This window comes from Nioella sp. MMSF_3534 (assembly GCF_030732985.1).
In the GTDB taxonomy this organism is placed as follows: Bacteria; Pseudomonadota; Alphaproteobacteria; order Rhodobacterales; family Rhodobacteraceae; genus Nioella.
The window spans coordinates 1-99,194 of the sequence record NZ_JASHJX010000009.1 but is presented as its reverse complement, the minus strand read 5'-3'; the positions used below and the strand labels follow the sequence as shown (position 1 = coordinate 99,194).

Genomic DNA, 99,194 nt, shown 5'->3' with positions numbered 1-99,194 from the left:
GGTTTGGGGGTGGAACCCCCAAGCGGGCCGACGAGGTCCCCGCGCAAGCGGGGGGTGAGGAGGCCCGCCCCCGGGTCGACGCCGACAGGCGGCGAAACCGCCCGTGCCCTAGAACGGCCCGTCTTCCAGCACCCCATCGGAGGACATCTGCGCATAAAGCAGCCCCTCGCGCAGCCCCCGGTCCGCGACACTCAGCCGGTCCGTGGGCCAGGCGCGCAGCAGCGCCTGCAGGATGGCCGATCCCGACATGATCAGCGAGTGCCGGTCGCGCCCGATCCGCGGGTCGCGGCGGCGGCCGGTGGGGCCGAGCGACAGGTAATCCTGGATGACCGAATCGATCTGGTCAGAGGTCATGCGCAGCCCGTCCACCTTGTTGCGGTCATAGCGGCGCAATCCCAGATGCGAGGCGGCGACTGTCGTCACCGTGCCGCTGGTCCCGATGATCTGGAAGCCCTCGCGCGCCTGATCGGCGGCATCCACGTAAGGTGAAAACTCCGCCAGCTGTTCCTCGAAATACCAACTCATCAACGCAAAGCGCGCGCCATCATCGGTCACATCCCGGTAAAGATCCTTCAGCGTCGCCACCCCGAGCGGGATCGAGATCCAGTCCACCACCTTGGCCTTGGGAAAGATCGTCTCCGAGTGGTCGAACCCCTGATGCAGCCGCATGATGGCGCGGGGCCGTTCAACCCGTGGAACCCGGCTGAGGTCGATCCAGACCAGTTCTGTCGACCCGCCGCCGATATCGACAACCAGCAACTGTTCCGTCCGGGTAGAGACCAGCGGCGCACAGGCCACCACCGCCAGCCGCGCCTCTTCCTCCGGCTGGATGATCTCCAGGTCCAGCCCCGTTTCGCGCTGCACCACCGAAATGAATTCGCCCGCATTGGTCGCCCGGCGGCAGGCCTCGGTCGCGACCAGACGCATCCGCTTCACATCGTGGCGTTGAAGCTTCTTCTTGCAGATTTTCAGCGCCGCGACCGTGCGGGCCATGGATTGCCGGGACAGGCGTCCGGACGCCTCCAGCCCCAGCCCCAGCTGGACGGATTTGGAAAAACTGTCGACCACATGCAGCTGGTTGCCCTTGGGCTGCGCGATCAGCATCCGGCAGGAATTGGTGCCCAGATCGAGCGCCGCATAGAGATCTGCGGGATCGGGGCGCAGCGGCTGTGGCGAGGCGACGGGGGGCGGTGGAACCGGCGCAATGCGCGCAGAGGCAGAGCCCTGCCCGGCAATGGCATCGTGTTGTTTCGGCTTGCCCCGGCGGGGGCGGCGGCGGCCCATGACCCCTCTCCTTCGCATCGCTTCCCCTCACGCTACCGCGTCGGCTGCAATCGCACAATGGGTCTGCGCCGCCCTGCGCACTGGCTCATCATCTTCATGAGAATTTAGAGCCTCTCCCGCTCTGGCCGATCCGGCTCATCCCCCCTATTGATCGGACGGCGCGTCGCAGGGGCGCGCTACGAGGTCGAAAACGAGACGGGCGAAGACCCGACCAAGCCCTAGATTGCTGCAAAACACCGCGCAGCCTTACCAGGAAGGAATCACGCCTCATGCCAGCTGTCACTATCGTCTACTGGCGCGACATGCCCGCCCAGGTCATCGTCGGAAAAGGGCGTCGGGGTGCCAAGGCCCCGTTGCCGGAACGGTTCGAGCAGGCCATTGACCGGGCCGCCATGAAGGTGGGCGCCAAGGATGACGACGCGTATCTCTCCGGCTTTCGCAAGGCAGAGCCCTTCGAGGTCGAAGGAGACCCGCAGGAGGTCGCAAATGCTCAAGCCGCCGCCATCGATGCCGAATACGACGCCGACAAGCTCAAGCAGCTGATCGCCAATGACGGCTACGCACAAGCCCCCGCCGAATGACCAACGCCCCACCATCCTCGTTCTTGGAGAAACTGATGGCCCTGCTCAAATTCCGCTCCTCCGCCGCTGCGCCTGCGGCCCCCGCTGGCAACCCCGCCGCGCTTGAGGCCTTCCTTCAGGGCTATTCTATCGAGGTGATGCCGCGCACCGCCGAAAAGGTGGACAATTTCCGCGACCTGCTGCCCGAAGGCACCCGCGTCTATATCGCCCATATCGAGGGCACGCCGATTGCCGACATGGTCGCCACCGCCAAGCGGCTGAAGGGCGAAGGCTTCGACGTCATGCCGCATTTCCCGGCCCGTATCATCAAGGATGCCGCGACGCTGGAAAACTGGATCGCCATGTACCAGGGCGAGGCCGACGTGAAACAGGCGCTGCTGCTCGCTGGTGGCGTCGAGAAGCCCCATGGCGACTTTCACAGCTCGATGCAGCTGATGGAAACCGGGCTCTTCGACAAGGCGGGCTTCCAGCGGCTGCACGTCGCGGGTCACCCCGAGGGCAACCGCGATATCGACCCCAAGGGCGGCGACGCGGTGGTGATGGAAGCGCTGCGCTGGAAGCAGGCGTTCTCGGATCGCACCGATGCCCAGATGGCGCTGGCCACCCAGTTCGCGTTCGAGGCCGGTCCCGTCATCGAATGGGCGAACCGGCTGTCGGCCGAAGGCATCAAGCTGCCCATTCATATCGGCATCGCCGGTCCGGCCAAGCTTCAGACCCTGATCAAGTTCGCCATCGCCTGCGGCGTCGGCCCGTCGCTCAAGGTCCTGCAAAAGCGCGCCAAGGATGTCACCAAGCTGCTCTTGCCCTTCGAGCCGCATGAAATCCTGAACGAGCTGGCCGCCCACAAGGCCGCCAACCCCGATTTCAACATCGAGAAGGTCCACTTCTTCCCGCTCGGTGGCATCAAGACCAACGCCCAATGGGCCATCGACAATGGCGGTGCTTCCGGCACCCCCGCAAACCAGAACTGAGAAAGAGCCCATGACCCGTACCGTTCTCGAATCCAAATCCAAGACCGTCGTCATCGGCTTTGACGAGCCCTTCTGCGTGATCGGCGAGCGTATCAACCCCACCGGCCGCAAGAAACTGGCCGCCGAACTGGAAGCGGGCGATTTCTCGACCGTGGAAAAGGACGCGCTGGAACAGGTCGCCTGCGGGGCCATGGTGCTCGATGTGAATGCGGGCGTGGTCTACAATTCCAACCCCAACCCGAACGAGACCGAACCGCCGCTGATGCGCCAGATGATCGAACTGGTGCAGGGGCTGGTCGACGTGCCGCTCTGCATCGACAGCTCGGTGCCCGGCGCGCTGGAAGCGGGCCTTGCCGCCGCCGAGGGCCGTCCGCTGCTGAACTCCGTCACCGGGGAAGAGGACCGGCTGGAACTGGTTCTGCCGCTGGTCAAGAAATACAATGTGCCGGTGGTGGCGATCTCGAACGACGATACGGGCATTTCGGAAGACCCCGATGTGCGTTTCGACGTGGCCAAGAAGATCGTGGAACGCGCCGCCGATTTCGGCATTCCGGCCCATGACATCGTGGTCGATCCGCTGGTGATGCCCGTGGGTGCCATGGCGACCGCCGGTCAGCAGGTCTTCGCCCTGGTGCGCCGTCTGCGCGAAGAACTGGGTGTGAACACCACCTGCGGCGCGTCGAATATCAGCTTCGGCCTGCCCAACCGCCATGGCATTAACGCGGCTTTCCTGCCGATGGCCATCGGCGCGGGCATGACCAGCGCCATCATGAACCCGGTGCGCCCTGTGGAAATGGAGGCGATCAACGCCGCCAACTTCCTGATGAACCACGACCCCAATGGCGGCAAGTGGATCAACTTCGCCAAGGTGCTGGACGCCACCAAGGAAGGCACCCCGTTCCCGGAAGCCGCCGCTGCCGCCATGGCAGCTGGCGGAGGCCGTGGGGGACGCCGCGGCGGACGTCGCCGCGCTTAATCGCCTGTTAACCTGAATCGGGCGAAGGTGGCTGCATGAGCTATCTTCGCCCGATTCACCGCAACGATATCTGGTTCGACCAAGTCTTCTCGGCGAAAGCCGCTACCAAAGGCGGCGTGATCCGACGCAGCAAAGCGGATGTGGATCGCAAGGTCGGTCGGGACAGGTTGGAACTAGAGGTCCGCAAACGCGGGTTTCACCTGGTTGAGGCAGGAAGTCAGTTCCTGATCATCTGTGATCGGGGAGACATCCGTATCGTTTGCTGAGAAAAATCTTCCAGAAGATTTTTCGAATAGATTCGAAGAATTTTCTGGAAAATTCTTCATGTGAAACCGCGAAGATTTTTCCGGAAAAATCTTCTTTTCCCGAACCAAACCTCCTAGGTACAGGCTGCACCCTACAGACCAGGCTTTCAGCATGCCCGCGCGACCAGAGACTGACACCACGCCGCCTTCCTGGGGTGAATCGCTTCCAAGGCTCGCTGTCAAACTCATCGTTCTCATCGCAATCGTGATTCTGTCCCATTACGCGATCGACTTCGCTCTCTCCTGGGCCGAATCCCTGCCGGCCCATTCGGAAGCCCGTGCCGAGCGGCTGATTCTGCTGGCCATTTTCGTAGCCTATGCCCTGCTCATCGCGCTGCCCTTCGTGCCGGGGATCGAGATTGCCATTGCGCTCCTTGTTCTGCGCGGACCGGAATTCGCCCTGCCCATTTATCTCGCCACTCTTGGAGGTCTGAGTCTGGCCTTCCTTGCCGGGCGCCTCGTGCCAATCCGCTCGCTGAAACGGTTCTTTCTCGACCTGCACCTTGTGAAAGCCGCCGCGCTTGTTGATCGTCTTGGTCCCATGGGCCCTGCGCAGCGAGTGCGGGAGTTGCAACGCTCCCTGCCCCGCAAACATGCGCGCATTGCCCTGCGCTACCGCTATGTGGGACTGGCGCTCCTGATCAACATGCCGGGATCGGGCCTCATTGGCGGTGGCGGCGGGATCTGCCTGATGGCCGGAATGAGCGGCGTCTTTTCCCCGCGCGCGACCTTTCCCACTCTCGCGCTTGCGGTCATGCCATTCCCGGTTCTGATGTGGGTGGCCGGCACCAACGGGCTGATGCCCTGGCTTCCGGCCTGAGACGAAATCCACCCGCATGCCGCAACCCGGCGCGAAATTGACGTTTCGCTCCTTTCCCTTGCCACCGGGCACGTTAAAACATCCGCAAAGGAAAGGCGCGCGCATGTCTGATACTCCTCTCGTGATCTTCACCCCCTCTGGCAAACGGGGCCGGTTCCCCGTTGGCACCCCCATTCTGACCGCAGCCCGCAAACTGGGTGTGGACCTCGATTCCGTCTGTGGCGGGCGCGGGATCTGTTCGAAATGCCAGATCTCGCCCTCCTACGGCGATTTCCCCAAACATGGCGTCACCGTCAGCGAAGACGCGCTGTCGGAATGGAACGCGGTCGAGGCCCGCTATGATCGCGTCCGGGGTCTCAAGACAGGGCGTCGCCTAGGCTGCCAGGCGACCGTTCAGGGCGATGTCGTCATCGACGTTCCGGCAGAAAGCCAGGTCCACCGCCAGGTGGTGCGCAAGGCGGCATCGGACCGGCCGATCACCATGGACCCCGCCACGCGGCTTGTCTTCGTCGAGGTCGAAGAACCCGATATGCACGAACCCTCGGGCGATTTCGAGCGGCTGTGCAAGGCGCTGAAAGACCAGTGGCAGATCGAGAACGTCACCGCCGGGCTGGCGCTGATGACCAAGCTGCAACCGGTGCTGCGCAAGGGCAAGTGGCAGGTCACCGTGGCGCTGCACCAGGCGCAGGGGACGGAGGGCTTCCGCATCCTCGACATCTGGCCGGGCCTGCACGAGGGCGGCATCTACGGGCTTGCCATCGACCTCGGGTCCACCACCATCGCCGCGCATCTGTGCGACCTTTCCGACGGGCGCGTGCTGGCCTCCTCCGGTCTCATGAACCCGCAGATCCGCTTCGGCGAAGACCTGATGAGCCGTGTGAGCTACGCCATGATGAACCCCGGCGGCGACCGGGAGATGACCAATGCGGTGCGCGAGGCGATCAATACGCTGGCCGGTGAAATCGCGGCCGAAGGCGGGATCGAGCCCACGCTCATCATGGAAACGGTCTTCGTCTGCAACCCGGTGATGCACCACCTGCTGTTGGGCATCGACCCGGTGGAACTGGGACAGGCGCCCTTTGCGCTGGCGACCTCCTCGTCGCTGTCCCTGCCCGCCCGCGATCTGGACCTGACCGCGCTCAACACAGAGGCACAGGTCTATGTCCTGCCCTGCATCGCGGGCCATGTGGGGGCCGATGCCGCCGCCGTGGCCCTGTCGGAAGAGCCCAACAAATCGGAGGACCTCGTGCTTGTCGTCGATGTGGGCACCAATGCGGAAATCCTTCTGGGCAACAAGCACAAGGTTTTGGCCTGCTCCTCCCCCACCGGTCCCGCCTTCGAAGGCGCGCAGATCAGTTCCGGCCAGCGCGCCGCCCCCGGCGCGATCGAGCGGCTGGAGATCGACCCGGTCACGAAAGAACCGCGCTTCCGCATCATCGGCTGCGATCTGTGGTCCGACGATCCGGGCTTTGCCGAAGCAAGTGCGGCGACGGGAGTCACCGGAATCTGCGGCTCTGGCATTATCGAGGCCGTGGCCGAAATGCGCCTTGCGGGCATTCTCGACGCCTCGGGCCTCATCGGGTCGGCGGAACAGGTCGGCACGCCGCGCTGTGAACCCGAAGGTCGGACCCATGTCTACCTGATCCATGATGGCAGCGCCGAGGGCGGACCGCGTATTACGGTGACCCAGGGCGACATCCGCGCGATCCAGCTTGCGAAATCGGCGCTCTATGCGGGTGCCAAGCTGCTCATGGATGAAATGGGCGTCGAGACTGTCGACCGGGTGACGCTGGCCGGGGCGTTTGGCGCCCATATCAGCCCCAAACATGCGATGGTTCTGGGCATGATCCCCGACGCACCGCTGGAAAAGGTGACCAGTGCAGGGAACGCCGCCGGACATGGCGCGCGGATTGCGCTCTGTTCACGCGAGGCGCGGGGTCGGATCGAAACCGTTGTTCGCCAGATTCACAAGATCGAAACCGCGGTGGAGCCAAAGTTTCAGGAGCATTTCGTCAACGCCTCGGCCATTCCCAATTCCGTGGAACCTTTCCCGATCCTCAACAGCGTCGTGGACCTGCCCAAGGTCCACTACGGCGCGGCCGGTGCCGATGGCGGCGAGGGCGGTGGACGCCGCAGGCGACGCCGGGGCTGATCGCTGCTAGCATGGGCGGATGACCTCAACCGGAGCCCGCCCATGCCGCTTTTCCCCAGCCTTCCCAGTCCGGCCCGTCTGGGTGACCTGCTGACCCGCCATTCGGCCCATGCGGGGCCGCTCTTGATGCATGTGGATGGCGTCATGAAAGCGGGCGCGCCCTTGTCACACGCGGAATGCGAGTTGATCGCGGCCTATGTCTCGGGCCTCAACGCCTGCGCCTTCTGCCATGGCTCGCACCAGATCTATGCCGAGGCGCTCGGCGTTGAGCCGGGCCTCATCGACGCGCTGCTGGACGATCCCGACACCGCACCTGTTGATCAGAAGCTGCGCCCTCTGCTGGCCTATGTGGCCAAGCTGAACAGCCTGCCAAGCCGCCTGACGCCCGCTGATGTGGCGGCTGTGACGGATGCGGGCTGGTCCGAAGAGGCGCTTTATCATGCGGTGCAGGTCTGTGCGTTGTTCAACCTGTTCAACCGGCTGGTGGAAGGTGCCGGAGTGGATTTCGCCTACGCAGAGGCCGACGCCCTGACACCGGCCGACCGCAGCGCCGACTACAGGGGCTTTGCCGAACGGCTCGGGATGCTGGACTAGGGTTATCCCGACTTGCAAATGTTCGGGGTCTCGTCACACTGAGCGCATGTTCCAGTTACGAGGCCCGACGTCATGAAAGCCCGCAAGATTGTTATCTGCTTTGACGGGACCGGCAATGAAGTCGGTGACTATCAGACGAACATCATCAAGCTTTACAATGCGTTACGGGATGATGACGATCAAATCACCCATTACGTGCCAGGCGTGGGCACCTTTGACGAACCGCGCCTGTTCGATTGGAAATGGCGGCAGAAGGCGCGGTCCGTGGCGGGGCTCGCCTTCGGTCTGGGGCTGGAGGATGACGTGCTCGACGCCTATCGCTTCCTCTGCCGGACCTACAAAAGCACCGCGCAGAAGAACAGGGACTGGAGCTATGAACAGGGCCTGAAAAAGCAGCTTGGGGTGCCCGGCAAGGCAACCCGCCCCGAGGCGCAGAAGGACCATATCTACATATTCGGCTTTTCCCGTGGCGCTTATGCCGCGCGGATTCTGGCGGGGTTCATCCATAATTTCGGACTGATCGAGCCCGACAAGCTGCATCTGGTGACCGGCGCATTCCGCGCCTATCGCGCCGTGACCGACCATGACCGCGACCAGCCCCATTCCGTCACCTTCCGCCAGTTGCGCCGCTACGAGGACACGCTGAAACCCGATCAAAGCGTGCCCATTCGGGCGCTCTGCCTCTTCGACACGGTCAGTTCCATGGTGGGCTTCGAACGGCCCCTGCACTCGCTGGTGACGAATTACAGCCCCATGGAGCTGCGGGTGCACGCAAATGTGCTGTCCAACCCGTCCGTCCGCATCGTGCTGCATGCGCTGGCGGTGGATGAACGCCGCTCGATGTTCCGCCCGCTGCTGTGGGACCAGCAGGAGCCCTATTTCGGCAACCGCTTCCGCCATGAGAGCATGAAGCGCCGGCAATATGTGCGCCAACGGTGGTTTCCCGGCTATCACTCCGACATCGGCGGCAGCCCACGCGAACGGGAATCCGGCATCGGTAAACTGACGCTACTGTGGATGCTGGATGAACTGGAACGGCAGGAGATCGCCGCCGACCGCGAAGACCGCAACGCGGACCCCCCCGATCCCGACCGCAGCCTGCCCCTGCCCCCGCCGGGGCTGAAGCTGAACCCCAAGCGGCGCAAGGTCCATTTCGAAGGCGCCAGCCGCAAGGCCCGGTCGCTCGACGGCACGCCCTATGCGCGCCCCGACGCCATGGCAGAGATCCATGACAGCATGTCCGTCTGGTGGTCTCCGCTGGAAATCCTGCCCAAATCCATCAAGCGCCGCCGCTGGCCGGGCCGCCTGCCCGTGCTGTGGAAATGGTATCTGCCGCTGGAAGAACCGCGCTTCATCCCCGAGGATCACGAGATCGACGGAAGCGTCACAGACCGCATGGCGCGCTGGCCCTTCTACCGCCCGCAAAATCTGCGGGCGAAATGGCCCGACGGGCCTTGACTGTCCCCCGGCCCCGGATTACCTCCACCCTCCAGAGCGCGGGTATGGTGAAATGGTATCATGCGAGCTTCCCAAGCTTAAGGTGCGGGTTCGATTCCCGCTACCCGCTCCAAAAAAGCGCCCCAAACTGGGGCGCTTTTTTGTTGGGATCAGCTTAGACCGTGCGCCTGTGCGTAGGCCACCAGCCCGAGCGTCGAGCCGTCCTTGCCTGCCCCGTCGGACGCGCCCGTCAGCACCGGGTCCAGCGCCTTGGCGAGTTCCTTGCCCAGTTCCACGCCCCATTGGTCATAGCTGTTGATGCCGAGGATCACGCCCTCCACGAACACGCGATGTTCATAAAGCGCGATGATCTGGCCCAGAACGAAGGGGGTGAGTTTCGGATAGATCAGCGTCGTGGAGGGTCGATTGCCGGGGAAAACCCGGTGGCGAGCCTGACGGTCCAGTTCCGCGCCGGTCAGCCCCTTGGCGGCCATGATCTCGGTGGCTTCCTCCAGCGACCTGCCCCGCATCAGCGCCTCGGATTGCGCGAGGCAATTGGCGACCAGCAGGCGGTGGTGATGGGCCAGATCGGGCTCATGCCCCTCTGCCGCCACGATAAATTCGCACGGTACCACGCGGGTGCCTTGATGGATCAGCTGGTAGAATGCATGCTGACCATTGGTGCCGGGCTCGCCCCAGACAATCGGACCGGAATTCATTTCCAGATCCGCGCCATCCATCGAGACACGCTTGCCGTTTGATTCCATCTCCAGCTGTTGCAGATAGGCGGGCAGCCGCAACAGCCGCTGGTCATAGGGCAGCACGGCGCGGGTGGCGTGGCCCTGCACCTGGTTGTGCCAGATCCCCACGAGCGCCAGCAGCACCGGCAGGTTGTCGGCCAGATCGGCTTGCCGGAAATGGGTGTCCATGGCGTGACCGCCTGACAGGAACTGCCCAAACGCCTCAGGCCCCACGGCCAGCATCATGCCCAGGCCAATCGGCCCCCACATGGAATAACGCCCGCCGACCCAATCCTCGAAGCCGAAAACACGGTCAGGTGCGATGCCGAAATCGGCGGTCAGGTCGGCAGCGGTGGACAGGGCCACGAACTGATCGGCAGGGGTGTCCACCGCCCCCGCCATCCAGTCCCGCGCGGTTTCGGCGTTGGTCATGGTCTCAATGGTGGTGAAGGTCTTGGACGCGACAATGACCAGCGTGCGGGTGGGATCGAGCCCCTTCAGCGTGTCATGGATATGCGCGCCATCGACGTTCGAGACGTAGTGGATACGCGGCCCATCATGGTAAGGGGCAAGCGCCAGCGTGCCCATCACGGGGCCGAGGTCCGAGCCGCCGATGCCGATATTGACTACGTCGGTGTAGGCGCCGCCCTGCCCGGCAATCTCGCCCGACCGAACGGCATCGGCAAAGGCCGCCATCCGCGCGCGGGTGTCCAGCACGCCGGGAATGACGTTCTGCCCATCCACCTCGACCACGCCGCCGGGCGCGCGCAGCGCGGTGTGCAGCACCGCGCGGCCCTCGGTTTCGTTGATCTTCTCACCGGTGAACATCGCTTCGCGCCGGTCCTCGACCTTGGCCTGCCGCGCCAGTTCGATCAGTAGCGACAGCGCGCCCGCGTCGATCGTGGTCTTGGAGAAGTCGAAGAGCATGCCATCCGACGCCCGGCTGTAGGTGTCGAACCGTGCGGGATCGGCGGAGAAGAGATCCGCGATGGTCCGCCCCGACTTGGCCGCGTGATGCGCTTTCAGATCGTCCCAGATGGTCATGGGCGATTTCCTTCCCGACAGTATATCAATAAGTTACAAAGCGTTCTTAAGGCGCCCAATGCACCGTCGCGCCGCTCAGGACAGCCCGCACAGGGGCCTCTTCCATCGACAGGTGTTGCGCCTTTTCCAACGCGGCGCGCTTTTCGTTACCGGTGATCACGATATGGGTCGAGACAGCCGCCTTCAGCACCCGCGCCGACAACGTGACCCGCGCCTCGAGCGCGCCACCGCCGCGCATGGGCACCAGCACCGGCGCATGATCATCGAGCGCATCGGCCAGCCGGTCAGCACCGGGAAAGAGCGAGGCGGTGTGCATATCCGCCCCCATGCCAAGCAACAGCAGGGTGATGGGCAGATGCGGCTCCAGCCCCTTGGCCAATTCGTCCACATAATCCTCGGGCGTGTGGGCGGCGGCATAAAGCGGCACAAAACTCGCCCGCCGCGCCTTCGAGATCAGAAGCCGCTCCATGATCAGCTTGGTGTTCGAACGCGGATTGTCCGAAGGCACCCAGCGTTCATCAGACAGGAACACCGTCACCCGGTCCCAATCCAGCGCCTGTTCGCTCAGCACGTCGAAAACCGGCCCCGGCGTGCTGCCGCCAGGAACGCAGAAGCTGACCCGGTCATCGCGGCGAAGATGGTCGGCCAGTTCGCTGGCCAGCGTATCGGCGAGGTCCAGCATCATCATGTCGCTGTCGGGGTACTCGATCAGGTTCATGCGGAAATCTCCCTCCATCGGCGGCCATCGCGGTAGAGCAGGATAAGCGCATCCTCCGGCCCTGCCGATCCGGCGTCATAGGGCAAGGGTACATCTTCGCGGCCCGTCCATCCAGCGATGATCGGGTCGGTCCAGGCCCAGGCGGCTTCGACCTCGTCGCCGCGCATGAACAGCGTCTGATTGCCCCGGATCACATCCATGATCAGCCGTTCATAGGCGTCGGGCACATCGGCGGCTTCCGGCCCAAGCGCCTCGGCAAAGGTCATGTCCATGGGCACCTCGACCAGCCGCATCCCGCCCGGCCCCGGTTCCTTGATGGTCATGCGCAGGTCGATGCCTTCATCGGGTTGCAGCCGGATGGTCAGGATGTTGCTGCGCGGATCGGCGGCTTCGGTGAAGATATTGTGGGGCGGTTCCTTGAAATGCACCACGATCTCGGACATGCGCGCGGTCATGCGCTTGCCGGTGCGCAGGTAGAAGGGCGTGCCGTTCCAGCGCCAGTTGGAGATATGGACCTTCATGGCGACGAAGCTTTCGGTCAGGCTGTCGCCGTTTTCCGCGTCGTCGCGGTAGCTGGCCCCGTCCCGGCCCGCCTTGTACTGGCCGCGCACGATGTCATCGGGTTTGACCGGATCAAGCGCGCGGATCACCTTGAGTTTCTCATCCCGCACTGCATTGGGTTCGAAATGCGCGGGCGGTTCCATCGCCGTCAGGCACAAAAGCTGCATCAGGTGGTTTTGCACCATATCCCGCATCGCGCCCGATTTGTCGTAATAGGCCCCACGCCCGCCGACACCCACGGTTTCGGCCACGGTGATCTGCACATGGTCCACATATTGCGCGTTCCAGAGCGGCTCAAAAAGCATATTGGCAAAGCGCACCGCCATCAGGTTCTGCACGGTTTCCTTGCCCAGATAATGGTCGATCCGGTAAATCTGCGCCTCGTCGAAATGGGCGGCGAGCGTGGCATTGAGCGCCTTCGCCGTGTCCAGATCACGGCCAAAGGGCTTTTCCACGACGATCCGCGCGTCATCGCGCGCAATGCCGTTTTCCTTTAGCCGCTCGGCAATGGGGCCGAAAAGGCTGGGGGCGACGGAGAAATAAAAGGCCTGTACCACGCCATCACGCATCTGAGCCTTGAGGTCCGACCAGCCGCCGGTGCCCATGGCGTCAATCGGCACATAGGTCAGGCAGTCGAGAAACGCCTCGATGGTTTCGGGCACCCGCTTGCGCTCGGATACGAATTCCTCGATCGCCTCCCGCACGAAGGCCCGCCAGGCATCGCTGTCCTGATCGGTCCGGGCGGCACCGATGATGCGGGCACCTGCCGGCATCTGTTCGGCCCAGAAGCGGCGATAGAGCCCCGGCAGGATCTTGCGCCGGGCCAGATCGCCCGTGCCGCCGAAGATCACCAGATCGAATTCCTCCACCGGAATGACGCGCGCAACCATGGAAACCATCCTTCAGGCTTGGGGCGGCAGCCGGGCCGCCCCGGAAAATGTTAGCGCTATCAGGCGCTGTCATGCAGGCTCTACACCGATAATTCTTTCACGTCCAGCCTTTCACGGAAAGATCACAATGGTGTTGATATGCGCCCGAGTGGTTTTCTTTTTCCCCCGAACGCCTTAGCCCTTGAACCAAGACAAGGGCCGAGATCATGAAAGACACCTTACATCCGCAGAAATTCCAGGACCCGGCCACGACCGCCAATGGCGAAACGCGCGCAAGGGTCGCGCTCAGCGACCCGCAAACGCTGTGGTTCAACACCGGAACGCTGTGCAATATCACCTGCGCGAATTGCTACATCCTGTCGAGCCCGACCAATGATGCGCTGGTCTATATCAGCCGGGCCGAGGTCGAGGCGTATCTCGATCAATTGGAGGCCCGGAACTGGGGCGTGCGCGAGATCGGGTTCACGGGCGGCGAGCCCTTCATGAACCCCGAGATGATCGGCATGGCCGAGGCGGCGCTGATGCGCGGCTATGAGGTGCTGATCCTGACCAATGCGATGCTGCCGATGATGCGCGGCCGGGTGCGCGAAGGGCTGGCGCGGTTGAATACGGCCTATCCCGGCAAGCTGACGCTGCGGGTGTCGCTCGACCACTGGTCGAAAGCGCTGCACGATGAGGAACGCGGTGCGGGCAGCTTTGACAAGACGCTGCAAGGCATGGACTGGCTGCGTGATCGGGACATCGCCATGGCCGTCGCCGCCCGAACGGTCTGGGGCGAAAGCGAGGAAAGCGCACGGGCGCAGTTTGCGGAGCTGTTCGCGAACCGGGCCTATGCGATTGACGCGAACGACCCCGGCGCGCTGGTGCTGTTTCCCGAAATGGATGAAAGCGTCGATGTGCCCGAGATCACCACCGGATGCTGGGACATCCTCGGCAAATCGCCTGACAGCGTCATGTGTGCGTCCTCGCGCATGGTGGTGAAACGCAAGGGCGCGGCGCGGCCGGTGGTGCTGGCCTGCACGCTGCTGGCCTATGACGAGGCGTTCGAGATGGGCGAGACGCTGGAGGAGGCAGAGCGGGAGGTGGCCCTGAACCACCCCCATTGCGCGAAGTTCTGCGTGTTGGGCGGGGCAAGCTGTTCTGCCTGAGGGATTTCGCCGCCTTACAGCGCCGACCCGCCGGGGGGCGCTGCCCCCCGGACCCCCCGAGGTATTTTTGCCAAGATGAAAGCACAAGCGCAGAGCTGCGCCGATGCGCAGGGCTGTCTGTCAGACCATCACGCAGAGCAGTTCGAACATGATGGACGCACCGAGATAGGCGGTGTTGCCAGCCTGATCGAAGGGAGGTGAGACCTCCACGAGATCGGCGCCGACGATGTTGACGCCCTGCAATTCCCGCACCACCTGCAGCGCCTGATAGCTGTTGGGCCCGCCCACCTCTGGCGTGCCGGTGCCGGGGGCGAAGGCGGGGTCGACGAAGTCGATATCGTAGCTGACATAAGTGTCGCCGGTGCCCGCGATCTCGCGTGCTTCTGCCATCACGTCCTCGACGCCGCGGGCGTGAAATTCGCCGATCGGAATGACGCGGATGCCGACGCTGTCGGCGAAATCCCGGTCCTCGCTGTCATAGGCCGTGCCGCGAATGCCGATCATGACCACGCGCTTGGGGTCGAGCAGCCCCTCCTCCACCGCGCGGCGGAAGGGGGTACCATGGGTATACATGCGCCCGTCGAAATAGCTGTGGAAGAGATCGGTGTGGCTGTCGAAATGGATCATGCCAAGGGGGCCGTCCTTGGCCATGGCGCGCAGGATCGGAAGGGTGGACAGGTGATCGCCGCCTGCGGTCAGGGGCTTGATTCCATGGGATTTAACCTTGTCATAGAAGGCGGTAATGCGGGTCAGGCTGTCCATCAGATCGGCGGGGTTGGGGCCGACATCGCCCAGGTCGGCGCAGTTCCTTGCCTCGAAGGGGCGCACACCCGTCGCGTCATTCTGGGCGCGGATCATGGTGGACATGTCGCGCAGCTGCCGGGGGCCGTGACGGGGGCCGGGGCGGTTGGTCGTCCCTGCGTCCCAGGGCACGCCGACAAGGCCGATCTCCACCTCGCCGATCCGGGCATGGTCCAGCCCGACATGCGGCAGACGCATGAAGCTGGGGATGCCGGCAAAACGCGGCAGCTCGAAGCCCGAGATGGGGGTGAAGAACGGATCGGCCATGGGTGACTCCCTTGTCTGTTTGGCGCGAGGCTAGCGGGGATTTGCCCACCAGTCACGCGGCTTTAGGCGCGGCCGAACACCTTGTCGATTCTGCCAGCGACGGGCCAGCCGGACACCCGCCTGCCCTGCCCCGCCAAGGGCCAGCCAGCGCCAGAGCCGGTCTTGCCAAGTGCCGCGCCGATTGAACGGGCAGACGCGCATGCAGATGGCGCAGTCGGATTTCAGTTTCGCCCAGTAGCCGAAGCAGGCCTCGCAATTGGCGGACCATTTGCGCACGCCCCTTTGAGTGGACGGGCTGCCTGCCGCCTTTTCTTCCCCGAAATCGGGGGCCCCGAAAGGCAGCGCCTTGGGCGGGCAGCTCTCGGCGCATTGGGTGCAGCCGTGGCAATAATCTGCCAGCCCCAGCTTGCGCGGGGCATCCACGGCCAGCGGCATATCGGTGAAGATCTTGGAAAACCGCACGCGCGGGCCAAATTCCGGCGTCAGCACCATCTGGTTGCGCCCGTATTCGCCAAGCCCGGCCTTCACCGCGTAGGGAATGACCAGCGCCGTGTCATTCATGCTGGCCACCGCCTGAAACCCCAGATTGCGGATATAGGCGGCGAGCTGCATGACGATCGCAGCCTCGTGGGAGTATTCCAAACCGGTTGCCGCGCCCGCCAGCGCGCTTGGATAGGTCTCCACCAGGTCGAAATCCATCGCATGGGCCATGACGATCACATGGGTCAGGCCGTCGGGCAGGTCATTGGAAACCGGTGTCATGTCGCGCGTGTCGGGGCGGTCGGAATAATGCCAGCGCAGGTCCATATGGGTGATGCCCACCAGATCGGCACCAAAGAGCCGCGCGATGCGTTTGATGTCCTGCGCCTCCTCCTCCGCTGTGCCAAGCTCGGCCTTATCAGCAGCCACTGGCGTGTCATTGCGCAGCGGGGCCTGGAAGCCCTCGCGCTCCCCCTCGCCTGCGTGCCGGTCCGAGACCATGTCGGAGACGCGCCAGGCGGCGTTGCGAAGGGCGAAATCGCGGGTCTGGAAGCCTTCGCCCCGGCGCGGCGCGGCCTCCATCCGGTAGGAGGCGAAGAAGCCGTCGCTATGCTTGTTGCGCACGCTGTCATCCCAGAAGGCACGAGTGAACATGTCGTTCATCTGGGAAAACCGGGTATAGTCCGGCGTCACCTCAAACCCCGCCGCGCGGTCGCTTTCCAGCAGATGCGGGGGCGTGTCGTCTCGATTCCTGGGCCAGTTCATGGGCGCAGCTTACGCGTCCAGCTCTGCATCCCAATAGAGGAAATCGAGCCAGCTGTCGTGCAAGTGACCGGGCGGGAACTTGCGGCCCATATTGCGCAGCTCCTCCGCGCCCGGCTGACGAGGCGGTTTACGCAAGGAAAGACCCGAACGGCGCAGGCTTTTGGACCCCTTGCGCAGGTTGCAGGGCGAACAGGCGGCGACCACGTTTTCCCAGGACGTGATGCCGCCACTGGCGCGCGGCACCACGTGGTCGAAGGTCAGATCGCCCTTGCTGCCACAATACTGGCAGGAAAACTCGTCGCGCAGGAAGAGGTTGAACCGGGTGAAGGCCACGCGTTTTTGCGGCTTCACATAGTCGCGCAGGACCACCACGGAGGGAATGCGGATCCTGGTCGTGGGGGAATGCACGAAGGCATCGTATTCGGCCACGATATCGACCCGATCGAGACAGACCGCCTTGATCGCGTCCTGCCAGGGCCAGAGAGAGAGGGGGTAGTAGGAGAGTGGCCGGTAGTCCGCATTCAGGACCAATGCCGGATGCTGGCTGAGCCTTCCCGGCTCTCTTACGAATTCCGTTCTGAAACTGCCGTCGCCATCCATGAGTGACTCCGCCCTCGCCCTGTCTGCCCGTTTTCGGCATCAGAACGGGAGCACCCGCTCCAGCCATGTAACCACTATATCTGCCAAAATCCGGCTGGCAAGCGCCACATTTTGGGTTGCGCGCTTTTGTGATAGGTCAGGCAGATGACGGGGATATGACAGGTATCCACAGGTTTTGCGGTTTCGCCGCCTGCGGCGTCGACCGGGGAGCGGCCCTTCTCAACCCCCGGCTGACGCCGGAGGCCTCAAAGTGCCGCGTTGCCACGGGATCGTGGCGGGGGCTGTCTGCCGAGTCCAGCGCCTATCGGCGTGGACAGGTTGGACGCCTCCGGCGGGAGTATTTGGGCCAAGAAGAAGGGGTCAGTCCTCTTCCGGGGCGTCCTCGATCTCCAACACCTGACGGATAAAGGCCAGCGCCACGGACAGCCCGTCGGGCGCGATCCCATGGGCGGTGCCGCGCATGATATGGGCGTAGACGTCGATACCCGCCGCCTGCAGCGCCTCGGCGGCCTGGGGCAGGCTTTGCGGTGGCACCACGTCATCCTGATCGCCATGGATGAGCAGGACCGGCGGGCGGGAGACAATCTCGTCGGCCAGAAGCTCCGGCTCCAGCAGGCGGCCAGAAAAGCCGACGACGCCCGCGAAGGGGGGCTCGCGGCGGGGGGCGACGTGGAGGCTCATCATCGTGCCTTGAGAAAAGCCCACCAGAACGGTGCGATCTGCGGCAATGCCCTCGGACTCCATGATCTGATCGAGGAAGGCGTTGAGATCATCCACAGCGCGGGCCATGCCCTCGGCTGCGGCTTCTTCGGAGGAGCCGTCGATCCACGGGATCGGGAACCACTGGAAGCCCATCGGGTTCATGGCGGAACGTTCGGGCGCATCGGGGGCCACGAAAACCGTGTTGGGCAGATGCGGGGCCAGCGGGTCGGCAAGGCCCAGGAGGTCGTTTCCGTCTGCCCCATAGCCATGCAGGAAGATCACCAGGCTGTCGGCCTGGCCGGAGGCCGCGGGGCGTTTGCCGAATTCGAGCGTGCGAGTCATCTGATCCCTTCCCTGTCCTTTGCCACGTGGTAGTAGGCCCAAAGCGCGCGGGCGGCAACCGCGCGCCAGGGGGACCAGGCCTCGGCCATCTGTCTGAGCGGTTTTTCCTTCGGCCGGTCCGGCAGGTCGAAGAGGATGCGGGCGGCCTCCTGCAAGGCCAGATCGGCAGGGGCGAAGACATCGGCGCGGCCAAGCGAGAACATCGCATAGACCTCTGCCGTCCAGCGCCCGATTCCGGGAACCTCGGTAAGGGCCGCGATCACGTCTTCATCCGGGGCCTGTCGGAGCGCGGGAAAGTCGATGCCCGCTTGGGCCAGCGCTTTCGCGTAACGGATCTTCTGACGGGACAGGCCAACAGCACGCAGGTCGTCCTCGCTGGCCTGCGCGACCCGTTGCGGATCGGTCAGGCGCGCATCCTGCATCCGCCCCCAGATGGCGCTCGCCGAGGCAACCGAGACCTGCTGGCTGACGATGGCGGACAGCAACTCCGCGAACCCGTCCTTGCGGCGGCGCAGGGGCAGCGGGCCGGTCAGCTCCAGCACATGGGCAAAGCGCGGCTCGGCCTGTGCCAGCCATGCGGCCCCTTCGGCCACGCAATCGGGGGTTTCGATGATCCGTCCAACCATGGGCGCAGCCTTTCAGGTCGGAAATGCTTTGCCAAGCCGCCAAAGCCGCGCCACCCTGCCCGCAAGCAACAGCGGAGACGACGGATGGCCGAAGAACACGACGCCAGCATGATGAACAATCTCTATTGGTGGGGCATTCCCACCTTCTTTCGCGCGCCGAACGACAGCCCGGAAGGGGCGGATATCGCCCTTGTCGGCGTGCCGCATTCGACAGGCAATGGCACCACGGAACGCGACCAGCACCTGGGCCCGCGCGCGGTGCGCAACATGTCGGCGGTGCAGCGGCGCGTGCATGGGGGCTTTGGCATTGACCCCTGGACTCGAAAGGTCGTGGATGTGGGCGACGTGCCCTTCCCCCGCGCCAATGACAACGAACACTGCATCCAGCAAATCACGGATTTCTATGCGAAAATAGACGCAAGCGGCGCACGGCCCGTGTCCATCGGCGGCGATCACTCGATCACTGGCGGGATCGTGCAGGCGCTTGGAAACGGCAAGATCGCGGGAGGAGAGCCGATCAGCTTCCTGCATCTCGATGCCCATACGGACGTGTTCACCAAGGTCGATCATTTCCTGGGCGCGGAAAAATCGGCGGCCCATTGGGGGGCCTATCTGGCCGATCAGGGCAAGGTCGATCCGACCCGGTCGATGCAGATCGGGTTGCGCGGCCACCCGCGCACGCTCGACTGGCTGCAGCCCTCCTATGATTACGGCTACAACGTGGTGACCATGGCGGATTACCGGCGCAGGGGCGCGGCGGATGTGATCGCCGAGGCGAAAGAGGTGCTGGCGGGACGGCCCGTCTACATCACCTTCGATCTCGACTGTCTCGACCCGAGCGTTGCGCCTGCCGTGTCCAATATCGAACCCGGCGTGAAGGGCTTCGACATCGACGAGGCGGTGGCGTTGATCCATGCCGCGCGGGGGCTCAATATCGTTGGCGGCGACGTGGTCTGCATGATGCCCACCAAGGACAGTCCCAACAATATCACGGCGATGGTCGGTGGGGCGATCATGTTCGAGATGATCTCGATGATCGCGGAAAACGTGCCGGTCTGACCTGCGTGCTTTTTCAGATGAGTTAACAGGGCAAGTATTTTGCCCTGCCCCTCTTCCCTTTGGCGGAAAACGGGTCTAGCGATTTCGCCATGGTTGACACAGTTCACTCCCCCTCCGACGACCGGCGCGCCTGGCGCAATGTGATCGTCCTTGTGGCCGCGCAGGCGATTCTGGGCAGCCAGATGCCGATGATGTTCGTCGTGGGCGGGCTGGCCGGGCAGATGCTGGCCCCGAACCCCTGCCTTGCGACGCTGCCCATTTCGCTGATTGTCTTCGGCTCGATGACCACCGCACCGTGGCTGTCCAATGCCATGCAGCGCTTTGGCCGCAAGACCGGGTTTTCCATCGGCACGATCGGCGGCGCGGCGGGGGCGACGGTGTCGGCCTACGGGCTGTATGTGGACAGTTTCATCATCTTCCTGATCGGGTCCTATCTGGCCGGTATCTACATGTCGGCGCAGGGATTTTATCGCTTCGCGGCCTCTGACACCGCATCAGACAGCTTCCGCCCCAAGGCGATTTCCTATGTCATGGCGGGCGGGCTGGCCTCGGCCATCATCGGGCCGCAGCTGGTGAAGCTGACCAATGACGCGACGGTGATTCCCTTCATGGGCATTTACCTGACGATCATCGCGCTGAACCTCGTTGGCATGCTGCTCTTTGTCTTCCTCGACATCCCGAAACCGCCGATGCGGGCCGAGGGCGACCCGGCCGGGCGGACACGGGGCGAGCTGTTGCGCGACCCCAAGATCGTCGTGGCGATCATCTGTGCAATGGTGTCCTACGCGCTGATGAACCTGGTGATGACCTCCACCCCGCTGGCCGTCGTGGGCTGCGGGTACGAGCAGGACACCGCCGCCGATATCGTGTCGGCCCACGTGCTGGCGATGTTCGTTCCCTCCTTCTTCACCGGCCACCTTATCGCGCGTTTCGGCACCACCAATATCGTGGCGCTTGGTCTCTTCATCCTGGCCGGTGCGGGCGGTGTGGCGCTGATGGGGGTGGAGCTGGAGAACTTCTATGTCGCGCTGATCCTACTGGGTGTTGGCTGGAATTTCGGCTTCATCGGCGCGACGGCGATGCTGCAAAACGCCCATGCGCCGGAAGAACGGGGCCGGGTGCAGGGGCTGAATGACGCGATTGTCTTTGGCTGCGTGACCATCGCCTCGCTGGCCTCGGGCGGGTTGATGAACTGCGCGGGCGGGTCTGTCACGGCGGGCTGGACCTCGGTCAACCTTGCGATGATCCCCTTCCTGGCGCTTGCGGGCGGTGCGCTGATCTGGCTGGCGCTGCGTCCGAAAGACGCCTGATCCGGCAAAGGGGCCGCCCGATCCGGGAAGACCGGGCGGCAAGGTGGCGGAGGAAGTCAGGGAGAGGTTTCGGAAACGGCCCCCGCGCCTATCGTTTCCAAAATAGCATCAATCGAGCGAGGCGGGTACAAACCCGTAGACCTCGTTGTAGTACTTCAGCAGCCGCTGCAACCCGATCTTCAGCACGATCTTGCCAGACCGCGCTGACCAGCCGAGCCGCTTTTCCGCCGATTCCAGTCCCTCAAGGAAGCAGCAGACCCGCATCACCACATCGGCCAGCCCCGGCCCCATGTCATCAACGGCCCGTGTCACCCGGTCACGCGCCGCGCGCGGTCCTTCGCCAATGCCACCGTCAGAGAAGCCCGAACCGCGATCGCCGCCGGTCAGGAACCGGTCCCAGTTCTGGGCGACGCGCGGCCCCATCTGGGCGCGTTCGAAATCCTCGCGCAGTTTTTCACCCGCTTGCACCAGATCCATGGTCAGGAAGGGTTTGCCATCCGGCCCCTTGCGCCGCGCCAGCATGGCCAGAGGCGATTCTGCCAGGTTAATCCGCATCTTGCGGATCGTTCCATCATCCTGCTTTACCGGCTTTTCGCCCCAGGTCTGATGCTGCGCAAGGAAGGGCGTGGCGGCTTCCGCCATTTCCATGGGCGCGCGACGGCGCTTTCGGTCTTCTTCGATCAGCCGCTTCAGCGCCGACTTTCCCGCCTCGGTGATCGAATAGATGCTGACCCGGCCCTGTTTGGCGGTCTGGATCCAATCCTTCAGCGCGAAGGCATGGGCAACCTTGCGGTCAAGAACGGCGGTGCGGGTCTGGCTGCCATCGCTGCCTTTGCGCAGGACAATCGCCTTGTCCATGTCCTGCGCCAGCACCAGCGTGGCCTCTTTTTCACACAGCCTGCGCAGGATGCGGCGGGCTTCCCGGTTGACGGTGGTGTCGTCGGAAACCAGGGGTGGCCTCAGGGGTGCTGTCATTGGGAGATGCTCCTCAAACTGGTTAATTGTTTCTGAACTGGAAACACAGCAAGCCTGAAGCGCGGTCAGCGCTTCATCGACCAGCGGGTCTTCGCGCCGCGCCTCGACCGCGCGCACGCGGCGGCCGATCGTGGACGGGTGGCATCCTTTCCGGCGCGCGATGTCCCGCAAGGATGCGCCGCGCCCCACGTGATCGAGGTAATTGCGCGCGTTTTCGGGCAGCCAGCCGGGGTAGACGGCCTGTCCTGAACTGTTTGTCACATCACCTGTCATCGTGGGCCTCCGGGCACCAATGCTGTGGATAAGCCCCGCAAGCCTTTGGGAGTATTGATTACTGTTTGGTTAAAATCACCGCAATTTGACCCTAATTGTTTCCAAATCGTAAACAAATGCAGAACACCGCGCGGGGGTGACGGAGACAACGCAACACCCTGCCCTCTCGGGTCATGCTGAGGGCGACTCACCCGACCAAGTCAGGAGCCCAACATGACCGACATGCCCCAAGACCTTTCCACCCTGACCCGCCCGCGACTTCTGGTTCAGGCGGCCAGCATCGGCGCCAGATCGTTACTGCGCAGCGGTCGCGCACTGCCCCGCGCCGGTCTGGCGCGGCTTCTGTCGGAGGAGTCGGAGATGAACCGCAAACGCAAGAACGGCGAGGCCGATTACTCACCCCGCCGCCATGTGGATCTGCTGATCGCCGTGATGCTGGTGGCCCAGACCGCGCAGGCGATCTAGGCCGACAAGCTCAGTAGGATGCGTCCGGCATCTCTTCCTTGCGCTTGGCCACGAAGGCGCGCAATGCCTCGTCGATGGACGGGTCCAGCGCCGGTTGCTGATAGTCCGCCAGCAGCTTGCGCACCCGCGCATTGGCCAGCGCCATCGTGTCCCGGCTGCCTTCATCGGCCCAGGTTTCGAACGGCTTGTAGTCCAGCAGGTCCGAGCGCCAGAAACTGGTCTTGAAATTGGCTTGGGTATGGGCGCAACCGAGGTAATGACCGCCCGGTCCCACCTCGCGGATCGCATCCATCGCCTGGGCGTTTTCGTCGATGCTGACGCCGCGGGCGAAATGATGCAGCGCGCCAAGCTGGTCGGCATCCATCACGAATTTCTCGAAGCTGGACACAAGGCCCCCTTCCAGCCAGCCGCAGGAATGCAGCATGAAGTTCACACCCGCGAGAAGCCCCATGTTCAGCGAATTCGCGGTTTCGTAGCCAGCCTGCGCATCGGGCAGTTTCGAGCCGTTGAACGACCCGGCAGAGCGGAAGGGCAGCCCCAGACGCCGCGCCAGCTGGCCCGCGCCCATGGTGATATGCGACGCCTCGGGCGTGCCGAAAGTGGGCGCGCCGGAATTCATGTCGATCGAGGTCACGAAGGCCCCGAAAATGACCGGCGCACCGGGGCGGATCAACTGGCTATAGGCCACACCTGCCAGCACCTCGGCCAGAACCTGCGTCAGCGTCCCGGCAATCGACACCGGCGCCATGGCCCCACCAACGATGAAGGGCGAGATAATCGCGGCCTGATTGTGGGCGGCGTAATGTTCCAGCGCGCCCATCATGATGGAATCGAAGGTCAGCGGCGAGTTGATGTTGATGAGCGAGGTCATCACCGTGTTGTCCTGGACGAACTGATCGCCGAACAGGATCTTCGACATCTCGATGGAATCGACGGCGCGCGAGGGTTCCGTGACCGACCCCATATAGGGTTTGTCCGACAGCGACATATGGGCATAGAGCATGTCCAGGTGACGCTTGTTCACCGGAATATCGGTCGGTTCGCAGACGGTGCCCCCGGAATGGTGCAGCCACTTGGACATGTAGCCCAGTTTCACGAAGTCCTGGAAATCCTGCATCGTCGCATAGCGCCGACCACCGTTCATGTCCTGCACGAAGGGCGGGCCATAGACAGGGGCAAGCACCAGATTGCGGCCGCCGATCTCGACATTGCGCTCGGGGTTGCGGGCGTGCTGCGTGAACTGCGAGGGCGCGGTAGAGCACAGCTTGCGCGCCAGACCCTTTGGCAGGCGGACCCGTTCGCCATCCACTTCGGCCCCGGCCTCGCGCCAGCGCTCCAGCGCGGCGGGGTTCTCGACGAAATTGACGCCGATCTCCTCCAGCACCGTTTCGGCATTGGCCTCGATGATCTCCAGTGCCTCTTCGGTCAGCACCTCGAAATTCGGGATGTTGCGCTCGATATATTTGGCGGTCTCGATGCTGACGGCACTGCGTTCGGCGCGGCGGGCGGCCCCGCCACCACCACGTCCCCGGCGTCGGGCGGTTGCTGCATCACTCATCGCGTCATGTCCTCTCAAAGGGGGAAGTTTCCGATGTGATACAAAGCGGCGCGCCGGAACCGCGTGTGATTTGCGGCGATTGCGGGGAAAAAGCGACATGCGGGCCGCGCGTCTGCGCCATATCAAGGCGCGAGGCGCGGTTTCTGGGCAGACTCCCTGTCCAGAGGAGGTGCTGCCATGAATTGGAAGAGTCGCAAAACACCCTTGATGGGCCTCATCGGCGGGCTTGGCGTGGTCGCCTTTCTGGTGGGTGTGCCGGGCGGGTTCTATTCCCTGACCACGGCCATCGTTCTGGCCTTGGCCATCTGGATCATCGGGGCCACCCTGATCAACGTGCTGATCCCCTGACCCTTGCCGGGCGCGTGCGGGGCCTGTAGCCCTTGGGGCAAGGAGACCGCCCATGCCCCATGATCACGCCTGTCACGATCCCGCCTGCGGCTGCGGCCATGACCATGGTGCAGACCCGCTCGGCCCCCGCCCGCCGGTGGCTGAATCTCCACGCCCTTGGCGACCTGTGGCGGGCGTGCGCACCTTGGCCATCGGCATCTTCGAACGCGACGGGCAGATCCTCTGCGCCCCGGTCCACAGCGATGACGGAACCATCAAGGGCTGGCGCCCGCTTGGCGGGGCCATCGAATTCGGCGAGCGGGCGGCGGAGGCTCTGGCAAGGGAAATCCAGGAGGAAACGGCGCAGGAGATCGCCGATATCCGCCCGCTCGGCGTGCTGGAGAACCTCTTTGAACACGAGGGCGCGGCGGGACATGAAATCGTCTTCGTCCTTGCTGCCCGCTTTGCCAATGACACGCTCTACGAGGCCGACCAACTGGCCTTCCGCGAGGGCGACGGCCCCGAGATGACCGCCAAATGGGTGTCGCTGGACAAGGCCCGCGCGGGCCGGATGCAGCTCTTCCCCGACGGTCTGGCCGATCTTCTGGCCGAATAACCCGCTTTGGCGTCAATCCCGCTTGCACAAAACCCCGCCCGCGCCTATTGGCTGGCCCATGACCAGCACCTCTCATGACCGCCTTCTGATCATCGACTTCGGCAGCCAGGTGACGCAGCTGATTGCGCGCCGCCTGCGAGAGCTGAATGTCTATTGCGAAATCCACCCCTACCAGAACGTGACCGACGCGTTCCTGGCCGACTTCGCCCCCAAGGCCATCATCTTTTCCGGCGGCCCCGACAGCGTGATGCGCGAAGGCAGCCCGCGCCCGCCGCAATCGGCCTATACGCTCGGCGTGCCGATCCTGGGCATCTGCTATGGCCAGCAGGTGATGATGCATGATCTGGGCGGCCGGGTTGAGGCGGGCGAACATGCCACCGCCGAATTTGGCCGCGCCTATGTCACGCCTTCTGACGCGCATGTCGATCTGCTGTCGGGCTGGTTCATGGATGGATCGGGCAAGGAACAGGTCTGGATGAGCCATGGTGACCATGTGGCCGAGATTGCCCCCGGCTTCGCGGTCTACGGCACCTCGCCCGGCGCGCCCTTTGCCATCACCGCCGACACCGCCCGCCATTTCTACGCGGTGCAGTTCCACCCCGAGGTGCACCACACCCCGAATGGCGCGACGCTTTATGAAAATTTCGTGCGGCTTGCCGGGTTCAGCGGCGACTGGACCATGGGGGCCTATCGCGAAGAGATGATCGCCAAGATCCGCGAACAGGTGGGCGACAAAAAGGTCATCTGTGCGCTCTCCGGTGGCGTCGACAGTTCCGTGACCGGCATCCTGCTGCACGAGGCCATCGGCGACCAGCTGACCTGCGTTTTCGTGGATCACGGTCTGTTGCGTCTGAACGAGGCTGAACAGGTCGTTGCGATGTTCCGCGACAACTACAACCTCAACCTCATCCATGCCGATGAGAGTGAGCTCTTCCTGGGCGCGCTGGAGGGCGTCTCCGACCCTGAAACCAAGCGCAAGACCATCGGCAGGCTCTTCATCGACGTGTTCCAGAAATACGCCGACCAGATCGAGGGGGCGGAGTTCCTGGCACAAGGCACGCTCTACCCCGATGTCATTGAATCGGTTTCGTTTTCCGGCGGGCCTTCGGTGACCATCAAGTCCCACCATAATGTGGGCGGCCTGCCCGAGAAGATGGGCCTGAAACTGGTCGAACCGCTGCGCGAGCTATTCAAGGACGAGGTCCGCGCGCTTGGCCACGAACTGGGCCTGCCCGCCAGCTTCATCGGCCGCCACCCCTTCCCCGGTCCGGGCCTCGCCATCCGCTGCCCCGGCGAAATCACCCGCGACAAGCTGGAGATCCTGCGCAAGGCCGATGCGGTCTATATCGACCAGATCCGCAAACACGGGCTTTACGATGAGATCTGGCAAGCCTTCGCCGCGATCCTGCCGATGCGCACCGTGGGCGTGATGGGCGACGGGCGCACCTATGACTATGCGCTTGCCCTGCGCGCGGTGACCTCGGTCGACGGGATGACGGCGGATTACTACCCGTTCAGCCACGATTTCCTGTCGGAAACCTCGACCCGGATCATCAACGAGGTGAAGGGCGTGAACCGCGTCTTTTACGACTGCACCTCGAAACCGCCCGGCACGATCGAGCTGGAATAACGCCCGTTAAGGTTAACGCGCGCCCCCCCTTTCATCTTGGCCCAAATACCTCCGCCGGAGGCATCCCGCCTGCGCCGCACGCCCTTACCTCAGGCCCAACACGCCACCCTACCCGATGTCCCGTGGCAACGCGGACCGACGAGGCCCCCGCGAAAGCGGGGGTTGAGGAGGGCCGCTCCCGGATCGACGCCGGAGGCGGCGAAACCCGTGGCGCTCAGCCCTCTATCTGGTCCAGGTAGGCGCCGTACCCCTCGGCCTCCATGTCCCCTTTGGGAACAAAGCGCAACGAGGCGGAGTTGATGCAATAGCGCAAGCCCCCCATCTCGCGCGGGCCATCGGGGAAGACATGCCCCAGATGGCTGTCCCCATGGGCCGAGCGCACCTCGGTGCGGATCATCCCATGGGTCGTGTCGCGCAGTTCCATCACATGCGCCGCCTCGACCGGCTTGGCAAAGGACGGCCATCCGCAACCGGAATTGAACTTCTGCGAGGACGCGAACAGCGGCTCACCCGAGACCACGTCCACATAGAGACCCGGTTCGAAATGCTGGTCATATTCTCCCGAAAACGGTCGCTCCGTGCCGTTTTCCTGTGTGACGCGGTATTGTTCCGGGGTCAGGCGGGCAAGGGCGTCGTCGGTCTTGGCGTAGCTCATGGGGCGGTCCCTCCGTTTCAGTCGTGCAGCGCAGGATATGGGGCTGACAGGGCCATTTGCCCAGACCCGCCATGATCACGAGACCGAGGGGCATTTGCAACAATTCCTCTGGCCCATCCGGTTCGCCGGGGCTACCAGCTTCTCGACAACACAGGAGATCGCGGATGACCGTCACCCTAAAGGGCCATATCGACGTGCCGGCGGACCGGCTGGAGCAGATCCGCGCCGGGCTTATCGAACATATCCGACTGACCCGCGCGGAACCCGGCTGCCTCAGCTTCGACGTGACCGAAGATCCCGCCATCCCCGGCCGTTTCAATGTCGCCGAAGCATTCACCGATTCCGATGCCTTCCGCGCCCACCAGGCCCGCGCGCAAGCCTCTGACTGGGCCACGATCAGCGCAGGTATCCCCCGGGACTACAGCGTCACCGGCCTGACTGACTGAGCCCCCCCTCTTGCCAAGCGCGCGGGGCTGGTGTCTGGTCGCCGCATCGCCCCGTTTGGGGCAGTTTCTGACAGGATCGCCCCGTTGACCGCCATTCGAACCGAGATCGAACCCGCGCAGGCGGGGCTGGCCGCGCTCTGGATGATCGGAGCCATCGTGTCTTTCTCGGCCATGGCGGTGGCGGGGCGGGCGCTGTCCAGCGATCTCGATACATTCGAGATGATGACCTACCGCTCGCTCATCGGCGTGGTGATCGTTATCCTGATGGCCACGCTGCGCGGCAAACTGGGCGAGGTCACAACCCGCGATCTCCCGCGTCACGCCGTGCGCAATATCGCCCATTTCGCGGGGCAGAACCTGTGGCTGGCGTCCCTGACGCTGATCCCGCTGGCGCAGGTCTTTGCGCTTGAATTCACCAGCCCGCTCTGGGTGATCCTGCTGGCCCCGTTCCTGCTTGGGGAACGGTTCACGCTCAAGAAATTCGGCGTCGTGCTGTGCGGCTTCATCGGCATTCTGATCGTCGCGCAACCGGGCACCACGCCGCTGTCGCTCGGCACGATCACCGCCGCCAGCGCCGCTGTCTGCTTTGCCCTGACCGCCATCTTCACCAAGCAGTTGACACGCCAGCACAGCGTCACCTGCATCCTGTTCTACCTGACCACGATGCAGCTGATGTTCGGGCTGGTCTGCGCCGGGTTCGACGGCGACATCGCCCTGCCTACAGCCGACGGTCTGCCCTGGATCATCGTCATCGGATTGGGCGGTCTGACGGCGCATTTCTGCATCACCACGGCCATGACCCTGGCACCCGCCACGGTCGTCCTGCCGATAGATTTCGCCCGCCTGCCAGTCATCGCCATCATCGGCATGGTGCTGTATGACGAACCGCTGACATGGCCGGTGTTCCTCGGCGCGGCACTGATCTTCGGGGCCAATTACGTCAACGTCGCGACAGAGTCCCGACGGACCTGACCTAAGGTCAGCTGTAGCAAATCCGTCACAACCGCCCCACCAAATTTGTCCACAGCCCCCCGTATCGGCCCCTTACGTCAGGGAAGAATTGACCCTGAACACCAGTTTTGGCGAAGTATCCTCAGTACAAGGGATGACCGTAATCGGTCTTGGAGGGACAACCATGAAAAAGATCACTCTCGCAGGAGCGGCCCTTCTGGCAAGCACCGCAATCGCCACCGCAGGTGGCATCGAGCGCACCGGTTTCACCACCGGTATTCTGTTTGAAGAAGGCACCTATGTCGAACTGAGCTATGGCTCCATTTCGCCATCGGTAACCGGCAATGTGACCGGCGTTCCCGCGGTTGCCTCGGGCGACATCAGCCCGACCTACAATTCGGTCACGCTTGGCTTTCATCATGACATCACCGATGCGCTGTCCTTCTCGCTTGTGGTCGACGAGCCCGTGGGCGCGGATGTGGCCTATCCCACCGGCACCGGCTATCCTTTCGCAGGTTCCTATGCAGAACTGTCCTCGCGCCAGATCACCGCAGCCCTGCGCTATGAGCTGAACGAGAATTTCTCGGTCTATGGTGGTATCCGCGGCGTTCAGGTTGAGGGCGATGTCTATGTCTCGACACCGCTCTTCGCCTATGCGCTGAGCGCCGATACGGATCTCGAATTCGGCTACATGGTCGGCGCGGCTTATGAGCGCCCCGATATCGCCATGCGCGTTGCGCTGACCTATTTCAGCGAAGTCGACCTGAGCCTGTCCGGTGTGGAATCCCCCGCGCCCGCAGGCACACCGGAAGCTGCCATTCTGGCCGTGGCTCCCGCGACGTCATTCAACAACACCCTGCCCCAGTCGATCCTGCTGGAAGCGCAGTCCGGGATTGCGGCCAACACACTGCTGTTCGGCTCGATCCGCTGGACCAACTGGGACGGCTACGCAATCATGCCCAATGCCTACCCGGCCGGCAGCCTCGTGGATTATGATGAGGACGTCTGGACCTACACCCTCGGCATCGCGCGTCGCCTGAACGAAAACTGGGCCGTGTCCGCCACGCTCGGCTATGAGGCCGAACAGGACGGGTTCTCGGGCAACCTCGGTCCGACCGATGGCTTCACCTCGATCGGCCTTGGCGCGGAATACACCCAGGGTAACATGTCGATCGCAGCCGGTGTCCGCTATGTCATGATCGGCGATGCGAACACGCAGCTCAGCGCTGTGACCACCTCGGACTTCTACGATAACGACGTCGTGGCCTTCGGTCTGCGGGTTGGCTTCAACTTCTGAGCCTTCCCCAACACGTCACAAGATCAACCCCGGGCCGCCGCGTCCGGGGTTTTTCTTTGCGCAGGTTTCGGGTCGTTTGGCCAAAGGCAACGCGCTAAGCAAATCCCATGACAACCGACCGCATTCCCGCCCGAGCCTGGGCTGACCTGTTGCTCCTCAGCCTGATCTGGGGTGCCTCCTTTCTCTCGATCCGCGTGGCGCTGGATGAAATCGGGGTGTTTACCCTCGTGGCGCATCGGGTGGTCTGGGCCTGCGTGATCCTATGGGGATATGTGGCGCTGCGGCGCATGGCGTTGCCGCGAGACCTGCGCGTTTGGGGCGCTTTCCTGGTCATGGGGCTGCTGAACAACGTCATCCCCTTTTCACTGATGGCCTGGGGGCAGTTGCATATCGAGACCGGGCTGACCTCGATCTTCAACGCCGCCACTGCCGTCTTCGCCGTGCCCGTCGCCGCTGCCTGTTTTGCGGATGAACGGATGACCCCGCGCCGGGTGATCGGCGTTTCCGTGGCCTTCGCCGGGGTCGCCGTCGCCATCGGCCTCGACGCGCTGCGCAGCTTCGACATCCGATCGCTGGCGCAACTGGCCGTTCTGGCGGGAACGCTGTCCTACGCGTTCGCCTCGGCATGGGCGCGGGCGCGGCTCTCTCACCTTAGGCCACAGGTCGCCGCCGCCGGCATGCTGACCGGATCGAGCCTGATCATGCTGCCCCTTGCGCTGTGGCTGGAAGGGACGCCCACCCTGCCCGTCCACCCGCAATCCTTTGCCGCCATTGGCTATTTCGCGGTGATCGGCACGGCGCTGGCCTATCTGCTCTACTACCGGATCGTGCAGGCGGCGGGCAGCGCCAATGCGATGCTGGTGACGCTGATGATCCCGCCCGTGGCCATTGGCCTTGGCGCATTGGTGCTTGGCGAACGGCTGGCGCCCACGGCTTTCGCGGGCTTCGCGCTGCTGGCGCTCGGTCTTCTCATTCTCGACGGGCGGCTGTGGCGGGCGCTAAAGCGCTGAAATTCCGCATGGACGCACCGGGCCTTGCGCGGTATCGAATGCGGACCTCTGCGACCCATGGGAAAGCGACGCGCCATGAGCCTGATCTACAAGACCGCCCGCGACTGGCACGCGGCCCCCGACAAGCGGGTGCTGTTCTTTGGCATGTCCGGGCTTGGCAAAACGCATCTGGCCAACCTGCTGCGGGCCGAGGGGCACTGGTTTCACTATTCCGTCGATTACCGCATCGGCACCGCCTATATGGGCGAGCATATCTCGGACAACCTCAAGCAACAGGCGATGCAGGTGCCGTTTCTGGCCGAGCTGCTGAAATCGGATTCGATCTATGTCGGATCGAACATCACCTTCGACAATCTCGCGCCGCTGTCGACCTATCTGGGCAAGCCGGGCAACCCGGATCTGGGGGGGCTCAGCTTTGCCGAATACATGCGCCGGCAGGATCTGCACCGCCGCGCCGAGATCAACGCGCTGCTCGACACGCCGCATTTCATCCGCCGCGCGCATGATCTTTACGGCTACTCGAATTTCGTCTGCGACACCGGCGGGTCGATCTGCGAAGTGGTAGAGCCGGACAATCCCCGCGACGAGGTGCTGAAGACGCTCAGCGCCCATACGCTGATGATCTGGATCGAGGGCAGCGAGGATCACACCGATGAACTGATCCGCCGCTTCGACCGCGCCCCGAAGCCGATGTATTACCAGCCCCGGATCATGCGGCAGCTGTGGGACGACTTCAAACGCGAACGCGGGGTGAGTGCCGCCGATGTGGTGCCCGACGATTTCATCCGCTTCGCCTATGCCCGCGCGATCCGCCACCGGGTGCCGCTCTATGCCGGGATGGCCCGCAATTGGGGCCTGACCGTGCAGGCCAGCGACGTGGCCACCGTGCGCGATGCCAAGGATGTGACCGATCTGGTAGGCACCGCTCTTGAGAGCCACCGCTAACCCCCCTAAATCCACCCTTTCACCGCGCAACCCGGAGCCGTCCGATGCCCATCAAACTCCCTTCGACCCTGCCCGCCTATGACGTGCTCTCGCACGAGGGCGTCATGGTCATGGACGAGGATGCGGCGGCGCGTCAGGATATCCGGCCATTGCGGATCGGGCTTCTGAACCTGATGCCCAAGAAGATCCAGACGGAAAACCAGTTCGCCCGTCTGATCGGCGCGACGCCCCTGCAGATCGAGTTCAGCCTGATCCGGATGAGCGAACATCAGGCCAAGAACACCGCCGCCGCCCACATGGAAGAGTTCTACCGCCCCTTCACCGAAGTGGAGGCAACGGGCGAGAAGTTCGACGGGCTGATCATCACCGGCGCGCCGATTGAGCATCTCGACTTCGACAAGGTCACCTATTGGCAGGAACTTGGCCGCATCTTCGACTGGACCCAGACCCATGTGCATTCCACCTTCGGCGTGTGCTGGGGCGGGATGGCGATGATCAACCATTTCCACGGGGTCAGGAAACACATCCTCGACCACAAGGCATTCGGCTGTTTTCGACACATGAACCTCGCCCCGGAAACCCCTCTTCTCAGGGGATTTTCTGACGATCTGGTGATGCCGGTCAGCCGCTGGACGGAGATGCGGCGCGATGAGATCGAGGCGGTGCCGGGGTTGAAAGTGCTGCTGCATTCGGACGAGGTCGGGCCCGCTCTGGTCGAAGATCAGGGCCATCGGGCGCTCTATGTCTTCAACCATTTCGAATATGACTCGAACACGCTGAAACAGGAATATGATCGGGATGTGGCCGAGGGCACGCCCATCAATGTGCCGGTGAATTATTACCCCGATGACGACCCGTCCAAACCGCCGCAGAACCGCTGGCGCAGCCATGCGCATCTGCTTTACGGCAACTGGATCTCGGAAATCTACGAAACCACGCCCTTCGACCTGTCCCGGATCGGGCTCGACCGCACCGACCTGAGGGGCTGACCCATGGCCCTTGCCGCGACCACTCTGGCCGCTGCCGGGGCTCTGGCGGGGCTGACCCATTGGCGCGCGGGCGTTCGGGAAGCGCGGGCCGAGGCCAGTCACCCGCCGCTAGGGCAGCTTCTGGATGTGGATGGCGTGCAGGTCCATGCCCATGCCATGGGCAGCGGTCCCGACCTTGTGCTGATCCACGGGTCTTCCGGCAACCTGCGGGATTTCTCCTACGGGATGTATGCCCTGCTGGCGGATCGCTACCGGGTGATCAGTTTCGACCGGCCCGGCCTTGGCTATTCCGACCCGATCATGCCGCACGGGGCCTCGCTGGACCAGCAGGCGGCGGTGCTGGCGGCAGCGGCGCGGATGTTGGGGGCGACGCGCCCCATCGTGATGGGGCAGAGCCTTGGTGGCGCGGTGGCGCTGGCCTGGGCGCTGAACCATCCCGATCAGATCGCCGCGCTGGTGCCGGTCTCTGCCGTGTCGCACCCCTGGACGACCGGGCTTGGCACCTACTACAGCGTGCTGTCCAGTTGGCCGGGGCGGCATCTGCTGATCCCGGCCCTGACGGCCTTTACCCCCGACAGGGTGATTGACGACCAGATCGCCGCCATCTTCGCGCCCGAGGCCCCGCCGCCCGGCTACGCCGCCCATTTCGGCCCTCGCCTGACGCTGCGCCGCGCCTCCATGCGGGCCAATGCCTTGCAAAGACGGCATCTTTTGCGGTGGATCACCGCGCAAGAACCCCGCTATGGCGAGATCGAAGTACCCACGGAAATCCTGCACGCAACCGGCGATAGCGCCGTTGGCTACCATATCCATGCAGAGCCGCTGTCCCGCGCCATTCCCGGTGCCAACCTGACCGCGATAAACAGCGCCAGCCATATGCCGCATCACACCCATCCCGATCAGGTCGCCGCCGCCATCGACCGCGCCTCGGCCCGCGCCGGATTGCACTAGGCCACCGCGCGGCCCATATTGAACCAGAGCAGAGACAAGCAAAAAGGCGAGCCATGACCGACCTGCCCTTCGATGGCGCCATCAGCCAGTTCTACAGATCCGAGGCCCCGGACGCGGTGCGCAAGGCCATCAAGGATGCGAAGAAAGACAGCGTGCTGGACCCGTCCTTTCCCTATGACGAGAGGATGGACAAGAAGGACTACGAGGATCAACTTGAGGCGTTGCAGATCGAGCTGGTGAAATGCCAGGCCTGGGTCAAGGAAAGCGGCAAGCGGGTCGCCGTGGTGTTCGAGGGGCGCGACGCGGCGGGCAAGGGCGGCTGCATCAAACGGGTGCGGGAAAATCTCAACCCCCGTGTGGCCTCGGTCGTGGCGCTGTCGAAACCCACCGACCGCGAAGCCACGCAATGGTATTTTCAGCGCTACATTCAGCATCTGCCCGCAGGTGGTGAAATCCGGCTCTTCGACCGCAGCTGGTACAATCGCGGTGTGGTGGAGCATGTCTTTGGCTTCTGCACACCCACGCAGCGGCAGAACTTCTTTGGCCAGTTGCCGGAATTCGAGGACATGCTGGTGCGCGAAGGCATCCATCTGGTGAAGATCTGGCTCAACGTGGGTCGGGCCGAACAGCTGCGCCGCTTCCTCGACCGGGAAAGCGACCCGCTGAAGCAATGGAAGCTCAGCTGGATCGACGTCGAGGGGCTGAAGAAATGGGATGCCTATAGCGCCGCGATCAGCGAAACGCTGGAACGCGGCCATTCCGACGCCGCCCCCTGGACGGTCATCCGGTCCGACGACAAGCGCCGCGCGCGGCTGGCGGTGATCCGCAAGATCCTCTCCGGCCTCGACTATGACCGCAAGGACCATGACCTCGTGGGTCAACCCGACCCGGCCATCTGCGGCGGGCCAGAAATGTGGGCGGATCGCGCAGCGCATGGGTAAACGCGGCTACCATCACGGCAATCTGCGCCAGGCTCTGGTCGATGCGGCCCTTGTGCTGATCGAGCAGAAAGGCCCGACGGGGTTTACCCTGTCCGAGGCCGCCAAGACCGCTGGCGTAACGCCCGCCGCCGTCTACCGCCATTTCGAAGGGCGCGAGGCGCTGATCGCGGAAGGCGCGCGGCAGGGGCACGAGATTTTCGCCGACCTGATGGATTATGCGTTCGAAACCGGCGGCCCCTCGGCCCTGGCTGCGTTCGAGGCCACGGGTCGCGCCTACCTGGCCTTTGCCAAGAAATATCCCGGTCATTACATGGCGATGTTCGAAAGCGGCATTCCGATGAATGCCACCCCGGGTCTGGCCAGCGCCGCCGCCCGGTCGCGCGCCATCCTCGAAAAGGCCGCTGAAGCACTGTCGCAGCATATCCCGCCGGAAAAACGCCCGCCCGCCAGCATGTTCTCCGCCCATATCTGGGCGATGAGCCACGGGGTGGTGGAGCTCTTCGCCCGTGGCAAGCCCGGCGGCAATGCCCCCTTCCCGCCCGAGGAACTGCTGGAGGCCGGGATTGGCATCTACCTGCGGGGCCTTGGGCTGATCGACCCGGATCAGTGACCGCGCGGGCTTGACGCCCCTTCCCCCGCCCATGATGGTGACGCCTGACAAACAGACAGGAGCGCCGCGATGAGCCTACTCGACCCGCAGGATTGGAGCTTTCCCGTCCCGATCGCCTATGGCCCCGGCCGCCTGAAAGAGATCGCGGGCATGTGCCGGGATGCGGGCATGTCGCGGCCCCTTGTGGTGACCGACCGGGGCAGCGCCGGGCTTCCCTTTCTGGGCGACCTCATGCGCTTGCTGTCGGAGGGCGGTCTGCACGCCGCGCTCTATGCTGAGATTTCGCCCAACCCGCGTGATGACGAGATCGCCGGTGGCAAGGCGATGTTCCGCGATGGCGGTCATGACGGGATCATCGCCATTGGCGGCGGCAGCGGTATGGATGGCGGCAAGGCCATTGCGCTGACGGCCACGAATGACATCGACCTCTGGGCGTTCGAGTTCGAGCAGACCCCGCCCGACATGACCGCCCACGCCCCCTTCCCGCCGCTGATCACCATCCCGACCACCGCCGGGACCGGGGCGGAAACGGAAAGCACGGCGATGATCACCGACACCGCCAAGGGTATGAAATGGTGCATCTGGCATGCCGATCTGAAACCGGCGCTGGCGCTGCTGGACCCGGAAATCACGCTCGGCCTGCCCCCGCATCTGACCGTCTGGACCGGGGCCGATGCGATGGTGCATGCGATCGAGGCCTACTCTGTCCCCGGCTTCCATCCGCTTTGCGACGGTCTGGCGCTGGAAGGGTTGCGGCTGGTCGCCCGCTGGCTGCCCGTTGCGGTGGCAGAACCGGGCAATCTGGAGGCACGGGGCGGCATGCTGGCCGGGTCCTGCCTGGCCGGGGTGGCCTTCCTGAAGGGGCTTGGGCTGGTTCATGCGATTTCGCACATGGTCGGCGCGGAATATGACACGCAGCACGGGTTGACCAACGCGGTGCTGCTGCCCGCCGTTCTGCGCTTCAACGCCCCCGATATTGCCGACAAGGTGCCCGTGATGGCGCAGGCCATGGGGCTGGAGGACACCGGTTTTGACGCCTTCCACGCCCATATCTGTGGGCTGCTGGACCAGATCGGCATTCCCAAAACGCTGGCCGATATCGGCGTCCCCGCCGACTGCGCCCCCCGCATCGCCGCCAAGGCCATTCAGGACAGCGCCGCCGGAACCAACCCCAGGACGCTGACGGTGGAGGAGATCGTGCCGGTGATCGAGGAGGCCGTGACCAAGGGCCGCTGACCGATCAGCCCTTGTCGGGCGGGGTGTAATCCGTCCCGGCAGGGCCGTGGTATTTCTCGACCAGTTCGGCAGGCACTTCGCTGCCGTCATAGAGAAACGGCAAAATCCCCCGCCGGAGAGACCGGCCCCGCATGGCGGCGATATCGGCGTCCGATTTCGTCACCCGCTGCGACAGGCGCAGACCCCACCCGGCCAGCAGGCCCCGCATCCGCGCGATCTGGTCCTCATGGCCGGGGTCTCGGGCGAGGTCGTTCAACTCATCGGGGTCAGTTTCCAGATCGAACAGCATCGGGCGGAACCCGCCCTCGGCATGGATGAGCTTCCAGCGCCCGTCAAACACCATGAAAAGCCGCGCATCGGCGCTGCGGCTGACCAGCGTTTCACCGAAGGGGCGGGCGGAATAGTCGTATTCGCTGATGACGAAGTCACGCCAGTCCGGTGTTTCGCCGCGCAGCCATGGCAAGAGCGAGCGGCCCTCGATGATATGGCCCGGCACCTCGCCTCCCGCGACCTCCACGAAGGTGGCGGCCAGATCGAGCGATTCCACCAGTGCGTCGCAGGTCGTGCCACGGGTGGCATCCGCCTCTGCCCGCGGGTCATAGACGATCATTGGGATCTTGACCGAGGGGTCATGGAACAGGTCCTTTTCCCCCATCCAGTGATCACCCAGATAATCGCCATGGTCCGAGGTCAGCACGATCATCGTATCATCCGCCTTCCCGGTCCGGTCGAGATAGTCGAGGATCACCCCCAACTGGTCGTCACATTGCTTGATCAGGCCCATATAGGCGGGGATGACCTTCTGGCGCACCTCGTCCCGCTGGAAGGCCTCGGCCACCTTGCCCTTCAGGAAGGCCCCGAAAACCGGGTGGACGTCACGCCATTCGTCGTCGGATCGCGTTGGCGCGGGCACGTGATTGGCGCCGTACATGTCATGGTAGGGCGCAGGCACGATATAGGGCCAATGCGGCTTGATATAGGAGACATGGGCGCACCAGGGGCCGGTCTGCGCCTCCATGAACTCGATGGTTTTCTGGGTCAGCCACGGGGTTTCACTGTCTTCCTCGCGGATATTGGCAGGGAGGTCGCAATTGTCGAACATCCAGGCAGAGGCGATCTGGCCGTCCCTGACCCCGGCATTCGCATTCTGCGACCAGGGGTTATCCCCGTCATATCCCCTTGATTTCAGGTACTCATTATAAGGCGAGCGTTTCTCGTCATAGAACCCGTCCGGCCCTTCGGCCCACAGCCCGTCATCGCGCACCCATGCGTCAAACCCGCATTCCGCCTGCCGCGCACCGATCAGGCTGTCAGGCTCCAGCCCGAGCCGCGCCATGCCCTCTGCATCCGCCTTCATGTGTGTCTTGCCAATGAGCCAGCAGTCCATCCCCACCTTGCGCAGGTGATCGCCCATGGTCTGTTCGCCCACGCGCAGGGGGTAGCCGTTCCATTGCGCCCCGTGCGAGGACGCATAGCGCCCGGTGTAAAAGCTCATCCGGCTGGCGCCACAGATGGGCGACTGGCAATAGGCATTGGTAAAACGCAGGCCCTTTGCCGCCACCCGGTCGAAATTGGGCGTGTGCAGATGCGGGTGCCCTGCGCAGCTGAGATAGTCGAACCTCAGTTGGTCATACATGATGAACAGGATGTTCAAGTCTTGGCTCCTTCGCATCCCCGTGCCCGGATCTTGCAGAAGGATATCGAGCGGCACGCCCGCCCAAAAGCCCAAATGATCACCCGTTCAAAAGACAGGCCCCGCCATGGGTCATGACGGGGCCTGATTGATGATCGCAGAGCGTGGACGCTCAGCTTAGCTCCGCGCAGAATTCCTGAATCCGGGTGCAGGCCTTTTCAAGATTCTCGTCCGAGGTCGCGTAAGACACGCGGAAATTGGGGGAAAGGCCGAAGGCCCCGCCGAACACAACGGCGACGCCCTTTTCCTCCAGCAGCGCCGTTGCGAAATCCTCGTCGGTCTCGATCACTTTGCCACCCGGCGTGGTTTTGCCCATGCAGCCCGCGATGGAGGGATAGACGTAGAACGCGCCTTCAGGCGTCGGGCAGGTGATGCCCTTGGCCGCGTTCAGCATCTCGACCACCATGTCGCGGCGGCGTTTGAAGACGGCGTTGTTGGTGGCGATGTAGTCCTGGGTGCCATTCAGCGCCTCGACCGCCGCCCATTGGCTGATCGAACAGGGGTTGGACGTCGATTGCGACTGGATCTTGCGCATCGCGCCGATCAGGCTTTCGGGCCCTGCGGCATAGCCGATCCGCCAGCCGGTCATGGCATAGGCCTTGGACACGCCGTTGCAGGTGAGCGTGCGGTCATAAAGGCCCGGTTCCACCTGCGCGGGCGTCACGAATTCGAACCCGTCATAGACCAGGTGTTCATACATGTCGTCGGTCATCACCCAGACATGCGGATGGCGCATCAGAACATCGGTCAGCGCCTTCAGCTCCTCGGCATTGTAGCCCGCACCGGTCGGGTTCGAGGGCGAGTTGAAGATGAACCACTTGGTTTTCGGCGTGATCGCGGCCTCCAGCTCCTCTGCCGTCAGTTTGTAGGCGTTTTCGGCGCGGGCCGAGGCAATCACCGGCTCGCCGCCCGCCAGCAGCACCATGTCGGGGTAGCTGACCCAATAGGGCGCGGGAATGACCACCTCATCGCCGGGATTGAGCGTTGCCATCAGCGCGTTGTAGAGGATCTGCTTGCCGCCCGTGCCGATGCTGACCTGCTTGGTCGTGTAGCTCAGCCCGTTGTCGCGTTGCAGCTTGTCGCAGATCGCCTGTTTCAGCTCCACGATGCCATCGGGGGCGGTATACTTGGTCTTGCCCGCATCAATCGCCGCTTTCGCCGCGTCACAGATGTTCTGAGGCGTGTTGAAATCGGGTTCCCCCGCGCCGAGGCCGATCACGTCCTTGCCCGCAGCCTTGAGTTCCGCCGCAAGGGTGGACACCGCGATGGTCGGCGAAGGTTTCACGCGGGCCAGCGTTTCGGACAGGAAGGTCATCTGAATTCTCCAGGGTTGCGAGGGGGCCGGTCAATCGGTCCGGTTTACATCGGCTCTTGCCCTGCTTAGGGTCGCGATGCTTAACGATCAAGGGGCCAAAATGCCCCGTGGAAGGAGATGGAATGACCGACACGACCCCAGGCCAAGCGGATTGGTTCAGCGAAGAGATCGCCACGTTCGGAGATCGGCTTGCCGGTGCGCGCGAGGCGGCGGGAGTAAGTCAGGAAGACATGGCGCGGCGATTGGGTGTGAAACTCAAGACCGTTGTGGCCTGGGAAAACGACTGGAGCGAACCGCGTGCCAACAAGCTTCAGATGGTGGCGGGGCTGCTGAACGTGTCGATCCGCTGGCTGCTGACCGGGGAAGGCAGCGGCCCCGAAGACCCCGATCTGGTGGATGTGGAAGGTGACCTCAATCAGATCATCCTCGACCTGCGACAGATCCGGCAGGAGCACGCCCGGCTTGGCGAGCAGATGGGCCGCCTTGAAAAGCGGCTGCGCAAGACCCTCTCCAAGGAAGAAGGCCGCACATGAGCACCGAGCCGCGCGAGATTCGCCTCAAGCGCCTGCATATGCGGGCCTGGCACAGGGGCACCAAGGAAATGGACCTGATCCTGGGCGGATGGGCTGACGCGCATCTGAAATCGGCCGATGACGCGGCGCTCGATCTCTTTGAACGGGTGCTGGAAGAGGAAGACCAGGATCTTTACCAGTGGATATCCGGTCAGCGCCAAGCTCCTGAATACATGTCGGAATTCGCGCGGGTTCTGGCAGATGGCGCGGCATCGAAACAAAGCTCCTGAAAAACTGGGGCGCGTTTAACTCATTATTTGGAAATATCGGCAAGTCTGCGGGGCAAGCAGATATGCGGAGATCATGATGAGTTTGCACAGCCCCCTTGGCGAAACCTCCCGGCACGGTGTCATGCCGGGATATCTGGAATCCCTGTCGCTGGTGGAACGGCTGCACAGGCTCTTGCTCGACGTCATCAAGGACGAATTCGAGCGCGTGGGGGTGCTGGACATCAACGCCGTTCAGGCGCTCCTGCTGTTCAATATCGGCGATCACGAGGTGACGGCAGGCGAGTTGAAATCGCGCGGCTATTACCAGGGGTCGAATGTCTCTTATAACCTCAAGAAACTGGTCGAGATGGGCTATATGCACCACCAGCGCTGCGAGATCGACCGCCGGTCGGTGCGGGTGCGGCTGACCGATCGCGGCCGCGAAGTGCGCGATGTGGTGACCGGGCTGTTTCGCCGCCATGCGGACACGCTTCAGGAAAAAGGTGTGCTCGGGCCCGATGGCATCGACCAGGTGAACCATTCGCTGAAGCGCATGGAACGGTTCTGGACCGACCAGATCCGCTATATCTACTGAGCTGTGCCGGGGTTTGCAGGACACTCCCGGCACCGGTTCGGGGCATATTGCGCGATTGGCATGCGCCGTTTTCGCCCCCCTGCCCTGTTGCCCGCCCGACCTGCGCCTCCCGCGCCCGGATCGCGGCCCTGCCCCTCCTCCCGCATCACGCGGTAGTCATTTCGATAGGGCGCGCAGCAAGCGGGCACGGCCTGCCGGTACTGCGCGGATTTCCAGCCCGGTGAACACATGCAGCGTATCGAGATCCGGGTCGACCACCGCATGATCGCTGACCCAGCCCCCCATCAGCAGATAGGTCCGCAACAGCGGCGGCATACCGGATTGCGCGAGCCGCGGGTCCGGGGCGGTGCCGGTCAGGGTCGGGAACTCGATCACCCGGCCCGCCTTGATCCCGGGCCGCCAGCAGTCCGGCGCGACATGACGTTGCCGCAACAGCGCGAAGGCATCGGCATAGGGCGCGGCATCGGTTCCCCGGAAGGACGAACAGCCAAACAGCATCTCGACCCCGTCGCGGTCCACCAAAGCGGTCATGGTTCCCCACGCCAGACGCAGGATGTCAGGATCGTGCTTCAGCGGATCCATGCAGAACCGGCCCATTTCGACCATCGGGCGCGCGAAACCCGCAAGACCGGAGAGCTCGTAATACTGGGCAGAGTAGCTGCGCGCGATCTCTGCACCGCTTTCCAGAAACAAAAGCCTGTAGCAGCAGACAAGCCGACCGGTCGCGCTCTCCTCTATCAGGACATGGCGACACAGCCTGTCGAACCTGTCGTGATCACGCGCAGCCCGATCCTGCCGCCCGCCCCGAAAACATCGGAATCGCAGTCTCTGGGCCGCGTGGAGATCGCCCTCGGAGCGGGCAAATCGGGCCGTGAATCGGCCCCGTGTCAGCGTCAGCGGTCGGTTCATGCGCTGAACCTCTATACTCCGGCGCCATCGGGCAGACGGCGCTTACCATTGCTCATACACTGGTACTGTGGGGGCATGACATCAAGACGACAAGCCTCAACCTGCCGAAATGATCATCGGGGGGGCGCCCATGCCTGAACAGCCGGTCAGTTGCCGTTCAGCGCTTCGGCGATGTTCACCCGACCGACGCTGCCGATCAGTTGCCGCAGGAAGGTGACTTCCTGAATGTTGGATTCGGTCACACGACGCGAAAAGCGTACGATTTCCCCGTCCTCCAGTCCAAGTTCCCGGATGTTTTCCACCGTCCCGCGACTGTCGAAGCTGATCGCCACGATATCCCGCTCCACCACTTCGGGGGCGTTGTAGGTGAAATGGCGGTGACGCGAGGCGACATAGAACCAGGTGCTTTCCGACACGACGCCGGAGGCCGCAGGGCGACCGATGGTTTCCGCCACGCTGTCACGGGTATCGACGCCGGGCAGGATCATCTCCAGGTCTTCGGCGGGCGGGATGTAGCCGTGATTTGTGTAGGTCGCCGCACAGGCGCTCACACCAAGGGCCAGAAGACCCGCGAGAATCAGCCGTCCGCCTCGAAGCTGTCTGATCATCTGCCCTGATCCTCCTGCACGCCCAATCGCACCGGGCTCTTGCAAGGCCCGGCAAAGCTTTCTATCGGCTTAACCGACCATGGCGCACAGGGCAAGTTCCGCGTAAGCTGCCCGACGCCGCGCCGCATCGAACAGGAGCAGCCGATGACCCAATCCAAGCCTGCCGAGCCCGGATACGCGCTGTCGGATCTGTCCACCAAGACCCCGACCCGGTTCGAGATCGTGCCCGATGCCCCGGCCCGCGCGGACCTGGCGGCGGATCTGGGCATTGACGGGATTCGCAAACTGCGCTTCGCCGGGGAAATCCGGGCCGACGGCAAGCGTGACTGGCGGCTCGACGGCAAGCTAGGGGCGACGGTGGTGCAGCCCTGCGTGGTGACGCTGGCCCCGGTCACGACCCGGATCGACGTGGAGGTGACGCGACGCTTCCTTGCCAGGATGCCCGATCTGGCTCTGGATGAGGATGGCGAGGCCGAGATGCCCGAGGATGACACGATCGAGCCGCTCGGGTCCCATATCGACCCCGCGACGGTCATGGCCGAGGCGCTGGCGTTGAACCTGCCTCTCTATCCCCGCGCCGACGGGGCCGAGCTCGGCTCTGTCAGCGTTGCCGAACCGGGCGTCGTGCCGCTGACCGACGAGGCCGCGAAACCCTTTGCGGCGCTTGCGGAATTGCGCGATAAGCTTGGCAAGCCGGATGCCGATGACAGCACGGATTGACGCGGGATACCGGGGTGGTGATTAGGGCTTGCATGACGGGGGAATCCGAGTATGTTCCCGGCCTCATTCGCCGCGTAGGACTGACGCGCCGTTCGGGCGCTCCCGGCCGGTCCGGACCAGCCGGAACGACGCATGCAAGGCGGATACGAGACAGAACGATTTGAAAGACGCAAGCGGGGCAAAGCTGCCACAGCCCACCCTGCAAAAACACCGAGGTTGAGACATGGCTGTCCCCCAGAATAAAGTCACCCGTTCGCGCCGGAATATGCGTCGTGCACACGATTCGCTGACCGCAGGCAATCCGAACGAGTGCCCCTCTTGCGGCGAACTCAAGCGCCCGCACCACATCTGCCCGTCCTGCGGCACCTATGCAGATCGCGAAGTGATCGCGCAGGCGGACGAGATCGACCTGGACGACGACGCAGCGTAACGCAGCGGGTTCGTCCAAGGCAGGTCCAACATGGCAGACACAGCACGAGCAAGCGACGTTTCAACGTCTGAGATCGTGCTGTCAATCGACGCCATGGGCGGGGATCGCGGGCCGTCGGCCGTTGTCGACGGCATGGCGAAATCCGCCGCCAAGAACCCAAGTCTGAGCTTCATCGTTCACGGCAACAAGTCCGAGCTGGAAAGCCTCATCGCCCGCAAGTCCGAACTTGCCGGGCGTTGTGACATTCGCCACGCCGCAGATGTCGTCACCATGGAGGACAAGCCAAGCCAGGTCATGCGGTCTGGCAAGGACACCTCCATGTGGTCGGCCATCGAATCGGTGCGCAACCGCGAGGCGACCGTGGCCATCAGCTGCGGCAATACCGGCGCGCTCATGGCCATCAGCATGGTGCGCCTGCGCAAGATCGAGGGCGTGAACCGCCCCGCCATCGCCTGCCTCTGGCCATCGCGCAATCCGCACGGGTTCAACATCATGCTTGATGTCGGGGCCGATATCCGCGCCGATGAAACCGAGCTTCTGCATTATGCCCTCATGGGGGCCTCCTATGCGCGCAACGGGCTTGGGCTTCGGCGCCCGCGGGTCGGGCTGCTGAATGTCGGCACCGAGGAATTCAAGGGCCGGGCAGAATTGAAGCTCGCCTCGCAGAATATCGCCGCGGCCGCGAATGCCGCGAATTTCGAGTATGTGGGCTTTGTCGAGGGCGGTGACATCCCGTCTGATCGGGTCGACGTGATCGTGACCGATGGCTTCACCGGCAATGTCGCCTTGAAAACCGGCGAAGGCACGGCCGGGCTGATCCGCGACTTTCTGGGCGAAGCCTTCCGCTATTCCATCCTGTCGAAACTGGCCGCCGTGCTGGCCTATACCTCGTTGCAGCGCCTGTCGCGGCGGATCGACCCGCGCCGGGTGAATGGCGGGGTCTTCCTGGGCCTGAACGGGACGGTGGTCAAATCCCATGGCTCCTCGGACGGAACCGGGGTGTCGGCGGCGATCAAACTGGCGGCAGAACTGTCGGCAGCCGGGTTCAGTGACCGTCTGGCCGCGCGTATCGCGGCATCCGAACGGGCGATTGCCCAGGTGAACGGAGGTTCCGAAGAATGACCGGAGAAACCGGCGCAAAGACCCGTCGAGCCGTCGCGGTCGGCATTGGCCACTACCTGCCCGAGCGCGTTGTCCCGAATTCCGAGTTCGAGGCCATGGTCGACACGTCCGACGAATGGATTCGCGCCCGCTCCGGCATCGAACGCCGCCACTTTGCGGACGAAGGCGAAACCACCTCCGATCTGGGCATCAAGGCCGCCCGCGCCGCGTTGGACAATGCCGGGCTGACGCCGGACGATATCGACGCCATCATCGTCGCCACATCGACCCCCGACCTGACCTTCCCCTCCGTCGCCACGATGATCCAGGCGGGCCTTGGCATGCGCCACGGCTTTGCCTTCGATGTGCAGGCGGTCTGCGCGGGCTTCATCTACGCGCTTTCGACCGCCAACGCCTATGTTCTGGCGGGCCAGGCCAAGCGCGTGCTGGTGATCGGCGCCGAAACCTTCAGCCGCATCATGGATTGGACAGACCGCACCACCTGCGTGCTGTTCGGCGATGGCGCGGGTGCGCTGATCCTGGAGGCGCGGGAAGGCGACGGGTCCAGTGCCGATCGTGGCATCCTGTCGGTCGATCTGCATTCCGACGGACAGTTCCGCGACCTGCTCTATGTGGATGGCGGCGTGTCGCGCACGCAATCCAGCGGCGTGTTGAAGATGGAAGGCAAAGAGGTCTTCCGCCACGCCGTTGAAAAGCTTGCACAAACCGCGCATACAGCGCTGGATCGCGCCGGGCTTGGGGCCGATGATGTGGACTGGATCGTCCCCCATCAGGCCAATCTGCGCATCATCACCCGCACCGCCCAGAAGATGGGTGTCGGCATGGATCGGGTCATCGTCACGGTGCAGGATCACGGCAATACCTCTGCCGCGTCGATCCCGCTGGCGCTGTCGGTGGGGGTGGCAGAGGGCCATATCAAACCGGGCGATCTGCTGGTCGCAGAGGCCATCGGCGGCGGCCTGGCCTGGGGTTCGGCGGTTCTGCGCTGGTAAGGCGGCAAGGCCCCGCTTGTAAGGTTTGCGCCCAAGCCCTTGATATTGACTTGCTATCCGTGAAGGCGCAGGATGGTGCAGCCACCCTGGGAGGACAGTCATGACCGGCAAGACCCTGACACGCATGGACCTGAGCGAAGCCGTGTTCCGAGAAGTAGGATTGTCGCGCAATGAAAGCGCCGGCCTTGTCGAGCGGGTGCTTGAACTGATGTCCGACAGCCTTGTGGACGGCGAGCAGGTCAAGATTTCCTCGTTCGGGACCTTCTCGGTCCGCTCCAAGACGGCCCGCGTCGGCCGCAACCCCAAGACCGGCGAAGAGGCCCCGATCCCGCCCCGCCGGGTGCTGACCTTCCGGCCCTCGCATCTGATGAAGGACCGGGTTGCCGCTGGCAACAAGGGGTAAGACCGCATGGCCGACAAGTCGCCTCAGGCCTTCCGCACCATCCGCGAGGTGGCCGATTGGCTGGAGGTCGAGGCCCATGCCCTGCGCTTCTGGGAAAGCAAGTTCAGCCAGATCAAGCCGGTGAAACGCGCTGGCGGGCGTCGTTACTACCGCCCCGCTGACATGCGGCTGATTGGCGGCATCAAGACGCTGCTCCACGATCAGGGCCTGACGATTCGCGGCGTCCAGAAGCTGATCCGCGAGGAAGGCGTGACCCATGTGGCTGCGCTCTCGCCGCCGCTCGACGAGGATCTGGACAGCGGCGCAGAGGATCAGGTGGTTGAGGCCATTGCCGTCGAAGACACGGCGCCGCGAACGGCCGGGTTCATAGATATCGAGGCGCTGGCGGGGGAAGATGCCCCGGCGGATGCGGAACCACTCGTTGCACAGCTGCACGAGGACCGATCCGAGCCGGAAGCGCCTGCGGAGGAGCCCCCTGCCCCTGAACCCGAGGTTATCGCCGAAGCCGCTTCGTCAGAAGCAAGCGAACCCGAACCCGAACCCGAACCCGAACCCGAACCCGAACCCGAACCGGCGGACACCGCCATCGCTGCCATGGCAAGCGCGGAGGTGGACCTGTCGGAAGAACTGGACGAGGACGCCCCACCGACCCCTCTGTCAGAGCTACGGGCGCTGATCCACGGCGCGGTCCCCTTCTCGCTTTCGCAGCAGCAGCAACTGGCCCCGATGGTCGCCCGGCTGGAAGCCTTGGCAAACCGGCTGGACGGTCGCGGACATTCGGCCTGATCTAATTTGAAGATGTGCGATTTTCCGGCCTATTCCCGCTTGCACCCCGCAGCAAAATCGCTAGAACAGCCGAACGTCGGGCTATGGCGCAGCCTGGTAGCGCGTCCGTCTGGGGGACGGAAGGTCGCAGGTTCGAGTCCTGCTAGCCCGACCAACACCTAAAACCGCTCTTGCCCATCCGGGCGGGGCGGTTTTCCGTATCAGGAGGACGCGATGCCAGCCGATCAGACCCAGCCCGGCGTTCTGCCCGATCACGCGATCCACGCCATGGCGGCGCGCGGCGAAATCCTGACCGATCTGCCCTTTGCCGATACGCAGGTGCAGCCTGCCAGTCTCGATCTGCGGCTTGGGACCGTGGCCTATCGCGTGCGCGCCTCGTTCCTGTCCGGCGAAGGGCGCAGCGTGGCGGACCGGCTGGAAGAATTCACCATGCATGAGGTCGATCTGACAAAGGGTGCGGTGCTGGAAAAGGGCTGCGTCTACGTGGTGCCGCTGATGGAATCGCTGGCGCTGCCGCCGGGAATCACCGCCGTGGCCAATGCCAAAAGCTCCACCGGGCGGCTCGACCTGCTGACCCGCGCGATCACCGATAACGGGGTGGAGTTCGACCGGATTGCGGAAGGGTACAAAGGCCCGCTTTATGCCGAGATCTGCCCGCGCAGCTTCTCGGTTCTGGTGCGTCCGGGCATGCGGCTCAATCAGATCCGGTTCCGGTCCGGTCAGGCGGTGCTGTCGGATGCCGACCTGCGCGCGCGCCATGCCGAGGCACCGCTTGTCTCGGGCAAGGCGGTCATTGACGACGGGCTTGGCTTTTCCGTCGATCTGCGCCCTGCTGCGGGAAATCTGGTGGGCTACCGCGCAAAGCCGCATACGGGGGTGATCGACCTCGATCTGATCGGCCACTATGATCCGGCGGAGTTCTGGGAAAAGATCGAAACAGACGAGGGCCGCATCATCCTCGACCCCGGTGCCTTCTATATTCTGGTCAGCCAGGAGGCGGTGACAATCCCGCCCGATTGCGCCGCCGAAATGGCCCCCTACCTGGCCATGGTGGGCGAGTTTCGGGTGCACTATGCGGGCTTCTTCGACCCCGGTTTCGGCTATGGCCCTGCAGGTGGCGCGGGCGCGCGCGGGGTGCTGGAGGTGCGCTGCCACGAAGCGCCCTTCGTGCTGGAACACGGTCAGGTCGTGGGGCGGCTGGTCTATGAGCGCATGGCGGCGCTGCCGGAGGTTTTGTACGGGTCCGATCTGGCCTCGAACTACCAGGGTCAGGGCCTGAAACTATCCAAGCATTTCAAGATGTAACGTGGCGACGTTCATCTCAGGATAGCGGAATAATAGAGCAGCCCGTAGCGCGCCAGATCCTTGGAAAACCCGTTCCAGAGAGCCGAGAACGCCACCGGGTCCAACCGCTCAGCCGCCGCGATTTCAGACAGAGATTTACGTCCGTCCACATGGCGCAGCAGGCCCACAACAGCGCCAGACACCGGGATCTCGACCTTTTCGCCGCCAAGGTTCAGGGGCAGCACCCCCTTCTTGGCAATCGCCTGCACGACCTTTGCGGCATTCCCCCCCTTGAAATGCGGCACCGATTGCGGCGTCGGCTGCGCCACGCGGCCCTCGGCTTTGCCTGCTGGAACCGCGTAGAGCACATGGGTCTTGATCGTCCCGCGCAGCTTTTCGGCGATTTCCATCCGGGTCAGCGGATCAATCCCGACCAGAAGCCCCGGATCACCGATGTAAGGCGCGGGATCATAGGCAAAAGCCTGCGGCGAGCCCACCGATTCCAGCCCGGCGGCAGTCAGCGCCTCGTGCAATTGCCGGATCGTGTAGGGCCGGTCCTGACTGTGCAAAAGCAGGTCATAAAACCCCGCATCGCCCTGTTCATGGTCGACCAGAACCGTGTTGCGCTTGAACGGGTGGCCCTCCGGCAGGCGCGCATAGATGGCCTTCGCCGCCTTCAGCCGTTCCTTGGGGCTGCCTTGCAGCAGCGCACCGAACGCCTCCTGCAGCGGGTAGACGCCGGACCGGCCATAGGGCGCATAGACCATCAGGCCGATGCCGCCATCGGGGGCCAGCGCCCCGGACAGCGCGTTGAACCCCTCCTGCGGATGGGGCAGGTGATGCAGCACACCGCAGCAGTCGATATAGTCGAACGGCCCGTATTGCGCGGCATTGAGCAGCGACCCGGTTTCAAAGCGGATGCCTGTTAGCCCGCGCACCTTGGCCCGTTCCTCGGCTACTTTCCGGGCAGAGCGTGACAGGTCCAGATAGGTGATCTCATAGGGTTTTCCGGCCGTGGTCATCACCTGCGCCAGCTGGATCAGCGCGTCACCCGTTCCACCGCCCGCCACCAGCACCCGCAGGGGCCGCGACCAGTCGCGTTTGCCTGCGAACAGGAAATGATCCAGCTCCACCGGGTGCGAAGGCGACCCGGTGATCAGACGTCTCTTTTCGTCCGCCGGGTCACGTTCCGGGTAGGGATAGGCGTTGTACTGGTCTTCGATCTGGCTCATGCGCCCTGCCCTGCGGTCTCGACAGGGTGGATGTCAAGGCCCGCGCGCTGTTCCTCGCTCAGCTTTGTCCACGGGACCACCCAGGTGTGAATGGAAAACACCACCGCGCGGGTTTCCGGCAGGCGCAAAAGGCTTTGGCGTTCGGACCGCAGGTATTCCGCCCGGCCCTGCGGCGGGTCACGCCGGTCATCCTCCCGGCGTGGCTGGTAGAGCGACGGATCGTGATACAGCAACGCATTGGCGCGCCACAGCGGCCGGTCCACATGCAGCGCATCGAACAGCCGCTGAACGCGGGCGGCCATGTTGTCCGTATACTCCTCCACCGGGACGTGAATGCGCGTCATGGGGTGGCCGATCTTCTGGGCCAGGGTCCAGCTTGCGGGAAAGCACAGGGCTGCTGCGGTCAGGATGTGCTCACCCTCGCCCCCGTTCTGGTCCAGCAGGCACAGGTCCTCCTGCACCAACCGCGCGGCCCCTATCAGAGGGTGGTCGGCCGTCACGTCAATTGTCACCCCATCAGGGCGCGTCACCACATTTCCAGCCCGCCTATACCCGTCATCCAGCCGCGACAGCACCAGCGCCAACAGCTCCTCTGCTGCTGCCATCGCTTCTGGCAAGGCACGGAATACATCTTCCCGCCGATCTGCCAGCAACCGGTCGCGCAGGGCCATCTGGGCGGCGAACGCCTCGTCCCGGACCAGCCACTCGCCCATATCGAGCGGCTGGATTCCGGGCAGCCGCCGCGTGGCGGGATGCAGCCAGGGCGCGAAGGGCAGGCTGTTTTGGCAGATTTCTTCCATTTTCGACCTCTCTCATGCCGCAAAACGGCGCGCCGCCCGGGGCGTTCGCCGCCACTCTGACGCAAAGACCTTGGGAGCTTTCGTCATGAATGAAGCCTATCGCCTGCCCGCGCGCAAGATCGACCCGACCAAGGGCGTGTCCCTGCCTGACGGCACGTTAAACGACAATGACCGGATCGAGATCGGCCCGACCCCTTTGGCCTATGCAGAATTCGAGGCGGCGGGGCTGATCCTGCCCAATCTGCCCGCCATGCGCCAGTACCGGCTGACCCGGCTGGTCGACAAGATCAACGAGCGTGGGCTTGGCGGTCTTTTGATGTTCGATCCGCTCAACATTCGCTACGCCACCGACTCAACCAACATGCAGCTGTGGAACACCCATAACCCGTTCCGCGCCTGCCTGGTCTGCGCCGATGGCTACATGGTGCTGTGGGACTACAAGAATTCGCCCTTCCTGGCCGATCACAACCCGCTGGTGCGCGAGGTTCGGTCCGGCTTTGACCTGTTCTATTTCGACCGAGGCGACAAGCTTGACCAACAGGCGCAGGCGGTGACCGGCGAGGTGGAAGAACTGATCCGCGAACATGCCGGCGGCAACAAGCGGCTGGCGGTGGACAAGATCATGCTGCACGGGCTGCGCGCATTGGAGGCGCGGGGCTTCGACGTCGTGGAAGGCGAAGAGGTTACCGAAAAGGCCCGCTCGATCAAGGGCCCGGACGAGATCCTCGCCATGCGCTGCGCGATGCTGGCCTGTGAGGCCTCGATGGCCGAGATGGAGGCCGCGACCGAACCCGGCATGACCGAAGACGACATCTGGGCGGAACTGCACAAGGCCAATATCCGGCGTGGCGGCGAGTGGATTGAAACACGACTGCTGGCCACCGGCCCGCGCACCAACCCGTGGTTCCAGGAATGCGGCCCCCGCGTGCTGCAAAATAACGAAATCCTGGCCTTCGATACCGACCTCATTGGCTGCTACGGCATCTGCTCGGACCTGTCGCGCACCTGGTGGATCGGCGATGACGACCCGCGCCCCGACATGATCCACGCCATGCGCGTGGCCTATGATCACATCATGACCAATATGGAAATGCTGAAACCCGGCGTTCACTTCAGCGAGTTGACCAAGAACACCCATGTGCTGGAACCGCAGTATCAGAAGCAGAAATACGGCTGCCTGATGCATGGTGTGGGGCTGTGCGATGAATGGCCCCTGATTGCCTATCCCGATCACGCGGTCGAGGGGGCGTTCGACTATGTGCTGGAACCGGGCATGACGCTCTGTGTCGAGGCGCTGGTCAGCCCCGAGGGCGGCGATTTCTCGATCAAGCTGGAGGATCAGGTTCTGATCACCGAAGACGGGTATGAGAACCTGACCAGCTATCCGTTCGACGAACGGCTTCTGGGCTGGCGGGACTAGGGGGCGGCAACACGCGCGACAAGGCCATAGTGGTCGGACCCGAACAGAGGGCGGCGTTCATTGCGGCCGGGCGTCGGGGCGAAGACCATGTCGATGGGAAGCGGCGCGCCGTAGGGGAAGATCGTGGGCAGCCGCTGACCCACCCTATGCGTACCCGTCGCCGCCGCGATGGAGCGCACGGAATGCCCCCAAGGCACCATGTTGAAATCGCCACCGATGATAACCGGCCCTTCCAGCGCGTCCAGTTGCGGCAACAGCCGTGCCACCTGCCGTGCCTGACCATGCGGCCAGGGCCAGTGCAAGTGGATGGACAGCGCCCAGACCGGGCCGTTCGGCCCCTCGACCCGCAGCCCCGCCATGCCGCGCCTGTCCGAACAGATGCCGTCGCCGATGGCGGGAAACCGTGACAGCACGGCCATCCCGCTCCAGGCCGAGAAGCGGCAGAATTGCTGGTGGGGATAGTCGTCTTCCAGCAGGGCCAGCAACGGGACGTTGCGATCCGAGACCTCCTGCAACATCACCAGATCGGCGCCGCTGTCGCGGATATCGGCGACCAGCGCCCGGCTGGCGACGTTCCCGGCCCAGAGGTTCTTTTGGTAGACCGTGATCCCCTGCCCGTCCGGTCCCGCCACTATCCTTGCAGCACACAGCACGATCAGGACCGATGCCGATACCCCGGCCCCGGACCAGACCAGCGCCCGCGGTCGTGCCAGAAGCAGCACCAGGACCAAGCACCCTGCCGCTGCCGGAATGCGCAGCAATGCCAGCGAATCGAGCGCCGGATGAAGCGCCCCGGCAAATCCCGCCAGCAGCAGGGCTGAGCATGCGATTGCCGCGACCCACCCCGATCCGCGAAGGATACGGCTGATCCAGTGGGCGCTTTGCTTCATCGGGCCTCCGGCATGGCGCTTGGCATGGCTGGAAAGGCATCAGGTTTTGCCCTGCCCGTCCAGCCCCGCGCCAGAATGCTGGCGATACACGCGGTAAAACGCCCGTCCGAGGTCAGTCGAGGTAGTGTTGGCACGCCTCCTCCAAGGCGCTGTTGGCCCGGTCAATCGCCCGATCCGCAGCGCCGGTGATCTGTATCGCAAGGCCCATCCGCATGTTTTCAGCCGCCAAGGCCAATGCAGCGCGGCGCCGAAAAGCCTCCACCCGGCTGATCGCGACATAGCGATTGATGGCAACCTGCAGCAACGCATCGGCGCGGGCCATGGCCGCCCGGTGTTCCCTGGGCGAGGCCCCCTCCTGCATTGCCTGTTCCACGGCCAGAGCCCGCCCCGCACAATCCGCCAGCGCCATTTCCTCCAGCGACAGCGCGGTCCCGGTCTGCGCCCGCGCAACGCCCCCGTTCAAAACAAGGAACGCGGTGGACAGGAGGAACAGGACAAACATGCGCAATCTACCGATCCCTTCCTCGATCGCGGCAAACCTATCGGACGAAGCTTTCAAGACTGTGAACAGACGGCCATGGGCGGTCACTGCGTCACACGGGCCAACACGCCCCCGTGAGGCGGGTTGCGAAACCGGCGGGGCATCGTCAGTCTTCTAGGGCACGCACCCGAAGGACGCCCCACATGCCCACTGATCGCTTCACATTTCCCGGCCATGCCGGGCACGACCTTTCTGCCCGGCTGGACATGCCGGAAGGCCCGCATCTGGCCACGGCCATCCTCGCCCATTGCTTTACATGCGGGAAAGACATTGCAGCGTCGCGCCGGATTGCAGCGCGACTGGCGGGAATGGGCATCGCGGTGTTGCGCTTCGATTTCACCGGGTTGGGGCATTCGGGCGGCGAGTTCGAGAACACTTCGTTCAGCTCCAACGTGGATGACCTTCTGGCCGCGGCCGAGGCGTTAACCGCCCGCGGCATGGCCCCTGCGATGCTGATCGGCCATTCGCTTGGCGGGGCTGCGGTGTTGAAGGCGGCGGGACGGATCGACAGCGTCAGCGCCGTGGTGACCATCGGTGCGCCCTTCGATCCCGGCCATGTCACCCAGAATTTCGGCAATGCATTGGAACGGATCGACAGCGACGGCGTGGCCGAGGTGCATCTGGGCGGGCGTCCCGTGCGCATCGGCAAGGGGTTCGTGGAGGATGTGCGGGCCGAGGCGCTCGGGCCCGCGATTGCCAGCATGAAGAAGGCGCTACTGGTGCTGCACGCCCCGCGCGACAACGTTGTGGGGATCGAGAACGCGACCGAGATCTTCCTGGCCGCGAAACATCCCAAAAGCTTCGTCACGCTCGATGATGCCGATCACCTGATCAGCCGCCCCGAGGACGCGGAATACGCCGCCGAGGTCATCACCGCATGGGCGGGGCGCTACCTGCCCTTGCGCAGCCCCGCCCCGCCCATTGGCGCGCCCGAGGGTGTGACCCGCGTGTCGGAGGCTGATCCGAAGGGCTTTCGGCAGGACGTTCAGGCGGGACTGATCCACCACGCGGTGGCGGACGAACCCATTGCCTATGGCGGCACAAATCAGGGGTTCACGCCTTACCAGTTCCTTGCTGCCGGTCTGGGCGCCTGCACCTCGATGACGATCCGCATGTATGCCCGCCGCAAGGGCTGGCCGCTCGATCATGTGTCTGTCGATGTGACACATGACAAGGTGCACGCGCAGGACGCGGGCGGGCAGGACGCGCGGATCGACCGGTTCATGCGTCGGATCACGCTTGTGGGCAGTTTGGACGACGCGCAACGCGAACGGCTGCTCGAGATCGCCGACAAATGCCCGGTCCATCGCACTTTGGAACATGGCGCGACGGTTGAGACAGAGCTTATGCCGGTCCCGGCTTGATCCAAATCAATGCATTTGCAACGAGATCCGTGCCTTCTGACCCCGAACAGGAAGACAGGAGGCCCCGATGGGCATTTTCAAGACTCTCAGCGACAGTGCCGGTCTGGTGGACGATATGGCCGACCGGTTGGATGTGGACCTGACCCATATTGGCGGTCTGGACGTGGAAAGCTCTGCCTTGGCCTATCGATCCATGGTGTTGTCCTGTACCGCTTGCAAGCAACACGAGGATTGCCGTCGCCTGCTGGACAACAACGCCAAGCTGGAGGACGCACCGTCCTATTGCCGCAACCGCGATGTGATGCACCGCGCCTGAGGGGGCTCAGGTCTCGGTCTGGATCGGCAACAGCGTGGTGGACTTGATCTCCTCCATGCTGAGCAGCGCCGTGACGTTGTGAATGCGCACCTCTGAAATCAGCGCCTGATAGAACCGGTCATAGGCCCGCGCATTGGCCACGCGCACCTTGAGAATATAGTCGATATCGCCCGCCAGCCTGTGTGCCTCCAGCACTTCAGGGCGGCTTTGCAGCGCGTGCAGGAACCGTTGCTGCCAGTCCGATTCATGTTCCGACGTGCGGATCAGCACGAAGAAACAGGCCTCCAGCCCAAGCGCCTCTGCATCCAGCAGAACCGTCTGCCTCCCTATGATCCCCGCCTCTCGCATCTTGCGGATTCGGGACCAGACAGGCGTCTTGGACGACCCGACTTTCCTGGCGATGTCATCCAGCGACTGGCTGGCATCTTCCTGCAGTGCAGCGAGGATTTTCCGATCCAACGCGTCGATTTGGGCAGACATTCGCGCCCCCTTTCCGTTCAAGAACACCGAGCAACTCAAGCAGCCCAATAGCAAACATATGTTCTTATTCACAAGCCCATCTGGCGCATAATTGGAAAATTGTCCTACATTGGGGGCGGAAACTGGAATGACAGGATCAGCCCGAATGAAACATTTTCCGATCTTCCTCTCGGTCGAAAACCGGCGCATCCTGCTGTCTGGCGGCGGCGAGGCCGCATTGGCGAAGCTGCGGCTTCTGCTCAAGACCGAAGCGCGGGTCGAGGTCTATTCCGACAGCCCCGCGCCAGAGATTGCCGCCTGGTCCGATGAGGGCCGCCTGACCCTGCACCGCCGCGCGCTTGCGCCCGCCGATCTGCCCGGCGCGGTGCTGGTCTATGCCGCCGATGAGGATGAGGCACAGGATGCCCGGATCAAGGCCATTGCCGAAGGGGCCGGCCTGCTGGTCAATATCGTCGACAACCTGCATGACAGCGCCTTCATCACTCCTGCCATCGTCGACCGTGATCCGGTGACTGTGGCCATCGGCACCGAAGGGGCGGCCCCCGTTCTCGCCCGCGCCATCAAGCGCGACCTGGAGGAGAAACTGCCCGTCACGCTCGGCACGCTGGCGCGCATCGGCAAGGCGTTTCGCGGCGCGGTGGAGGCCCTGCCCTTCGGGCGAAAGCGGCGCGACTTCTGGGCGGAGTATTATTTCGACACCGGCCCCAAGGCGCTGGCCGAGCGCGGTGAACAAGGCGTGCAGGATGGTCTGCGCGCGCTTCTGGCCGAGCATCTGACCGCCGCGCCGCGCGAGGGACATGTGGCGCTTGTTGGCGCAGGTCCTGGCGACCCGGAACTGCTGACATTGAAGGCCCGCAAGACGCTGGACGAGGCCGATGTGATCATTCATGACCGGCTGGTTGCGCCGGAAATCCTCGAACTCGCCCGCCGTGAAGCCACGCTTCTCGATGTGGGCAAACAGGGCTTTGGCCGCCACACCCCGCAAGCGGAAATCGCCCGGCTGATGGTGGACCACGCGTCGCAGGGCCTGCAAGTGGTGCGTTTGAAATCCGGTGATCCCGTGATCTATGGCCGTCTTGACGAGGAAATCGAGGCGCTCGACGCGGCGGGGATCAGCTGGTCCATCGTGCCCGGCATCACCTCGGCCTCTGCCGCCGCCGCCGGGATCGGCCAGAGCCTCACGCGCCGGGGCCGCAATTCAGCGCTGCGGGTGCTGACCGGCCATGACACCGAAGGGTTTGCCGAGCAGGACTGGGCCGCGCTGGCCCGCCCCGGTACCGTGGCCGCAATCTACATGGCCAAGAAAGGCGCGCGCTTCCTGCAAGGCCGTTTGCTGATGCATGGTGCCCCGGCGGCGACGCCCGTCAGTATCGTGGAAAACGCCTCTCGCCCCAACCAGCGCACCGTCGCCAGCACCCTGGCCACGCTGGCAAGCGATCTTGATGCCGCCGAGCTGACCGGCCCCGCCATCCTTCTTTATGGTCTCGCGCCCCGCGCGGCGGAGGCCCGGTTGCCAGACTTGCAGGAGCTTGCAAATGCCCCGTGACTTCACCCCCAAGGTCATCACCGCCAATCACCTGCTGGAGGGCGATGTTGTCTACCAGACAGCCGATGACCGCTGGACCCGGTATCATGCCGAGGCCGAGCTGATCACCGATGAGGCCCATGCCCAGATCCGTCTGCTGGATGCGGAACGGCAGGTGGACACCATCGTTGGTGCCTATCTGGCAGATGCACAGGACGGCCCGAAAGGCCCCGAACCCACCCATTTCCGCGAGGTCTTTCGCACCCGCGGCCCGTCCAACTATGCCCATGGAAAACAGGTGGAGCTCTAAGCGGGGAAAGCTCTTCGAAGAGCTTTTAAAAATCCTTCCAAGGATTTTCGCCAGCGCCCATGACCAAGGATACGCCCAAATGTACCGTTACTCTGACTTCGACCGCGACTTCCTCGCAGAACGCAACCGCCAGTTCCGCGCGCAGGTGGAGCGCCGCATTGATGGCAGCCTCACCGAAGACGAGTTCAAGCCGCTGCGCCTGATGAACGGGCTCTACCTGCAACTGCATGCCTACATGCTGCGGGTCGCCATTCCCTATGGCACGCTGAACAGCGCGCAGATGCGCCAGCTCGCCTACCTGGCCGAGACCTGGGACAAGGGCTATGGCCATTTCACCACCCGCCAGAACATCCAGTATAACTGGCCGCGCCTGCGCGATGTGCCGGATATGCTCGATGCTCTGGCCGAGGTGGGGCTGCACGCCATCCAGACCAGCGGCAACACCATCCGCAACGTAACCGCCGACCATTTCGCAGGGGCCGCCGCCGATGAGGTGGCCGATCCGCGCCCGGTGGCGGAATTGCTGCGGCAATGGTCCACCGACCACCCGGAATTCCAGTTCATGCCGCGCAAGTTCAAGATCGCCATCACTGGCGCGCCCAATGACCGCGCGGTGACGGCGGCCCATGACATCGGGCTGCGGATCGTGCGGAAGGACGGCGAGATCGGATATCAGGTGCTGGTGGGTGGTGGGCTTGGCCGCACGCCGATGATTGGCAAGGTTCTGGCGGAGTTCATTCCGGCCGATGACCTGCTGCCCTATCTGGAGGCCACCGTCGCCGTCTGGAACGTCATCGGGCGGCGCGACAATAAGTACAAGGCGCGGATCAAGATCCTCGTCCATGAATTCGGGCTGGAGAACCTGAAGGCGGAGGTCGAGAAGGAGTTTGCCCTGCGTAAACCGCTCTATGCGGGCGGCAAGGACGTTGCCCTGCTGGAGGAGATCAAGACCCATTTCGCAGCGCCGGCCTTTGACGCTGCCCCGACCGACGCTTTCGATGCGTTCTATGCGGCTGACCCGATCTTCCGCTCCTGGGCCGATACGAACCTCTCTGAGCATCGTGCCGAGGGCTACGCCATCGTCACGATTTCCCTGAAAAAACAGGGCGATACGCCGGGTGACGCCACCGCCGACCAGATGCGCGTGATGGCCGATCTGGCGCAGCGCTACGGCCATGACGAGCTGCGCATCAGCCATGAACAGAACGTGATCCTGCCCCATGTCCACAAGCGCCACCTGCCGCAGATCCATGCGGAACTGCGCGCAGCCGGGCTTGCCACGGCCAATATCGGGCTGATCTCCGACATCATCGCCTGCCCCGGCATGGATTACTGCGCGCTGGCGACCGCCCGCTCCATCCCCGTCGCACAGGAAATCGCGACGCGCTTCGAGGAGCTGAAACTGGAACACGAGGTCGGGCCGCTCAAGATCAAGATTTCGGGCTGCATCAATGCCTGCGGGCACCACCATGTGGGCCATATCGGCATTCTGGGTCTCGACCGCGCAGGCGTTGAAAACTACCAGATCACCCTTGGCGGCGACGGCACCGAGGACGCGGTGATCGGCACCCGCACCGGGCCGGGTTTTGCCTATGACGAGATCGTGGGCGCGGTGGAAACCATCGTGAAAACCTATCTGGGCCTGCGGGAAAGCGCCGAGGAAACCTTCCTGCAAGCCTACGCCCGTGTCGGCATCGAGCCCTTCAAGGCGGCGCTCTATCCGGAGACGAAAACCCGTGCCGCTTGATGCGCCCATAGGATCTCTGACGACCTGGGTCGAGGGGCTGAACGCGCGCTACAAGTACCATTCCGCCACGGCGGTGATGGAGCGCGCGCTCAAGGACCCCGACCTTGGCCGGATCGCGCTGGTCAGCTCCTTCGGAGCGGAATCTGTCGTGCTCTTGCACATGGTCTCGGTCATCGACCCCGCCACGCCGGTGCTCTTCATCGACACGCAGATGCTGTTCCCCGAGACGCTGAGCTATCAGCAGGAGGTGGCCAGCCAATTGGGCCTGAGGGACGTGCGCACCATCCACGCCAGCAAGATCTCGCTTCTGGCGGGCGATCCCGATGGCACGCTCAATCAGCGCGACACCGATGCCTGTTGTGATCTGCGCAAGGTGCGCCCGATGGAGGCGGCGCTTGCTCCCTTCGACAGCTGGATCACTGGGCGCAAACGGTTCCAGTCGGGCACGCGCGCGGCACTCGACTTCTTCGAGACCGAGGGCGATATCCGCATCAAGATCAACCCCTTGGCCCATTGGGCGCCCGAGGATGTGCAGGACTACATGGTCAACAACCGCCTGCCCCGGCATCCGCTGGTGGCCAAGGGCTACCCCTCCATCGGCTGCGCCCCCTGCACCAGCCCCGTCAAACCCGGCGAAGACCCGCGCGCGGGCCGCTGGCGGGGCGAGCAGAAGGAAGAATGCGGCATCCATTTCATCGACGGGCGCATTGTCCGCGGCCCCCTGAAAACCGCCTCATAAGGAGCGAAAGACATGAAAGACCTGGCAGCCCTTGAGGCCCTGACAGAAACCCTGCTTGTGACCGATACCGGCTTTGCCCCCGTGGACGGGGCCGAGGTGCTGGACCTGCCCAGTGACGCGGATGCTGAGGCATTGACCGAGGCGCTTCAGACGAACGCCACCATCCGCATCGACTTCCCCAGCTTCGCCGACGGGCGCGGCTTTACCCTGGCCCGCAGGTTGCGGCAGATGGGCTTTGCCGGGCATCTGCGCGCGAAGGGGCATGTGCTGGCCGATCAATACGCCATGGCCCGCCGATCTGGTTTCGACGATGTTGAGATCGACCGCGCATTGGCCGCCCGCCAGCCCGAGGATCAGTGGCTCGCCCGCGCCAACTGGCGCGATCATGACCACAGATCGCGGCTGCGGGCTGCGTAAAAGCGCCCCCTTTTCCTGACCTAGATCAAAGCTTAATGAAGGAGTCGGCTTTACTCAGGCCGCAACCGAAGACATGACCGAGCAAAAACCCGTGACCGAAGCCACCGCATCGCCTGTAAGAGTGCCCACCCTGCCCGACGCGCAAACCGTGACGGAGGTGAAGCATTACACCGACCGCCTGTTTTCCTTCCGCTGTACACGGCCCGCGTCCCTGCGCTTCCGCTCGGGTGAATTCGTAATGATCGGCCTGATGGGCGACCCGGACCCCAAGACCGGCAAGCAGAAACCGCTGCTGCGGGCCTATTCCATCGCTTCGCCCTCCTGGGACGAAGAGCTGGAGTTCTACTCGATCAAGGTGCCCGATGGCCCCCTGACCAGCCGCTTGCAGCATATCCAGCCCGGCGATCAGGTCATCCTGCGCCCCAAGCCCGTGGGCACGTTGGTCCATGACGCGCTGCTGCCCGGCAAGCGGATCTGGTTCTTCGCCACCGGCACCGGGTTTGCGCCCTTCGCAAGCCTCCTGCGTGAGCCGCAGACCTATGAGGATTACGACGAGGTCATCATCACCCATACCTGCCGTGAGGCGGGCGAACTGACCTATGGGCGCGAGATCATCGAAAGCCTCAAGACCGATGAGCTGCTGAATGAAGTGATCGGCGAGGGCTTCTGGAAGAAGATCAAGTATTACCCCACCACCACCCGCGAAGAGAGCCCCAAGATGGGCCGCATCACCGACCTGATGCGCTCGGGCGAGGCCTTCGCGGATCTGGGCGTTGCGCCGATCTGCCCGGAAAACGACCGCGCGATGATCTGCGGCAACCTGGCCTTCAATCTCGAACTGAAAGAAATGCTGGAGGAATACGGTCTGGAGGAAGGCGCGAATTCCGACCCCAAGACCTACGTGGTCGAAAAGGCGTTCCTGGACTGACGTACCGCCAAACCGAAAAGCCGCCCTCCGAGGCGGCTTTTTCATGCGGGGTCAGAGCCCGCCATAGACGCCAAGCGCCTCTTCCAGTTCCTCTTCCTCGTAACCGAAATGCGATCGGACCACGCGCTCCAGCGCATCGAAGGTCTGGCGCGCTTCGTCGAAGGCGTCTTCGCCCGGGTTCTGCTCCAGCCGCACCGCATCGGCATAGAGCCGCTCCAGCAGCGCATGCACCACTTCGTGTTCCTCGCGCAGCTTGGCGATGACCGCGCGCAGACCCTCGCTGGCCCGCGCCTCCAGATGCGGAAAGACCCGGTGCTCCTCGGCACCGTGATGATAGTCGAGAAACTGGCATTCCTGACCGCAGAGATTGCCGAACTGGCGGTAGTTTCGGGTCATCTCCATCTCGGGCAGGGCCTTGGTCAATGCGGCGGGTGCAGTGCTGCCCGCAGCGATGCCCTCCATCATCCGGCGCACCTGCCCCATCTGCTGCAAATGCATCCGGTGGATGGCCGCCAACTGCCGTCCCTGCCGCCTCTGCAGCTCCGTTGCGCCCTCGATTGGCGGCGCCTTGGGGCGGTCCGCCTCTTTCAGATCCGCCACATCGGGGCGGGCATTCTCGACCCTGTCCATGACCGGCCCTTTCCATTTTTCTGGTTCGGGAAGATGTAAGGCATTGGTCCCAAAAGAAAAGGGCGCGACCATCTCTGGCGCGCCCCATCCTTGTCTTCATTCGGTCCGCTTACTTCGCGGGACCGATCATCATGACCATCTGGCGGCCTTCCATCTTCGGCATGTTCTCGACCTTGCCGATTTCCTTGACATCCTCCGCCACGCGTTCCAGCAGCTCTCGGCCAAGGTTCTGGTGCGCCATTTCCCTGCCCCGGAAGCGCAGGGTAATCTTCACCTTGTCGCCGCCTTCGAGAAAGCGGAAGACGTTGCGCATCTTGACCTCGTAGTCATGGGTGTCGGTGTTCGGGCGGAACTTGACCTCTTTGACCTCGATGATCTTCTGCTTTTTCCGAGCCTCGGATTCGCGTTTCTGCTGTTCGTATTTGAACTTGCCGAAATCCATGATCTTGCAGACCGGAGGAGCCGCATTCGGCGAAATCTCCACCAGGTCCAGACCGGCCTCTGCCGCCAGATCCATGGCGCGGGCCGGACTGACCACGCCGATATTCTCTCCATCTGCGCCGATAAGGCGGATCTCGGGGGCCCGGATGCGGTCATTGACGCGGGGGCCTGTGTCGCGCTGCGGGGGCGCGTTATGCGGTCTGCGGGCTATCGGTAAAATCCTTCTATTGCCACGATATGCGGTGCCCGAAACTAGCCTTAGCCAACGGGCGTTTCAAGGCGAATCCCGGCTGAATGCCGCAGGAATCCGGTCAAAGCCCCCGTTCTCGTTGCGCTGCGGCATCAGGGGGCGTATGGAATCGCCGGAATCGTCCTCTCTGAGCATCGGAGTTTTCCCCATGTCCCGTATTATCGCAATTGTTGCCGCGCTGGTCGTCGTCGGCGCCGTCGCCTATTACCTGAGCCCGCTTGGCCAGCCAGAACCCGAAACCACCCCTGCGGCGGCCGTGGAAGAAACGACCGAAGCTATGGAAGAGGCGGCAGAGGCCGCTGAAGAGACCGCTGAGGACGCAGCTGACGCTGTCGAAGAGATGGCCGAAGACGCGGCTGACACGGCTGCTGAGGTCGTGGAAGCCGTCGAGGACGCCGCACAGGACGCGGTGGACACAGTGACCGACGCCGCAACCGAAGCGGTTGAAGGGGTGATGGAAGAGGCCGAAGGGCTGCTCGACCAGGTGACCGGCACGGCAGACGAGGCCGCCGACGCCACGGCAGACGCTGCGGATGCGGCGTCCGATATGGCGGAAGAGACCACCGAGGCCGTGACCGAAACGGTCGAAGACGCTGTCGAGGAGGGCACTTCAGACGCCGCAGAGGCGGTCGAAGCCACGGAGGAAGCCGTCGAGGAAACCACCGAAGCCGTGACCGAGGAAACCGAGGCTGCCGCCGAAGAGACCACCGAGGCCGTGACCGAAGAAACCGAGGCTGCCGCTGAAGAGACCACCGAAGCGGTCGATGCGATCGAAGGGGCCACGGACCTGTCGACCCTGTTCTCCGTCGAAGGGTTCGACGCCGATGCCGCCCTCGCGGCCGTGGCGGAGGCCGATCTTTCGGCCGTCGCCCGTGCCTCGCTGTCCGCGGCCATCGAGCAGGCGCGCAACAACCCGGCGCTTGTCCCCGAAGTGACGACCCGCCTGCGCAACGCGCTCGGGCTCTGATTTCACGACAAGACGAAAAGAAAACCCCGCGCCTCGGCGCGGGGTTTTTTGTTTCAACGCATGCGCATGTGTCAGCAGGCGGCAACGGCCCGCTTGGTCAACACTTTCACCAGGTTCGCACGATAGGCAGCGGACCCGTGCAAATCGGCGATCATGCCATCGGCAGACACCGACAAGCCATCCACCGCCTCGGGCGAGAAGTTGCCGGACAGCGCCGCCTCGGCCTCGGACCAGCGGAACACGCCATCTTCCGACGCGCCGGTCACGGCCACACGCACCGCGCCCGCGAACTTGGCCACGAACACCCCGGTCAGGGCAAAGCGGGACGCCGGTTGCAGGAACTTCTGATAGCTTGCAGCCGCCGGCACCGGGAATTTCACCTCGGTGATGATCTCGCCATCATTGAGCGCCGTGGTGAACATGCCCTCGAAGAAATCATCCGCCGCAATCTCTCGCGTATTGGTGACCACATTGGCGCCAGAGGCCAACACCGCCGCCGGGTAGCACGCCGCCGGGTCGTTATTGGCAAGGCTGCCGCCGATGGTGCCGCGATTGCGCACTGCCGGGTCACCGATATGGCCCGCCAGATGCGACAGTGCCGGATAGCTTTCTGCCGTCGCCGCCGACACCGCCGCATGGGTGGTGCCGCCGCCGACGCAGATGCGGCCCGCGTCATCGGTGCAGACGCCCTGCATCTCGGCAATGCCGCCAAGACTGACCAGCACCGCAGGCGCGGCAAGGCGTTGCTTCATCGTGGGCAGCAGGGTCTGCCCGCCCCCAAGCAGTTGTGCCTCTTCCGCGCCAAGGGCGGCGACCGCATCGGCGATGGTGCCCGGACGTTTGAATTCAAACTCATACATGGGTTTTCTCCTTGTTCCGGGATCAGCCGTTCATCGCCTGCCAGACCCGACCGGGGCTGAGCGGCATGTCGATATGGGTGACGTTGTGGCCCCCGCGCTGCAGGGCGTCCACCACGGCATTGACCACGGCGGGCGGGCTGCCGATGGCCCCGGCCTCACCACAACCTTTTACGCCAAGCGGGTTATGCGTGCAGGGCGTGGCGCAGCTGTGATCCACCTGGAAGCTTGGCAGATCATCGGCGCGCGGCATGGCGTAGTCCATGTAGGAGGCGGACAGAAGCTGGCCATTGTCGTCATAAACAGCCCCTTCCAGCAGCGCCTGACCGATGCCTTGTGCCAGACCGCCATGGACCTGGCCCTCGACGATCATCGGGTTGACCACGTTGCCGAAGTCATCGGCGGCGGCAAAGGAACAGATGGTCACCTTGCCGGTATCGGGATCGACCTCCACCTCGCAGGCATAGGCGCCCGCGGGATAGGTGAAGTTGGCCGGGTCATAGAAGGCGGTTTCCTCCAACCCCGGTTCGATCTCTTCCAGCGGGTAGTTATGGGGCACATAGGCCGCCAGCGTGACATCGCCCCAAGCCACCGATTTGTCGGTGCCCGCAACGGTGAACTGGCCGTCCTTAAGCTCAATATCCCCCTCGGACGCCTCCATCAGATGGGCCGCGATCTTCTTGGCCTTGTTGATGATCTTCTCGGTCGCCCGCACGATGGCAGAGCCACCCACGGCCAGCGAGCGAGAGCCATAGGTGCCCATGCCCATGGGCGTGTTGGCGGTGTCGCCATGGACAACCTCGACCATATCCTCGGAGATGCCGATCATGTCGGCGACCACCTGCGGGAAGGCGGTTTCATGGCCCTGCCCGTGGCTGTGGCTGCCGGTCATGACCACCAGTCCGCCGGTGGCGTTCACCCGCACCGTGGCGCTTTCATAAAGCCCGGCACGCGCGCCCAACTGGCCCACAAGGGCAGACGGAGCGATCCCGCAGGCCTCGATATAGGTGTTAACGCCGAAACCACGCAGCTTGCCCGATTTGGCGCTTTCCGCCGCGCGGGCCTCGAACCCGTCGCGGTCCACCATTTCCAGCAGCTTGTCCATCGTGGCGTTGTAGTCACCGGTATCGTATTCCACCGCCACGGGGGTGGCATAGGGAAACTCGGTGATGAAGTTCTGCCGCCGCAGCGCCACCGGATCGACGCCCAATTCGCGCGCCGCCTTGTCGATGACACGCTCCAGCTGGAAGGTCGCCTCGGGCCGCCCGGCCCCGCGATAGGCATCGACGGCCACGGTGTTGGTGAAGACCGCCTTCACGTTCACATAGATGAGCGGCGTCTTGTAGTTCCCCGCCATCAGCGTGCCGTGCAGCCAGGTGGGCACCGAGGGCGCGAAGGTCGACAGATACGCCCCCATATTCGCATAGGTATCAGTGCGAAGCGCGGTGAAGTTGTTGTCGGCATCCAGCGCCAGTTCGATCTTGGTCACATGGTCCCGGCCATGGGCGTCCGAGATGAACGCCTCCGACCGGCTGGAGGTCCATTTGACGGGCCGCGCCAGTGCCTTGGCGGCGAAGGTGCAGAATGCCTCTTCGGCATAATGGAAGATCTTGGAACCAAAGCCGCCGCCCACATCGGGGGCCACGACACGCAGTTTGTGTTCCGGGATACCCAGAACGAAAGCGCCCATCAGAAGCCGGATCACATGCGGGTTCTGGCTGGTGGTGTAGAGCGTGGAATCGCCCGTTGCGCGGTTGTAATCGCCCACGGCCACGCGCGGTTCCATCGGGTTGGCAACCAGCCGCTGGTTCACAAGTTCCAGCGTGGTGACATGGGCGGCCTTTTCAAACGCCTCATCCACGGCGGCCTTGTTTTCCTCGACGAAACCCCAGTCATAGCAGAGGTTCGATTCCAGATCGTCATGGACCTTGGTCGCGCCCTCCTTGACCGCTTCCTTCATGTCGATGACGGCGGGCAGTTCCTCGATATCGAGCTCGATCGCCTCAGCCGCATTCCTTGCCTGCGCGGCGGTTTCCGCCACCACGGCGGCAATCGGGTCGCCCACATGGCGGACCTTGCCTTGCGCCAGAACCGGGTGGGCCGGTTCCTGCATCGGATTGCCGTGCTTGTCGGTCACCTGCCATCCGCAGGGCAGACCGCCGACGCCTTCGAAATCCGCACCGGTAAAGATGCGCACCACGCCGGGCATTTCCGCCGCGACCGAGGTATCGACCTTGTTCAGCCGCCCATGGGCCACGTCAGAGCGCAGGAAATGCACATAGGCCTGACCATTGAGGTTGATGTCATCCGTGTAATTGCCGGTACCAGTCAGAAACCGGACGTCTTCACGGCGCTTCGAACTTGCGCCGATGCCACTATCCTTTGGCATGGTATCCTCCCTTATTGTTCTTTGCGCCCTGTGCCCGCCTCCCGCGGGAACCGGCTTGTCATAGTTTGTTGAAGATCTCGGCCAGCCGTTCGATCATGTCGCCCGGTTCGTTTCCGTCGCCCGTCGTGTGACCGGTGGCGAAGGGGTATGTGACCCCGTCGATATCCGGGCAGATGATCGAGATATCCGCCGCGCGCGGCGGGAAATCCCAGCCAAACGTGCTCCAGCTGCCTTGGGTGATGTCGGGATTGTCCGACCCGTTTTCCGCCGCGAGGATGACAAGCGCCTGACGGGCCTGCGCCATGCAGGCCTGCTGGCTATCGACCGAATGCAGGTCGATATTGGCAAAATTGTCAGCCTTGGCCGCGCCGGTAGCCAGCACCAGCACTGCGGCAAGAAAAGCGGATCTCGGCATCCATCCTCCTGTCCGGCGGGACACGGCCCGCCCGATCCTCACTTGCTGCCGGTCGGCGTCACACCTTCCAGAAGGTCCAGCATGGCCTCGACCGTTTCCAATCGGGTGCCGTCTTCCTGCAGGCTGTAACCGGTCACGGTCGCGGTATAGCGGCCCTGATCCTCGGTGCAGATGATGGCGACCTGAGTGCGCCCGGGCGGCACATCGAAGCCGAAGACCGAGAAGCTGGCCTCGCCCGTATCGGGCGTTCCACCATGGTTGCGGAAATGGGCATCCATCGAGGTACGGGCCAGATCCATGCATTCCGTGTCGGAGTTGAATCCGGTGACATAGCCCGAGGAAAAGCCCTCGGCCTGGGCCATTGCAGGAACCAGAACGGTCGCCGCAATCGCAAGCGCCGCGCCCCTCATTCTGCGGCCACCGCGGCGACTTCCTGGCCACTTGCGGCCATGATCGCCTTGACGATGTTGTGGTAGCCGGTGCAGCGGCAGATATTGCCTTCCAGATAGGCGCGAATCTCGGCCTCGCTCGGCGTGGGGTTCTCGGCCAGCAGCGCCGTGGCGCTCATCACCATGCCCGGTGTGCAGAAGCCGCATTGCAGGCCGTGATGGTCCTGAAACGCCTGTTGGATCGTGGAAAGCGAGCCATCGGCATTGGCCATGCCTTCGATGGTCTTGACGTCCGCGCCCTCGGCCTCGGCCGCCAGCATGGTGCAGCTTTTCACCGGCTGGCCGTTCACATGCACCACGCAGGCGCCGCATTGGCTGGTGTCGCAGCCCACATGCGTGCCGGTCAGCTTGAGCCCCTCGCGGATGAAATCGGACAGCAACGTGCGCCCTTCTACGGAACCGGAAACGGATTTCCCGTTCACGGTCATCGTGACCTGGGTCATGAAATTCCTCCCTTGGTTATGGAATTATCCAAGCACGGAATCGTTGAAGGACAAATGAAAAATTTTTTGAATGGTCAAAATTTGATCGTTTCCGCTGGCGCTACCCGTTCGGGTTGCGTCCGGCGCGGGGTTGTGGCCGGGTCGGGATTTCCTTCAGCAATCCCCCTACCCCCATGGCCGAGATATCGGCTGCGCTGACAGGCACCCCACAGGCAACCCGCTCCAGCACCCAATCGGCCCCGTTCAGCGCCGGCGAGCGGGCGCAGCCCGGCAATCCGATCACCGGCGCCGCCCCAATCTGGCCTAAAAACAGCAGGTTACCGGGATCGACCGGCATGCCGAAGCGGGTAATCCTTCCGCCTGCGGCAACCACGGCCGAGGGCGCAACGTCGTGGATGTCAGAGGTGGCCGAGGCCGTGAGGATCAGTTTCAGCGCGCCCGGCAGATCCGTCAGCGCTTCGGTGATTGCGCCGGTCTCATGGGCCACAATCCGCACGGTCTCCAGCGATATGCCGAGCGCCTCCAATCGCCCGGCCACGGCGCGAATGCCCTTGTCCTCGGGGGAAACGGGATCGCCGGGCACCTCTGTCACGATCAACCCGGCGCTCTGGAGTTCCACGGGCCGGACAGAGAGCGCGTTGCGGGCGGCATTCTCGGCCCGTGTCAGCGCATCCTCGCCCACGCCATAGGCGATGATCTTGACCGTCCCCACCATCATACCCGGCCAGGCCCGCTGCCAGCGCGGCACGGTGGCCAGCGTGATCATCGGATCGACGGCGTTCAGCGCCTCGACCGCCGCCACGTCGATCCCGACCACTCCGGGCCGCGTGGCGCGGATGTTGACACGGCCTGTAAAGGCCTCCTGCACCTCCAGCCCCGCCACCGCCGGATCGGGGACCAGAGCGGCGGCCAAGCGGCGGGCGGCGTCGTTTTCCTCTATGTCGGAGGGGTCCAGCCGCGCCACCGTCACGCGGGTCAGACCATTGGCTGCGAGCCGCGCGATGTCGTCACGGCTCAGGACCCGGCCCTTGCGCAGCCGCCCTTTGTCCAACTGCACCGAATGGGCCAGGACTGTCCCTTCAGCTTCATGCAGGGGAACCGGCCCGAACCTCATACCTTGCGCAACCGGCTGGTGATTTCCGCCATGATCGAAATGGCGATCTCCGCCGGTCCCTGCGCACCGATATCGAGGCCAACGGGGCCATGGATGCGGGCGATCTGGGCCTCAGAAAACCCAGCCTCACGCAACCGCTCCACCCGCTTGGCATGGGTCCGGGTAGAGCCAAGACAGCCAAGGTAGAAACAGTCGGAACCAAGCGCCGCCCGTATGGCCGGGTCATCCAGCTTGGGATCATGGGTCAGCGTCACGACCGCGGTGCGCGGGTCGAGCCCGTAGGCCGCCAGCGCCTCGTCCGGCCAGTCTTCCATCAGAGTCTCCCCCGGAAACCGCGCCTCGGCCCCGAAGGCGGGGCGCGGGTCGATCACCACCGGGTCATAGCCCGCAAGCCGCGCCATCGGCACCAACGCCTGAGCGATATGAACAGCCCCCACGATGGCCATGCGCAGGGGCGGGTTGTGAATGCCGATGAACCAGTCGCCCTCGAAGCCGGATTTGTCGGTGCGGAACCGCTCGGCAATCTCGGCCTCCAGCGCATCGCCCTGCCCCGTCACAAGCCGCCGCGCGCCGGTTTCGGGGTTGACCACATAGGCCACTTGCTCACGCGCGGCACGGGCATCGACCAGCGCCTCCAGCATCTCGACCGGGATGACGCGCCCCACGGGTTCCACCAGCACCCGGATGCGCCCGCCGCAGGCCAGACCCACGGCAAAGGCCTGTTCGTCGGCCACACCGAACTCCAGAACCGTGGCCTCCCCCTTCTCAAGGCAGTCGATGGACTCGATCACCACCGCCCCTTCGACGCAGCCGCCTGACACGGACCCTTCCATCTCGCCCTCGCCCGACACGACCAACTGGCTGCCCACGGGCCGGGGCGCGCTGCCCCATGTTTCAATGACAGTGGCCAGCGCTGCGCCGTTGCCCTGGCGATGCCAGTCCAGCGCGAGTTCGGGGATGCGGTCGTAATTCGGTGTCATGGCGCAGCGGCGATCCTTGTCTGGAAACAGTTGTTGGGGGCCGATCTGACATCAACATAGGCGACATCCCCCCGGCTGAGAAGCTGTGCCGTGCGTTCTTGCACATGGTCGCAATCGGTGGCGCGGCCTGTACCGCTGATGGACCCTTCCCCGCGATCACGGCTTATGAGCGGAGCGTTTCCGACACGGTCCGATCGCAGGAGCCAAGCGCTGCGCAAGGCGCTTCGAAGCGCCTTTCATGGGCATTCGAATGCCCATCTCCGACAAAATGCAAACGGATCGCATCACGGCAGACCCGCATTTCGCTCGATCCCTTGCGTCGGACCAGAATTGGCACGGCAGGTCGACCGAGAGCTGAAAGGCGCTTCGAAGCGCCTTGCCACGGGCTTTCGAAAGCCCGTCTTCCGTCAGGTTCCTGCCCGGGCGCGTCCCAGTCCGCTAAAGCTCCATCACCCCCGGCCGCGCATTCAGCCGATCCACATCGAAGCCTGCGATCTTCTTGTAAGCGCCGGCGATCTCGGCCAGCTCCTCGCGGCTCATCACCTCCGAGATGTCGCCAAACCCTTCAGGGGCACGTTCGGCAACCTTGTCCAGCACAACATCCGGCCCGTCGCCGCGATTGGCCAGCACAAGCGCATTCACCGCCTCGCGGCGGTCGTCATCATAGGCCTGAAGCGCCTCTGCCCCCTGCCCATGCTTCAGCAGCTCCCGCGCCAGAACCCGGCCATCGAGTATCGCCTGCGTCGCCCCGTTCGAGCCAATGGGATACATCGCATGGGCCGCATCGCCCAGAAGCGTCACGCGCCCATGGCTCCAGCGGGGCAGCGGATTGCGGTCGACCATCGGGTATTCCCAGATGCCTTCCGCGTCACGGATCAGGGCCGGAATGTCCAGCCAGTCGAAGCGCCAATCCGCGAAATGATCCGCGAAATCATGCAGATGCCCCTCGCGGTTCCAGTCCTGCCGGTTCCATTGGTAGTCGGCGGGCTTGGCAAGATCGGCGATCCAGTTGATCCGAAGATCCCCGTCCTCGAAGTCCTGGATCGGGTAGCAGACGAATTTGCGATCCGCCGTGCCCGCCATCGCCATGCTCCGCCCGGTCAGGAAGCTTCTGGCCCGCGTCACGCCGCGCCACATCATCGTGCCGCGCCAATGCGCCGGGCCTTCATCGGGATAAAGCGCCGCGCGGAGGGTCGAGTTGATCCCGTCCGCGCCCACCAGAACCAGCCCGTGCAGGTCCGGCAGGCGCGCGCCCGTCCGGCGGTTGACCAGATGCGCCACGACGCCATGTCTGTCCTCGTCCCATCCGGACAGCGCGGCCCCCAAGGTGATCGCCTGAGCCCCGCAGCGCGACAGCAGCTCCCGGTAGAGCAGGAACTGCAGCTCGCCGCGATGGATCGAATATTGCGGCCAGTGATATCCTGCATCGAGGCCGCGCGGTTCCGACCAGATCAACCCGCCCTGTTGCGAGAAATAGGCGACCTCGGCGGTGCGCAACCCGATCTGGTCCAGCTGTGCCTCAAGCCCCAGCTCGAACAGCTCTCTCACCGCATGCGGCTGCAAGTTGATTCCTACGCCCAGGGGTTTGATCACCTCCACCGCTTCGACGATATGAAAATGAATGCCCGCCTGATGCAGCGACAGCCCCAGGCTGAGCCCACCAATCCCTGCACCCGCGATGATGACCGTCATGGCCTGCCTCCCCTTCTGCACCTGCTGCCTATTGTCTTGGCATAGCGCGTCCCGTCCGCCTCGCATAGCCCGCCCACTGACGCAGCGCGCTTGACCACCGCGCCGAGATCGGGCATCGCAAGCGGGCATTTTCAGGAGACACATATGATCCGCGGATTATACGACTGGACGATCAGCCTGGCCGAACATCGCTATGCGCTGGTGGCGCTGGCCATCGTGTCGTTTCTGGAAAGCTCGGTCTTTCCGATTCCGCCCGATATCCTGATGATCCCGATGATCATCGCAGCCCCGCGCCGTGCGTTCCTGATTGCGGGCGTCTGCCTCGTCTCCTCGGTGCTTGGCGGGCTTCTGGGCTATTATATCGGCTATGGCCTGTTCGAGAGCGTCGGTCGCCCGGTGCTCGAATTCTATGGCAAGGATGCCTATTTCGACGATTTCGCCACCCGCTACAACGAATACGGGGCCTGGGCGGTGCTGATCGCGGGCGTGACGCCCTTCCCCTACAAGGTCATCACCATCATGTCGGGGGTCACGCAGTTGAACCTCGGGGTTTTCATCGTGGCCAGCATCGTCGCGCGCGGTCTGCGCTTTTTCGTCGTGGCGGCGCTCTTGTGGAAATTCGGCGCACCTATTCGTGATTTCATCGAACGTCGCCTTGGCTTGATGTTCATCCTGTTCGTGATACTGCTGGCGGGCGGTTTCTATGTGGTGAAATTCCTATGAGCTTCCTCAGCACCCTGACCCGGCGCAATCTGATCCTTCTGGCGGCTCTTGGCTCTGCCGGGCTGTTCTTCGGGGCGCTGTTCTTTCAGTTCGTTCTGGGCGTTCTGCCGTGCAAGATGTGCTACTGGCAACGCTGGCCGCATCGGATCGGCATCCTGTTAGGCATCATCGGTCTGGCCATTCCCAAGGCGCTGATTGCCTGGGCAGGGGCGCTGAACATGGCCGTATCCACCGGGCTTGCCGTTTACCATTCCGGCGTGGAGCGGGCATGGTGGGAGGGGCCTGCCTCCTGCACTTCAAGCGGCCTGGACCTGCTGAATTCGGAATGCGGGTTGCTGGACCCCGATTGCGGCACAGGGATTGTCCTGTGCGACGAGATTTCGTGGCAGCTCTTCGGCCTGTCGATGGCCAATTACAATGCCATCATCTCCGTGATCCTTCTGGGCGTCTGGATCATGGCAGCACGCCGCGCATGAGCGTGGGATAATCATCACCGCGCCACGCTTTCCCTGTATACATTCGTCGGATCAGGCGTTAGACGTCCGTTTTTCCCGTGACCGCGACGCCGGACCACACCGCCGCGACCACGCCTGACCCTGACGGATAGACCCTCCCCATGATCAAGACACTTTCCGACGCCCTTGCGGAACGCGGCTACGACACCCTGACCTCCGTGCAGGAGGCCGTGACCAACCCGGAGCTTCAGGATGCCGACCTGCTGGTGTCGGCGCAGACCGGATCGGGCAAAACCGTGGGCTTTGGCCTGGCCATCGCGCAGACACTGTTGGGAGAGGCCGAGGTGATGGGCCCGGCAGAGGCGCCGCTGGCGCTGGTCGTCGCGCCTACCCGTGAACTGGCCTTTCAGGTGATGCGAGAGCTGAGCTGGCTTTATGCCAAGGCGGGTGCGCGCGTGACCTCCTGCGTGGGGGGCATGGATTTCCGCGACGAACGCCGGGCGCTGGAACGCGGTGCCCATATCGTCGTGGGCACGCCGGGGCGTCTGCGCGACCATATCCAGCGTGGCACGCTCGACATGACGGGCCTGCGCGCCATCGTGCTCGATGAGGCCGACGAAATGCTCGACCTTGGCTTCCGCGAAGACCTCGAATTCATGCTTGGCGAGGCCCCCGAGGATCGGCGCACGCTGATGTTCTCGGCCACCGTGCCGCCGATGATCGTGACGCTTGCACAGCATTACCAGCGTGATGCGGTGCGCGTCAGCACCCAGGATGCGGGCCGCCAGCATGCCGACATCACCTATCAGGCCCTGCGCGTGGCCGAGGTGGATGCGGAGAACGCCATCATCAACCTTCTGCGCTATCACGAGGCGGAAAACGCCATCGTCTTTGCCAATACCCGCGCCACGGTGGCCCGCCTGACCGCGCGCTTTGCCAACCGGGGCTTTTCGGTGGTCAGCCTGTCGGGCGAGCTTAGCCAGAGCGAACGCACCCATGCGCTGCAGGCCATGCGCGACGGGCGCGCACGGGTTTGCGTGGCGACCGATGTGGCCGCGCGCGGCATCGACCTGCCCAATCTGGAACTGGTGATCCATGCCGATCTGCCCTCGAATTCAGAGACCCTGTTGCACCGCTCCGGCCGCACGGGCCGCGCCGGGCGCAAGGGCATCTCTGCCCTGATCGTGCCGCCCAAGATCACCAAGAAGGCCGAGCGCCTGCTGAAATGGGCGAAGATCACGGCGGAATGGACCGTGCCGCCCTCTGCCGATGACATTCTGCGTCAGGATGAGGAGCGGCTGCTGACCGATCCCGCCTGGGAAGATGAGATCACCGAGGATCAGGCCACTTTCGCCGCCCGGCTGCTGGAGGCCCACAGCCCCGAGGCCATCGCGGCCGCCTATCTGCGGCTCTACCGCAGCCGCCATTCCGCGCCCGAGGAGCTGAGCCCCCCCGATGCGCGCCCCGCCCCGAAAGAGCGCAAACCCTTCGGCCCGAGCCGCTGGTTCGCCCTGTCGGTCGGCGCGAATGACCGGGCCGAAGCCCGCTGGCTGCTGCCGCTTCTCTGCCGCGCGGGCAATCTGGACAAATCCGCCATCGGCGCGATCCGGGTCGGCGCGTCGGAAAGCTATGTGGAACTGACCGAGTCGAGTGCGGAGAGCTTCATCGCAACGCTCGGCGACAATAAGGAACTTGACGAGGGCATTACCGTGAAGGTGCTGGAAGCGGCCCCGGATCTGTCCTCCCTGCCCCGCCCTGCAAAACCCGGAACCGGCCCGCGCCCCTCTGGCCCGCGTGGGGACAAGCCACGTCGCGTCCCGCGAGAAGACCGGCCCGAACGCGAAGCAAAACCTCGCCGCGCGCGAGAGGACCGGGCGGAGCGTGACGCTTACCTCAAGGACGCCGTCAAGCCGCTCGGCAAACCCCGCCGCGACGGTGATGCCCCCAAGGGCAAGCCGCGTGGCAAATCCGCTGATGGCCCCAAAGGCAAAACCTTCGACAAGCCCCGCAAACCCAAGAGCGATGGCGGCAAACCGCGCGGGGACAAGCCCTGGTCCGATAAACCACGCTCGGACAAGCCGCGCTCTGACAAGCCAAGATCTGACAAACCAAAGGGCCCCAGACCTGACGGGGGCAAGCCGCGCCGCGATGCGCCTGCTGCCGCCCCTGCCGCGCGCAGCTCTGCCGCCGATCCCTCCAAGCGCTTTGAACGTCCGGGCGCCAAGCCCAAACCGGCACGCGCGGGCAAGGCGGGCTTGAATAAACCCGGCTCGAAGCCGCGCAAGGGCGGCGATCAGCCGCCGCGCCGGCCCAGGGGTTAATCCAGCGCCGAGATGAACCGCACCAGGTTTTCGGCCACGACCTCGCCTGCCTCCAGCAGAAGCGAATGCTTGAGGTCGGGCAGGATCACCAGTTCCGAATTGGGTAGCGCCTCATCAATCAACCGGTTGAGGCGCGGGTTGCAGCCGCCGTCAAACTCGCCCGTCAGCACCAGCGAGGGCGCCGTGACCTCGTGCAGCCAGGGGGCCATTTCGGTCCCTGCGTAGATGCGGAAGACGTTGAGGAACACGTCAGGATCGGTGTCCACCACCTGTTTCAGCCGGTTGCGCACCACGTCCGGGTGGGCGGCGATGAACCCGTCGGTGAACCAGCGATCCGACAGCGTTTCCAGCACCTGCGGAATGCCCTTCTCCTCCATCGCGCGCACCACGCCCCAGACCTTGGCGCTGTCATCTTCCGTGCGGAAGGCGGCGGTGGAGAGCAGGCCCAGCGACAGCACCCTGTCGGGGTATTTCAGCGCATAGGCCGGGCCGATCATGCCGCCCAGAGAATGGCCCGCGAAATGGGCGGTCTCATACCCTGTGCGTTCCCGCACCCGTTCCAGATCAGCCACCAGTTCATCGAGGCCGAACTCCCCTGACGGCATCGGCGACGCCCCATGCCCGCGCAAGTCGTAAGTGACCAAGGTGAAATACGGGGTCAGCACTGGCAGCGCCCGCGCCCATGTGTTGCGCGCTGCGCCGATCCCGTGGATCAGGAACAGCGGCGGCCCCTCGCCCTGCACGGTGTATTCGCAATCCATCGCTTGGGTCATATCCGCCCCCTAGTCCGGGAACCGGTCGGAGTTCAGCTCCCCGCCCGTGCCCCAGTCTGATTTCTCGATATCGGTGATGATCACATGGACGCTGGCCGGGTTGCCGCCTGCCGTGGCGACAAACGCATCGGTCAGAGCCTTTACCATGTCGCGTTTCTGGTCGGTGGTGCGACCGGGGAACATCTCCACTCGGATAATCGGCATTCTTGCTGTCCTTTCAAAAAGTTACTCGGCGGCCACGGTGGCGGGCCTGCCGGTGAAATGGGGCATGACCTCTTCCGCGAAGCACTGCATTGCGTCGAGCGTTTCGGACGGGTCCAGCCCGAAATTGAAATTCAGAATGACCCGGTCGATGCCAAGTTCCGCATAGGGCCCCAGCTTGTCGATCATTTCCTGCGGCGTGCAAATCAGCAGGCTTTCCCCAAGCTCGTCCACCGGTGTCGCGCAGGGCAGTTCCCGCACCATGCCATTATCCACCAGTCCCGGCCCGGTGAAGACATTGTCGAACCGCCCGTAGTAGCGATGTGCCGCCTCCACCTTGCGCTGCCTCTCCGTCGCGCTCTGCGCGATATGGGCCACACGTGACAGTGTCAGGGTCAACCCATCTCCTGCCCCCTCCATATCCGCCTTGGCCCGGTTGAACGCGCCCACCTGATCCAGAAGCAACTGGTGATTGCCCGATAGTGGCGTCGTCTGGATGTGAAAGCCGCACTTGGTGCAATGGTAGATGCCTTCCGGGTTCATCACCGCCATCATCATCGGCGGGCCACCGGGGCGCACGGGGCGGGGCATGATGGTGAGGGGATCGAACTTGTAATAGTCGCCGTCCCAACTGACCTCCTCCTCACTCAGCAGCGCCTGAAGGACGGCAAGCGATTCATTGAACCGCGCCTGTGTTTCCTCCATCGGGACGCCAAGCCGCTCCATCTCGTATTTGAACGCCCCGCGCCCGACACCAAGCAGCAAGCGGCCTTCGGTAAAGATATCGGCAACCACGACCTCGCCCGCATAGACCCGCATGTCATGCAGCGGCAGCACCACGATCGAGGTCATGATCTTCACCGATTTGGTCATCGCAGCGATCTTGACGGCAAATTGCAGCGGTGCGGGCATCATCAGGCAATTCATCAGGTGATGTTCGGTGATCGACACCGCGTCGAACCCCATTCGGTCGGCCAGCACCGCCTGGTTGAGCATGTCGCCGTAAACCCTGTCCCCGCCATAGGATTTGTCGGGGTAGTCCGAAGACAGTTGAGCCGAAAACTCCATCGCGCACCTCCCTGTTACGGGATCAGAGTGGCACGAGGCGTTGAATCTGGAAAACGGATTTTATCTATGCAGTAATTCGGAATTCTTGCATTATCTACGCATGAACATTGCCGCCATCCAGACCTTTCTGGCCGTTGTCCGCTGTCGCAATCTCAACCGTGCGGCGGAGCAGCTGAATGTCACGCAATCCGCCGTCACGGCGCGTCTCGACACGCTGGAACAGGCGCTTGGGGCGCAATTGTTGGTGCGATCCCGCAAGGGGGCGACGCTGACCAAGGCCGGCTTTGCCTTTCTGGAACAGGCCGAGGTCATCGCCCGCACCTGGGACAATGCCCGCGCCCGTGCGAACCTGCCACGCGGCGTCACGCGGCTATTCAGCTTCGTCTGCGATCCGGGGCTTTGGACAGGGCTGGGACAGCGCTGGATCGACGGCATCCGCAGCGCCCATCCTGAAACGGCTATCGAAATCTGGGCCGGGCTGGCCCGCGATGCGGAATCCTGGCTGCAAAGCGGGATGAGCGACGCGGCGCTGCTGCCGGAACCGGTGATTGGTGCGGGAATCGACCATCGGGACTTTGCCCGCGACCGGCTGATCCTTGTTACGACCGCGCCCGATCTGCCCTGGCAGAACCATTACATCTATGTCGATTACGGCCCCCTTTTCCGTGCACAGCATGCCGAAGCCTGGCCAACGGATGAAACCGCAGCGCTGGCCTTTTCCACCCCCGATTGGGCGCTCGATCACATGCGCCGCGACGGCGGCGCGGCCTATCTGCCGGAAAGGATCATTCAGGAGGCGATGGCCGCAGGCCACCTGCACCGTGTTCCTGACGCAGTCAGCTTTGACCGGCGTCTGGTGCTGTCCTGGCGCAAGGCCAGTGCGGAGAGCTTCGGGTTCCTCAGGCCCTCAGATCCGACTGTAGCGACTGGTGGACAGCAATAGGCTGGTTTCCGAGGTGCTGACGCCCTCCAACCGCCGGATATCCCGCAGCGCGGCATCCAGCGCCTCCAACGTCTCCGTCCCCAGTTCTACGATCAGATCCCATTTGCCATTGGTGGAATGCACCGCCTGAACCTCTCTCCGTCCCGACAGCTGCCGCCGGATACGGTCCATCCCCGGCCCCTCGATCCCCAGCATTGTCAGCGCCCGCACCGGGCTTTGCGCGATGTCGCTGCGGGTGACAACGGTAAACCCCCGAATCTCGCCCGCCTTTGACAACCGCTCCATCCGTGCGCGAACCGTGGCGCGGGTGACGCCGAGGTCAATCGCGAGGTCAGAGACCGAGGCCCGCCCGTCGCGGCGCAACGCGGCCAGCAGCGCGCGATCCGTATCATCCATTTCGGTCATGGTAGATGCTCATATTGCTCAATTGATCCCCAATATGACCACTCTGAGCGCTTCTGTCCAATCCGATCCGGGCGCTATTCCTTGGAAAACGCGCATTCAGGACCATTTCGACATGACTTCAAAACCCTGCCTTCTGATCGGCGCCCCGGTGGATAGCGGCAAACGCACCCGTGGTTGCCTGATGGGCCCCGACGCCTTTCGCACCGCTGGCCTTGCCGAGCATCTGAGCAGCCTCGGGATCGACACCCGCGACCTTGGCGATGTGGCCCAAGCCCCCCTGAGGGACCTGCCCACGACCGGCAAAGTCCACGCCCTCGCCGAAACCGTCGCCTGGACCGAGGCGCTGATCCCCGCCGCCCGTGAAGCAATGGCCGAGGGCTTCCCGATCTTCCTGGGCGGCGATCACAGCCTGTCGCTTGGCACCGTGGCGGGCGTGGCGGAATATGCTCAGGCGAAAGGGCGGCCCCTGTTCGTCCTGTGGCTCGATACGCATTCCGATTTCCACACCCCCGCGACCAGCGGCTCGGGCAACCTGCACGGCACGCCAGTGGGTTATGTCACCGGCCTGCCCGGCTTCGACCACTTCCCGGCGCTGACCGCCCCCGTCCCACAGGCCAATGTCTGCATGATCGGGCTGCGGTCCGTCGATCTGGAGGAAAAGCAGGCACTGGCGGAGACCGAGATCGACGTGCATGACATGCGCGCCATCGACGAGCACGGCATCGCAGCCCCCCTGCGTGAGTTTCTGGCGCGGGTCGAGGCCGCCAATGGCCTGCTGCATGTCTCGCTGGATGTTGATTTCCTCGATCCTTCCATCGCCCCCGCCGTGGGCACCACCGTTCCGGGTGGCGCCACCTTCCGCGAGGCGCATCTGGTCATGGAGATCCTGCATGACAGCGAGTTGGTGACCTCGCTCGACCTTGTAGAACTGAACCCCTTCCTCGACGAGCGCGGGCGCACCGCGTCGCTGATGGTCGACCTCACCGCATCGCTGATGGGCCGCCGCGTCTTCGACCGCCCCACAAGGAGTTTCGCTGCATGACCAAACTGCCTCAACCCTCTGATCGCGCTTACGTTCCCTTCGTGTCGGTCGAGAACATGATGAAGCTGGTCCACACCATCGGGCTGGAAAAGATGCTGGTGGAACTGGCCGGATATATCGAGGAGGATTTCCGCCGCTGGCCGCTTTTCGACAAGACCCCGCGCGTGGCAGCGCATAGCCCCGTGGGCGTCATCGAGCTGATGCCGACCTCGGACGGCGAACAATATGCGTTCAAATATGTGAACGGCCACCCGACCAATACCAAGGCGGGGTTGCAGACGGTCACGGCCTTCGGGCTGTTGGCAGATGTGGCCACGGGCTATCCGACATTGCTCAGTGAAATGACCGTGCTGACCGCGATCCGCACCGCCGCGACCTCGGCTATGGTGGCCAAACACCTGGCACCGAAAGGCGCAAAGACCATGGCGATGATCGGCAATGGCGCGCAATCCGAATTCCAGTCGCTGGCAATGAAAGCGGTCGTCGGCATCGACACCGTTCGGCTCTACGATATCGACCGTGCCGCGACCGCGAAGGCCGCGCGCAACCTTGCCGGTCAGGGGCTGACCGTCGTGACATGCGCCACGCCCGAGGAGGCGATGGAGGGGGCCGAGATCATCACCACCTGCACCGCCGACAAGCAATACGCGACGATCCTGAACGACAACATGGTCGGCGAAGGCGTGCATATCAACGCGATCGGCGGCGATTGCCCGGGCAAGACGGAACTGGCCCCCGCGATCCTGCACCGGTCTTCGATCTTTGTGGAATACCCACCGCAAACACGGGTGGAAGGCGAGATTCAGCAACTGGATGAGGATCATCCGGTGACGGAGCTGTGGCAGGTCATACTGGGGGACGCAGCGGGCCGCGTCTCACCGCAGCAAATCACCCTGTTTGACTCCGTTGGCTTTGCCATCGAGGATTTCTCGGCCCTGCGCTATGTACGCGACCGGCTTGAGGGGACGGATCTGTTCGATCAGCTCGACATGCTGGCCGATCCCGATGACCCGCGAGACCTGTTCGGGATGGTGCAGCGCGCCAAGGGGTAAGGGAGTTTCGCCGCCTGACGGCGTCGACCCGCCGGGGGCGCTGCCCCCGTCGCCATTGGGCTTGAACCAATGGCGCATCCAATGGCGACCCCCTGGAGTATTTGGACCAAGAAGAAACGCAACACGCGTCAGTGGAGGGTCAATTCCCCCACCACGTTGCGCCATTCACCGGGCCCTATCAGCTTGCGATGCGTGAAGCGCACGGAGTGGAGCGGACCCTCGATCTCTTCCTTCCAGAACTCGATGAAGGAAAAGAGTTTCGGGTGATCCGGCGCAAGGTCGTAATCCTGCCAGATGAAACTGTTCAGCACATGCGGATAATCGGGCATGTGATAGAACATCTCGGCCACGGTCAGCCCATAGCCCTTGAGCATAAGCTCGGTCGGTGTTTCGGGCATATTTTGCCTCCTGTTCGGCTGCTCATGTGAAAATCATGCCATCGACATATTAAAAATCAAATAAAACAAATTGTTATCCATCCTGCGCCCTGAGTGACAAGCCGCGCGGACCATTGCCATTGCACCCCATATCCCGGCCCTCTATACTGCTCGACAACTAAATATAGACGCGCGGACAGAAGCGAGCATCAGGCGTGACCGACACCCCAGAACCCCCTGAAAACATGGAAGAAACCGGCCCCGAAGCGCCGGCACCCCATGGCCCCCAAATCTCCATCGCCGAAGAGATGAAGACCAGCTTCATCGACTATGCGATGAGCGTGATCATTTCCCGCGCAATCCCCGACCTGCGCGACGGGCTGAAACCGGTTCACCGGCGCATCCTCTACGCGATGCACGAGACCGGCAACAGCCACGACAAGGCCTACCGGAAATCGGCCCGCCCCGTGGGCGACGTGATGGGGAAATACCACCCCCATGGCGACAGCGCGATCTATGACGCGCTGGTGCGGATGGCGCAGGATTTCTCGATGTCGCTGCCGCTTCTGGATGGTCAGGGCAACTTCGGCTCGATGGACGGGGATAACCCGGCGGCCATGCGCTACACCGAAGTGCGGATGGACAAGCCCGCCGCCTTCATGCTGGCCGATATCGACAAGGACACGGTCGATTTTCAGGACAATTACGACGGCAAGGATCGGGAACCGTCGGTCCTGCCGTCGCGCTTCCCCAACATGCTGGTCAATGGCGCGGGCGGTATCGCGGTCGGCATGGCCACGAACATCCCGCCGCACAACCTGGGCGAAGTCATCGACGCCTGCCAGGCGCTGATCGTGAACCCCGACCTTTCCAGCGAAGAGCTGATGGAGTATGTCCCTGCCCCGGATTTCCCCACCGGCGGCATCATCCTTGGCCGCTCCGGCGCGCGCAAAGCCTATCTTGAGGGGCGCGGCAGCGTCGTCATTCGCGCGAAGACGCGGGTCGAGGAGATCCGCAAGGATCGTTACGCCATCGTGCTGGATGAGATTCCCTATCAGGTCAACAAGGCCTCGATGATCGAGAAGATCGCCGATCTGGTGCGCGAGAAGAAGCTGGAGGGCATTTCCGCCGTTCAGGACGAATCCGACCGGGTCGGCGTGCGTGTGGTGATCGAGCTGAAGCGCGACGCGACGCCCGAGGTGGTGCTGAACCAGCTCTTCCGCTTCACCCAGATGCAGACGAGCTTTGGCTGCAACATGCTGGCGCTGAATGGCGGACGGCCGGAACAGCTGACCTTGCGGCGGTTCCTGACCTCGTTCCTGGATTTCCGCGAAGACGTGGTTGCCCGGCGCACCGCCTACGAGTTGCGCAAGGCGCGCGAACGGTCACATATCCTGTGCGGTCTGGCCGTCGCTGTCAGCAATGTCGATGAGGTCGTGGCCACCATCCGCCAATCCGCCGACGCCGCCGAAGCGCGTGAAAAACTGATGACGCGACGCTGGCCCGCTGGCGAGATCGCAGATTACATCCGGCTGATCGACGACCCGACCCATACGATGAACGACGACGGGACGTATAACCTGTCGGAAACGCAGGCCCGCGCGATCCTGGAGCTGCGTTTGCAGCGCCTGACACAGATCGGGGTCAAGGAAGTCACGGACGAGCTGCAGGAACTGGCAGAGAAGATAAAGGACTACCTCGCCATCCTTGCCAGCCGCGAACGGATCATGTCGATCATCTCGGACGAGTTGGCAGAAGTACGCGAACAGTTTGCCGTGCCGCGCCGCACGGAAATCGTCGACTGGTCCGGCGACATGGATGACGAGGATCTGATCGAGCGCGAAGACATGGTCGTGACCGTCACCTCGGGCGGCTATATCAAGCGCACCCCGCTGGCCGATTTCCGGGCGCAGAAGCGCGGGGGCAAGGGGCTGTCGGGGGGCGAGTTGAAGGAAGACGACGTCGTCACCACCCTCTTCGTCGCCAACACCCACACGCCCCTGTTGTTCTTCACCACTGACGGGATGGTCTACAAGCTGAAGACATGGCGCCTGCCCCAAGGCGGACGCACCTCCAAGGGCAAGGCAATCGTCAACATCCTGCCCATCCCGACCGGCGTGTCCGTGGCCGCCGTGCTGCCCATTGACCGGGATGAGGACCACTGGGACGAATTGCAGATCGTCTTCGCCACCTCGGCAGGCGATGTCCGGCGCAATCAGCTCTCGGACTTCGCCAATGTGCGCGCGAATGGCAAGATTGCCATGAAACTGCCCGAGGACGGCTCCGTCAGCATGGTGAATGCCCGCATCTGTACCGAGGATGACGATGTCATGCTCGTCACCGATGCTGGCCGCGCGATCCGCTTCCGTACCACCGATGTTCGCGTCTTCAAGGGCCGCGATTCCACCGGTGTCCGAGGCATTCGCCTGTCGGATGGTGCAGCCGTGGTTTCCATGGCCGTGATCCGCCATTTCGAGGCCAGCGCCGAAGACCGTGCCGCCTATCTCAAGATGCGCCGCGCCGTGGCCGGTGTGACCGAAGAGGCCGAAGACAGCGACGAGGAGGCCGTGGCCGACACCGCGCTCAGCCCCGAACAATATGCGGAGATGTCGGCGGCAGAGGACCTGATCCTGACGATCACCGCCAAGGGATCGGGCAAGCTGTCCTCGTCCCATGACTACCCGGTGCGGGGCCGTGGCGGGCAAGGTGTGGCGGCCATGGACAAGGCGATGCGTGGCGGGGCCCTGGTGGCCTGCTTCCCGGTCGAGATGAGCGACCAGATCATGCTGGCCACCTCCAAGGGGCAGTCGATCCGTTGCCCGGTTGACGGGATCTCGTTCCGCTCGCGCTCTGCCGGTGGGGTGAAGGTGTTCAACACCGCCAAGGGCGAAGAGGTCGTCTCGGTCGCCTGGATCGCCGAGCAAACCGAGGACGAGTCTGCCGATGCCGATGAATGATTGGATCCCGCTCTTCCTGTTCGGGGGGGCGGTCATTCTGGCCATGGCGTTGCTGGCCCGCTATCAGTCGGGCCGGTATCAGGACTATCTGGCGCGTCACACGGCGGAAACCGAGAAGGTGACCACCAACCAGAACCGGCAGATCGAACAGCAGGAGGCGCATAACGCCCTTCTGCGCGAGCAGAACGCCCTTCTGGATCGCATCGCGACTGCGCTGGAACGCAAGGCGTGACCAACCGGCTGGCGCTGGTGGCCTTTCTGGCCCGGGATTATGACGAGGCGATCGACTGGTTCCAGACGGCGCTGGACTGGCAGTTGCTGGAAGATACCGATATGGGCGGCGGCAAGAGATGGGTGCGTATGGCCCCGGATGCCGATTCCGCAACCCAGTTCCTGATCGCGCGTGCGGTGGACGGCCAAGCCGATGCAATCGGCAACCATGCGGGCGGGCGAGTCGGCTATTTTCTGCACACGGATGATTTAGACGCCAGCCGCGCGCGGATGCTGGCCGCTGGTGTGAGGTTTGAGGAAGAGCCACGACATGAACCTTACGGGACTGTCGCCGTCTTTCAGGATCTCTATGGCAACCGGTGGGATCTGATCGAACCCAAGTAAGTGCAATTCCACACAGAACAAGCGCGCATTCGCGCAGTTTGGTGCATTGAGAAACAGGCTCTCTCTGAGGCATGACATCAGCAGTTGCTGCGCCGCAGCGCAAACCCGTCCCTCAAAGGAGTTCCCGCATGTCCACGCTTCAAACCTACGCCCTCCCCGCTGGCCGCATTCTGATGGCCCTGATCTTTGTCGTCGCCGGCTTCGGCAAACTGGGCGATGTTCAGGGCTTTGCCGGTTACATGGCCTCTGGCGGCATCCCCGCCATCCTGGCCTGGCCTGCCGTTCTGTTCGAAATCCTCGCCGGTCTGGCCCTGCTTGTGGGCTTCATGACCCGGCCCGTCGCCCTGACCCTCGCCGCATTCTCGATCGTCACAGCCTTTCTTTATCACTTCGATATGGGCAACCAGATGCAGCAGATCATGTTCCTGAAAAACCTCGCCATGGCTGGCGGCTATCTGGTGATCGCAGCCCATGGGGCCGGGGCGCTGTCTCTGGACAATCGCCTTGGTCGGCCCGCAGCGGCCTGACACCCGCCACAAAGGTTAACACCGCCCGCCGCTTGCCCGATTGCAAGCGGCGGTTGTGTTTTTCGGGGCCTGAACACAGTCTGGCCATCTTTCCGCCCCCGCCCTGCCCCGTGAATGCACCGGCTTTTCCGCAAATCCATAATAAATCCGCCAGATTTCGGACCCAGATTGGTCTTACTGGGGCGACACGCCGGGGGGCGACTACCAGTCTGCAAGGCTGCCAAGCAGAGAAGACATTGGTCATGACCAACCCGAGTGCCGAACGCATCACGCTGAATGCCACCGCCCAGAACCTGCTGCGGATCGTCATCGCCTCTTACTTTGTCGCCGTCGGGCTGAACCTTATCCCCGGCACCAATCTGACCATTCTTGCCGCGCAAGTGTTGCCATCCCATGTGGCCGAGCCATTGGCGGCCATGATGGTCTTTGCCCTCGCCTTCCTCGTCATGATCGGCCTCTACATGCGCCCTGCCGCTCTGGTGCTTGGGTTGATGACGCTCTTTGCCAGCTACCTGCAGATGATCGAACTGGGCGTCGCGGACGAACTGGGCACCTTCTGGCGCGATCTCGTGCTGATCGCAGCCCTGATGCTGACCTATGCGGAAAACGCCCCGCGCGATCACCGGATGCGCAGCGCCATTCGCCGCAAGGTGACGCCGCGCCGTGTGGCTCCGGTCGATCATCCGCACCGGCCGCGTCCGGCGGCCGTGACGCCCGCGGCGCCGCAGTCCAGCCTGCCCACAATCGCGCCGGTCGCGGCCTTCGTCAGCCGTCGCAAGCTGGCCGCGAATCTACCCGACCCGGTTGACAACATCTTTACGGACCTCACAGCAACAGGTTAACGCCCTGCTCCAGCGGGTGTGCCCGGGCGCCGCGCTCTCCGACATGGGGGCGCGGCGTTTTATCATGGCACGACGCCATCCCGGTCCGTCCTTCAAGACCGATAAACAATGCCGATGTTTCGCTGCGACTTCACCTGGAATTAAGGCAGACACCTGCCTAAAAGTTCAGGTCCGGTTTCCACTTTGTGAACAATACCGACCCAACCAAGCCATTGCAGCATAGGCTGAGTATAAATCTCCCCGAAGGTTCCCCTCCAGCGGCCTTGTCCTGCCCCAATTGGCGAAGAGACTGTCACTATCGAGCAATTAACCTTAACGGGACAGAGACGATGAACAACCTTACCGAATGGCTCCGCCTGAACTTCCGGGTCTGCCTCTCGGCGACTCTCATGATCGAGGCCGCCATCGGCCTGATTCCGCAGCTCAGGGATTGCAACGTCCCGACGGTCGTCGGCGGCATGGAGGGGCTGGAGTACCACTCTGCCGCACTGGCCGCGCTCTTCTTTGTCCTGAGCTTCTGGTTGATCCTGGGCATTCGCACGTCGATGGTTGCCGCCATGTCGATGGCGCTGCTCGTCCTGCCCGCGATCATGACCAACCCCGACGGGGATCCTGCATTGGCCGTCAAGATAACCCTGGTGTCGGTCTTCTCGGTTCCGTTGATCTTGTATGGCGGCGGGCGCTACACGCTTTACGAAGTTCACGAAGCGCTCAATATCAACCGCGGAACGCAGGACAGCGAAACGCAATCCGCTTGACAAACCGTCCAGATCGCACTTTATTTAATACAGGCAATTGATCATCAATTGCCTGTTTTCCATTGTCATTTCCCCTAGTAAAGGGAATGGCCAGCGGACGGCTGGAGCAGCTGAGACAAATGGAAGTTCCTCAAAATGGACAACTGGGACGATCTGAAATTTTTTCTCGCTGTACACAAAAGCGGCACGATGGTTGCGGCTGCCCGCCATCTTGGTGCGAATGTGGCGACTGTATCGCGCCGAATCGAACGCCTTGGCCAGACACTGGGCGCACCGGCTTTCATCAAGACATCAGGTGATTGGAAGCCGAATCCGGACCTGGAAAGCCTGCTGTTCCTGATCGAAGAGTTCGAGGGAAAGCTGAGCGCGGAACGAAATCAGATCTCGTTGAAATCCGAAGGCGCAAACCCCGTCATGATCCGGGTCGGGGCTCCACCGATTGTTCTGGGCGGCGTCCTGTCTGCGAATGTTGGTGATTTTTTGTCTAAAAACAAAGGCTACACGATTGAACTTCACAATCGCACATCCCGCTCTGGCCTTGGTGATGTCGACGTTATGATCATGGACACCCCGCCGGATCGCGGTAGCCTTATCACCCGCCGTGTGGGAAACATGGAATTCAACACCTACAGAAGGGCGCCCTCTGGTCTCGACGACGAGTGGGTCGGGCTGGTCGACAAGCACGATGACTTCGAGCCGATGCGCCGCGCACGAGCCTTGTTCCGGCGTCCCCCGTCACTTCGCGCGGCAAACTTCTTCGATGCATTCCGAATCTCCAAATCGACCGGTCTGCCTGTCTTGCTTCCAACCTTTTTGGCAAAACGGGATTCGGACTTTCAACCTGCTTTTGACGACATCGAGCCAATCAACGTGGATTTTTGGGCTGCATTCCACAGCTCCAGAAAAAAAGACCAGGCCGCAATAGACGCCATGAACTGGATCGTATCTTCTTTCGAACAGTCTCAAACTATCCTTTTGAATATAGATTAGTACCCTTAATTCTCGCAAAGATGCTTTTGCAAGCTTTCAGCTTTAATAATTTTGGACAAAGGTTAATGTGAAATAAAACAATAACGAGCTTACAGGCAGAACCGGCATGACATTCGGGCAGGTGCTACATCTATTGTGCAGGATGCTGACTGCATTCCTGCTGACAACAGCCTCGATCGAGGCGCTTGCGGTTATCGACCTGCACTGGACCGTGGGCACGCGCGGGATCCACGGTGTGGAATGGACCGCCATCATTGTACTCTGCGCTCTTATTCTATCTACGGCGGTTTGGCTTCTCGTCGGCATCCGCAGCCGGGTGGTTGCCGTGCTTGGGGTCGCCCTTCTCTGTGGGCTCACCCTCTGGTTCGATGCCATGGAAATCCGGACGGTGTATGGCCCATGGCTGGCCATTGCAGCCACCGCAACCGCTATTCCGCTGGTCTTGCGCGGCGGCGGGCAGTTTGCGCTCTATCGCAGGGGGTGGAAGCGCCTCGCATGAGCGCCACTGCGTGGCTTGGCAAATCGGATCCCCTGGCCTACATCCCCGGTCATGACAAAAGCGATCCACATCATCGGCGGCGGCATGGCCGGGTCCGAAGCCGCCTGGCAAGCGATCAATCTTGGCGTTCCCGTGGTCATCCACGAAATGCGTCCGCATGTGGGCACCTTTGCGCACCAGACCGGCAACCTGGCGGAAATGGTCTGTTCCAATTCGTTCCGCTCCGACGATGACGAACAGAATGCCGTCGGCCTGCTGCATTGGGAAATGCGCGCGGCCGGCGGCCTCATCATGGAAATGGCCGACCGCCATCGCCTGCCCGCAGGCGGTGCGCTGGCCGTGGACAGGGAGCCTTTCGCGCAATCCGTCACCGACCGGCTGCGCACCCATCCTCTGGTCACCGTGGTCGAGGACGAGGTGACCGCCCTGCCCGACCAAGGCCCCGTGATCATCGCAACCGGCCCCCTGACCTCCGGCGCACTGGCCGAGGCTATCGCGCAGGAAGCCGGACAGGACAGCCTCGCCTTCTTCGACGCCATCGCCCCCATCGTCCATGCCGACAGCATCGACATGTCCAAGGCGTGGATGCAGTCGCGCTATGACAAGGGCGAAACCGAGGAAGAGCGCACCGCCTATCTCAACTGCCCGATGGACCGCGACACCTACGAGGCCTTCATCGACGCGCTGCTCGCCGCCGACAAGACCGAGTTTCACGAAGGCGAGACGGCAAAATATTTCGACGGCTGCCTGCCCATCGAGGTCATGGCCGAACGCGGCCGCGAAACGCTGCGCCATGGGCCGATGAAACCCGTGGGCCTGACCAACCCGCACCAGCCTGACGTCAAGGCCCATGCCGTCGTGCAGCTGCGTCGCGACAACAAGCTCGGCACGCTGTTCAACATCGTGGGTTTCCAGACCAAGATGAAATACGGGGCCCAGACCGAGGTTTTCCGCATGATCCCCGGTCTGGAAAACGCCCGTTTCGCGCGGCTTGGTGGCATCCACCGCAACACATTCATCAATTCGCCCACCCTGCTGGATCACGAGATGCGCCTGCGCACGCGCCCGCATATCCGCTTCGCGGGCCAGATCACCGGGGTCGAGGGCTATGTGGAATCGGCGGCCATGGGCCTGCTGGCGGGCCGCCTTGCCGCAGCCGAGGTGCTGGGCCAGACGCTGCCGCCCGTCCCGCAGGAAACCGCCATGGGTGCGCTGATCCATCACATCACCGGCGGGGCCGAAGCCAAGACCTTCCAGCCGATGAACGTGAATTTCGGCCTCTTCCCTCCGGTTGATCTGAAAGGCGGACGCAAGAACCGCAAAGCGCGCTACAAGGGCTATACGGACCGGGCCAAAGCGGCCTGGCAAGACTGGCTGAACCAGGGTGAAGACCACCCCGCAACCATTTGAAATCGAAGTGACCTTTCGCACCCGATTTGCCCCATCGCCAACCGGACCTCTGCATCTGGGCCATGCTTATTCGGCGATCCTCGCCCATGACATGGCGCGGGCAAAGGGCGGCGCGTTTCTGCTGCGGATTGAGGATATCGACCAGACCCGCGCAAAGCCGGAATGGGAGGATCTGATCTATGACGATCTTTCCTGGCTCGGCCTGACATGGGATGAGCCGGTCATGCGCCAATCCGAACGGATGGACATTTACGCAGCTGCCCTGGACAAGCTTTGGGACCGAGACCTGCTCTATCCCTGCACGTGCAATCGACGTGATATTGCCCAGGCCGCTTCGGCCCCGCAGGAAGGGGCACCGCTTCGCGGCCCGGACGGGATCATTTATCCCGGCACCTGCCGAAGCAAACCACGAATGCCGAACCACATGTGCGCGCGCCCCGAACACACAGCGCTCCGCCTGAATATGGCGCAAGCGGCATTGGCCGACGATGTCTTTGTCCCTCGGCTTGGCACAGCAGGCGTGGCCGCGTTTGAGGAAAAGGGAAATGGGGAAGGCATCCCACGCGGGCTGATCGAATTCACCCCCGAGGATGTGGCCCACGACATCGGCGACGTGGTTCTCGCGCGCCGCGATATGGGCGGGTCTTACCATCTGTCCGTTGTGCTGGACGACGCGGCACAGGGCATTACGGACGTTGTTCGTGGCGCAGACCTGTTTGACGCCACGCGGATTCACGTGATCCTGCAACGTCTGCTTGGGCTCCCGACACCGGTTTACCACCACCACCGGCTGATCCGTGACGAGAAGGGCAAGCGCCTGGCCAAACGCGATGACGCCCGCGCAATCCGCACCTATCGCGAAGAGGGCCTGACCCCATCTGACATTCGCGCCCTGGTGGGCCTCTCATATTAAGGTTAACCGCCCCCATTAACCTTAACGCGCGCCCTGCCCTTCTTCTTGGTCCAAATACTCCCGCCGGAGGCGTCCAACATAAGCCGCAGGGCACTGGCCTCAGACCAGGGGCGACATGATCTCCACCTCGTCCCCCTCCTGCACCGCCATATAGAAACAGCTCCGCCGGTTGGTGTGGCAGGCAGGCCCGGTCTGACGCACCACAGCCAGCAGGCAATCCCGGTCGCAATCGACGCGCAGCTCCACCAGCTTCTGCACATGGCCGGAGCTTTCGCCCTTCACCCAAAAGCTCTGCCGCGACCGCGACCAATAGGTCACCCGGCCCGTCTCCAGCGTGCGGGCCACCGCCTCGGCGTTCATCCACGCCATCATCAGCACCTCGCCCGTCCCCTCTTCCTGTGCGATGCAGGGGATCAGCCCGTCGGCGGTATATGTCAGCGTTGCGGGATCGAAGCTCATGACCAGCACCCTTTGCAATCCTGTGATTGGTCGCTACCTATAGAGTACCAGCGCGGGGGAAAAGCCCATGAGCACCGAAAGCGACCTGATCAAACTCTATTCGCAGCGTATCCTTGCCTTGGCGGCGGATATTCCGCTGACCGACCGGCTGGAGACCCCCCAGGCAACCGTGCGCAAACGCGCGCCGCTCTGCGGCTCGACCGTGACGGTCGATCTCGATATCGAGGATGGTCGCATTGTTCGGTTTGGTCAGGATGTGAAGGCCTGCGCGCTCGGTCAGGCCTCTGCCGCGCTGATGGCGGCCAACATCATTGGGCGCACCCGTGCCGAGGTAGAACAGGGCCGCGATCAGCTGCGCGCCATGCTGAAGGACGGTGCCCCCCCGCCCGAGGCACCGTTTTCCGGCTACGAAGTGCTGGAGCCCGCCCGCGAGTACAAGAACCGCCATGCCTCGATCATGCTGGCCTTCGAGGCCACCGCCCAGGCCATGGCGGACGCGGAAGCCGCCGCCTGCGCCTGACCTTCACCTCTGAACAAAAAAAACCGCCGCAATCCGGGGCACGGAGGCGGCGGCAGGTATGCGTGTCGGGGGATCCGTCAGGCCGGGTTTTGGACAGGCAGTTCCAAAGACCCTGAGGCAGAGGCAGCGCGGGGGTTGGGGGACAGACCCGCAGCTATTGAAAAGCCATCCGGAGATACGACCGCAGGCAGAGGCAAAAGGTCAGAGCGCGCCGGGCAGATGCAGGGCACCCAAGGTCATCACGCCGATCGCGAGAACACCGGCAAAATCATAAAGCAGCGAGTCGCGGGAGGTTTCGAGAATCTGGCGGATCTGGGTGATCATGGTTTCCAATTCCTGAACAACTTGTGGCGTGTTAACGCTTTGTTCTCATATTTACCCACAGGATGCAAGAACTTTATGAGAACATTTGAGAACAAAGCCGGTCCAATGGTTAACGATGGTTAATGGGTTATTAACCTTCGTTACCCGACCGAGATCAGCCCGATGGCCTTTTCCTGCTCCATCAACCACAGCAGAACCCGCGCCGATTGCCCCCTTGGGCTGATCATTTCCGGGTCCCGATCCAGCAGCGCCCGCGCATCCGTCTGCGCGATGCTCATCAGGGCTGTCTGCCCCTCCAGATCCGCCACCCGGAACTTCGGCAGGCCCGATTGCGCGGTACCGATCAGGTCGCCCGCGCCACGGATCGCCAGATCTTCCTCGGCGATGCGGAATCCGTCCTCGGTTTCACGCAACACCTGCAGGCGCCGCGTGGCCGTTTCCCCAAGCGGCGCGCGATAGAGCAGCAGGCAGGTTGAGGCCCCCTCGCCCCGGCCCACACGACCCCGCAGCTGATGCAGTTGCGCCAGCCCGAAATTCTCCGCCTGTTCAATCACCATGATCGTGGCATTGGGCACGTTCACGCCCACCTCGATCACCGTCGTGGCCACCAGAACGCGGGCCCGCCCCTCGACGAAATCGGCCATTGCGGCGTCCTTCTCGGCGGGCGGCAATTGACCATGCACCAGCCCGACCACGTCGTCGCCCAGGGCTGCGCGCAAATGTTTGAACCGCTCCTCGGCGGCGGTCATTTCCACCGCTTCGCTTTCGCCGACCAGCGGGCAGACCCAATAGGCCTGCCGCCCCTCGGCCACCGCCTGACGCAGGTGGTCCACAACTTCATCCATCCGCGCGGTGCTGACCAGCGCGGTGCGCACCGGTTTCCGGCCCGGCGGCTTTTCATCCAGCACCGAGATATCCATGTCGCCATAGGTGGCGAGGCTGAGCGTGCGCGGAATGGGCGTTGCCGTCATTACCAGCACATCCGCCTGCGCGCCCTTCTGGCCCAGTTTCACCCGCTGGCGCACGCCGAAGCGATGCTGTTCATCGACGATCGCAAGGCGCAGGTCAGCGAATTCCACATCGTCCTGAAACACCGCATGGGTGCCGACCAGAATGCCGATCTCTCCCGATTTCAGCGCCTCCAGCTTCGCGCGCCGCTCCGCCCCCTTATCGCGCCCCGTCAGGCTTTCCAGACGCACCCCCGCCGCCTCGGCCAACGGCTTCAACCCGTCGAAATGCTGCGCGGCGAGGATCGAAGTCGGCGCCATCATCACCCCCTGCCCACCCGCTTCCACAGCGACCAACAAGGCCATCAGCGCCACCAGAGTCTTGCCCGCGCCCACATCGCCCTGCAACAGCCGGTTCATCTTGACCGGCTGGCCCATATCGGCGGCAATCTCGGCAATCGCCCGGTCCTGCGCACCTGTGGGCCGATAGGGAAGCGATTTCAACACCTTGGCCCGTAGCGCCCCATCCCCTTCGCTGATCCGCCCCTTGGCGCGCTTCAGTTTCAGCCGCGCAAGGCCGAGCGTCAGCTGATGGGCCAGCAGTTCATCATAGGCCAGCCGCTCCCGCGCCGGGTGGCTGCGCGACAGGGTTTCGGGGCCATCGGGGCAGTGCAGCTGTTCCAGCGCATCAGGCCAGGCAGGCCATTTGCGGGATTTCAACAGTTCAAGGTCGATCCATTCCCCGAAATAGGGCGCGCGTGGCAGGGCCGAGGCGATGGCCTTGGTGATGCCTTTCTGGGTGACGCCAGCGGTCAGGGGATAGACCGGTTCATAGGTCGGAATCTCATCCGCATCGGCAATGGGCAGGATGTGGTCGGGATGAACCATCTGCGCGAGGCCGTCGAAAAGCTCCACTTTGCCCGACACCAGACGACGGCTGCCCGTCGGCAAAACCCGTTGCAGATAGTCGCCATGGGCATGGAAGAACACCAGCTCAAAACTGGTTGACGCATCCGTCACCTGCACCCGGTATGGCCGCCCGCGCGAGGCGGGTTTGCGATGCGGGCCAATCTCGACCTCGACCGTCACGACCCCCGGCAGCACCGCGTCGCGGATACTGGCCCGCCGGGTGCGGTCGACGCCACCAACCGGCAGGGTCAGCAGCAGATCCTTGGGGGTTTCAACGCCCAAACCTTTGTAATTCTTAGCCGTTTTCGGTCCGATCCCGTCCAGCCCCTCCAGCTCTGCGAAAAGCGGGAAGAGGATTTCCGGGCGTCCCTTGGGCATCTCAACCATCGGATCGCGCCGCCGCGGGGGCGTCGTTGATCAACGCGAGCCACGCGTCCTCATCAATGGTTTCCACGCCCAGATCGGCGGCTTTCTTGGCCTTCGATCCCGCCCCCGGTCCGGCAACCAGCAGGTCGGTCTTGGCGGAAACGGACCCCGAGACCTTGGCCCCCAGTGCCTCCGCCCGCGCCTTGGCCTCGGCGCGGGTCATCTTTTCCAGCGTGCCGGTGAAGACCACGGTCTTGCCCGCGACGGGGCTGTCTGACGTGGTGGGCGCGGCCTCTGCCTGAACGTGCAACGCGGCGACCAGCCGGTCGATGGAGGCCCGTTCTCGGGGCTGCCCGAAGGCCGTCACGAGCGCCTGCGCAACTGTTGCGCCGATCCCGTCGATGCCGGTGATTTCATCCCATGCGGCACGCGCCTCTGCGGGCACCTCTGTCCAGGCCGCTTCACGCGTGGTGCTGATCTGGGCGCGGCGGCCCTCATCAGCGGCGCGCGCCCGTTCGGTGGCAATGGCCTCATCCGCGTTTCGGGCCGCATCGGCGGCGGGTTGTGCGCGATCCACCGTTTCCGCCAGCGCATCCCAGGTGCCGAAATGGCGCGCCAGATCGGCCGCCGCCACCTCGCCCACATGCCGGATACCAAGCGAAAACAAAAGCCGTTTCAGGGGGATGGAGCGTTTCTCTTCAATCGCCTTGAACAGGTTTTCCGCCGATTTCTCGCCCCAGCCCTCGCGGTTCTTGAGCTGTTGCAACCCGCTGCCATACCGCGCCTGAAGTTCGAAAATATCAGCGGGCTCAGCAATCCAGCCGTCCTTGTGGAATTGTTCCACCTGCTTGGCGCCAAGCCCTTCGATGTCAAACGCCGCGCGGCTGACGAAATGCTTTAACTTCTCGACCGCCTGCGCGGGGCAGATCAGCCCGCCGGTGCAACGGCGCACGGCGTCGCCTTCCTCGCGGACCGCATCGGACCCGCATTCGGGGCAAACGGTCGGGAAGGCATAGGGTGCGGCATCCTCGGGCCGTTTCGACAGGTCCACATCCGCCACTTTCGGGATCACGTCCCCGGCGCGATAAACCTGCACCCAATCACCGACGCGGATATCCTTGCCCTCGCGGATCTGGCTGCCACTGGAATCGCGCCCGGCAATGTAGTCCTCATTATGCAGCGTCGCGTTCGACACCACGACGCCCCCGACCGTCACCGGGGAAAGCCGCGCCACCGGGCTGAGCGCGCCGGTGCGGCCCACCTGGATGTCGATGGCTTCCAGCCGGGTCCAGGCCAGTTCGGCGGTGAATTTATGGGCGATGGCCCATCGTGGCGTGGTCGAGCGCATGCCGAGTCGGGCCTGAAGCGCCAGATCGTTGAGCTTGTAGACCACCCCGTCAATGTCATAGCCGAGCGTCGCGCGGGCCTGCTCGATCTCGCGGTAATGGGCGAGCATCGCCGCGGTCGTATCGCAGAGCTTCGTGCGGTCGTTGGTCTGGAAGCCGAGCGCGTTCAGCCGATCAATCGCACCCATCTGGGTGTCAGACAGGGGCTCCGACAGCTCCCCCCAGGCATAGGCGAAGAATTTCAGCGGGCGTTCGCGGGTGATGTCCGAATCGAGCTGGCGCAGCGATCCGGCGGCGGCATTGCGCGGATTGGCGAAGGTTTTGCCGCCCCGCTCCGCTTGCCGTGCATTCAGGGCCTCGAAATCGGCATGGGACATGTAGACCTCACCGCGCACCTCCAACACCTCCGGCGCACCTGTCAGCACCTGCGGGATGTCGGCAATGGTGCGGGCGTTGGCGGTGACGTTTTCCCCAACCTCGCCATCGCCACGGGTCGCGGCCTGCACCAGACGCCCGTTTTCATAGCGCAGGGACAGGGACAGCCCGTCAATCTTGGGTTCGGCGGTGAAGGCCAGCGGCGCATCCGGGGCGAGCCCCAGGAAATTCCGGATGAAACGGGCGAATTCCGCCACGTCTCCCTCTTCGAACGCATTGCCGAGCGACAGCATCCGCACCGCATGGGTGACCTTGGAAAACCCCTCCGCCGGGGCGGCGCCCACCTGATCGGTCGGGCTGTCGGCGCGTTTCAGGGCGGGAAAGCGGGCCTCGAGCGCTGCGTTCTCGCGCTTCAGCGCGTCATATTCCGCATCCGAGATTTCGGGGGCATCCTGCCGGTGATAAGCATCGTTTGCGCGTGCAATCGCTTCGGCCAGTTCCCTCAGCCGTGCCGGGGCCTCCGCCTCGGTCACGTCCCTCGCCCGGTCTTCCGGTGTCTCGGATTGCGTTGCCATCTCTGCCCCTCGAAACTGTCACGGCCTCCCGAAGTGATAGGAGGCCGCAACCGGGAGGTCCAGTCAGGAGAAGAGATCAGGCCGAGGCGGCAAAGCCCTGAGGCTGCGCCTCTTCTATCGGATCCCGCAGGACATACCCCCGGCCCCAGATCGTTTCGATATGGTTATCGCCGCCTGTGGCCTGAGACAGCTTTTTCCGCAACTTGCAGATAAACACGTCGATAATCTTCAGTTCCGGCTCATCCATGCCGCCGTAGAGATGGTTGAGGAACATCTCTTTCGTCAGCGTGGTGCCCTTGCGCAGGCTGAGCAGTTCGAGCATCTGGTATTCCTTGCCGGTCAGATGCACCGCGCGGCCATCCACGTCGACGGTCTTGGCGTCGAGATTGACGTTGATCCGCCCCGTCCGAATCACGGATTGGGCATGACCCTTGGACCGGCGGATGATGGCATGGATGCGCGCCACCAGTTCATCGCGATGGAAGGGCTTTGTCAGGTAGTCATCGGCCCCGAAGCCAAATCCCTTGATCTTGCTTTCGGTATCATCTGACCCTGACAGGATCAGGATCGGCGTATCGACACGGGCCAGGCGCAACTGGCGCAGCACCTCGTGCCCGTTCATGTCGGGAAGGTTCAGATCGAGAAGAATGAGATCGTAATCGTAGAGCTTGGCAAGATCGACGCCCTCTTCCCCCAGATCGGTCGAATAGACATTGAGATTGGCATGACTGAGCATCATCTCTATGCTTTTCGAGGTGGTGGGATCATCTTCTACAAGCAAGACACGCATCACGAACTCTCCGAATCTTTCGAACTGGTTACGACCTTGGGTACACTTCGTTAATTTCAAGTTATCTTTTTAGATAGTCTTCCGAAAAAATCCATTATTGCAATCCCAAAATTGCATTAAGCGCGAAATCTCTGCAGGGCTGTTGCCTTTAATGCCTGTGCCCCATGTTCGGAAACGGCGCGCGTCCAGCTGTCCAATTCTTCTTCGGACAGGGCGTAAATGCGGCAGGCTTCTTCCCGGTCCAGAAGGCCATATGACACCGCGTTCGCAACCGCCGCCTTTCGGCTGGCAACCCACCGTCTGGTCGAGGCACTGGGCAGATCGGCGCGGGTCATCACACTGCCATCGGGAAGCGTGACGGATTGGACCCCTTTGACACGTCTGATATACATGGCGCTCCTCTCACCGCTCGGGTTTCGGGCCACCCTGTCGCAATAAGTTTAACAGCCGGTAAGCACGTCCCTTGAGGATAGGTGGCATTTTCCTATATTGCGCCTCAAACCCCCGGAGACGCCCATGCCCCTCGATCCACATCCCGTGAACTCTCTTGGCTTTGCCAAACCGCCCTCCGAGACCCGGGTCGTGGTGGCGATGTCGGGCGGTGTCGACAGCTCTGTCGTGGCGGCAGAGCTTGCAGAACAAGGCTATGACGTCATCGGCGTGACCTTGCAGCTTTATGATCATGGGGCCGCTTTGGCCAAGAAAGGCGCCTGCTGCGCGGGCCGCGATATCCACGATGCGCGCCGAGTGGCCGAGGAAATGGGATTCCCCCATTACGTGCTGGACTACGAAAACATCTTCAAGGACGCGGTGATCGACGAGTTCGCGGAAAGCTACCTTGCCGGGGCCACGCCTGTGCCCTGCATCCGCTGCAACGAGCGCGTGAAGTTCAAGGATCTGCTGGAAACCGCCCGAGAACTCGACGCGGATTGCATGGCCACCGGGCACTACATTCAACGAATGGACGGCACCAACGGGGCCGAATTGCATTGCGCCGCCGATTCGTCCCGCGACCAAAGCTATTTCCTGTTCTCGACCACAAAGGAACAGCTGGAATTCCTGCGCTTTCCCCTGGGCCATTTGCCCTCGAAGGACGAAACGCGGAAACTGGCGGCGCGATACGGGCTGCCGGTGGCTGATAAACCCGACAGTCAGGATATCTGTTTTGTACCTGATGGAAACTACGCCTCGGTGATCGAGAAACTGCGCCCCGGTGCGGCCGATCCCGGCGATATCGTCGATATGAATGGCGCGGTTCTGGGACAACATCGCGGCGTCATCCATTACACGATTGGCCAGCGCCGCGGATTGGGAATTGGCGGGCTTGATACGCCGCTTTATGTGGTCAAGCTGGACCCGGAGTCGCGGCAGGTCGTGGTGGGCCCGAAAGAGGCGCTGTCCAAACGGATCGTCCCGGTGCGCGAGATCAACTGGCTGGGGGACGAGCCCTTCACCTCGCGGCCCGAATGGCATCTGTCGGTCAAGATCCGCTCCACCCGCCCCCCGCGTGAGGCGGTGATCCGCCCGATCTCGGACACCGAGGCGGAGGTGGAACTGATCGTGGCCGAAGAAGGCGTCAGCCCCGGCCAGGCCTGCGTGTTCTATGACCCGGAGGGCAGCCGCATCTTCGGCGGCGGCTGGATCTGGCGCGGCAACTAGGCCCCCCCCCGCCTACTAGGCCCCCCCGCCC

The 99,194-nt window shown here is 63.5% G+C and carries 105 protein-coding genes, 2 tRNA genes and 1 pseudogene; 65 read left to right on the top strand and 43 right to left on the bottom strand.

Annotated elements, in window-relative coordinates; genetic code table 11:
• Positions 1-108 precede the first annotated feature (108 nt).
• A complete protein-coding gene (locus RBB16_RS05950; RefSeq protein WP_306045285.1) occupies positions 109-1,284 on the bottom strand; it encodes a Ppx/GppA phosphatase family protein in 1,176 nt (391 codons plus the stop codon).
• 269 nt (positions 1,285-1,553) lie between these two features.
• Between RBB16_RS05950 and RBB16_RS05945 the strand changes: the two genes are divergently transcribed.
• From RBB16_RS05945 to RBB16_RS05905, 9 genes are all read left to right on the top strand, one after another.
• Positions 1,554-1,865 (top strand): virulence factor, encoded by a 312-nt coding sequence (locus RBB16_RS05945; RefSeq protein ID WP_306045284.1) that lies wholly within the window; start codon positions 1,554-1,556, stop codon positions 1,863-1,865.
• A 35-nt stretch (positions 1,866-1,900) separates the two neighbouring features.
• Positions 1,901-2,836 carry a methylenetetrahydrofolate reductase gene (locus RBB16_RS05940; protein WP_306045283.1) on the top strand — a complete coding sequence of 312 codons (936 nt, stop codon included), beginning with the start codon at positions 1,901-1,903 and terminating at the stop codon, positions 2,834-2,836.
• Between the two features lie 10 nt (positions 2,837-2,846).
• Positions 2,847-3,812, top strand: coding sequence for a methyltetrahydrofolate cobalamin methyltransferase (locus RBB16_RS05935; RefSeq protein WP_071690418.1), 966 nt, complete (start codon positions 2,847-2,849; stop codon positions 3,810-3,812).
• Positions 3,813-3,847: 35 nt separating this feature from the next.
• Positions 3,848-4,078 carry an N-(5'-phosphoribosyl)anthranilate isomerase gene (locus tag RBB16_RS05930; protein WP_306045282.1) on the top strand — a complete coding sequence of 77 codons (231 nt, stop codon included), beginning with the start codon at positions 3,848-3,850 and terminating at the stop codon, positions 4,076-4,078.
• A 151-nt stretch (positions 4,079-4,229) separates the two neighbouring features.
• Positions 4,230-4,937 carry a hypothetical protein gene (locus RBB16_RS05925; protein WP_306045281.1) on the top strand — a complete coding sequence of 236 codons (708 nt, stop codon included), beginning with the start codon at positions 4,230-4,232 and terminating at the stop codon, positions 4,935-4,937.
• 103 nt (positions 4,938-5,040) lie between these two features.
• Complete coding sequence (locus RBB16_RS05920; RefSeq protein ID WP_306045280.1) at positions 5,041-7,089, top strand: ASKHA domain-containing protein; 2,049 nt, start codon at positions 5,041-5,043, stop codon at positions 7,087-7,089.
• A 42-nt stretch (positions 7,090-7,131) separates the two neighbouring features.
• Complete coding sequence (locus tag RBB16_RS05915; protein WP_306045279.1) at positions 7,132-7,683, top strand: peroxidase; 552 nt, start codon at positions 7,132-7,134, stop codon at positions 7,681-7,683.
• Between the two features lie 72 nt (positions 7,684-7,755).
• Positions 7,756-9,141: a DUF2235 domain-containing protein gene (locus tag RBB16_RS05910; RefSeq protein WP_306045278.1), complete on the top strand. Its 1,386-nt coding sequence runs from the start codon at positions 7,756-7,758 to the stop codon at positions 9,139-9,141.
• Between the two features lie 38 nt (positions 9,142-9,179).
• A tRNA-Gly gene (locus tag RBB16_RS05905) sits at positions 9,180-9,253 on the top strand.
• A gap of 37 nt (positions 9,254-9,290) precedes the next feature.
• Here RBB16_RS05905 and pgi read toward each other — a convergent pair.
• Genes pgi through zwf form a run of 3 tightly spaced genes read right to left on the bottom strand, consistent with a single transcriptional unit; the run spans position 9,291 to position 13,073 of the window.
• Positions 9,291-10,904: a glucose-6-phosphate isomerase gene (gene pgi, locus RBB16_RS05900; protein WP_306045277.1), complete on the bottom strand. Its 1,614-nt coding sequence runs from the start codon at positions 10,902-10,904 to the stop codon at positions 9,291-9,293.
• 46 nt (positions 10,905-10,950) lie between these two features.
• Positions 10,951-11,622 carry a 6-phosphogluconolactonase gene (pgl, locus tag RBB16_RS05895; RefSeq protein WP_306045276.1) on the bottom strand — a complete coding sequence of 224 codons (672 nt, stop codon included), beginning with the start codon at positions 11,620-11,622 and terminating at the stop codon, positions 10,951-10,953.
• The gene (zwf, locus tag RBB16_RS05890; RefSeq protein ID WP_306045275.1) at positions 11,619-13,073 is read right to left on the bottom strand and encodes a glucose-6-phosphate dehydrogenase; all 1,455 of its coding nucleotides are present in this window, start codon (positions 13,071-13,073) and stop codon (positions 11,619-11,621) included. Before zwf ends, pgl begins: the two co-directional genes overlap by 4 nt.
• A gap of 206 nt (positions 13,074-13,279) precedes the next feature.
• On the opposite strand from zwf, the gene RBB16_RS05885 reads away from it, so the two are divergent.
• Positions 13,280-14,221 (top strand): radical SAM protein, encoded by a 942-nt coding sequence (locus RBB16_RS05885; RefSeq protein ID WP_306045274.1) that lies wholly within the window; start codon positions 13,280-13,282, stop codon positions 14,219-14,221.
• Between the two features lie 120 nt (positions 14,222-14,341).
• Here RBB16_RS05885 and speB read toward each other — a convergent pair whose 3' ends face one another.
• The 5 genes from speB to RBB16_RS05860 all read right to left on the bottom strand — a co-directional run bounded on the left by speB (position 14,342) and on the right by RBB16_RS05860 (position 18,804).
• The gene (gene speB, locus RBB16_RS05880) at positions 14,342-15,289 is read right to left on the bottom strand and encodes an agmatinase (RefSeq protein WP_306045273.1); all 948 of its coding nucleotides are present in this window, start codon (positions 15,287-15,289) and stop codon (positions 14,342-14,344) included.
• Positions 15,290-15,319: 30 nt separating this feature from the next.
• The gene (locus tag RBB16_RS05875; RefSeq protein WP_306045272.1) at positions 15,320-16,534 is read right to left on the bottom strand and encodes a reductive dehalogenase domain-containing protein; all 1,215 of its coding nucleotides are present in this window, start codon (positions 16,532-16,534) and stop codon (positions 15,320-15,322) included.
• Between the two features lie 9 nt (positions 16,535-16,543).
• Positions 16,544-17,134, bottom strand: coding sequence for an HNH endonuclease (locus tag RBB16_RS05870; RefSeq protein ID WP_306045271.1), 591 nt, complete (start codon positions 17,132-17,134; stop codon positions 16,544-16,546).
• A gap of 360 nt (positions 17,135-17,494) precedes the next feature.
• Entirely contained in the window at positions 17,495-18,178 is a 684-nt protein-coding gene (locus RBB16_RS05865; protein WP_306045270.1) for an alpha/beta hydrolase, read from the bottom strand.
• Positions 18,175-18,804, bottom strand: coding sequence for a DNA-3-methyladenine glycosylase 2 family protein (locus RBB16_RS05860; RefSeq protein WP_306045269.1), 630 nt, complete (start codon positions 18,802-18,804; stop codon positions 18,175-18,177). Before RBB16_RS05860 ends, RBB16_RS05865 begins: the two co-directional genes overlap by 4 nt.
• Positions 18,805-18,888: 84 nt before the next feature.
• Here RBB16_RS05860 and RBB16_RS05855 point away from each other — a divergent pair, with 84 nt between their 5' ends.
• Both RBB16_RS05855 and RBB16_RS05850 read left to right on the top strand, forming a co-directional pair.
• On the top strand, positions 18,889-19,863 hold the full coding sequence (locus RBB16_RS05855) for an arginase family protein (RefSeq protein WP_306045268.1): 975 nt from the start codon (positions 18,889-18,891) through the stop codon (positions 19,861-19,863).
• A gap of 89 nt (positions 19,864-19,952) precedes the next feature.
• A complete protein-coding gene (locus tag RBB16_RS05850; protein WP_306045267.1) occupies positions 19,953-21,173 on the top strand; it encodes an MFS transporter in 1,221 nt (406 codons plus the stop codon).
• A gap of 108 nt (positions 21,174-21,281) precedes the next feature.
• Here the strand turns inward: RBB16_RS05850 and RBB16_RS05845 are convergent, their stop codons facing one another.
• Positions 21,282-22,421, bottom strand: a complete 1,140-nt coding sequence (locus RBB16_RS05845) for a DUF6456 domain-containing protein (protein WP_306045266.1) — start codon at positions 22,419-22,421, stop codon at positions 21,282-21,284.
• 213 nt (positions 22,422-22,634) lie between these two features.
• Here RBB16_RS05845 and RBB16_RS05840 point away from each other — a divergent pair, with 213 nt between their 5' ends.
• Positions 22,635-22,886 carry a DUF6477 family protein gene (locus RBB16_RS05840; protein WP_306045265.1) on the top strand — a complete coding sequence of 84 codons (252 nt, stop codon included), beginning with the start codon at positions 22,635-22,637 and terminating at the stop codon, positions 22,884-22,886.
• Between the two features lie 10 nt (positions 22,887-22,896).
• On the opposite strand, the gene RBB16_RS05835 is transcribed toward RBB16_RS05840, so the two are convergent.
• A complete protein-coding gene (locus tag RBB16_RS05835; RefSeq protein WP_306045264.1) occupies positions 22,897-24,444 on the bottom strand; it encodes a trimethylamine methyltransferase family protein in 1,548 nt (515 codons plus the stop codon).
• Between the two features lie 177 nt (positions 24,445-24,621).
• On the opposite strand from RBB16_RS05835, the gene RBB16_RS05830 reads away from it, so the two are divergent.
• The 3 genes from RBB16_RS05830 to guaA are packed head-to-tail and all read left to right on the top strand — an operon-like array spanning position 24,622 to position 27,017.
• Positions 24,622-24,792 (top strand): hypothetical protein, encoded by a 171-nt coding sequence (locus tag RBB16_RS05830; protein WP_306045263.1) that lies wholly within the window; start codon positions 24,622-24,624, stop codon positions 24,790-24,792.
• A gap of 52 nt (positions 24,793-24,844) precedes the next feature.
• Positions 24,845-25,387 (top strand): NUDIX hydrolase, encoded by a 543-nt coding sequence (locus RBB16_RS05825; protein ID WP_306045262.1) that lies wholly within the window; start codon positions 24,845-24,847, stop codon positions 25,385-25,387.
• A 58-nt stretch (positions 25,388-25,445) separates the two neighbouring features.
• Positions 25,446-27,017, top strand: a complete 1,572-nt coding sequence (guaA, locus tag RBB16_RS05820; protein WP_306045261.1) for a glutamine-hydrolyzing GMP synthase — start codon at positions 25,446-25,448, stop codon at positions 27,015-27,017.
• Positions 27,018-27,231: 214 nt separating this feature from the next.
• Here the strand turns inward: guaA and msrB are convergent, their stop codons facing one another.
• Complete coding sequence (msrB, locus tag RBB16_RS05815) at positions 27,232-27,672, bottom strand: peptide-methionine (R)-S-oxide reductase MsrB (RefSeq protein ID WP_306045260.1); 441 nt, start codon at positions 27,670-27,672, stop codon at positions 27,232-27,234.
• Between the two features lie 164 nt (positions 27,673-27,836).
• Between msrB and RBB16_RS05810 the strand changes: the two genes are divergently transcribed.
• The 10 genes from RBB16_RS05810 (at position 27,837) to RBB16_RS05765 (ending at position 37,048) form a co-directional block, all read left to right on the top strand.
• Positions 27,837-28,118 (top strand): putative quinol monooxygenase, encoded by a 282-nt coding sequence (locus RBB16_RS05810; protein ID WP_071690394.1) that lies wholly within the window; start codon positions 27,837-27,839, stop codon positions 28,116-28,118.
• A 141-nt stretch (positions 28,119-28,259) separates the two neighbouring features.
• Positions 28,260-29,090: a DMT family transporter gene (locus RBB16_RS05805; protein WP_306045289.1), complete on the top strand. Its 831-nt coding sequence runs from the start codon at positions 28,260-28,262 to the stop codon at positions 29,088-29,090.
• 163 nt (positions 29,091-29,253) lie between these two features.
• A complete protein-coding gene (locus tag RBB16_RS05800; RefSeq protein ID WP_306045259.1) occupies positions 29,254-30,366 on the top strand; it encodes an OmpP1/FadL family transporter in 1,113 nt (370 codons plus the stop codon).
• A 107-nt stretch (positions 30,367-30,473) separates the two neighbouring features.
• Entirely contained in the window at positions 30,474-31,376 is a 903-nt protein-coding gene (locus RBB16_RS05795; RefSeq protein ID WP_306045258.1) for a DMT family transporter, read from the top strand.
• An 81-nt stretch (positions 31,377-31,457) separates the two neighbouring features.
• Complete coding sequence (locus tag RBB16_RS05790) at positions 31,458-32,321, top strand: ATPase (RefSeq protein ID WP_306045288.1); 864 nt, start codon at positions 31,458-31,460, stop codon at positions 32,319-32,321.
• A gap of 44 nt (positions 32,322-32,365) precedes the next feature.
• Positions 32,366-33,310 carry a homoserine O-succinyltransferase gene (gene metA / locus RBB16_RS05785; protein ID WP_306045257.1) on the top strand — a complete coding sequence of 315 codons (945 nt, stop codon included), beginning with the start codon at positions 32,366-32,368 and terminating at the stop codon, positions 33,308-33,310.
• Between the two features lie 3 nt (positions 33,311-33,313).
• Complete coding sequence (locus RBB16_RS05780; RefSeq protein WP_306045256.1) at positions 33,314-34,261, top strand: alpha/beta hydrolase; 948 nt, start codon at positions 33,314-33,316, stop codon at positions 34,259-34,261.
• Between the two features lie 53 nt (positions 34,262-34,314).
• Positions 34,315-35,202 (top strand): polyphosphate kinase 2, encoded by an 888-nt coding sequence (ppk2, locus tag RBB16_RS05775; RefSeq protein ID WP_306045254.1) that lies wholly within the window; start codon positions 34,315-34,317, stop codon positions 35,200-35,202.
• The gene (locus RBB16_RS05770; protein ID WP_306045253.1) at positions 35,195-35,812 is read left to right on the top strand and encodes a TetR/AcrR family transcriptional regulator; all 618 of its coding nucleotides are present in this window, start codon (positions 35,195-35,197) and stop codon (positions 35,810-35,812) included. Before ppk2 ends, RBB16_RS05770 begins: the two co-directional genes overlap by 8 nt.
• A gap of 69 nt (positions 35,813-35,881) precedes the next feature.
• Positions 35,882-37,048: an iron-containing alcohol dehydrogenase gene (locus RBB16_RS05765; RefSeq protein WP_306045252.1), complete on the top strand. Its 1,167-nt coding sequence runs from the start codon at positions 35,882-35,884 to the stop codon at positions 37,046-37,048.
• Between the two features lie 4 nt (positions 37,049-37,052).
• Here the strand turns inward: RBB16_RS05765 and RBB16_RS05760 are convergent, their stop codons facing one another.
• Both RBB16_RS05760 and RBB16_RS05755 read right to left on the bottom strand, forming a co-directional pair.
• Positions 37,053-38,702: a sulfatase-like hydrolase/transferase gene (locus tag RBB16_RS05760; RefSeq protein WP_306045251.1), complete on the bottom strand. Its 1,650-nt coding sequence runs from the start codon at positions 38,700-38,702 to the stop codon at positions 37,053-37,055.
• Positions 38,703-38,853: 151 nt separating this feature from the next.
• The gene (locus tag RBB16_RS05755; RefSeq protein ID WP_306045250.1) at positions 38,854-40,056 is read right to left on the bottom strand and encodes a pyridoxal phosphate-dependent aminotransferase; all 1,203 of its coding nucleotides are present in this window, start codon (positions 40,054-40,056) and stop codon (positions 38,854-38,856) included.
• Positions 40,057-40,178: 122 nt separating this feature from the next.
• On the opposite strand from RBB16_RS05755, the gene RBB16_RS05750 reads away from it, so the two are divergent.
• The 3 genes from RBB16_RS05750 (at position 40,179) to RBB16_RS05740 (ending at position 41,432) form a co-directional block, all read left to right on the top strand.
• A complete protein-coding gene (locus RBB16_RS05750) occupies positions 40,179-40,589 on the top strand; it encodes a helix-turn-helix domain-containing protein (RefSeq protein WP_071690384.1) in 411 nt (136 codons plus the stop codon).
• Positions 40,586-40,858 (top strand): succinate dehydrogenase assembly factor 2, encoded by a 273-nt coding sequence (locus RBB16_RS05745; RefSeq protein WP_306045249.1) that lies wholly within the window; start codon positions 40,586-40,588, stop codon positions 40,856-40,858. The genes RBB16_RS05750 and RBB16_RS05745 overlap by 4 nt, the downstream gene beginning before the upstream one ends.
• Positions 40,859-40,934: 76 nt before the next feature.
• A complete protein-coding gene (locus RBB16_RS05740; protein ID WP_071690382.1) occupies positions 40,935-41,432 on the top strand; it encodes a MarR family winged helix-turn-helix transcriptional regulator in 498 nt (165 codons plus the stop codon).
• A gap of 156 nt (positions 41,433-41,588) precedes the next feature.
• On the opposite strand, the gene RBB16_RS05735 is transcribed toward RBB16_RS05740, so the two are convergent.
• Positions 41,589-42,341, bottom strand: a complete 753-nt coding sequence (locus RBB16_RS05735) for a GNAT family N-acetyltransferase (RefSeq protein WP_306045248.1) — start codon at positions 42,339-42,341, stop codon at positions 41,589-41,591.
• 146 nt (positions 42,342-42,487) lie between these two features.
• A complete protein-coding gene (locus RBB16_RS05730; RefSeq protein WP_306045247.1) occupies positions 42,488-42,949 on the bottom strand; it encodes an outer membrane protein assembly factor BamE in 462 nt (153 codons plus the stop codon).
• A 144-nt stretch (positions 42,950-43,093) separates the two neighbouring features.
• On the opposite strand from RBB16_RS05730, the gene RBB16_RS05725 reads away from it, so the two are divergent.
• From RBB16_RS05725 to RBB16_RS05690, 8 genes are all read left to right on the top strand, one after another.
• Positions 43,094-43,669, top strand: a complete 576-nt coding sequence (locus RBB16_RS05725) for a DUF177 domain-containing protein (protein ID WP_306045246.1) — start codon at positions 43,094-43,096, stop codon at positions 43,667-43,669.
• Positions 43,670-43,892: 223 nt separating this feature from the next.
• Positions 43,893-44,099 (top strand): 50S ribosomal protein L32, encoded by a 207-nt coding sequence (gene rpmF / locus RBB16_RS05720; protein ID WP_071690374.1) that lies wholly within the window; start codon positions 43,893-43,895, stop codon positions 44,097-44,099.
• A 30-nt stretch (positions 44,100-44,129) separates the two neighbouring features.
• Positions 44,130-45,221 carry a phosphate acyltransferase PlsX gene (plsX, locus tag RBB16_RS05715; RefSeq protein WP_306045245.1) on the top strand — a complete coding sequence of 364 codons (1,092 nt, stop codon included), beginning with the start codon at positions 44,130-44,132 and terminating at the stop codon, positions 45,219-45,221.
• Positions 45,218-46,213, top strand: a complete 996-nt coding sequence (locus tag RBB16_RS05710; RefSeq protein WP_306045244.1) for a beta-ketoacyl-ACP synthase III — start codon at positions 45,218-45,220, stop codon at positions 46,211-46,213. Before plsX ends, RBB16_RS05710 begins: the two co-directional genes overlap by 4 nt.
• 100 nt (positions 46,214-46,313) lie before the next feature.
• The gene (gene ihfA, locus RBB16_RS05705; RefSeq protein WP_071690371.1) at positions 46,314-46,616 is read left to right on the top strand and encodes an integration host factor subunit alpha; all 303 of its coding nucleotides are present in this window, start codon (positions 46,314-46,316) and stop codon (positions 46,614-46,616) included.
• Between the two features lie 6 nt (positions 46,617-46,622).
• Positions 46,623-47,402: a MerR family transcriptional regulator gene (locus tag RBB16_RS05700; RefSeq protein ID WP_306045243.1), complete on the top strand. Its 780-nt coding sequence runs from the start codon at positions 46,623-46,625 to the stop codon at positions 47,400-47,402.
• Between the two features lie 77 nt (positions 47,403-47,479).
• Positions 47,480-47,556: transfer RNA gene (locus tag RBB16_RS05695), tRNA-Pro, on the top strand.
• A 59-nt stretch (positions 47,557-47,615) separates the two neighbouring features.
• Positions 47,616-48,707, top strand: coding sequence for a 2'-deoxycytidine 5'-triphosphate deaminase (locus RBB16_RS05690; RefSeq protein WP_306045242.1), 1,092 nt, complete (start codon positions 47,616-47,618; stop codon positions 48,705-48,707).
• Positions 48,708-48,718: 11 nt separating this feature from the next.
• Here the strand turns inward: RBB16_RS05690 and RBB16_RS05685 are convergent, their stop codons facing one another.
• Together RBB16_RS05685 and RBB16_RS05680 are read right to left on the bottom strand one after the other, a co-directional pair.
• Positions 48,719-49,918: a class I SAM-dependent methyltransferase gene (locus RBB16_RS05685; RefSeq protein ID WP_306045241.1), complete on the bottom strand. Its 1,200-nt coding sequence runs from the start codon at positions 49,916-49,918 to the stop codon at positions 48,719-48,721.
• Complete coding sequence (locus RBB16_RS05680; RefSeq protein WP_306045240.1) at positions 49,915-50,718, bottom strand: DUF3445 domain-containing protein; 804 nt, start codon at positions 50,716-50,718, stop codon at positions 49,915-49,917. The genes RBB16_RS05685 and RBB16_RS05680 overlap by 4 nt, the downstream gene beginning before the upstream one ends.
• 85 nt (positions 50,719-50,803) lie before the next feature.
• Between RBB16_RS05680 and dddP the strand changes: the two genes are divergently transcribed.
• Positions 50,804-52,138 (top strand): dimethylsulfonioproprionate lyase DddP, encoded by a 1,335-nt coding sequence (gene dddP, locus RBB16_RS05675; protein ID WP_306045239.1) that lies wholly within the window; start codon positions 50,804-50,806, stop codon positions 52,136-52,138.
• On the opposite strand, the gene RBB16_RS05670 is transcribed toward dddP, so the two are convergent.
• Positions 52,135-53,028 (bottom strand): endonuclease/exonuclease/phosphatase family protein, encoded by an 894-nt coding sequence (locus tag RBB16_RS05670; RefSeq protein WP_306045238.1) that lies wholly within the window; start codon positions 53,026-53,028, stop codon positions 52,135-52,137. The two genes, dddP and RBB16_RS05670, sit on opposite strands and share 4 nt — an antisense overlap.
• Positions 53,029-53,140: 112 nt before the next feature.
• Positions 53,141-53,536, bottom strand: a complete 396-nt coding sequence (locus RBB16_RS05665; protein WP_306045236.1) for a hypothetical protein — start codon at positions 53,534-53,536, stop codon at positions 53,141-53,143.
• Between the two features lie 176 nt (positions 53,537-53,712).
• On the opposite strand from RBB16_RS05665, the gene RBB16_RS05660 reads away from it, so the two are divergent.
• Both RBB16_RS05660 and RBB16_RS05655 read left to right on the top strand, forming a co-directional pair.
• Complete coding sequence (locus tag RBB16_RS05660; protein ID WP_306045235.1) at positions 53,713-54,933, top strand: bifunctional alpha/beta hydrolase/OsmC family protein; 1,221 nt, start codon at positions 53,713-53,715, stop codon at positions 54,931-54,933.
• Between the two features lie 67 nt (positions 54,934-55,000).
• Positions 55,001-55,249, top strand: a complete 249-nt coding sequence (locus tag RBB16_RS05655; protein WP_306045234.1) for a DUF6455 family protein — start codon at positions 55,001-55,003, stop codon at positions 55,247-55,249.
• Positions 55,250-55,255: 6 nt separating this feature from the next.
• Here the strand turns inward: RBB16_RS05655 and RBB16_RS05650 are convergent, their stop codons facing one another.
• Positions 55,256-55,729 carry an Lrp/AsnC family transcriptional regulator gene (locus tag RBB16_RS05650; RefSeq protein WP_071690363.1) on the bottom strand — a complete coding sequence of 158 codons (474 nt, stop codon included), beginning with the start codon at positions 55,727-55,729 and terminating at the stop codon, positions 55,256-55,258.
• Positions 55,730-55,874: 145 nt separating this feature from the next.
• Here RBB16_RS05650 and cysG point away from each other — a divergent pair, with 145 nt between their 5' ends.
• From cysG to RBB16_RS05620, 6 genes are all read left to right on the top strand, one after another.
• Entirely contained in the window at positions 55,875-57,275 is a 1,401-nt protein-coding gene (gene cysG, locus RBB16_RS05645) for a siroheme synthase CysG (RefSeq protein ID WP_306045233.1), read from the top strand.
• Positions 57,265-57,564 carry a DUF2849 domain-containing protein gene (locus RBB16_RS05640; protein WP_306045232.1) on the top strand — a complete coding sequence of 100 codons (300 nt, stop codon included), beginning with the start codon at positions 57,265-57,267 and terminating at the stop codon, positions 57,562-57,564. Before cysG ends, RBB16_RS05640 begins: the two co-directional genes overlap by 11 nt.
• A gap of 79 nt (positions 57,565-57,643) precedes the next feature.
• Positions 57,644-59,311, top strand: coding sequence for a nitrite/sulfite reductase (locus RBB16_RS05635; protein ID WP_306045231.1), 1,668 nt, complete (start codon positions 57,644-57,646; stop codon positions 59,309-59,311).
• Entirely contained in the window at positions 59,301-60,050 is a 750-nt protein-coding gene (locus RBB16_RS05630) for a phosphoadenylyl-sulfate reductase (protein WP_306045230.1), read from the top strand. Before RBB16_RS05635 ends, RBB16_RS05630 begins: the two co-directional genes overlap by 11 nt.
• A 12-nt stretch (positions 60,051-60,062) precedes the next feature.
• Positions 60,063-60,467 carry a DUF934 domain-containing protein gene (locus RBB16_RS05625; protein WP_306045229.1) on the top strand — a complete coding sequence of 135 codons (405 nt, stop codon included), beginning with the start codon at positions 60,063-60,065 and terminating at the stop codon, positions 60,465-60,467.
• A 73-nt stretch (positions 60,468-60,540) separates the two neighbouring features.
• On the top strand, positions 60,541-61,395 hold the full coding sequence (locus tag RBB16_RS05620; protein WP_306045228.1) for a ferredoxin--NADP reductase: 855 nt from the start codon (positions 60,541-60,543) through the stop codon (positions 61,393-61,395).
• A 51-nt stretch (positions 61,396-61,446) separates the two neighbouring features.
• Here the strand turns inward: RBB16_RS05620 and RBB16_RS05615 are convergent, their stop codons facing one another.
• Together RBB16_RS05615 and infC are read right to left on the bottom strand one after the other, a co-directional pair.
• Positions 61,447-62,025 (bottom strand): hemerythrin domain-containing protein, encoded by a 579-nt coding sequence (locus tag RBB16_RS05615; protein ID WP_306045227.1) that lies wholly within the window; start codon positions 62,023-62,025, stop codon positions 61,447-61,449.
• A 109-nt stretch (positions 62,026-62,134) separates the two neighbouring features.
• A complete protein-coding gene (gene infC / locus RBB16_RS05610; RefSeq protein WP_071690356.1) occupies positions 62,135-62,677 on the bottom strand; it encodes a translation initiation factor IF-3 in 543 nt (180 codons plus the stop codon).
• A 187-nt stretch (positions 62,678-62,864) separates the two neighbouring features.
• Here infC and RBB16_RS05605 point away from each other — a divergent pair, with 187 nt between their 5' ends.
• The gene (locus tag RBB16_RS05605) at positions 62,865-63,683 is read left to right on the top strand and encodes a hypothetical protein (RefSeq protein ID WP_306045226.1); all 819 of its coding nucleotides are present in this window, start codon (positions 62,865-62,867) and stop codon (positions 63,681-63,683) included.
• 71 nt (positions 63,684-63,754) lie between these two features.
• Here RBB16_RS05605 and RBB16_RS05600 read toward each other — a convergent pair whose 3' ends face one another.
• The 9 genes from RBB16_RS05600 to RBB16_RS05565 all read right to left on the bottom strand — a co-directional run bounded on the left by RBB16_RS05600 (position 63,755) and on the right by RBB16_RS05565 (position 72,022).
• A complete protein-coding gene (locus RBB16_RS05600; RefSeq protein WP_306045225.1) occupies positions 63,755-64,543 on the bottom strand; it encodes a xanthine dehydrogenase family protein subunit M in 789 nt (262 codons plus the stop codon).
• 22 nt (positions 64,544-64,565) lie between these two features.
• On the bottom strand, positions 64,566-66,929 hold the full coding sequence (locus RBB16_RS05595; protein ID WP_306045224.1) for a xanthine dehydrogenase family protein molybdopterin-binding subunit: 2,364 nt from the start codon (positions 66,927-66,929) through the stop codon (positions 64,566-64,568).
• A gap of 58 nt (positions 66,930-66,987) precedes the next feature.
• Complete coding sequence (locus RBB16_RS05590) at positions 66,988-67,344, bottom strand: hypothetical protein (RefSeq protein WP_306045223.1); 357 nt, start codon at positions 67,342-67,344, stop codon at positions 66,988-66,990.
• A gap of 38 nt (positions 67,345-67,382) precedes the next feature.
• Entirely contained in the window at positions 67,383-67,754 is a 372-nt protein-coding gene (locus RBB16_RS05585) for a hypothetical protein (protein WP_071690351.1), read from the bottom strand.
• Positions 67,751-68,236, bottom strand: a complete 486-nt coding sequence (locus RBB16_RS05580; protein ID WP_306045222.1) for a (2Fe-2S)-binding protein — start codon at positions 68,234-68,236, stop codon at positions 67,751-67,753. Before RBB16_RS05580 ends, RBB16_RS05585 begins: the two co-directional genes overlap by 4 nt.
• Positions 68,237-68,336: 100 nt before the next feature.
• Positions 68,337-69,350: a molybdopterin-binding protein gene (locus RBB16_RS05575; RefSeq protein WP_306045221.1), complete on the bottom strand. Its 1,014-nt coding sequence runs from the start codon at positions 69,348-69,350 to the stop codon at positions 68,337-68,339.
• Positions 69,347-70,330: an XdhC family protein gene (locus RBB16_RS05570; RefSeq protein ID WP_306045220.1), complete on the bottom strand. Its 984-nt coding sequence runs from the start codon at positions 70,328-70,330 to the stop codon at positions 69,347-69,349. The genes RBB16_RS05575 and RBB16_RS05570 overlap by 4 nt, the downstream gene beginning before the upstream one ends.
• Positions 70,327-70,548, bottom strand: a complete 222-nt coding sequence (locus RBB16_RS20650) for a DUF1203 domain-containing protein (RefSeq protein WP_371931218.1) — start codon at positions 70,546-70,548, stop codon at positions 70,327-70,329. Before RBB16_RS20650 ends, RBB16_RS05570 begins: the two co-directional genes overlap by 4 nt.
• Positions 70,549-70,768: 220 nt before the next feature.
• Positions 70,769-72,022, bottom strand: coding sequence for a flavin-dependent oxidoreductase (locus RBB16_RS05565; protein WP_306045219.1), 1,254 nt, complete (start codon positions 72,020-72,022; stop codon positions 70,769-70,771).
• A 144-nt stretch (positions 72,023-72,166) separates the two neighbouring features.
• Between RBB16_RS05565 and RBB16_RS05560 the strand changes: the two genes are divergently transcribed.
• From RBB16_RS05560 to RBB16_RS05550, 3 genes are all read left to right on the top strand, one after another.
• On the top strand, positions 72,167-72,745 hold the full coding sequence (locus tag RBB16_RS05560; protein ID WP_071690346.1) for a YqaA family protein: 579 nt from the start codon (positions 72,167-72,169) through the stop codon (positions 72,743-72,745).
• Positions 72,742-73,221: a disulfide bond formation protein B gene (locus RBB16_RS05555; RefSeq protein ID WP_227434993.1), complete on the top strand. Its 480-nt coding sequence runs from the start codon at positions 72,742-72,744 to the stop codon at positions 73,219-73,221. Before RBB16_RS05560 ends, RBB16_RS05555 begins: the two co-directional genes overlap by 4 nt.
• A 140-nt stretch (positions 73,222-73,361) precedes the next feature.
• Complete coding sequence (locus tag RBB16_RS05550; RefSeq protein WP_306045218.1) at positions 73,362-75,521, top strand: DEAD/DEAH box helicase; 2,160 nt, start codon at positions 73,362-73,364, stop codon at positions 75,519-75,521.
• On the opposite strand, the gene RBB16_RS05545 is transcribed toward RBB16_RS05550, so the two are convergent.
• From RBB16_RS05545 to RBB16_RS05535, 3 genes and pseudogenes are all read right to left on the bottom strand, one after another.
• Positions 75,518-76,294, bottom strand: coding sequence for an alpha/beta hydrolase (locus RBB16_RS05545; protein ID WP_306045217.1), 777 nt, complete (start codon positions 76,292-76,294; stop codon positions 75,518-75,520). The genes RBB16_RS05550 and RBB16_RS05545 overlap by 4 nt on opposite strands.
• Positions 76,295-76,303: 9 nt before the next feature.
• Positions 76,304-76,504, bottom strand: a pseudogene (locus RBB16_RS05540) (4-oxalocrotonate tautomerase); the annotation flags it as partial.
• Positions 76,505-76,519: 15 nt separating this feature from the next.
• On the bottom strand, positions 76,520-77,563 hold the full coding sequence (locus RBB16_RS05535) for an LLM class flavin-dependent oxidoreductase (protein ID WP_306045215.1): 1,044 nt from the start codon (positions 77,561-77,563) through the stop codon (positions 76,520-76,522).
• 100 nt (positions 77,564-77,663) lie between these two features.
• Between RBB16_RS05535 and RBB16_RS05530 the strand changes: the two genes are divergently transcribed.
• On the top strand, positions 77,664-78,506 hold the full coding sequence (locus RBB16_RS05530; protein WP_306045213.1) for a LysR family transcriptional regulator: 843 nt from the start codon (positions 77,664-77,666) through the stop codon (positions 78,504-78,506).
• Here RBB16_RS05530 and RBB16_RS05525 read toward each other — a convergent pair.
• A complete protein-coding gene (locus RBB16_RS05525; protein ID WP_306045287.1) occupies positions 78,471-78,902 on the bottom strand; it encodes an Lrp/AsnC family transcriptional regulator in 432 nt (143 codons plus the stop codon). The genes RBB16_RS05530 and RBB16_RS05525 overlap by 36 nt on opposite strands.
• 121 nt (positions 78,903-79,023) lie before the next feature.
• On the opposite strand from RBB16_RS05525, the gene rocF reads away from it, so the two are divergent.
• Both rocF and RBB16_RS05515 read left to right on the top strand, forming a co-directional pair.
• The gene (gene rocF, locus RBB16_RS05520; RefSeq protein WP_306045212.1) at positions 79,024-79,953 is read left to right on the top strand and encodes an arginase; all 930 of its coding nucleotides are present in this window, start codon (positions 79,024-79,026) and stop codon (positions 79,951-79,953) included.
• A complete protein-coding gene (locus RBB16_RS05515) occupies positions 79,950-81,005 on the top strand; it encodes an ornithine cyclodeaminase (RefSeq protein ID WP_306045211.1) in 1,056 nt (351 codons plus the stop codon). The genes rocF and RBB16_RS05515 overlap by 4 nt, the downstream gene beginning before the upstream one ends.
• A gap of 128 nt (positions 81,006-81,133) precedes the next feature.
• On the opposite strand, the gene RBB16_RS05510 is transcribed toward RBB16_RS05515, so the two are convergent.
• Positions 81,134-81,403 (bottom strand): usg protein, encoded by a 270-nt coding sequence (locus tag RBB16_RS05510; protein ID WP_306045210.1) that lies wholly within the window; start codon positions 81,401-81,403, stop codon positions 81,134-81,136.
• Positions 81,404-81,627: 224 nt separating this feature from the next.
• On the opposite strand from RBB16_RS05510, the gene gyrA reads away from it, so the two are divergent.
• The 10 genes from gyrA to gluQRS all read left to right on the top strand — a co-directional run bounded on the left by gyrA (position 81,628) and on the right by gluQRS (position 90,893).
• On the top strand, positions 81,628-84,339 hold the full coding sequence (gene gyrA, locus RBB16_RS05505) for a DNA gyrase subunit A (RefSeq protein ID WP_306045286.1): 2,712 nt from the start codon (positions 81,628-81,630) through the stop codon (positions 84,337-84,339).
• Positions 84,326-84,571, top strand: coding sequence for a hypothetical protein (locus tag RBB16_RS05500; RefSeq protein ID WP_306045209.1), 246 nt, complete (start codon positions 84,326-84,328; stop codon positions 84,569-84,571). Before gyrA ends, RBB16_RS05500 begins: the two co-directional genes overlap by 14 nt.
• The gene (locus RBB16_RS05495; protein WP_306045208.1) at positions 84,568-84,954 is read left to right on the top strand and encodes a VOC family protein; all 387 of its coding nucleotides are present in this window, start codon (positions 84,568-84,570) and stop codon (positions 84,952-84,954) included. Before RBB16_RS05500 ends, RBB16_RS05495 begins: the two co-directional genes overlap by 4 nt.
• A 128-nt stretch (positions 84,955-85,082) precedes the next feature.
• Entirely contained in the window at positions 85,083-85,481 is a 399-nt protein-coding gene (locus RBB16_RS05490; RefSeq protein ID WP_371931217.1) for a DoxX family protein, read from the top strand.
• Between the two features lie 242 nt (positions 85,482-85,723).
• Positions 85,724-86,323, top strand: coding sequence for a DoxX family protein (locus tag RBB16_RS05485; RefSeq protein WP_306045206.1), 600 nt, complete (start codon positions 85,724-85,726; stop codon positions 86,321-86,323).
• A 329-nt stretch (positions 86,324-86,652) separates the two neighbouring features.
• On the top strand, positions 86,653-87,081 hold the full coding sequence (locus RBB16_RS05480) for a hypothetical protein (RefSeq protein WP_071690330.1): 429 nt from the start codon (positions 86,653-86,655) through the stop codon (positions 87,079-87,081).
• Between the two features lie 135 nt (positions 87,082-87,216).
• Positions 87,217-88,071 carry a LysR family transcriptional regulator gene (locus tag RBB16_RS05475; RefSeq protein WP_306045205.1) on the top strand — a complete coding sequence of 285 codons (855 nt, stop codon included), beginning with the start codon at positions 87,217-87,219 and terminating at the stop codon, positions 88,069-88,071.
• Positions 88,072-88,177: 106 nt separating this feature from the next.
• On the top strand, positions 88,178-88,570 hold the full coding sequence (locus RBB16_RS05470; RefSeq protein ID WP_306045204.1) for a hypothetical protein: 393 nt from the start codon (positions 88,178-88,180) through the stop codon (positions 88,568-88,570).
• A 51-nt stretch (positions 88,571-88,621) separates the two neighbouring features.
• Positions 88,622-89,980: a methylenetetrahydrofolate--tRNA-(uracil(54)-C(5))-methyltransferase (FADH(2)-oxidizing) TrmFO gene (gene trmFO / locus RBB16_RS05465; protein ID WP_306045203.1), complete on the top strand. Its 1,359-nt coding sequence runs from the start codon at positions 88,622-88,624 to the stop codon at positions 89,978-89,980.
• Positions 89,981-89,987: 7 nt separating this feature from the next.
• On the top strand, positions 89,988-90,893 hold the full coding sequence (gene gluQRS, locus RBB16_RS05460; protein WP_306045202.1) for a tRNA glutamyl-Q(34) synthetase GluQRS: 906 nt from the start codon (positions 89,988-89,990) through the stop codon (positions 90,891-90,893).
• Between the two features lie 99 nt (positions 90,894-90,992).
• On the opposite strand, the gene hisI is transcribed toward gluQRS, so the two are convergent.
• A complete protein-coding gene (gene hisI / locus RBB16_RS05455; protein ID WP_306045201.1) occupies positions 90,993-91,352 on the bottom strand; it encodes a phosphoribosyl-AMP cyclohydrolase in 360 nt (119 codons plus the stop codon).
• Between the two features lie 67 nt (positions 91,353-91,419).
• Here hisI and RBB16_RS05450 point away from each other — a divergent pair, with 67 nt between their 5' ends.
• Positions 91,420-91,872 carry an iron-sulfur cluster assembly scaffold protein gene (locus RBB16_RS05450; RefSeq protein ID WP_306045200.1) on the top strand — a complete coding sequence of 151 codons (453 nt, stop codon included), beginning with the start codon at positions 91,420-91,422 and terminating at the stop codon, positions 91,870-91,872.
• Between the two features lie 201 nt (positions 91,873-92,073).
• Here the strand turns inward: RBB16_RS05450 and RBB16_RS05445 are convergent, their stop codons facing one another.
• From RBB16_RS05445 to RBB16_RS05425, 5 genes are all read right to left on the bottom strand, one after another.
• The gene (locus RBB16_RS05445; RefSeq protein WP_281249830.1) at positions 92,074-92,196 is read right to left on the bottom strand and encodes a hypothetical protein; all 123 of its coding nucleotides are present in this window, start codon (positions 92,194-92,196) and stop codon (positions 92,074-92,076) included.
• A gap of 140 nt (positions 92,197-92,336) precedes the next feature.
• Positions 92,337-94,439: an ATP-dependent DNA helicase RecG gene (recG, locus tag RBB16_RS05440; RefSeq protein ID WP_306045199.1), complete on the bottom strand. Its 2,103-nt coding sequence runs from the start codon at positions 94,437-94,439 to the stop codon at positions 92,337-92,339.
• Entirely contained in the window at positions 94,432-96,714 is a 2,283-nt protein-coding gene (gene ligA, locus RBB16_RS05435; RefSeq protein ID WP_306045198.1) for an NAD-dependent DNA ligase LigA, read from the bottom strand. The genes recG and ligA overlap by 8 nt, the downstream gene beginning before the upstream one ends.
• 76 nt (positions 96,715-96,790) lie before the next feature.
• Complete coding sequence (gene ctrA / locus RBB16_RS05430) at positions 96,791-97,504, bottom strand: response regulator transcription factor CtrA (protein WP_306045197.1); 714 nt, start codon at positions 97,502-97,504, stop codon at positions 96,791-96,793.
• A 116-nt stretch (positions 97,505-97,620) separates the two neighbouring features.
• Positions 97,621-97,896 carry a DUF1153 domain-containing protein gene (locus RBB16_RS05425; RefSeq protein WP_306045196.1) on the bottom strand — a complete coding sequence of 92 codons (276 nt, stop codon included), beginning with the start codon at positions 97,894-97,896 and terminating at the stop codon, positions 97,621-97,623.
• Positions 97,897-98,020: 124 nt separating this feature from the next.
• Here RBB16_RS05425 and mnmA point away from each other — a divergent pair, with 124 nt between their 5' ends.
• A complete protein-coding gene (mnmA, locus tag RBB16_RS05420) occupies positions 98,021-99,163 on the top strand; it encodes a tRNA 2-thiouridine(34) synthase MnmA (RefSeq protein WP_306045195.1) in 1,143 nt (380 codons plus the stop codon).
• Positions 99,164-99,194 lie beyond the last annotated feature (31 nt).

Coding starts and splice junctions, on each gene's coding strand:
- RBB16_RS05515 (WP_306045211.1), top strand. CDS start 79,950: ATGACCAAACTGCCTCAACCCTCTGATCGCGCTTACGTTCCCTTCGTG.
- ppk2 (WP_306045254.1), top strand. CDS start 34,315: ATGACCGACCTGCCCTTCGATGGCGCCATCAGCCAGTTCTACAGATCC.
- RBB16_RS05545 (WP_306045217.1), bottom strand. CDS start 76,294: ATGACCCAAGCGATGGATTGCGAATACACCGTGCAGGGCGAGGGGCCG.
- RBB16_RS05480 (WP_071690330.1), top strand. CDS start 86,653: ATGAACAACCTTACCGAATGGCTCCGCCTGAACTTCCGGGTCTGCCTC.
- RBB16_RS05920 (WP_306045280.1), top strand. CDS start 5,041: ATGTCTGATACTCCTCTCGTGATCTTCACCCCCTCTGGCAAACGGGGC.
- ctrA (WP_306045197.1), bottom strand. CDS start 97,504: ATGCGTGTCTTGCTTGTAGAAGATGATCCCACCACCTCGAAAAGCATA.
- RBB16_RS05840 (WP_306045265.1), top strand. CDS start 22,635: ATGACCGACATGCCCCAAGACCTTTCCACCCTGACCCGCCCGCGACTT.
- RBB16_RS05875 (WP_306045272.1), bottom strand. CDS start 16,534: ATGAACTGGCCCAGGAATCGAGACGACACGCCCCCGCATCTGCTGGAA.
- RBB16_RS05830 (WP_306045263.1), top strand. CDS start 24,622: ATGAATTGGAAGAGTCGCAAAACACCCTTGATGGGCCTCATCGGCGGG.
- RBB16_RS05670 (WP_306045238.1), bottom strand. CDS start 53,028: ATGAAGCAAAGCGCCCACTGGATCAGCCGTATCCTTCGCGGATCGGGG.
- plsX (WP_306045245.1), top strand. CDS start 44,130: ATGGCAGACACAGCACGAGCAAGCGACGTTTCAACGTCTGAGATCGTG.
- RBB16_RS05710 (WP_306045244.1), top strand. CDS start 45,218: ATGACCGGAGAAACCGGCGCAAAGACCCGTCGAGCCGTCGCGGTCGGC.
- RBB16_RS05500 (WP_306045209.1), top strand. CDS start 84,326: ATGCCGATGAATGATTGGATCCCGCTCTTCCTGTTCGGGGGGGCGGTC.
- RBB16_RS05640 (WP_306045232.1), top strand. CDS start 57,265: ATGCCCCGTGACTTCACCCCCAAGGTCATCACCGCCAATCACCTGCTG.
- RBB16_RS05605 (WP_306045226.1), top strand. CDS start 62,865: ATGTCCCGTATTATCGCAATTGTTGCCGCGCTGGTCGTCGTCGGCGCC.
- RBB16_RS05735 (WP_306045248.1), bottom strand. CDS start 42,341: ATGAACCGACCGCTGACGCTGACACGGGGCCGATTCACGGCCCGATTT.
- RBB16_RS05850 (WP_306045267.1), top strand. CDS start 19,953: ATGGTTGACACAGTTCACTCCCCCTCCGACGACCGGCGCGCCTGGCGC.
- trmFO (WP_306045203.1), top strand. CDS start 88,622: ATGACAAAAGCGATCCACATCATCGGCGGCGGCATGGCCGGGTCCGAA.
- gyrA (WP_306045286.1), top strand. CDS start 81,628: ATGGAAGAAACCGGCCCCGAAGCGCCGGCACCCCATGGCCCCCAAATC.
- rocF (WP_306045212.1), top strand. CDS start 79,024: ATGACTTCAAAACCCTGCCTTCTGATCGGCGCCCCGGTGGATAGCGGC.
- RBB16_RS05765 (WP_306045252.1), top strand. CDS start 35,882: ATGAGCCTACTCGACCCGCAGGATTGGAGCTTTCCCGTCCCGATCGCC.
- RBB16_RS05575 (WP_306045221.1), bottom strand. CDS start 69,350: ATGAGGTTCGGGCCGGTTCCCCTGCATGAAGCTGAAGGGACAGTCCTG.
- RBB16_RS05825 (WP_306045262.1), top strand. CDS start 24,845: ATGCCCCATGATCACGCCTGTCACGATCCCGCCTGCGGCTGCGGCCAT.
- RBB16_RS05445 (WP_281249830.1), bottom strand. CDS start 92,196: ATGATCACCCAGATCCGCCAGATTCTCGAAACCTCCCGCGACTCGCTG.
- RBB16_RS05600 (WP_306045225.1), bottom strand. CDS start 64,543: ATGTATGAGTTTGAATTCAAACGTCCGGGCACCATCGCCGATGCGGTC.
- RBB16_RS05565 (WP_306045219.1), bottom strand. CDS start 72,022: ATGACGGTCATCATCGCGGGTGCAGGGATTGGTGGGCTCAGCCTGGGG.
- RBB16_RS05590 (WP_306045223.1), bottom strand. CDS start 67,344: ATGCCGAGATCCGCTTTTCTTGCCGCAGTGCTGGTGCTGGCTACCGGC.
- RBB16_RS05730 (WP_306045247.1), bottom strand. CDS start 42,949: ATGATCAGACAGCTTCGAGGCGGACGGCTGATTCTCGCGGGTCTTCTG.
- RBB16_RS05700 (WP_306045243.1), top strand. CDS start 46,623: ATGGCCGACAAGTCGCCTCAGGCCTTCCGCACCATCCGCGAGGTGGCC.
- RBB16_RS05870 (WP_306045271.1), bottom strand. CDS start 17,134: ATGGATGGCGACGGCAGTTTCAGAACGGAATTCGTAAGAGAGCCGGGA.
- metA (WP_306045257.1), top strand. CDS start 32,366: ATGCCCATCAAACTCCCTTCGACCCTGCCCGCCTATGACGTGCTCTCG.
- pgi (WP_306045277.1), bottom strand. CDS start 10,904: ATGACCATCTGGGACGATCTGAAAGCGCATCACGCGGCCAAGTCGGGG.
- RBB16_RS05625 (WP_306045229.1), top strand. CDS start 60,063: ATGAAAGACCTGGCAGCCCTTGAGGCCCTGACAGAAACCCTGCTTGTG.
- RBB16_RS05620 (WP_306045228.1), top strand. CDS start 60,541: ATGACCGAGCAAAAACCCGTGACCGAAGCCACCGCATCGCCTGTAAGA.
- RBB16_RS05470 (WP_306045204.1), top strand. CDS start 88,178: ATGACATTCGGGCAGGTGCTACATCTATTGTGCAGGATGCTGACTGCA.
- RBB16_RS05550 (WP_306045218.1), top strand. CDS start 73,362: ATGATCAAGACACTTTCCGACGCCCTTGCGGAACGCGGCTACGACACC.
- RBB16_RS05915 (WP_306045279.1), top strand. CDS start 7,132: ATGCCGCTTTTCCCCAGCCTTCCCAGTCCGGCCCGTCTGGGTGACCTG.
- RBB16_RS05580 (WP_306045222.1), bottom strand. CDS start 68,236: ATGACCCAGGTCACGATGACCGTGAACGGGAAATCCGTTTCCGGTTCC.
- RBB16_RS05805 (WP_306045289.1), top strand. CDS start 28,260: ATGATCGGAGCCATCGTGTCTTTCTCGGCCATGGCGGTGGCGGGGCGG.
- RBB16_RS05535 (WP_306045215.1), bottom strand. CDS start 77,563: ATGGAGTTTTCGGCTCAACTGTCTTCGGACTACCCCGACAAATCCTAT.
- RBB16_RS05930 (WP_306045282.1), top strand. CDS start 3,848: ATGAGCTATCTTCGCCCGATTCACCGCAACGATATCTGGTTCGACCAA.
- RBB16_RS05855 (WP_306045268.1), top strand. CDS start 18,889: ATGGCCGAAGAACACGACGCCAGCATGATGAACAATCTCTATTGGTGG.
- ligA (WP_306045198.1), bottom strand. CDS start 96,714: ATGGCAACGCAATCCGAGACACCGGAAGACCGGGCGAGGGACGTGACC.
- RBB16_RS05650 (WP_071690363.1), bottom strand. CDS start 55,729: ATGTCTGCCCAAATCGACGCGTTGGATCGGAAAATCCTCGCTGCACTG.
- RBB16_RS05485 (WP_306045206.1), top strand. CDS start 85,724: ATGACCAACCCGAGTGCCGAACGCATCACGCTGAATGCCACCGCCCAG.
- RBB16_RS05770 (WP_306045253.1), top strand. CDS start 35,195: ATGGGTAAACGCGGCTACCATCACGGCAATCTGCGCCAGGCTCTGGTC.
- RBB16_RS05935 (WP_071690418.1), top strand. CDS start 2,847: ATGACCCGTACCGTTCTCGAATCCAAATCCAAGACCGTCGTCATCGGC.
- RBB16_RS05525 (WP_306045287.1), bottom strand. CDS start 78,902: ATGGATGATACGGATCGCGCGCTGCTGGCCGCGTTGCGCCGCGACGGG.
- RBB16_RS05845 (WP_306045266.1), bottom strand. CDS start 22,421: ATGACAGGTGATGTGACAAACAGTTCAGGACAGGCCGTCTACCCCGGC.
- RBB16_RS05780 (WP_306045256.1), top strand. CDS start 33,314: ATGGCCCTTGCCGCGACCACTCTGGCCGCTGCCGGGGCTCTGGCGGGG.
- RBB16_RS05950 (WP_306045285.1), bottom strand. CDS start 1,284: ATGGGCCGCCGCCGCCCCCGCCGGGGCAAGCCGAAACAACACGATGCC.
- RBB16_RS05690 (WP_306045242.1), top strand. CDS start 47,616: ATGCCAGCCGATCAGACCCAGCCCGGCGTTCTGCCCGATCACGCGATC.
- RBB16_RS05750 (WP_071690384.1), top strand. CDS start 40,179: ATGACCGACACGACCCCAGGCCAAGCGGATTGGTTCAGCGAAGAGATC.
- RBB16_RS05450 (WP_306045200.1), top strand. CDS start 91,420: ATGAGCACCGAAAGCGACCTGATCAAACTCTATTCGCAGCGTATCCTT.
- RBB16_RS05795 (WP_306045258.1), top strand. CDS start 30,474: ATGACAACCGACCGCATTCCCGCCCGAGCCTGGGCTGACCTGTTGCTC.
- RBB16_RS05835 (WP_306045264.1), bottom strand. CDS start 24,444: ATGAGTGATGCAGCAACCGCCCGACGCCGGGGACGTGGTGGTGGCGGG.
- RBB16_RS05510 (WP_306045210.1), bottom strand. CDS start 81,403: ATGCCCGAAACACCGACCGAGCTTATGCTCAAGGGCTATGGGCTGACC.
- ihfA (WP_071690371.1), top strand. CDS start 46,314: ATGACCGGCAAGACCCTGACACGCATGGACCTGAGCGAAGCCGTGTTC.
- msrB (WP_306045260.1), bottom strand. CDS start 27,672: ATGAGCTACGCCAAGACCGACGACGCCCTTGCCCGCCTGACCCCGGAA.
- RBB16_RS05685 (WP_306045241.1), bottom strand. CDS start 49,918: ATGAGCCAGATCGAAGACCAGTACAACGCCTATCCCTACCCGGAACGT.
- RBB16_RS05615 (WP_306045227.1), bottom strand. CDS start 62,025: ATGGACAGGGTCGAGAATGCCCGCCCCGATGTGGCGGATCTGAAAGAG.
- RBB16_RS05560 (WP_071690346.1), top strand. CDS start 72,167: ATGATCCGCGGATTATACGACTGGACGATCAGCCTGGCCGAACATCGC.
- RBB16_RS05945 (WP_306045284.1), top strand. CDS start 1,554: ATGCCAGCTGTCACTATCGTCTACTGGCGCGACATGCCCGCCCAGGTC.
- RBB16_RS05490 (WP_371931217.1), top strand. CDS start 85,083: ATGTCCACGCTTCAAACCTACGCCCTCCCCGCTGGCCGCATTCTGATG.
- RBB16_RS05725 (WP_306045246.1), top strand. CDS start 43,094: ATGACCCAATCCAAGCCTGCCGAGCCCGGATACGCGCTGTCGGATCTG.
- zwf (WP_306045275.1), bottom strand. CDS start 13,073: ATGGTTGCGCGCGTCATTCCGGTGGAGGAATTCGATCTGGTGATCTTC.
- RBB16_RS05800 (WP_306045259.1), top strand. CDS start 29,254: ATGAAAAAGATCACTCTCGCAGGAGCGGCCCTTCTGGCAAGCACCGCA.
- RBB16_RS05860 (WP_306045269.1), bottom strand. CDS start 18,804: ATGGTTGGACGGATCATCGAAACCCCCGATTGCGTGGCCGAAGGGGCC.
- rpmF (WP_071690374.1), top strand. CDS start 43,893: ATGGCTGTCCCCCAGAATAAAGTCACCCGTTCGCGCCGGAATATGCGT.
- RBB16_RS05585 (WP_071690351.1), bottom strand. CDS start 67,754: ATGAGGGGCGCGGCGCTTGCGATTGCGGCGACCGTTCTGGTTCCTGCA.
- speB (WP_306045273.1), bottom strand. CDS start 15,289: ATGGCCGATCCGTTCTTCACCCCCATCTCGGGCTTCGAGCTGCCGCGT.
- RBB16_RS05865 (WP_306045270.1), bottom strand. CDS start 18,178: ATGACTCGCACGCTCGAATTCGGCAAACGCCCCGCGGCCTCCGGCCAG.
- RBB16_RS05680 (WP_306045240.1), bottom strand. CDS start 50,718: ATGGAAGAAATCTGCCAAAACAGCCTGCCCTTCGCGCCCTGGCTGCAT.
- RBB16_RS05810 (WP_071690394.1), top strand. CDS start 27,837: ATGACCGTCACCCTAAAGGGCCATATCGACGTGCCGGCGGACCGGCTG.
- RBB16_RS05530 (WP_306045213.1), top strand. CDS start 77,664: ATGAACATTGCCGCCATCCAGACCTTTCTGGCCGTTGTCCGCTGTCGC.
- mnmA (WP_306045195.1), top strand. CDS start 98,021: ATGCCCCTCGATCCACATCCCGTGAACTCTCTTGGCTTTGCCAAACCG.
- RBB16_RS05755 (WP_306045250.1), bottom strand. CDS start 40,056: ATGACCTTCCTGTCCGAAACGCTGGCCCGCGTGAAACCTTCGCCGACC.
- RBB16_RS05595 (WP_306045224.1), bottom strand. CDS start 66,929: ATGCCAAAGGATAGTGGCATCGGCGCAAGTTCGAAGCGCCGTGAAGAC.
- RBB16_RS05910 (WP_306045278.1), top strand. CDS start 7,756: ATGAAAGCCCGCAAGATTGTTATCTGCTTTGACGGGACCGGCAATGAA.
- dddP (WP_306045239.1), top strand. CDS start 50,804: ATGAATGAAGCCTATCGCCTGCCCGCGCGCAAGATCGACCCGACCAAG.
- RBB16_RS05660 (WP_306045235.1), top strand. CDS start 53,713: ATGCCCACTGATCGCTTCACATTTCCCGGCCATGCCGGGCACGACCTT.
- hisI (WP_306045201.1), bottom strand. CDS start 91,352: ATGAGCTTCGATCCCGCAACGCTGACATATACCGCCGACGGGCTGATC.
- RBB16_RS05425 (WP_306045196.1), bottom strand. CDS start 97,896: ATGTATATCAGACGTGTCAAAGGGGTCCAATCCGTCACGCTTCCCGAT.
- cysG (WP_306045233.1), top strand. CDS start 55,875: ATGAAACATTTTCCGATCTTCCTCTCGGTCGAAAACCGGCGCATCCTG.
- RBB16_RS05740 (WP_071690382.1), top strand. CDS start 40,935: ATGAGTTTGCACAGCCCCCTTGGCGAAACCTCCCGGCACGGTGTCATG.
- RBB16_RS05885 (WP_306045274.1), top strand. CDS start 13,280: ATGAAAGACACCTTACATCCGCAGAAATTCCAGGACCCGGCCACGACC.
- RBB16_RS05655 (WP_306045234.1), top strand. CDS start 55,001: ATGGGCATTTTCAAGACTCTCAGCGACAGTGCCGGTCTGGTGGACGAT.
- RBB16_RS05635 (WP_306045231.1), top strand. CDS start 57,644: ATGTACCGTTACTCTGACTTCGACCGCGACTTCCTCGCAGAACGCAAC.
- RBB16_RS05925 (WP_306045281.1), top strand. CDS start 4,230: ATGCCCGCGCGACCAGAGACTGACACCACGCCGCCTTCCTGGGGTGAA.
- RBB16_RS05570 (WP_306045220.1), bottom strand. CDS start 70,330: ATGACACCGAATTACGACCGCATCCCCGAACTCGCGCTGGACTGGCAT.
- RBB16_RS05940 (WP_306045283.1), top strand. CDS start 1,901: ATGGCCCTGCTCAAATTCCGCTCCTCCGCCGCTGCGCCTGCGGCCCCC.
- recG (WP_306045199.1), bottom strand. CDS start 94,439: ATGGTTGAGATGCCCAAGGGACGCCCGGAAATCCTCTTCCCGCTTTTC.
- guaA (WP_306045261.1), top strand. CDS start 25,446: ATGACCAGCACCTCTCATGACCGCCTTCTGATCATCGACTTCGGCAGC.
- RBB16_RS05555 (WP_227434993.1), top strand. CDS start 72,742: ATGAGCTTCCTCAGCACCCTGACCCGGCGCAATCTGATCCTTCTGGCG.
- RBB16_RS05745 (WP_306045249.1), top strand. CDS start 40,586: ATGAGCACCGAGCCGCGCGAGATTCGCCTCAAGCGCCTGCATATGCGG.
- RBB16_RS05475 (WP_306045205.1), top strand. CDS start 87,217: ATGGACAACTGGGACGATCTGAAATTTTTTCTCGCTGTACACAAAAGC.
- pgl (WP_306045276.1), bottom strand. CDS start 11,622: ATGAACCTGATCGAGTACCCCGACAGCGACATGATGATGCTGGACCTC.